The sequence below is a fragment of the Crateriforma spongiae genome (assembly GCF_012290005.1).
GTDB classification, from domain to species: Bacteria; Planctomycetota; Planctomycetia; order Pirellulales; family Pirellulaceae; genus Crateriforma; species Crateriforma spongiae.
In genome coordinates this window covers 288,358-403,700 of sequence record NZ_JAAXMS010000004.1, presented here as the reverse complement: position 1 = coordinate 403,700, position 115,343 = coordinate 288,358, and the positions used below count along the sequence as shown (strand labels likewise).

82 protein-coding genes and 1 pseudogene (2 of these 83 only partly in view) are annotated in these 115,343 nt (G+C 59.3%); 47 read left to right on the top strand and 36 right to left on the bottom strand.

Annotated features, from left to right (window positions below; genetic code table 11):
• The 3 genes from HFP54_RS12970 to HFP54_RS12960 all read left to right on the top strand — a co-directional run.
• On the top strand, positions 1 to 346 hold the 3' end of the coding sequence (locus HFP54_RS12970; protein WP_168565443.1) for a ParA family protein. 401 nt of this gene lie to the left of the window's left edge; 346 of the gene's 747 nt are visible here — the last part of the coding sequence; the start codon falls outside the window, past its left edge; the stop codon is at positions 344 to 346.
• On the top strand, positions 339 to 1,319 hold the full coding sequence (locus tag HFP54_RS12965; protein ID WP_146413806.1) for a ParB/RepB/Spo0J family partition protein: 981 nt from the start codon (positions 339 to 341) through the stop codon (positions 1,317 to 1,319). The genes HFP54_RS12970 and HFP54_RS12965 overlap by 8 nt, the downstream gene beginning before the upstream one ends.
• A 325-nt stretch (positions 1,320 to 1,644) precedes the next feature.
• Positions 1,645 to 2,547 (top strand): DMT family transporter, encoded by a 903-nt coding sequence (locus HFP54_RS12960; RefSeq protein ID WP_168565442.1) that lies wholly within the window; start codon positions 1,645 to 1,647, stop codon positions 2,545 to 2,547.
• 252 nt (positions 2,548 to 2,799) lie between these two features.
• Here HFP54_RS12960 and secD read toward each other — a convergent pair whose 3' ends face one another.
• The gene (gene secD / locus HFP54_RS12955; protein ID WP_168565441.1) at positions 2,800 to 6,003 is read right to left on the bottom strand and encodes a protein translocase subunit SecD; all 3,204 of its coding nucleotides are present in this window, start codon (positions 6,001 to 6,003) and stop codon (positions 2,800 to 2,802) included.
• A gap of 117 nt (positions 6,004 to 6,120) precedes the next feature.
• Positions 6,121 to 6,582 carry a preprotein translocase subunit YajC gene (yajC, locus tag HFP54_RS12950; protein WP_196784777.1) on the bottom strand — a complete coding sequence of 154 codons (462 nt, stop codon included), beginning with the start codon at positions 6,580 to 6,582 and terminating at the stop codon, positions 6,121 to 6,123.
• 387 nt (positions 6,583 to 6,969) lie between these two features.
• Between yajC and HFP54_RS12945 the strand changes: the two genes are divergently transcribed.
• Positions 6,970 to 8,115 (top strand): DegT/DnrJ/EryC1/StrS family aminotransferase, encoded by a 1,146-nt coding sequence (locus HFP54_RS12945; protein ID WP_168565440.1) that lies wholly within the window; start codon positions 6,970 to 6,972, stop codon positions 8,113 to 8,115.
• Positions 8,116 to 8,174: 59 nt separating this feature from the next.
• Here HFP54_RS12945 and HFP54_RS25240 read toward each other — a convergent pair whose 3' ends face one another.
• Entirely contained in the window at positions 8,175 to 8,648 is a 474-nt protein-coding gene (locus tag HFP54_RS25240) for a hypothetical protein (RefSeq protein WP_197137354.1), read from the bottom strand.
• A 357-nt stretch (positions 8,649 to 9,005) separates the two neighbouring features.
• On the opposite strand from HFP54_RS25240, the gene HFP54_RS12935 reads away from it, so the two are divergent.
• Together HFP54_RS12935 and HFP54_RS12930 are read left to right on the top strand one after the other, a co-directional pair.
• The gene (locus HFP54_RS12935; protein WP_146413810.1) at positions 9,006 to 9,824 is read left to right on the top strand and encodes an LpoB-related protein; all 819 of its coding nucleotides are present in this window, start codon (positions 9,006 to 9,008) and stop codon (positions 9,822 to 9,824) included.
• A 14-nt stretch (positions 9,825 to 9,838) separates the two neighbouring features.
• On the top strand, positions 9,839 to 11,257 hold the full coding sequence (locus HFP54_RS12930) for a COG3014 family protein (protein WP_235951728.1): 1,419 nt from the start codon (positions 9,839 to 9,841) through the stop codon (positions 11,255 to 11,257).
• A gap of 109 nt (positions 11,258 to 11,366) precedes the next feature.
• On the opposite strand, the gene HFP54_RS12925 is transcribed toward HFP54_RS12930, so the two are convergent.
• The 3 genes from HFP54_RS12925 to queF form a co-directional block, all read right to left on the bottom strand.
• On the bottom strand, positions 11,367 to 11,594 hold the full coding sequence (locus tag HFP54_RS12925; RefSeq protein ID WP_146413811.1) for a SlyX family protein: 228 nt from the start codon (positions 11,592 to 11,594) through the stop codon (positions 11,367 to 11,369).
• 130 nt (positions 11,595 to 11,724) lie between these two features.
• The gene (locus HFP54_RS12920; protein ID WP_168565439.1) at positions 11,725 to 12,720 is read right to left on the bottom strand and encodes a sugar phosphate isomerase/epimerase family protein; all 996 of its coding nucleotides are present in this window, start codon (positions 12,718 to 12,720) and stop codon (positions 11,725 to 11,727) included.
• A gap of 67 nt (positions 12,721 to 12,787) precedes the next feature.
• Positions 12,788 to 13,156 (bottom strand): preQ(1) synthase, encoded by a 369-nt coding sequence (queF, locus tag HFP54_RS25635; RefSeq protein ID WP_231131348.1) that lies wholly within the window; start codon positions 13,154 to 13,156, stop codon positions 12,788 to 12,790.
• Positions 13,157 to 13,235: 79 nt separating this feature from the next.
• On the opposite strand from queF, the gene HFP54_RS12910 reads away from it, so the two are divergent.
• Positions 13,236 to 13,937, top strand: a complete 702-nt coding sequence (locus HFP54_RS12910) for a 7-carboxy-7-deazaguanine synthase QueE (protein WP_168565437.1) — start codon at positions 13,236 to 13,238, stop codon at positions 13,935 to 13,937.
• Positions 13,938 to 14,186: 249 nt separating this feature from the next.
• Positions 14,187 to 15,230, top strand: a complete 1,044-nt coding sequence (locus HFP54_RS12905) for a DUF1559 family PulG-like putative transporter (protein WP_390657366.1) — start codon at positions 14,187 to 14,189, stop codon at positions 15,228 to 15,230.
• 549 nt (positions 15,231 to 15,779) lie between these two features.
• On the opposite strand, the gene fusA is transcribed toward HFP54_RS12905, so the two are convergent.
• The 3 genes from fusA to rpsL all read right to left on the bottom strand — a co-directional run bounded on the left by fusA (position 15,780) and on the right by rpsL (position 19,543).
• A complete protein-coding gene (fusA, locus tag HFP54_RS12900) occupies positions 15,780 to 17,870 on the bottom strand; it encodes an elongation factor G (protein ID WP_168565435.1) in 2,091 nt (696 codons plus the stop codon).
• 706 nt (positions 17,871 to 18,576) lie between these two features.
• Complete coding sequence (rpsG, locus tag HFP54_RS12895; protein ID WP_146413817.1) at positions 18,577 to 19,050, bottom strand: 30S ribosomal protein S7; 474 nt, start codon at positions 19,048 to 19,050, stop codon at positions 18,577 to 18,579.
• Between the two features lie 127 nt (positions 19,051 to 19,177).
• Complete coding sequence (gene rpsL / locus HFP54_RS12890; RefSeq protein ID WP_145297563.1) at positions 19,178 to 19,543, bottom strand: 30S ribosomal protein S12; 366 nt, start codon at positions 19,541 to 19,543, stop codon at positions 19,178 to 19,180.
• 256 nt (positions 19,544 to 19,799) lie between these two features.
• Here rpsL and tsaD point away from each other — a divergent pair, with 256 nt between their 5' ends.
• Positions 19,800 to 20,822 carry a tRNA (adenosine(37)-N6)-threonylcarbamoyltransferase complex transferase subunit TsaD gene (gene tsaD, locus HFP54_RS12885; RefSeq protein ID WP_168565434.1) on the top strand — a complete coding sequence of 341 codons (1,023 nt, stop codon included), beginning with the start codon at positions 19,800 to 19,802 and terminating at the stop codon, positions 20,820 to 20,822.
• A 156-nt stretch (positions 20,823 to 20,978) separates the two neighbouring features.
• On the opposite strand, the gene HFP54_RS12880 is transcribed toward tsaD, so the two are convergent.
• The 3 genes from HFP54_RS12880 to HFP54_RS12870 form a co-directional block, all read right to left on the bottom strand.
• Positions 20,979 to 22,439, bottom strand: coding sequence for a sulfatase family protein (locus tag HFP54_RS12880; RefSeq protein ID WP_168565433.1), 1,461 nt, complete (start codon positions 22,437 to 22,439; stop codon positions 20,979 to 20,981).
• Positions 22,440 to 22,490: 51 nt separating this feature from the next.
• A complete protein-coding gene (gene aspS, locus HFP54_RS12875) occupies positions 22,491 to 24,269 on the bottom strand; it encodes an aspartate--tRNA ligase (RefSeq protein WP_168565432.1) in 1,779 nt (592 codons plus the stop codon).
• Between the two features lie 541 nt (positions 24,270 to 24,810).
• Positions 24,811 to 26,400 (bottom strand): MFS transporter, encoded by a 1,590-nt coding sequence (locus HFP54_RS12870; protein WP_168565431.1) that lies wholly within the window; start codon positions 26,398 to 26,400, stop codon positions 24,811 to 24,813.
• Between the two features lie 337 nt (positions 26,401 to 26,737).
• Here HFP54_RS12870 and HFP54_RS12865 point away from each other — a divergent pair, with 337 nt between their 5' ends.
• Positions 26,738 to 27,313 (top strand): glutathione peroxidase, encoded by a 576-nt coding sequence (locus tag HFP54_RS12865; protein ID WP_168565430.1) that lies wholly within the window; start codon positions 26,738 to 26,740, stop codon positions 27,311 to 27,313.
• 177 nt (positions 27,314 to 27,490) lie between these two features.
• Here the strand turns inward: HFP54_RS12865 and HFP54_RS12860 are convergent, their stop codons facing one another.
• From HFP54_RS12860 to HFP54_RS12850, 3 genes are read right to left on the bottom strand one after another with little or no spacing between them, the layout of a single operon-like run.
• Positions 27,491 to 29,434 carry a hypothetical protein gene (locus HFP54_RS12860; protein WP_168565429.1) on the bottom strand — a complete coding sequence of 648 codons (1,944 nt, stop codon included), beginning with the start codon at positions 29,432 to 29,434 and terminating at the stop codon, positions 27,491 to 27,493.
• Between the two features lie 48 nt (positions 29,435 to 29,482).
• Complete coding sequence (locus HFP54_RS12855) at positions 29,483 to 30,421, bottom strand: hypothetical protein (RefSeq protein WP_168565428.1); 939 nt, start codon at positions 30,419 to 30,421, stop codon at positions 29,483 to 29,485.
• Positions 30,418 to 32,247: a cyclic nucleotide-binding domain-containing protein gene (locus tag HFP54_RS12850; protein WP_168565427.1), complete on the bottom strand. Its 1,830-nt coding sequence runs from the start codon at positions 32,245 to 32,247 to the stop codon at positions 30,418 to 30,420. The genes HFP54_RS12855 and HFP54_RS12850 overlap by 4 nt, the downstream gene beginning before the upstream one ends.
• A 457-nt stretch (positions 32,248 to 32,704) precedes the next feature.
• Between HFP54_RS12850 and nifH the strand changes: the two are divergent.
• From nifH to HFP54_RS12805, 9 genes and pseudogenes are all read left to right on the top strand, one after another.
• A pseudogene (gene nifH / locus HFP54_RS12845) lies at positions 32,705 to 33,544 on the top strand (nitrogenase iron protein); the annotation flags it as partial.
• Between the two features lie 83 nt (positions 33,545 to 33,627).
• A complete protein-coding gene (gene nifD / locus HFP54_RS12840; protein WP_168565426.1) occupies positions 33,628 to 35,301 on the top strand; it encodes a nitrogenase molybdenum-iron protein alpha chain in 1,674 nt (557 codons plus the stop codon).
• 73 nt (positions 35,302 to 35,374) lie between these two features.
• Complete coding sequence (locus tag HFP54_RS12835) at positions 35,375 to 36,775, top strand: nitrogenase component 1 (RefSeq protein WP_168565425.1); 1,401 nt, start codon at positions 35,375 to 35,377, stop codon at positions 36,773 to 36,775.
• 49 nt (positions 36,776 to 36,824) lie between these two features.
• A complete protein-coding gene (nifE, locus tag HFP54_RS12830) occupies positions 36,825 to 38,369 on the top strand; it encodes a nitrogenase iron-molybdenum cofactor biosynthesis protein NifE (RefSeq protein ID WP_168565424.1) in 1,545 nt (514 codons plus the stop codon).
• Complete coding sequence (locus tag HFP54_RS12825; protein WP_206036182.1) at positions 38,366 to 39,733, top strand: nitrogenase component 1; 1,368 nt, start codon at positions 38,366 to 38,368, stop codon at positions 39,731 to 39,733. The genes nifE and HFP54_RS12825 overlap by 4 nt, the downstream gene beginning before the upstream one ends.
• Positions 39,734 to 39,796: 63 nt before the next feature.
• On the top strand, positions 39,797 to 41,086 hold the full coding sequence (locus HFP54_RS12820; RefSeq protein ID WP_168565423.1) for a radical SAM protein: 1,290 nt from the start codon (positions 39,797 to 39,799) through the stop codon (positions 41,084 to 41,086).
• A 76-nt stretch (positions 41,087 to 41,162) separates the two neighbouring features.
• A complete protein-coding gene (locus HFP54_RS12815) occupies positions 41,163 to 41,465 on the top strand; it encodes a (2Fe-2S) ferredoxin domain-containing protein (protein WP_145297530.1) in 303 nt (100 codons plus the stop codon).
• Between the two features lie 5 nt (positions 41,466 to 41,470).
• Positions 41,471 to 42,661 carry a hydroxymethylglutaryl-CoA lyase-like TIM-barrel protein gene (locus tag HFP54_RS12810; RefSeq protein WP_168565422.1) on the top strand — a complete coding sequence of 397 codons (1,191 nt, stop codon included), beginning with the start codon at positions 41,471 to 41,473 and terminating at the stop codon, positions 42,659 to 42,661.
• A gap of 257 nt (positions 42,662 to 42,918) precedes the next feature.
• Positions 42,919 to 44,490 carry a sigma-54-dependent Fis family transcriptional regulator gene (locus tag HFP54_RS12805; protein WP_197137363.1) on the top strand — a complete coding sequence of 524 codons (1,572 nt, stop codon included), beginning with the start codon at positions 42,919 to 42,921 and terminating at the stop codon, positions 44,488 to 44,490.
• A 37-nt stretch (positions 44,491 to 44,527) separates the two neighbouring features.
• On the opposite strand, the gene HFP54_RS12800 is transcribed toward HFP54_RS12805, so the two are convergent.
• Entirely contained in the window at positions 44,528 to 45,346 is an 819-nt protein-coding gene (locus HFP54_RS12800; protein ID WP_168565421.1) for an undecaprenyl-diphosphate phosphatase, read from the bottom strand.
• A 119-nt stretch (positions 45,347 to 45,465) separates the two neighbouring features.
• Between HFP54_RS12800 and HFP54_RS12795 the strand changes: the two genes are divergently transcribed.
• On the top strand, positions 45,466 to 46,497 hold the full coding sequence (locus HFP54_RS12795) for a DUF368 domain-containing protein (RefSeq protein ID WP_168565420.1): 1,032 nt from the start codon (positions 45,466 to 45,468) through the stop codon (positions 46,495 to 46,497).
• Here HFP54_RS12795 and HFP54_RS12790 read toward each other — a convergent pair.
• Both HFP54_RS12790 and HFP54_RS12785 read right to left on the bottom strand, forming a co-directional pair.
• Complete coding sequence (locus HFP54_RS12790; RefSeq protein WP_168565419.1) at positions 46,457 to 49,201, bottom strand: hypothetical protein; 2,745 nt, start codon at positions 49,199 to 49,201, stop codon at positions 46,457 to 46,459. The two genes, HFP54_RS12795 and HFP54_RS12790, sit on opposite strands and share 41 nt — an antisense overlap.
• 48 nt (positions 49,202 to 49,249) lie before the next feature.
• Positions 49,250 to 49,738, bottom strand: coding sequence for a PEGA domain-containing protein (locus HFP54_RS12785; protein WP_168565418.1), 489 nt, complete (start codon positions 49,736 to 49,738; stop codon positions 49,250 to 49,252).
• Between the two features lie 256 nt (positions 49,739 to 49,994).
• Here HFP54_RS12785 and HFP54_RS12780 point away from each other — a divergent pair, with 256 nt between their 5' ends.
• The 4 genes from HFP54_RS12780 to HFP54_RS12765 all read left to right on the top strand — a co-directional run bounded on the left by HFP54_RS12780 (position 49,995) and on the right by HFP54_RS12765 (position 59,167).
• Positions 49,995 to 50,765 carry a CerR family C-terminal domain-containing protein gene (locus HFP54_RS12780; RefSeq protein WP_146413834.1) on the top strand — a complete coding sequence of 257 codons (771 nt, stop codon included), beginning with the start codon at positions 49,995 to 49,997 and terminating at the stop codon, positions 50,763 to 50,765.
• Between the two features lie 73 nt (positions 50,766 to 50,838).
• On the top strand, positions 50,839 to 52,677 hold the full coding sequence (locus HFP54_RS12775; RefSeq protein ID WP_168565417.1) for an efflux RND transporter periplasmic adaptor subunit: 1,839 nt from the start codon (positions 50,839 to 50,841) through the stop codon (positions 52,675 to 52,677).
• The gene (locus HFP54_RS12770) at positions 52,674 to 55,988 is read left to right on the top strand and encodes an efflux RND transporter permease subunit (RefSeq protein WP_146413836.1); all 3,315 of its coding nucleotides are present in this window, start codon (positions 52,674 to 52,676) and stop codon (positions 55,986 to 55,988) included. Before HFP54_RS12775 ends, HFP54_RS12770 begins: the two co-directional genes overlap by 4 nt.
• 74 nt (positions 55,989 to 56,062) lie before the next feature.
• A complete protein-coding gene (locus HFP54_RS12765) occupies positions 56,063 to 59,167 on the top strand; it encodes a CRTAC1 family protein (RefSeq protein ID WP_168565416.1) in 3,105 nt (1,034 codons plus the stop codon).
• A gap of 20 nt (positions 59,168 to 59,187) precedes the next feature.
• Here the strand turns inward: HFP54_RS12765 and HFP54_RS12760 are convergent, their stop codons facing one another.
• Positions 59,188 to 60,594 carry an O-antigen ligase family protein gene (locus HFP54_RS12760; RefSeq protein WP_168565415.1) on the bottom strand — a complete coding sequence of 469 codons (1,407 nt, stop codon included), beginning with the start codon at positions 60,592 to 60,594 and terminating at the stop codon, positions 59,188 to 59,190.
• A gap of 444 nt (positions 60,595 to 61,038) precedes the next feature.
• Between HFP54_RS12760 and HFP54_RS12755 the strand changes: the two genes are divergently transcribed.
• From HFP54_RS12755 to HFP54_RS12735, 5 genes are all read left to right on the top strand, one after another.
• A complete protein-coding gene (locus tag HFP54_RS12755) occupies positions 61,039 to 62,673 on the top strand; it encodes a hypothetical protein (RefSeq protein WP_168565414.1) in 1,635 nt (544 codons plus the stop codon).
• A gap of 122 nt (positions 62,674 to 62,795) precedes the next feature.
• Positions 62,796 to 63,011: a 50S ribosomal protein L35 gene (rpmI, locus tag HFP54_RS12750; RefSeq protein WP_146413840.1), complete on the top strand. Its 216-nt coding sequence runs from the start codon at positions 62,796 to 62,798 to the stop codon at positions 63,009 to 63,011.
• 243 nt (positions 63,012 to 63,254) lie between these two features.
• Positions 63,255 to 63,614, top strand: a complete 360-nt coding sequence (gene rplT, locus HFP54_RS12745; RefSeq protein WP_146413841.1) for a 50S ribosomal protein L20 — start codon at positions 63,255 to 63,257, stop codon at positions 63,612 to 63,614.
• A 71-nt stretch (positions 63,615 to 63,685) separates the two neighbouring features.
• On the top strand, positions 63,686 to 64,714 hold the full coding sequence (pheS, locus tag HFP54_RS12740) for a phenylalanine--tRNA ligase subunit alpha (RefSeq protein WP_168565413.1): 1,029 nt from the start codon (positions 63,686 to 63,688) through the stop codon (positions 64,712 to 64,714).
• Between the two features lie 222 nt (positions 64,715 to 64,936).
• Positions 64,937 to 65,284 carry a hypothetical protein gene (locus HFP54_RS12735; protein ID WP_145297488.1) on the top strand — a complete coding sequence of 116 codons (348 nt, stop codon included), beginning with the start codon at positions 64,937 to 64,939 and terminating at the stop codon, positions 65,282 to 65,284.
• A gap of 45 nt (positions 65,285 to 65,329) precedes the next feature.
• On the opposite strand, the gene HFP54_RS12730 is transcribed toward HFP54_RS12735, so the two are convergent.
• From HFP54_RS12730 to HFP54_RS12715, 4 genes are all read right to left on the bottom strand, one after another.
• Positions 65,330 to 65,797 (bottom strand): ferritin-like domain-containing protein, encoded by a 468-nt coding sequence (locus HFP54_RS12730; RefSeq protein ID WP_146413843.1) that lies wholly within the window; start codon positions 65,795 to 65,797, stop codon positions 65,330 to 65,332.
• A gap of 267 nt (positions 65,798 to 66,064) precedes the next feature.
• Positions 66,065 to 68,326 (bottom strand): 1,4-alpha-glucan branching protein GlgB, encoded by a 2,262-nt coding sequence (gene glgB, locus HFP54_RS12725; RefSeq protein WP_168565411.1) that lies wholly within the window; start codon positions 68,324 to 68,326, stop codon positions 66,065 to 66,067.
• 89 nt (positions 68,327 to 68,415) lie between these two features.
• Positions 68,416 to 69,222 carry a ribonuclease H family protein gene (locus tag HFP54_RS25630; protein ID WP_235951724.1) on the bottom strand — a complete coding sequence of 269 codons (807 nt, stop codon included), beginning with the start codon at positions 69,220 to 69,222 and terminating at the stop codon, positions 68,416 to 68,418.
• 528 nt (positions 69,223 to 69,750) lie between these two features.
• Positions 69,751 to 71,430, bottom strand: a complete 1,680-nt coding sequence (locus tag HFP54_RS12715) for an RNA polymerase sigma factor RpoD/SigA (RefSeq protein ID WP_168565410.1) — start codon at positions 71,428 to 71,430, stop codon at positions 69,751 to 69,753.
• Positions 71,431 to 71,817: 387 nt separating this feature from the next.
• Here HFP54_RS12715 and HFP54_RS12710 point away from each other — a divergent pair, with 387 nt between their 5' ends.
• The 4 genes from HFP54_RS12710 (at position 71,818) to mtnA (ending at position 78,981) form a co-directional block, all read left to right on the top strand.
• The gene (locus tag HFP54_RS12710) at positions 71,818 to 75,009 is read left to right on the top strand and encodes a [protein-PII] uridylyltransferase family protein (protein WP_168565409.1); all 3,192 of its coding nucleotides are present in this window, start codon (positions 71,818 to 71,820) and stop codon (positions 75,007 to 75,009) included.
• A gap of 3 nt (positions 75,010 to 75,012) precedes the next feature.
• Complete coding sequence (araD, locus tag HFP54_RS12705; RefSeq protein ID WP_168565408.1) at positions 75,013 to 76,773, top strand: L-arabinonate dehydratase; 1,761 nt, start codon at positions 75,013 to 75,015, stop codon at positions 76,771 to 76,773.
• A 185-nt stretch (positions 76,774 to 76,958) separates the two neighbouring features.
• Positions 76,959 to 77,876 (top strand): dihydrodipicolinate synthase family protein, encoded by a 918-nt coding sequence (locus HFP54_RS12700; protein ID WP_168565407.1) that lies wholly within the window; start codon positions 76,959 to 76,961, stop codon positions 77,874 to 77,876.
• 76 nt (positions 77,877 to 77,952) lie between these two features.
• A complete protein-coding gene (gene mtnA, locus HFP54_RS12695; RefSeq protein ID WP_146413849.1) occupies positions 77,953 to 78,981 on the top strand; it encodes an S-methyl-5-thioribose-1-phosphate isomerase in 1,029 nt (342 codons plus the stop codon).
• Between the two features lie 28 nt (positions 78,982 to 79,009).
• Here mtnA and HFP54_RS12690 read toward each other — a convergent pair whose 3' ends face one another.
• Together HFP54_RS12690 and HFP54_RS12685 are read right to left on the bottom strand one after the other, a co-directional pair.
• Positions 79,010 to 80,239: a serine hydrolase domain-containing protein gene (locus HFP54_RS12690; RefSeq protein WP_168565406.1), complete on the bottom strand. Its 1,230-nt coding sequence runs from the start codon at positions 80,237 to 80,239 to the stop codon at positions 79,010 to 79,012.
• Between the two features lie 129 nt (positions 80,240 to 80,368).
• Complete coding sequence (locus HFP54_RS12685) at positions 80,369 to 81,946, bottom strand: hypothetical protein (protein ID WP_168565405.1); 1,578 nt, start codon at positions 81,944 to 81,946, stop codon at positions 80,369 to 80,371.
• A 665-nt stretch (positions 81,947 to 82,611) separates the two neighbouring features.
• Between HFP54_RS12685 and HFP54_RS12680 the strand changes: the two genes are divergently transcribed.
• Positions 82,612 to 82,848 (top strand): carbon storage regulator, encoded by a 237-nt coding sequence (locus tag HFP54_RS12680; RefSeq protein ID WP_146413852.1) that lies wholly within the window; start codon positions 82,612 to 82,614, stop codon positions 82,846 to 82,848.
• A 359-nt stretch (positions 82,849 to 83,207) separates the two neighbouring features.
• Here HFP54_RS12680 and surE read toward each other — a convergent pair whose 3' ends face one another.
• Entirely contained in the window at positions 83,208 to 84,002 is a 795-nt protein-coding gene (gene surE / locus HFP54_RS12675; RefSeq protein ID WP_168565404.1) for a 5'/3'-nucleotidase SurE, read from the bottom strand.
• Between the two features lie 99 nt (positions 84,003 to 84,101).
• On the opposite strand from surE, the gene HFP54_RS12670 reads away from it, so the two are divergent.
• The 4 genes from HFP54_RS12670 (at position 84,102) to acs (ending at position 90,801) form a co-directional block, all read left to right on the top strand.
• Entirely contained in the window at positions 84,102 to 85,418 is a 1,317-nt protein-coding gene (locus HFP54_RS12670) for a homoserine dehydrogenase (protein ID WP_168565403.1), read from the top strand.
• A 196-nt stretch (positions 85,419 to 85,614) separates the two neighbouring features.
• A complete protein-coding gene (locus HFP54_RS12665; RefSeq protein WP_146413855.1) occupies positions 85,615 to 86,388 on the top strand; it encodes an ATP-binding cassette domain-containing protein in 774 nt (257 codons plus the stop codon).
• Positions 86,385 to 88,685: an ABC transporter permease subunit/CPBP intramembrane protease gene (locus tag HFP54_RS12660; protein ID WP_168565402.1), complete on the top strand. Its 2,301-nt coding sequence runs from the start codon at positions 86,385 to 86,387 to the stop codon at positions 88,683 to 88,685. The genes HFP54_RS12665 and HFP54_RS12660 overlap by 4 nt, the downstream gene beginning before the upstream one ends.
• Before the next feature lie 154 nt (positions 88,686 to 88,839).
• Positions 88,840 to 90,801 carry an acetate--CoA ligase gene (gene acs, locus HFP54_RS12655; RefSeq protein WP_168565401.1) on the top strand — a complete coding sequence of 654 codons (1,962 nt, stop codon included), beginning with the start codon at positions 88,840 to 88,842 and terminating at the stop codon, positions 90,799 to 90,801.
• A gap of 31 nt (positions 90,802 to 90,832) precedes the next feature.
• On the opposite strand, the gene HFP54_RS12650 is transcribed toward acs, so the two are convergent.
• Positions 90,833 to 91,330 carry a hypothetical protein gene (locus HFP54_RS12650; protein WP_168565400.1) on the bottom strand — a complete coding sequence of 166 codons (498 nt, stop codon included), beginning with the start codon at positions 91,328 to 91,330 and terminating at the stop codon, positions 90,833 to 90,835.
• Positions 91,331 to 91,460: 130 nt separating this feature from the next.
• Here HFP54_RS12650 and HFP54_RS12645 point away from each other — a divergent pair, with 130 nt between their 5' ends.
• Together HFP54_RS12645 and HFP54_RS12640 are read left to right on the top strand one after the other, a co-directional pair.
• Positions 91,461 to 92,345 (top strand): alpha/beta hydrolase, encoded by an 885-nt coding sequence (locus HFP54_RS12645; RefSeq protein ID WP_168565399.1) that lies wholly within the window; start codon positions 91,461 to 91,463, stop codon positions 92,343 to 92,345.
• 578 nt (positions 92,346 to 92,923) lie between these two features.
• Positions 92,924 to 94,066 (top strand): 6-phosphofructokinase, encoded by a 1,143-nt coding sequence (locus HFP54_RS12640; protein ID WP_146413860.1) that lies wholly within the window; start codon positions 92,924 to 92,926, stop codon positions 94,064 to 94,066.
• 377 nt (positions 94,067 to 94,443) lie between these two features.
• Here HFP54_RS12640 and HFP54_RS12635 read toward each other — a convergent pair whose 3' ends face one another.
• On the bottom strand, positions 94,444 to 95,739 hold the full coding sequence (locus tag HFP54_RS12635; RefSeq protein ID WP_168565398.1) for a BamB-related PQQ repeat family beta-propellar protein: 1,296 nt from the start codon (positions 95,737 to 95,739) through the stop codon (positions 94,444 to 94,446).
• Between the two features lie 232 nt (positions 95,740 to 95,971).
• Here HFP54_RS12635 and HFP54_RS12630 point away from each other — a divergent pair, with 232 nt between their 5' ends.
• Entirely contained in the window at positions 95,972 to 97,198 is a 1,227-nt protein-coding gene (locus HFP54_RS12630) for a GNAT family N-acetyltransferase (protein ID WP_168565397.1), read from the top strand.
• Here the strand turns inward: HFP54_RS12630 and rfbA are convergent.
• From rfbA to HFP54_RS12590, 8 genes are all read right to left on the bottom strand, one after another.
• A complete protein-coding gene (gene rfbA / locus HFP54_RS12625; protein ID WP_168565396.1) occupies positions 97,195 to 98,229 on the bottom strand; it encodes a glucose-1-phosphate thymidylyltransferase RfbA in 1,035 nt (344 codons plus the stop codon). The two genes, HFP54_RS12630 and rfbA, sit on opposite strands and share 4 nt — an antisense overlap.
• A complete protein-coding gene (locus tag HFP54_RS12620) occupies positions 98,226 to 100,751 on the bottom strand; it encodes a serine/threonine protein kinase (RefSeq protein WP_146413864.1) in 2,526 nt (841 codons plus the stop codon). Before HFP54_RS12620 ends, rfbA begins: the two co-directional genes overlap by 4 nt.
• Positions 100,751 to 101,368, bottom strand: a complete 618-nt coding sequence (locus HFP54_RS12615; RefSeq protein WP_145297407.1) for a sigma-70 family RNA polymerase sigma factor — start codon at positions 101,366 to 101,368, stop codon at positions 100,751 to 100,753. Before HFP54_RS12615 ends, HFP54_RS12620 begins: the two co-directional genes overlap by 1 nt.
• Before the next feature lie 309 nt (positions 101,369 to 101,677).
• Positions 101,678 to 102,595, bottom strand: a complete 918-nt coding sequence (locus tag HFP54_RS12610; RefSeq protein WP_168565395.1) for a histone deacetylase family protein — start codon at positions 102,593 to 102,595, stop codon at positions 101,678 to 101,680.
• A gap of 126 nt (positions 102,596 to 102,721) precedes the next feature.
• On the bottom strand, positions 102,722 to 103,891 hold the full coding sequence (locus HFP54_RS12605) for an acyltransferase family protein (RefSeq protein ID WP_168565394.1): 1,170 nt from the start codon (positions 103,889 to 103,891) through the stop codon (positions 102,722 to 102,724).
• Positions 103,892 to 104,346: 455 nt separating this feature from the next.
• Positions 104,347 to 104,922: a carboxypeptidase regulatory-like domain-containing protein gene (locus HFP54_RS12600; protein ID WP_168565393.1), complete on the bottom strand. Its 576-nt coding sequence runs from the start codon at positions 104,920 to 104,922 to the stop codon at positions 104,347 to 104,349.
• Positions 104,919 to 105,350, bottom strand: coding sequence for a carboxypeptidase-like regulatory domain-containing protein (locus HFP54_RS12595; protein ID WP_146413869.1), 432 nt, complete (start codon positions 105,348 to 105,350; stop codon positions 104,919 to 104,921). The genes HFP54_RS12600 and HFP54_RS12595 overlap by 4 nt, the downstream gene beginning before the upstream one ends.
• Positions 105,351 to 105,504: 154 nt before the next feature.
• Positions 105,505 to 106,569 carry a DUF1559 family PulG-like putative transporter gene (locus tag HFP54_RS12590; protein WP_146413870.1) on the bottom strand — a complete coding sequence of 355 codons (1,065 nt, stop codon included), beginning with the start codon at positions 106,567 to 106,569 and terminating at the stop codon, positions 105,505 to 105,507.
• A 579-nt stretch (positions 106,570 to 107,148) separates the two neighbouring features.
• Between HFP54_RS12590 and HFP54_RS12585 the strand changes: the two genes are divergently transcribed.
• The 6 genes from HFP54_RS12585 to HFP54_RS12560 form a co-directional block, all read left to right on the top strand.
• Complete coding sequence (locus HFP54_RS12585) at positions 107,149 to 108,390, top strand: cofactor-independent phosphoglycerate mutase (RefSeq protein ID WP_168565392.1); 1,242 nt, start codon at positions 107,149 to 107,151, stop codon at positions 108,388 to 108,390.
• A gap of 146 nt (positions 108,391 to 108,536) precedes the next feature.
• Positions 108,537 to 110,336, top strand: a complete 1,800-nt coding sequence (locus HFP54_RS12580) for an aspartate kinase (protein WP_146413872.1) — start codon at positions 108,537 to 108,539, stop codon at positions 110,334 to 110,336.
• Positions 110,337 to 110,746: 410 nt separating this feature from the next.
• Positions 110,747 to 111,649, top strand: a complete 903-nt coding sequence (locus HFP54_RS25625) for a hypothetical protein (protein ID WP_235951720.1) — start codon at positions 110,747 to 110,749, stop codon at positions 111,647 to 111,649.
• A gap of 53 nt (positions 111,650 to 111,702) precedes the next feature.
• Positions 111,703 to 112,650 carry a methenyltetrahydromethanopterin cyclohydrolase gene (gene mch, locus HFP54_RS12570; RefSeq protein WP_168565391.1) on the top strand — a complete coding sequence of 316 codons (948 nt, stop codon included), beginning with the start codon at positions 111,703 to 111,705 and terminating at the stop codon, positions 112,648 to 112,650.
• A gap of 3 nt (positions 112,651 to 112,653) precedes the next feature.
• Complete coding sequence (locus tag HFP54_RS12565) at positions 112,654 to 113,613, top strand: ATP-grasp domain-containing protein (RefSeq protein ID WP_168565390.1); 960 nt, start codon at positions 112,654 to 112,656, stop codon at positions 113,611 to 113,613.
• Between the two features lie 60 nt (positions 113,614 to 113,673).
• Positions 113,674 to 115,343, top strand: partial view of a fatty acid CoA ligase family protein gene (locus HFP54_RS12560; protein WP_168565389.1) — the 5' portion only. It continues 7 nt past the right edge of the window; the window shows 1,670 of its 1,677 coding nt (coding positions 1–1,670); the start codon lies at positions 113,674 to 113,676; its stop codon lies beyond the right edge, outside the window.

Genomic DNA, 115,343 nt, shown 5'->3' with positions numbered 1-115,343 from the left:
CGCCAGCACCGAGGTCCTGATCCCGATCCAATGCGAATACTTCGCCATGGAAGGGCTGACCCAGCTGATCCAAGTCATCAAAAAAGTCATCGTGTCGACCGACGGCAGACTGACCTTTGGCGGAATCCTACTGACCATGTACGATCCGCATCTTGAACTGACCCACGAAGTCGACGCCGAAGTCCGAGAATTCTTCGGCGACATTGTGTTTGATTCGGTCGTGCCGCGGGACGTCGCCTTGTGCGAAGCCCCCAGCCACGGCCAGACCGTTTTTCAATACGCCCCGCGTTCGCGCGGCGCGTTCGCGTATACCCAGCTGTGCATGGAGGTGCTTCAGCATGACTAGTGCAACGACCGCCAAGGATCGTCGTTTGGGCAAGGGATTGGCCGCCTTGCTCGGTACCCCCGTTGATGCCGACGGCAACCCGATTCCCGAGTCCTTCGATGACAACGGCGAAAACCGATCGTCGATCCCGTCGCTGGAATTGAATGTCGACGAAATCGAGGCGAACCCGTTCCAGCCGCGACGTGAATTCAATCCAGAAGAAATCGCGTCGCTGGCCGAAAGCCTGAAGAACCACCAGCAATTGCAACCGGTGCTGGTTCGGATCGTCGATGGGCGGTACCAGCTGATCAGCGGCGAGCGTCGCCTTCGCGCGACCATCCATGCCGGCCTGAAGACCATCCGCGCCGAAGTCCGCGAGGCCGATGATCGCTTGGTGGCCGAACTGGCCATCATCGAGAACCTGCAACGCAAGGACCTGAACCCGGTCGAAAAGGCGTTGTCATTCAAACGGTACATCGAAGAGCACAAGTGCAAGCAAGACGACTTGGCTCGCCGCTTGTCGATCGACCGCAGCACGATCGCCAACCTGATGCGATTGCTGGAATTGCCCCAAGCGATCCTGGACCAGTTGACCGCAAAGCAGATCACCGCCGGTCACGCCCGTGCCCTGCTGCCGATCGGTGACGAAGAAATTCAGATCCGGATGGCCAACAAGATCATCGAAGAGAAATGGTCCGTCCGTGCGACCGAGAATAACGTCGCCCAGATGCTGCAGGCCGAAGAGGACGAAGAGACCGGGAAGAAGGTCGTCAACGCCACCCGGCAAAAACGCCGCACCGTTTCCCCGCAAGTCGAAGCGATGCAGAACGAATTGCGTATGGTCTTTGGCACCAAAGTCGAAATCAAATCGTCCGCCCGGAATCGTGGCAAGATCACGATCCATTTCAGCGACAGTGACGAATTCGAGCGTCTGCGGGCCATGCTGGCCGCCTCCGCCGCGGACAATCGACCGCAACTGAAATTGGCCGGCTGATCGCCATCGGCCATCACCTGATTCAATCGCGACGCCACGGGTTCTGCCCCGTGGCTTTTTTTGTGCGCTGATCGGCAAGATGCCTGGCTTTCCCAGACTGCCATACCGGCCACACCATGGATTTGACGGGCGACTGTTTCCCACACCGGTTTCACACGACGTGGGCAACCCTTTGGCGGATCGTGCAAGGAGTCATTCAAGAAGTCTTACAAGGAGCCGGGTAAGGATTATGGCGGTGCGCCGCGTCCCCTATCGCAGACGACCGTGGGGCTTACGATTCAGCGTCCCGCCCTGCCCCGTTGCTGTCGCAAAGAGTCCCGCCTGGATGTCCAGCATTGCCACCGTATTTGTATTGTCCGCCGCTCTGCTGTACACCGTCGCCGTGTTGTGCCTGAAGCGAGCAACCGACTGGCGACCGGGGCCTTGGAGAGTCACGTTTCTTTGCAACTGGGCGACGACGATCTTGTTTGCCCCGCTTTGGTTGTGGGGCGACACGCCGGTGGATTGGTCGCTTTGGTGGCAGCCCATCCTGATTGCGACGCTGTTTGTCGGTGGCCAAGCGTTGGTTGTCGTCGCTTTGAACTTGGGCGACGTCAGCATCGCGACGCCGCTGATGGGGTTGAAGATCTTGATCGTGACCGCCATCACGTTGGCGGTATCCTGGCTTGGATACGGCGACGGAAAGATCCCCAGCGACGCATGGAAACTGGTCACCGCCGCGGTCTTGTCGACAGTCGCAGTGGCGCTGCTGGGTGCCAGCGGCGCCGGCGGTCAACATCGACGATTGTTTCTGACGGCGGCCGCCTCGATCGGAGCCGCAATCTGCTACGCGATCTTTGATTGCTTGCTTCAGTATTGGGGACCGGTCTGGAGCACAACTCGGCTGATGCCGCTGGTCATGGGCTGGGCGGGCGTCCTGTCCTTCGGACTGGTCCCGTTCTTTGCGGCGCCGCTGCGTCGACTGGAACCGGCTGCCCTGCCCTGGATCGCTTGCGGCGCCTTCCTGATGGCTCTGCAAGCGGTTTTTCTGACTTGCACGATCAGCACCTGGGGACACGCGGCCGAAGCCAATGTGCTTTACAGCTCACGCGGACTCTGGGCCGTGGTCCTGATCTGGATGGTCGGGCATTGGTTCAGCAAGTCGGAACAAGCGGCCGGCGGCAAAGTGATGACCCAACGTCTGATCGCCGCCGGTTTGCTCAGCATCGCCATTGTGCTGGTGGTTTGATCCGAACCCTTCGTCGCCTTTCGCTCCCGCGAAAGTAGCGTCCGATCATCCAGCCTGGCACCCAACAGCGCCCAACGATCGCGTCGCATCGGAGCTCACTGGACGCTCACTGGAAGCTCGTTTGGTCCGCCGCTTCGTGGGCATCCCCAGCCTCACAGCCTGCCCTTCCATTTCCCACCAGCGCGTAAAAAAAGCCGGGGGCTGAATGCAGTCCCCGGCTTATCCGTTCTTTCAAAAACGTTGAACGTTTGATCAGGCGGCCGCTTTGGCTTCGCCACGGTTGACCAACCACAGCAGAATTGGGCTGGCGACGAAGATACTGCTGTACGTCCCGACCAGGACCCCGATCACCAAGCAGAAAGCGAAGGCGTGAATGCCGGCACCGCCGAAGGCGTACAACAACACGACCACGATCAACGTCGTGATCGACGTCAGCAACGTTCGGCTGAGCGTTTGATTGATGCTGCTGTTGATCATTTCACCGGTCAACCGAGGACTCTTGCCCTTCGTTTCACGGATCCGGTCAAACACGACGATCGTGTCGTTCAACGAGTAACCGATGATCGTCAGCAACGCGGCGACGACGGTCAGGCTGATCTTGAAAGGATCGATCAACAAGAATCCCAACGCGTCGGCCAACCAGTAGCTAACGGCAATCGCGCCCAGGGTGATCAGCACGTCGTGGATCAACGCACACACCGCGGCGACGCCATAGATCACACGTTGGAACCGGAACCAAATGTAAGCGATGATCGACAACAGACTGGCGAACAACGCCCCCAATGCACGGCTGATCATATCGCCGGCCACGCGTGATCCGACGCTGCTGCTGCTGATCCAAATCGGTTCACTACTCAGATCGCTTTCCAGTTGCGACATCACGGCATCGGCTTTGGTTTGGCCCATCGGCAACTGGACCTTCCACTGATCGAACGTCAGTGCCGAATCCGGTGCCCATTCCGAAGCATTGTCGCCCATGGGGGTCAGCTTGATCTCGCGATCACTGATTTCGACGCCCGCCGCCGAAGCGGATTGAACAATCTTGTCGATCAGCGTCTTTCCGTTGATCGCGGCCCCGGCGTCATCATCACCGACGCCCAACTGGACCACTGCCGTGCTGAACACGATGCCCGGCAACTCGACATCCATCGTTTCATCCGATTCGCCTTCTGCCGAATCGCCGTCGGAGGCTTCATCGCCGTTCGCGTCATCCTCTTGGGCATACGCGGCCGCCAAAGTCGTTCCCGTTTGCGGGTCGAACAGCCCACGGCTGGGGTCCAGACTGCGACGACGTGGCAACCAACTGGCGTCACCAGCCGGCGTGATACTGACTTGGTAGGTGACCAAATCGGCGACGTCGGAATTTTCAAATCCTCGTTCGATCAACGCTTTCAAATCGTCGACTTGGTCGATCGGCGCGTCGACTTTGAAGACGGTCCCGTCCGGGATGCCTTCGATGCTGACACCGTTGACGGTCCCTTGCAGATCATCACCGCTGTCGCTGACCAAAACACCATCGACGATGGCACGAACCTGGTCCGTATCGACCGGGCGATCGACACGAAACTGGACCGACGATCCCCCGGCAAAGTCAATGTCAAAGATGCTGCTGCCACGCATCACCAAGCTGGCGATTCCCAAGGTGACAAGCAGCCCGGAAACCACCATGGCCACTTTGCCTTTGCCCATGAAATCGAACTGACCACCGCCGGCCAGAGACGACCGAATGCCGTTGACAAAGTCCAACATGCCCAGCGAAAGGAAGCCCTTCTTTTCGGCGATGTCAAAGATTGTTCGCGAAACATAGATCGCGGTGAACATCGAGAACAGAATCCCCAAGATCAACGTCACCGCGAAGCCGCGGATCTGGTCGGTGCCGATCGCGTACAACACGATGGCCGTGATCAAAGTGGTCAGGTTGGCGTCGATGATCGTCGTCGTTGCACGCCCGAAACCGTTACGAATCGCCATCCGAGGCTTCGCACCCTTTTTCAGTTCTTCGCGGATACGTTCGAAAATCAGAACGTTCGCGTCGACCGACATCCCGACGGTCAACACCAGACCGGCCAAGCCCGGCAACGTTAGCGGTTGGTTGATCAACACCATCGTCGCCAGAATCATCGCCAGGTTCAGCAACAAGGCGATACAGGCGACGACGCCGGAAAACATGTAGTAAACCAGGATGAAGACCAGCACCAAAATCAATGAAACGCCGATGGCCCAGACACCCTTTTCGATTGTGTCTTTACCAAGCGTTGCATCGATCTGGTTTTCTGCGATCGGCTGGGGCGTCAAAGCCGCCGGCAATTGACCGGCTTCCAAAACCGCGACCAAGCGATCGACTTCTTCGCGGGTGAAGTTACCCGTGATCCGACCTTGTTTTGAAATGGGTTCGTTGATCGTCGGAGCGGACAACAGGACGTCATCCAGCACGATCCCCAACTGGCGCTGACGAGTTCCCACGGGTGCGTTGTTGGTCGTCAGTGCACGGAAGCGTCCCGAACCCTGGTCGGTCAAGTTGAACGCGACGGCGGGACCGCCTCGTTCGTCAACCGTTCCCGATGCGAACGACAGGTCTTCGCCTTTAACGTCCAACAGCGGATCGATGACCATCAAGATCTCCAGACCGCTCATCCCTTGATCGGCGACCCAGCGAGCCAGCGTTCCGGGTTCATCGCTGAACAAGGCCTGTGCCGGCGGATTGACCAGATTGCCGGTGTCCGGGTTTCGCAACGTCGCGTTGCCCACGCCCAGCCGGAACGGACGGACGCCGTCGACTTCGTTCGCTTCACGGCCCACGGCGACCCAGCGTCCGTACAACAGTCCGTCGGTCGAACCGACGATTTCGCGCAACGGGTAATCCGATTCCGCGTTGGTGCGTGCCAAATCGATGATGGCTTGGTGGTCGGCTTGATTGGCGACGATCGCGAACCGCAAAATCCCGGCTTCTTCGATCAGTTGCTTGATCCGGTCGACTTCACGCTGGTCGACTTCGGGCACGATGATTTCGATTTGGTTTTCGCCGTACGGGCGAATCACGATTTCTTGCGTGCCGCTGGGGTTGATCCGCTGGGTCAGCGGTTCGACCAAGCTTTCGGATTGAATCCGCTGGCCCCCATCGGCTTGTTTCTGTTCGTTTTTGGACGGGTCGATTTCATAGACCAGGATCGTTCCACCACGAAGGTCGACGCCCAGGCCGGGCAGCTTGTTCAACAAGACCACGGCACTGGCGGTGACCGCCAACAGGATAAAGCCCAGACGGGTGGCCATCTGTGGCATCCGCATCGCCTTGGCCAAGAATGATCCCACCACGAAAGGCAAGATCAGGACGGCGGCGGCGATCGCGATGGCGATCCACGGGCCGGCGGCACTGGGCTGATCCGCCGCGACATCGCTGGCGTTGACCGAAGCGGACTGGGCCAGAATCATCAGCCCATCGGTGAAGTTGCAGTCCATCGTTAGTTTCTTGAATCCGGTCGAATGGTTGGGGGCCGTGTTGTGACGCCATCATGGCGTCGCCGGCAGTGAGAGAGGTGGTGTGGAAGTTAAAAAAATCGGGACGCGATTCGTTTCCTAAGCCTTTTCCGTGGTCGCGGCCGATTTGCCGTCGGTCTTGGGCTTGTTGGCCGATTCGGTGATGCTGGCGATCGCCGATCGATTGACCTTGATCCTGGTGCCGCCGCCTTCGTCGATCTTCAACGTCACCACGCCGTCATCACCGCCGACGGACACCACCGTCGCGTGAATGCCGCCGATCGTGATCACCCGATCGTTCTTGGACAACGACGCCATCATCTTGGCCTCGTCAGCCTTCTTGCGCCGTTCGGGGGCAATGAAGGTCAAATAGAAAATGACGAACAACGAGATCGGCAGCAGCAACGGATTGGCCAACAAACGCTGGACAAAACCGGGGTCTTCGCCGCCAGCGGCGCCATCAACCGCGGCCCCGTCGGCGGCCGCCCCAGCGGCGTCACCACCGATTTGGGCGAGCATGCCGGCGACCGCATCGAAGCCGTCAATAGCCGATGCCATCATCAACGCCGGTTCGGCGATGATCGTGTCAATAAAAACGTGAACGTGGAAACTGAACAAAAGCGGGCCGCCTTTGCCGTCAGAGGCAATTGGGGACGTCCGTCATGCGGATGCCGTCTAGCCCCGCATTGGGGCGCGTGAAACGAATGCGGCATGATATGGAAGCCCAAAAAAGGTCACAAGCCCAGCCACCTGAACGACTTTACGTGGTTTCGTTTCACGCCCCGCCGATCAACACTCCGGGGACCGACAAAGCGGATCATCCATCGCCGCATTTTGCTCCGACCCCCGATCCCGCGCCGGACTCGCTAGCATCCAGCACCACCAACGCTTACGCTCGCTCGTTCAGAATCGACTCCGATCCTCCAACGCCATCCCCAACCCGTTCTCTTGCCCAGACCGCCCGAGCCTCCCTTCCCCACAGTTGATGACCTGTGGCCGATCGCCGCTGGGGAAATCGCCCAAGCGATTCGCCATCGATCCGAACTCGCGGACTGGGCGGCCTACGATTCGCCCGTCAAGGATGACTTGATCCGATCGCTCTGCGAGACGTTCCATGTCAATCATGCTCGACCGGTCAGCAGCGGGTCATTGGCCGTCGAACTGGCGCTGCGAGCCTCCGGTGTCGGACCGGGCGATGGCGTCGTCGTCGCAGCGTTCGACTATCCGGGCAATTTCCGAGCCGTCGAACTGTTGGGGGCTCGCCCCGTGCTGGCCGACATCGATCCGGACCGGGCCAGTATGTCGGCCAGAAGTCTGGAAAAGATCGCCGGATCGGATGTGGCGAAGTCGGTCAAAGCCGTCGTGGTGTCGCATCTGTACGGCCAGCCCGCCGACATCGACAAGATCGCACGACGGTGTCGCCAACACGGATGGACGTTGATCGAAGACGCGTGCCAAGTCCCCGGGATGCGAATCGGCGGACAACCGGCGGGTTGCTTCGGTGACGTCGCAACGCTCAGTTTCGGTGGCTCCAAACCGTTGACGTCCGGTGGTGGTGGCGCGGTGTTGACCGACAACGATGCGATCGCCGCGCGACTGCGGTCATTGGCCGATCGCCCCAGTGACGCCTTTGGGATCTCCACGTTCCAAGCCGCGGTGTTGCTCCCGCAATTGAAATACCTGGCCGACGCAACCGTCGCCCGCGAGGCTCGGGTGGCCGAGCTACTGAAGTCGCTCGGCGGTCGATTGGATCGGTGGCAACCGGTCGCTGGGCTGGTCGGCGGACTGGCCAAGTCGTCCAACGATGACGTGGGATGCCATTACAAGATCGCTTGGCTGGTCGCCGACGAATCGACTCGTGATCGAGTGATTCGGCTGGGCCAGTCCTCCGGCGTGCCGCTGGGCCAGGCGTTTCGATCGATGCACCGATCCAGCCCACGCCGTTGTGATCGTCCGGTGCCGCTGGACCACAGCCGCCAGTTTGGTGATCGGTGCGTCTTGCTGGATCACCGCGCGATCGCCTCGGCAGATTTTGATGCGGATCGGTTGGCGGATCGTATCGCTGGAATTGCCGACGAAGCGGACGGGCTGTAGGAAGCTGACGCTACTTTCGCGGAACAAAAGGCGATGATCGCCGCGTGCGAGGGGCCGAATCAGTCGTCGATCGAATCGTCGAAATCATCGAAGCTGTCGGCGTCATCCAGATCGTCGTCGTCATCGTCGGAAGCCGTGTTCAGCCCGAATTCCGCGCTGATTTCGTCGTCGATTTCGATCTCGTAATCGTCGTCCAGCTCTTCTTCGAAGTCGTCGTCGAAATCGTCATCGAAGTCGTCTTCGTCGATGTCATCGAATTCATCGATGTCGTCGTCTTCGTCCAGCCCGTCGCCGAACCCGCCGTCACCCGAATTGCCGTCCCCGTCCTGGCCGTCATCGTCGTCGAAGTCCTCTTCCCCGTCGTCGTCGTCATCATCATCGTCGTCGTCATCGACCATTGCGGTCGGCGACGCCGTCACGTCCGCAAAGCTGTCGCGGGGGTCGGCCACCGAATCACCGACGCCGGCGGCGACAGCGACGGCGGTGGACTGGGCGATAGCGGTAACGGTGGACGTCGCGTCGATCAGGGACATGCTGGACAGTTGGGGGGTGGAGAAATCGAGGGCAAAAGGCGCCGAGATCAGAATATGGGGATTCTACGTCAACTTCGCCGTTTCGGTCGGTCAGCGAAAAGATGTCGGCATCGCGGCAAATGCCGACCCGTCATCGCCCGACATCCGATCAGATGATCGTGATTGGGGCTTGCGGTGCGGCCGGATCGAATCGCCGCGGAAGTGTTCAAAGGAGCCGGCGACCGGGTCGGGGCAGTGTTCTCGAACGTGACCTGGCCTCCGGCGGCGACATTTTGATAGCTCCGACGCTGGCGACAAGCCGACTGCGAGCCGATTGAGCCATTTTCCTGGCAAACCAGTAGAGAAAACTTGAGTCCGATGTCAGATCAACCCCATTGCAGTGCGACCCAACGTGCCGCGACACGCTCGAGTCACCAAACCCGCGTCGGATCTGCGACCTGCTCTCGCCGAACCTTCGCCCGCCGCCTGACGGGCCTCGCCCTGGTTGCCACCACCGGTATGGCGGCCACCGGATGCGCGTCGCACCAATACGGACACATGCTGGCGTCGGACGACAAAGACATGGTCGGCAGCCACGCCGCGGGTGCCGCCACGTGGAACCCGTTGGTCGATGAATCGGTCGCGAAATTGCTGTCGCGTTGCCCGCCCAGCGTCCAGCCCGCGGGTTTCGTTCCCGGCGAAATGATGGCTCCGGCGATCGACGGTTCGGTCACCCCGGCACTGTCGACCGGTCCGGCAACCGTCTGCTTCATCGGCCTGGAAAATCGGTCCGCCGAAGAACTGGTGGACTTTAAAGAACAGCTTTACGAGCGAATCGATTCGCAAATCAACGGTGCCCAAACGTTCCGCAGCATCAGTCGGCGAATGGTCGACGCCGCCCTGCGAGAAACCCGGATGCGTCCCGATTCGCTGTATCTGCCGGAAAACCGATCGATCTTTGCCGCCGCCCTGGGCCGCCAAGGCACGCCGGTCGACTACTTGCTGTACGGCACGATCACCACAGGGACGACCGATCGCAACAAAAGCACCCAGCGTGATTACCTGTTGACCCTGGAAATGGTCAACCTTCACAGCGGCGACTATTTGAAGGAGTCGGCGAAGATCCGCAAGGGTTACCACAAGACGCGTGCCGGCAAGTGGTGGAATTTCGGTCTGTTCGACCAAGCCGACGGCTGAGTCGCCCTTTGCCGATGTCGTCCGACCTGTCATCCGCCCCCGCGTTTCGAAACGCCCGCCCTGCCCCGGTGTGGACGGCCGTCGTGCTGGCAATGGCGGTGTGCAGTGTTGGTTGCGCGGTGCACCGCCCCGACATGGCGACGGCGCGATCCGCCTTTGCCGCGGGTGACCTCGGCGCGGCCGATGCGACGCTGCGTGAAATCGCCGACAGCCGATCCAAAGAAAGCGACGCTGCGGCGCTGGACTTGGCGATCGTCGAATTGGCGTCGGGCGATTCATTGGCCGCCGAACAACGCTTGCGAAAACTGCGTGACCAGTTCGACAGCCGACCGCTGCTGACACCGCTGGCCGATACCGCATCGATGGTCACCGACGACCGGACACGGATCTATCGCAGCAGCGGTTACGAGCAAGTGATGATCCGCAGCATGCTGGCGCTGTGTTCGCTATCACGCGACGCCGCCGACGCGGAAGCGTACACGCTGCAGGCCCAGATGAAGCAACAGGAATTGGCCAAGCACGCCGAAGAACGCGGGTTGATGGAAACGGTGGCCGAAGCGGGTACCCAAGCGTACCAGCCGATGGCGATGACGTCGTACCTGCGTGGTGTGCTTCGCGAAGCCACCCACCGCGACTATGACGATGCGACCAAGGCATACCAGTTGGTCAGTCAGATTCGTCCGGACTTTCGACCGGCCCACGAAGACATCGCTCGCGCCAGCGGCGGCACCCACAGCCGTCCGGGACACGGCGTGATTTATGTCTTGGCCTGTGTCGGACGCGGCCCGGTGTTGGTCGAACAAGAAGCGGAAACGACGACAACGGCGATGAACATCGCGTCGGCTCTACTCAGTAACGTCAGCAACGACGAGGATTCCGAGGAAGACGATGATGATCGCCAAGTGATCTTGGGCAACATTGCCAGCGTCAAAATCCCCGTCGTGGCGATTCCCGATTCGCCCACCGCCGCACTGGCGACCACGATCGACGGTCAAGTCTACGGAGCGACCCAAACGCTGACCGATGTCGCCGACTTGGCGATCCGGCAAAACGAAATCGAACGGCCATGGACAATCGCCCGCGCGGTGATGCGTCGGGTGACCAAGGAATCGATGGTCGCCACGGCCGGCCGGCAATTGGGTTTATCCGGCACGCCGGGCAAGTTGTTCCATCTGGCCGCGGCATCCGCGTGGAGCGCCAGCGAATCAGCGGACACTCGCTGCTGGGGACTGTTGCCACGCGAAGTCCAGGTCTTGCGGGCCGAATTGCCCACAGGTTCCCACGCGGTCACGTTGACACCGCTGGGTTTCGACGGGGGCGAAATCGGAACTCCGGTGCAAACGTCGGTTTCGATCGAAGATGGCCGGAACCACTACTTGATCGCCATCGCGCCCGGGCGACACGTCTTCCTAGCCGGCGAACCTACGCCCTGACCGCCAGCCCCAATCGTCGCCTGCCACGCGGCCAAAGATGCGCAAGAGGACGCTACTTTCGCGGGAGCGAAAGGCGACGATTCGGATCGAAACTGCCACCAGCGTTCGCTCAATAATGAGGCGGGCGTTCGTCTTCCAGCGTCATCGGCGGCTCGTCCTGGCCACGACCCGCCTTCAACGACTTGATCTCGTCACGCAGACGACGAATCGTGCGTTCCTGCTGCATCAAACGCTGGCCGTGTTCGACCACCACGTCGTTCAATTGATCCAACAAGCGGATTTGATGTGCCAGCTGTATCTCCAACTGGGTCAAGCGATGGTCGGGGTCCCGGTTCATGGCATTCAGTCAACTCTGCTAACTCAGTCAACCAAAAACAAAACGGCATACGTTCAACGCAACGCCGCCCGGCAGATGCCCCGGCGGTCGGCACAAAGCGTTGTCTGGAATCGTGCAGCTTTGGATCGCGTTATTTCAAATCGTCAAACGTCCTTAGCTGGCACGGCAAGTCCACGTAGTCCAACACTCGGCACAACGCACGCACGGCGACGCCCATACCGTCCGGACCGCTGAACCCGCCGAACTGGCCGCCACCCTTCAGGTGCGGTTCCAAGTCCATGAAGACGCCGTCGACGCCACGCGCCGTCATCCGTTCGTTCAACGTCGGCATGACATCACGCAAGTCGCGCAGAATCGCTTCATGGGCACTGTCCCCACGATCGGCCGGCACGAAATGGCTGGCCGATTCTTCGTCGACGTGTTCGACGCGACCGGTCAGCGCGGGATCGCTGTAATCCTTGATGTGCAGCCACCCCAGACTCGGCTTCATCGCCAAATACTGGCGGTACACCTGATCCGGCGTGAAGCCCTGCATGACGATATTCGCGCCGTCAAAGATCGTGACCATCGCGGGATGGTTCACCTGGCTGGCAATCTTTGCCAACAAGTCGCCGCTTTGCCCGACCAAGTTCGCTTCGACTTCCAAGCCGAACGTCAATCCACGCGCGTCACAGGCTTCGGCGATCGCCGACAGTTGATCGCAAACCTGATCCAGGTGGTCTTCCGGTGCGGTTCCCTTGGGATGATAGAACGAAAAACCTCGCAACAGTTTGCATCCGAACGCTTCGGCACGGTCACAGGCCGTTTGCACGTCGTTGGCCAGATACTGATCAAACGGAATGAACTTGTTCTGCGTCCCGTCTTCCTGATCCAACAGCTTCACCTTGCCGATCGGCGAACCGATGCTGCTGACCTTCAGCCCGTAATCGGCCTGCAATTTGACCAGGTGATTGATCTCTTTTTCCGACAACGCCATCACGTTCTTGATGCCGTCACCGGCGTCGACAAACCGGATGCTGTAATACTTCAATCCGATCGCGGCAAACGCGGTGTACTGCTGGATCGCCAATTTTTCATTGGCGGATTCATCGGCAAAGCCGGACAACAAAATGGGCGGGCAGGTCATGGTGGACGTAGCGGTCTTCTTAGGTGGGAATCTGGAAACGGGTGGCGGGCGGTCGCCCGGCGTGCCCTTACGGCTCGGGGTATTCGACCGTGATGTTACTGCGCAGACCACCGCGAGGCGTCCATTCGCTGTCAACGCGAGCCCGCCGCGGCTTTACGACGGCCAAAAAGTCGTCCATGATCCGGTTGGTCACCGCTTCATAGAAGATGCCTTCGTTGCGAAAGGCCTGCAGATACATCTTCAAGCTCTTCAGCTCCACACACACCTGATCCGGGATGTAGGTGAAGATGATTTTGCCGTAATCAGGCTGGCCCGTCTTCGGACATACCGAGGTGAATTCCGGGCAAATGTGTTCGATGGTAAAGTTGCGTTCCGGGTTGGGGTTGTCGAAAACCTCCAACAAGTCTCGAAACGAATTTTCGTTTGAATCTGTCACGTTGGGTCCTCCAGAAATCTTTCGCGAAGTTTGCCAGCCGGTCGCCGAATCGGGTAGGGGTGTCGATCCGCGCGCCCCGATGTTGCCGGTCGCAGAAACCTTCCTCAGTCGGCAAGGCGAAGGCGGCCTGACGGGGACGAACAGCTTTTTCATCCGGCTCAGCGGCTGCAACCTGCGGTGCTGGTTTTGCGACACGCCCTACGCATCCTGGCAACCGACCGGCCAGCGACACACCGTCGATGAACTGGTCCGCCAAGCGGTCCAGGCGTTGCGCTCCGGCGATTGTCGGCACGTTGTGCTGACCGGCGGCGAACCGATGATCTTTCCGGCCGTCGAAACGCTGTGTGGGCGACTCCGCAGCGAAGGCCTGCACGTGACGATTGAAACCGCCGGAACGGCCTGGCGGGATCTGACCTGTGATCTACTGTCGCTCAGCCCCAAACTGTCCAGCAGCGGACCGGACCCGGAACAGCACCCACGCTGGGCCCGGCTTCACGAACAACGCCGGATGCCCATCGCAACGATGCGGCAATTGATCGACGCCGCGGTCGACCACCAGGTCAAATTCGTCGTCGACCGAATCGACGAAACGGACGAAACGCTGGACACCGTTTTGGCATTGGGGGTGGACCCGGCGCACGTCTGGATCATGCCGCAGGGGGTGACGGCCCAATCGCTGGACCAAGCGGCGAAATGGCTGCGGCCCTGGTGCGACCGACACGGGTTTCGGTACTGCGATCGGATGCACATCCGCTGGTACGGCAACCGACCGGGGACCTGACCAGCGGATTCGCTGCCACCAAACACCCGGGTTTAGGTGCACAGAATCGCCCTACATCGAATGGCTCAAAGTTCACCCCACTTTTTGACCGGCCAGCGTCTTGTTGTTGACAATCATTCTCGATAGGCTGCCGGCCATCAATGCCCAGCCAGCCACGGCGGATGCGTGATCATCGATCCGACATCGCGCCCAGCCAGCCACGCAACACTGCTTCCTGAATTCTTCCAGGGTCCATCGCTCATGTGTGGTATGTGTGCCTGCGCTGCTGACGCGCGCCGTCCGTTCTTTCGTCCCGCCAACCGCAACGCCGGCTTCACGCTGGTCGAACTTCTGGTGGTGATCGCCATCATCGGCGTTCTGGTGGGCCTGCTTCTTCCGGCCGTTCAGGGGGCACGCGAAGCGGCCCGGCGAATGAGCTGCAGCAACAACATGAAGCAGATCTTGCTGGCGACCCACAACTATGAATCGGCGTACAAGCGGCTGCCGCCTGGATGGACCGAACCGGGCAACGGCAAAGGCTGGTCGATGCAGGCTCGTATCCTGCCGTTCCTGGAAGCCACCAACTTGGCGGACAACGTCAACTTCGGCTTCGGATACACCGAAAGCTTCGTCGATGTCGATGGCGTGTCGACACCGATCGCCGCGGTACGCGTTGCGACCTATCAATGCCCAAGTGATCCCGGCGACCAGCCACGCATGGGTGACGACGGCCCGGAATACTACAAGCTGAACTATGCCGCCAACGCCGGTGTCTGGTTCGTCGTCGACCCACGAACCGGCGAGGTCGGCGAAGGCATGTTTCATCCCGGCCGGTACTTCAAATTCCGCGACTGCATCGACGGGCTTAGCAACACGCTGGCGATGGCGGAGGTGAAGGGATGGACGCCTTACCTGCGTGATGTGGGAACGGTCGGCGAGATGGACGCGCCCGAGTTTGCCGAAGACGTCTGCGATCTGGGCGGCAGTTTCAAACAAAACACCGGACACACCGAATGGGTCGACGGCCGATGCCACCAAGCGGCGTTCACGTCCTTGTTCCCCCCCAACCACCGCGTGGCCTGTCTGCAATCCGGCGTCGAATATGACATCGATTTCACCAACATGCGTGAAGGCCGTGACCCCAGCAATCCCGCGCGTACCTACGCCGCCGTAACGGCGCGAAGCTATCACGTCGGGGGCGTTCACGCCGGTGCCATGGACGGTTCGATCCAATACGTGTCCGAATCGATCGATCGCGAAATTTGGCAACAACTGTCGACCCGCAACGGTCGTGAAATCGCCCAGTGGCCGTGAAATCACGCCTTGGCCGTGATCTGGCATCGGTCACCGTTTAGAAGTCGATCGTCGCCGATTGCTCCCGCGAAGCCAGCGTTGTTTGACGCATCTTTCGCGGGAGCGAAAGGCGACTTTGTGAGCCGCAAGGCGCTAGCCGCGGGTTGCGCTATTCCAGCAACGCAGCCCGACGCCTACACAATCGGCCCAGTACCACCTTCACCCTCCCGCCACGCGGGAGGGTCGGAATCGAGGAACGAGATTCCGGGGAGGGCTCTTCCGCCGGCGCACCCTCCCCTCGCTTAGGCTCGACCCTCCCGGAGGGAGGGTGAAGTCAATGAGCAGCCTCCCCGGCTTGAACCTAAACTCACCCGCACGCTACTTTCGGCGGAGCGAAAGGCGACTTTGTGAGCCGCAAGGCGCTAGCCGCGGGTTCCGTTGTTTCGGCAACGCAGCCCAACGCGATGGCTGTATTGCAGGTCCCAACATGCGCAACACCGCCATCTCTGCGTTCCGGCCTTGATTCGGCCCAAATTTGGAACAACCCGCGACGCTGAGCCAGCGGACCACCTAGTACGAAAACGTTTCGGCGTCTTCTTTCGGAGCCGGTTGGTAACCCAGTGGTTCCATGCTGCTTCCCGCCCTGCCCTGGCTCAGACTGCGAACGGCACTGCTGTAGCCGAACATTTCTTTCAGCGGCGCGTGGGCGGTGATCACCGTCATCGCACCCCGCTGTTCGGTGCCTGCGACGATCGCACGTCGTTGTTGTAGGTCGCCGACCAATTCGCCCATGTAATCTTCGGGCGTCGTGACTTCGACCTTCATCACCGGTTCCAACAACACCGGACCGGCCTGTTCCAATCCTTTGTCGAACGCGTCGCCGGCGGCGATTCGGAACGCGACCTCATCACTGCCCTCTTCGGCCATCTCCGCGTCGGTGACTTCGATCTTCACACCCGACAACGGGAAACCGGCGATGAAGCCCCCGCCTTCGGCCCGCTGACGGAACTCTTCGATCGCCGCAGTCCGCACGTCGTTGGGCAGACAATCCGGCGGCAGTCGATCAAACACGATCACGGGCTTGGACGCATCGTCCAGCGGCGAAAACGTCGCATTGATGCGGGCAAACATTTGCTTGTCGCCAATCTGGCGGTTGCACTGGCCGACGACACTGGCGGTCCCGCCGATCGTTTCGCGATAGTTCACCCGCGGCTTATAGAACTTGACGTTCAATCCAAAGTCGCGAGTCAGGCGGTGCTGGATGACTTCCAAGTGCAATTCGCCCATCCCGCTGATCAGGGTCTGGCCGATGTCCTCGTTTTCCACCGCCTGAAACGTCGGGTCCTGGCGACGCAGCATGTCCAGCGTCTCGTCCAGTTTCTTTCGGTCCGCCGTGCTTTCCGGTTCGATCGCCATCGACAACACCGTGTCGGCGAACTTGATGCTGGGCAGTTCAATGTTTTCCTTCACGTCGCAAACGGTGTCGCCCGTGATGGCGAACCGCGGCCCGATGACACAGCAAATGTCACCGGTGGTCACGGTGTCGGTTTGGCCGTCGCGATCTTTCTTGGTCGCATGAATTTGCCAAAGCTGCGCGACGTTTTCTTTTTTGTCACGGTTCGGACAGTAAACGCGGCTGTTCTGTTTCAATTCGCCGCTGTAGACGCGGATCCAATAGTTGTCACCGGTTTTGGCCGGCAAAATTTTAAACACCAATCCGCAGAACGGTTCTTTCGGATCCGGCTTACGCGACAGGGTTTTGTCTTGCTTCTTGGGGTCAATGCCTTGCACCGGAGGACGATCCAAGGGGCTGGGCAAGTAATCGCCGACACCGGTCATCAACGGCTGGACGCCGATGCCGTGCAGTGCACTGCCACAGAAAACCGGCTGGATGGTGCGTTCCAACGTTCCCTTGCGGATCGCGGCGATCACCATTTCCTCCGGCACCGGTTTGTCTTCCATCACCAGCGCCATCGCGTCTTCGTCAATCTCACAGACGGCTTCCAACAATTGCTCCCGCCACAGCGCCGCATCGTCGGCAAACTCATCGGGGATCTCCGTCTCCGTGACGTTCTTGCCTTCGGTTTCCGGATCGAATTTCCGCATTTTGTTGCGGACCAAATCGATCGTCCCGCGAAACGGATCGGCGACGTGTGGCGGCCCCTGGCCGACCGGCAACTCCACCGGAACCGGGCGTCCGCCAAGCCGCGGACCGATGTCGTCGATGACGGATTGAAAATCCGCTCCCTCGCGATCCATCTTGTTGACGAACACGATCCGTGGGACTTCGTACTTATCCGCCTGACGCCACACCGTTTCGCTCTGTGCCTCGACGCCCTCACGAGCGCTGAACACGACGACCGCACCGTCCAGGACTCGCAGGCACCGCTCCACCTCGGCCGTGAAATCAACGTGCCCCGGCGTGTCCAACAAGTTGATGTTGAAGCCTTTCCACTGGTACTTCACACAGGCGCTGAAGATCGTGATCCCGCGTTCTTGTTCTTCCGGATCGTCGTCGGTGTCCGTGGTCCCATGATCGACTCGCCCGACACGGTGCTTCTCACCGCTCAGGTACAGCATGCGTTCGGTAACCGTCGTCTTGCCGGCATCAATGTGCGCGATGATGCCGATGTTACGGATCTGGTTGATGTCTTGTGCCATCTGCGGCAGGGGCTCATGCGGCTTTATCGGGACAGCAGGCGCCGAGCGGCGTCCGCCATGGGGAAGCAGAGAGAATCAGCCGAGCAAAATACGGAGATCACGTCCGCGTGTCGACCGAATCGACAAGGTTATCGGCCCGGCCGGATTCTGGAAAGCGAAGGGGGCCGTTACTTTCGCGGGAGCGAAAGGCGACGATGTGAGCCGCAAGGCGCTAGCCGCGGGTTTCGCTGTTCCGGCAATGCAGCCCGACGCCCACACATTCAGCCCAGCATCACCTTCACCCTCCCTTCGGGAGGGTCGGGATCGAGGAACGAGATTCCGGGGAGGGCTCTTCGGCCGGCGCACCCTCCCCTCGCTTAGGCTCGCCCCTCCCGGAGGGAGGGTAAAGGGAATAAGCAGCCGGTTCAACTCGAACCTAAACTCACCCTCCCCCACGCTACTTTCGGCGGAGCGAAAGGCGACTTTGTGAGCCGCGAGGCGCTAGCCGCGGGTTCCGCTATTTCAGCAATGCACCCGACGCCCACACGTCCAGCCCAGAATCACCTTCACCGTCCCGCACCCGGAGGCAGGGTGATCATTGGTTCGCAAGTCGCGCCGCGTGCCAACCCGTCAGATCTACGCTGGAGCTTGTTTCGGTCGGCGCATAAAAAAACCGCGGCTCGAGGGGCAAATCGAGCCGCGGAACTCAGCCTGGCGATGGGGCAAATCACCAAGCAAAGTGCGCGAATGCCTTGTTGGCGTCCGCCATACGGTGAGTGTTTTCACGCTTCGTGTAAGCGACACCTTCTTTATTAAAGGCAGCCAAGATCTCATCGGCAAGCTTAAGGTGCGTCGGACGACCTTTTTTCTCACGAATTGCGCCCAGGATCCAACGAATCGCCAGACTTTGCTGACGAGCGCGGTTGACCTGCATGGGCACTTGATAACTAGCCCCCCCGACTCGCTTGCTGCGAACCTCAATGTAGGGCTTCACGTTTTCCACGGCCGCCTCGAATACCTCGATCGGTTCGCCGGCATCGGGCTTACGCTTGCCGATTTCGTCCAACGCATCGTAGAAGATCTTTTGTGCAACCGTCTTCTTGCCGTCCAGCATCAAGCAATTGATGAACTTGCTGGCCAACAGCGAATTGTGGCGAGGATCGCCCTTGAGGTGAGTATGGCTGGCGGTGAAACGTCCCATAGATTCGGCCTGGTCCTTGGACTTTCGTCAGGTATTTCTAATTTGGTTGGGTCGGATGAAAACGGACGACGACCAGCCCGACAAAGCCGATCGTCAAACAGTGGGGGAACTGACAGCTCCGCCCGGCCTACTTCTTGGCCCCGTAACGGCTGCGCGACCGCTTGCGGCCTTCGACGCCCAACGCGTCACGCGAACCACGGATGACTTGATAGCGAACACCGGGCAAGTCGCGGACACGACCACCACGCACCAGAACGATGCTGTGTTCTTGCAGGTTGTGGCCTTCGCCCGGGATGTAAACGGTGACTTCTTTACCGTTGCTCAAGCGAACCCGGGTGATCTTACGCAACGCCGAGTTCGGTTTCTTCGGCGTCATCGTCTTGACCTGCAAGCAAACCCCTTGCTTCTGAGGGCACCGATCCAGAACGGGTGCCTTACTTTGGGATTTCTTGGACTTGCGTCCCTTGCGAACGAGCTGATTAATGGTTGGCATGAGCGGTGGGAATGTCCGTTTTCGTCCGTATTCTCTACATTCGGTGTTTCATCACGCCAGCGATTCGACCGCCTCGGTCGCGGGCCGCGCGTGAAGATCTGGCGAGGCTTTCGCCAGCGAAGGACGCAAGTATCGGGCCATTACCAACCCTGTCAAGGCCTTTTGCTGGCATCCCTGCCCTATTCGGCCCATTTTTGCCGCCCGATAAACTGTCGGCTTTCACCCATCGATCCTCCAGCCCCATTTCGACCGCACGTTGCCCATTCTGACGATCGAATCCACCTGTGACGAAACGGCCGCCGCCGTGGTCGACTCCGACGACCAGGTCCTGGGCCAGTGCGTGGCCAAACAAGACGAATTGCACCGCCATTTCCGCGGCGTGGTCCCCGAAGTCGCGGCACGAGCCCACCTGGAACGCATCTTGCCGGTGATCGACACGGCGATGAATCAGGCCGACGTCGCGGGGGCGGATCTGGAAGCGATCGCGGTGGCGGATCGCCCGGGCTTGGCTGGCTCTCTGCTGGTCGGATTGGTAGCCGCGAAAACCTTGGCGGTCGCTTGGCAGAAACCGCTGGTCACGATCAACCACTTGCACGCGCATTTGTACGCGTGCCAGCTGGCGGTCGACCGTCCGGTGTACCCCTGCGTCGGCATGATCGTCAGCGGCGGTCACACCAGTTTGTACCAATGCGATTCGCCCTTGGATCTGACTTACCTGGGCGGGACCATCGATGACGCGGCCGGCGAAGCGTTCGATAAAGTTGCCGCAATGTTGTCGCTGGGCTTTCCCGGCGGCCCCGCGGTGTCGAAGCTGGCGGCAGTGGGAAATCCCAAAGCTCACGCCTACCCGCGATCGATGATCCGCGACGACGGGTTCGACTTCAGCTTCAGCGGACTGAAAACCGCGGTCCGCTATTCGATCGTCGGACCGGGACAGCAGGATTTCAGCCAACTGGATCTGAGCGATGACCAAAAGGCCGACGTGTGTGCCTCGTTCGAAGCGGCCGTGGTCGACGTGCTGGTGACCAAGGCGGCCAAAGCGGTCCGTCATTGCCAGGCGGATCGATTGATCGTCGGCGGCGGCGTGGCGGCGAACGGCGTTTTTCGAAGCCGGCTGCAAGACGCTGCGGACCGTGACGGGTTCGACCTGGTGATCGCTCCGGCCGATCTGTGCACCGACAACGCGGTGATGGGGGCAATCGCTTGGCAAAAAATTCGTCTTGGTGAATTCGCGTCGCTGGATGTCGATATCCAGCCGGGCCTGCAGCGGGGATTTTAGGTAGGGACGAGATCTCCCGCGATGAGACAATCGCGCGCTACTTTCGTGGAGCGAAAGGCGACATTGCTGAGCGGTATCCGCGTTAGCCGCGGGTCGCTGCCTAAGCGGAAGGAAGGCAAAAGGACAACCACGACGCCATCGACAACCCGTGGCCCATCACTGCACCGGCGGCTGGACGATCTTGCGAGCCTCGGCGTTGCGGATGAAACGCTGAATCACCTCGGGATCCCGCAACGGATCCTCCGTCTCGTCCTGCCACTGTCGTAAAGCACCGGTCAATCGCTGCTGTACGTCCGCCAGCGCCGGATCGCCGGCCAAGTTGTTCAACTCCCAAGGGTCCGCCGCCAAATCGAACAACTCATACTCCGGCGCGTCGGCGAATCGCTGATAACCAGCCTCAAACACCGCCGGAATCGCATCGCGATCCCGCGACTCACTGATCGACGGATCGCCATCCATCCGCGCCTGGACGTCTCGGCCGGGCAACAAATTATGAATCAACTTGTACCGTGAATCTCGGATCGCCCGACGCGGATAAAACGGCATCAATCCGTGCGAGTGGAATTCGCCAACCAAATACCGACGGGCGGCTGATTCATCCCCCTCAGTCAACAAACGCAGCGAAACCCCTTGGACGTGATCGGGAATCGCCACGCCAGCCGCATCCATGATCGTCGGCAACAAATCGATCGTCGAAACCAACGCCAAACTGGTTCGCGGTTTGGTCAGCCCCGGCCAGCGGATCATGAACGGCACGCGCAGTCCGGCTTCGTAACAGGTCGTCTTGCCACGCGCAAACGGTGCCCCATGATCGCTGACGAACAGCACCAGCGTGTTGTCCGCCTTTCCCGATTCCTGCAACTGTTCCAACAGCAAGCCGATCGCCGCATCCAACCGGTGCACGGCGTTGTAATACCCCGCCACGCGATCAAGATGTTCTTCGGAACGATAGCCTTGGAATGCGAACGGCTGGACATCACCCGCGGTCATGACCTTCGCCGGAACCCCGGCAACTTGATCACGATAAAACCAGGGTCCTTTTCCGTTTTCGCGGTCCCAGTGCGGATCGGAATAGTTGACCATCAAAAAGAACGGCTGGTCGCCGGACTGATCAATAAACTCCGCCGCCGCATCAGCCGTCTTGGCCACGTCCCGAGTGTTCACACGAATCCGCTGGTCGAATTCAAACGACGGCTCCGGTGCAACGTGCAGCTTCCCTGCGATTCCGGTGCGATAGCCCGCCGGCTTCAATAGATTCGGAATCGTCTGGTCGCGGAAACGCGGATGCAGCGAATACCCGCTGTTGACCAACGCGTATTGCCCGTTGGTATGCGGGTAAGTCCCCGTGAACATCGCACTTCGCGATGGACTGCATGACGCCTGGGCCACATACGCGTTGCGAAACACCGTCGACTGGGCGGCCAAAGCGTCCAGATTCGGGGTCCGAGCCACGGGGTCTTCATAGCACCCCAAATGCAGCCCAAGGTCGTCGCTGGTGATCAGCAATACGTTGATCGGCGCATCGTCGCCGACCACACGAGATGTGACGAACCAAACCAGCGCCAGCGCCGCCAAACCGCAACGCACAAAAAACGGAATCGGGTCGCGGCCGGTCATCAGAACAGTCTCCTGGGCAGTGATGGCGAATCTTGTTCGCCGCCCAAGATATCAGTTCTTCGCCTTGATCGTGCGCAGGTGCAGTTCTTCCAACTGTTGGCCGTCCACTTCGCCCGGCGCTTCGGTCATCAAGTCCGAAGCCTTTTGAGTCTTGGGGAACGCGATGACTTCGCGAATGTTCTCCAAGCCCGCGAACAGCATCACCCAGCGGTCAACGCCCAGCGCGATCCCGCCGTGCGGTGGCGCACCATATTTCAGTGCATCCAGCAAGAAACCGAAGCGATCTTTGGCGGTTTCCTCGTCGATCCCCAGCAAGTCGAACACTTGTTGCTGGACGCCGGGGTCATGAATCCGGATCGTACCGCCACCCGCTTCGCTGCCGTTGATCACCAAGTCGTATGCTTGGGCGTGACACTTTTCGGGCTGGTCCTTCAGACGCGGCAAATCGTCCGCCAGCGGCGCGGTGAACGGGTGGTGCATCGCGACATAGCGATCGGATTCCTCGTCACGTTCGAACATCGGGAACTCGGTCACCCAACTGCAATTCAGATCGTTGGGCGAGAACAATTCCAATTCGACGGCCATGCGTTTACGCAGCCCCGACAATCCACGGCATGTCACGTCCCAGGTGTCGGCCAAGAACATCAGCAAGTCGTTGGGCTGGCCGTCCAGTTTTTCCTTGATCTCCGCCAGATGTTCGGCGTCAAAGTTCTTCGCAATCGGGCTCCACAGTGATCCGTCTTCTTCGACACGGAACCAAGCCAACCCCTTGGCACCAAAGTCGTTTTGAACCCAACTGGTCAGCTCGTCGATCTGGCGGCGTGAATACTTATCCGCCGCGTCCCTGACGTTGATGCCGCGAACGAATTTGCCGGCGTCGGCGGTTCCGCGGAACACGCGAAATTCCGTCTTCTTGGCCACATCGGTGACGTCGACGATTTCCATGCCGAACCGCAGGTCGGGTGCGTCGCTGCCGAAACGACGCATCGCTTCTTCGTACGTCATCCGCGGCAACGGCAACGAGATGTCTTTGCCCAGGACTTCCTTGGCCGTCGCGGCGACCAATCCATCGATCAGGCTCATGATGTCGTCCGCGTCAACGAAGGACATTTCCAAGTCCAGTTGCGTGAACTCCGGTTGGCGGTCGGCCCGCAAGTCTTCGTCGCGGAAACACTTGGCGACTTGGACATAGCGGTCAAAACCGGCGACCATCAAAATCTGTTTGTACAGCTGAGGCGATTGCGGCAGTGCATAAAACTGCCCGGGATGAACTCGGCTGGGCACCAAGTAATCGCGGGCGCCTTCGGGGGTACTGCGGCCCAGGATCGGCGTTTCGACGTCGATGAAATCGTGCTGGGCAAAATAGTCTCGCATGATTTTGACGATGCGGCTGCGCAAGACCATCGCCCGCTGCATCTCGGTGCGACGCAAATCCAAAAAGCGATACTTCAGCCGCAGATCTTCGCCCGGCAATTCAGCCTGGCCCGGGGTGAACGGCGGCGTGGCCGCGGCATTCAGTATCTCGAAATGCTCGCTGCGGACTTCGATTTCCCCGGTCGGCAGCTTTTCGTTGGTCTTGCCTTCCAAACGGTCGGAAACCTTGCCGCGGATCAGGATGACGCTTTCGGCAGGCACGTGTCCGGCTTGGTCGATCAGCGTTTTGTCGGCTTCCGGAGGCCCGATGACGACTTGAGTGATGCCGTATCGGTCACGCAAATCGATGAAGACCGCACCGCCGTGGTCGCGTTTGCTTTCGACCCAGCCGCATAGGGTGACTTCCGTTCCGACGTCTGATTTGCGGAGCTGGCCGCAGTTGTGGGTCCTGAGCACGGGGAATCGTTTCTCGTGGTTGGCTGGCTGGATCGGCGGTGCCGAGATTTTTGGAAAGCCGAAGATTCTAGCCACCAATCCGGCCGCGTGAACGGGACTGATTTCATCGGCCCGCCGCTTTCGAGAAGCGAAAGCCGGCACGACCGGATGCCAGCGGGTTCGGCTGCGAATCCACCCTCCTGGAGGGAAGGTGAATAGGGAATCGCGTTCGGCCCAGCACCACCTTCACCCTCCCGCCCCGCGGGAGGGTCGGAATCGAGGAACGAGATTCCGGGGAGGGTTCTTCGGAAATCTCGCCCTCCCCTCGCTGAGGCTCGACCCTCCCGGAGGGAGGGTAAACAGGCAATCGCGTGTTCGGCCCAGCACCACCTTCACCCTCCCGCCCCGCGGGAGGGTCGGAATCGAGGGACGAGATTCCGGGGAGGGTTCTTTGGAAATCCCGCCCTCCCTCGCTAAGGCTCGACCCTCCCGGAGGGAGGGTAAAGGGAATAAGCAGCCGCTTCAGCTCGAACCAGCTTCCGGGGAGGCTTCTTCCAGCCGTCTAATACTCGGTCGGTGCCGGGCGTTCCAGCGGATCCTCGGTCGCCTCGTGAGGCACCGGGACCTCCGCATCCTCATGCTCATGATCGATCTTGATCGCCTTGTAACCGCCGATCGATCGGTAATAGATCAGCAGTCCCAAGAACCCGATCGCCATCGTCGCCGGCACATAGGACGTCAGCGTCAACGCACGACGGCCGCCGAACAGATACGAATCCTGGACGGCCGGGAAATCCGTGTCGGCGTTGGCCAACAAGACTTTCTTTTCTTCCGGATCGATCAGTTCAGCGTCGGCCAACGCCTTGGTCGAAACCGGCTTGCCGTCTTCGCCCAGCTCCGCCCCATTGGCCGCGTTCAACTTTGCCGCGTCCAAAGGCTGGTACTCGTAACCCCAGGCGGTGATGGCTTCGGGTTCGGCGTAACGCTCGAACGTTTCCGGAGCGGTCTGTTGCAGATTCTCGCTCATCGAAAACCCTTGCTGCGTCCCGATCCGCGGGCCGGCGATCTGGCCGACGCACAACATCCCGGCCGCCCCGAGGGCCCCCATCGCGACCGATCCACTTTGCGGATACCGTTCGCCCGCGACCCCCAACATCGTCGGCCACAGGAACGCCTTACCCAGCGAATAGAACGTCGCGGCGACAAAGATCATGCCGACGCTTTGGATCGGCGAACCCAACCACAACAGTCCCAAGCACGCGATCACCGAACTGCCCAACAGCAATCCGATCGGGTTGATCTTGTGGACGATCGGGCCGGCAAAGAACCGCAGCACAAACATCAACATCGACGTGTAAACCAGAATCAGCACCGAGTTGGGCAACAGATTCTCCATCAGCTTCGTCATCCACGAATCGACGCCCAGTTCCATGTAGCCGATCAACGCGTGCAGGACGATCAGCACCAGGAAAGGAATCGAAGCGAAGCACGAGAAAACCGTCGCAAAGTCGCTGCTGGATTCGCCCACCGTCTCGGGGAACTTTTCCGGGATCACCATGATGCCGTAAGCAATGACGACAATCGCAAAGCTGGCCAAGGCCCATTGCCAGGGCAATTCGGTGAACCAAGCTTCTTCGCCGATAAACCCGGCCGCAAACAGACCGCCGACGATCATCCCGGCGGGCCATCCGGCGTGCAAGATATTCAAATAGTGTGTTTTATTGTCCGGATACAACTGGGCGATCAGCGGGTTGATGACTGCTTCATACAACCCCTGACAAATGGAAAACAGGAACGCACTCCAGAACAAAACGTTGAACACGTTCTGCGTCGCGTTCTCCGGATCCGATTCACGCCATCCGTCAAACAGCGGGTTGGCGATGAACAGCATGATGGCACTGACCAAGTGCAATACGAACGCCAGCATCAGCAATTTCTTGTAGCCGAACTTTTCGACCAAGATGCCGCCAAAGAAAATCATCAACCCGAATCCCAGGAACCCTGCCCCAAGAATCGCGCCGAATTGACCTCCCCCGATATTGAATTCGCGTTCCCAAGGACCACCGGCCGCCGTCCTGGTGGCGAACCCGATGCCCGATGCGACCAGCGTTAAAAAGCTGGCCAGCATCAATTTTCCACGTGCAAAATCCACAGACGAGTCTCCTGGGTTGGAACGATTTCAGGTGGGATGAAATTCGGAAGGAATGGCAGATCGCGGATGCTGGGGGTAAACGGTTCGTCCGTCAACCTTGGACCGCGGCTTAGGGGAAGAAATCAAAACGTAATCGGACCACGAGGCCGTCGCCACTAGCACTGGCGGTATACTCACCCCAGAACTTGAAAATATTCCGGGCGGCCTTGTCGGCACGATCCGACGAGTTTCGCCCGAGTCGGACGCCCGTTCTCGAGGCTCAAACTTCGCACGGCCACGCCGACGTTCACCCGATCTCCTGTTCCATCACTTCCTTTCCAACCCTGGAATTCTGCCCATGCGTTTGTTCCTGTCCTGCCTGGTTGCGACCGCCCTAATGACCACCTCCGCCCGCGCCGACAAGGCCGAATCAGACGAGCACGAATGTGCGTTGAACTTCGAAGTCAAAAACATCGAAGGCGAATCGGTCGATTTGGAAAACTACGAAGGCAACGTCGTGCTGATCGTCAACGTCGCCAGCAAGTGTGGCTTGACCCCGCAGTACGAAAACCTGCAAGCGATGTACGAGAAATACAAGGATCAAGGATTTGTGATCCTAGGATTCCCGTGCAACCAATTCGCCGGCCAAGAGCCGTGGGAAGAATCGAAGATCCTGGAATTCTGCACCGGCGAATACAACGTCAGCTTCCCGATGTTCAGCAAGCTGGAAGTCAACGGTGACGACGCCGCTCCGTTGTACAAATTCCTGACCAGCCAAGACGTCAAGCCGAAGGGAGCCGGCAAGGTTTCTTGGAACTTTGAAAAGTTCTTGATCGACCGCGAAGGCAACTTGGTCAACCGCTTCGAGCCTCGTACCAAGCCCGATGACAAAATCGTCGTGAAAGCCGTCGAAGCCGAATTGGCCAAGAAGTAACGCCAATTCTGATCCCCTGCGCGCTACCGCCGGGTCGTTCCGGACAAACACCCCGACCCGCGGCTAGCGCCCATGCCGCTCACAAAGTCGCCTTTCGCTCCGCGAAAGTAGCGTCCAACCATCTTTACCAGCCGTTCACATCGTCGCCTTTCGCTCCGCGAAAGTAGCGTCCACCCATCAATGACGGTGATACCGGTGGCACTGCACGCAACCGTCCGGTGCCGCACCTGGGCGATGACACACCGCACAATCCGCCTTGCTCATCTCTGCAAAACCCACAGCGTTCACTCGCTGGCCGGGCGAATCCATCACCGCCGATTCATCCACGCGGTGACAGTGCTGGCAATCCGACAGCCCCGCGATCTTCAAATGCGGTCCGTGTGAGAACCGATGACCGTCATCCAGCGTCATCGGTTCTTTCCACCGGTCGTTTCCAATCAAACGCATCGGATCCGCCGACGCCCCGTCGTGACACTGCGCACAAGCCTTCACCACGGGATCCGCCAAAATCCGCTGAACCACGGATTCGTCCAGACGTTCCGATCGGACCATCGATAACATTGCGGTCGCAACGGGATCGGCGTGCCCGGTCGGGCGGTAAGCGAGCTTCAGCAGAAAATCATCGCGGTACCATCCGCCCAGCGATAATAGCGTGTCACTGTCGAACCGCTCCGTGTCCGCGTCCGTGTTCGATGCATCGAACCAGTGTGACTTCAACGCCTGAACCATTTGTGGTGCCAAAGACTTCGCCAGCTCCGATGCAACGTCTGGTTCACACCCAGCGTCGACCAAACGGCGAAGCAACTCGGGCTGCCCACCCTTAGCAATCGCCTGGATCAATCGCGCGACCGTCGCGGCCAGATTGGTTGCTAATCGCAAATCGCCGTCGTCATACGGGTCCAACAGCGACAGATCCTGAACGCTTGCGATCTGGGATTCCGTCCAGCCGTCGCCACGCAACAACAGCGATTGCAAAGCCGACATCTGGCCGTCCAAAAAGCCCGTCGCCGCATCGGGCCAGCGGATTCGTTGACCGGAACCGGCCATCGCGGCGACCACATCATCGGGCAGCGACGGCAATGACAAGGCCACGATCCCCGGCGATGCCGCTGCCATTAACGACGCATCATGACATTCCGCGCATGCGGCCCGGTAATCCACGTTGTGGAATTCGGCAAACGGCTGGCCACCCAGACTTGCAAGCCGCGGTTGGTGACACGCCTGACAATCAAAGGCGGCCGCAACGCCATCGCGTCGTGTCGCCGGGAAATGCTTCACTTGGTGACTGGCGTGGTCAAACGCCACGCGACGACGTCCTGATTCTTTCGCGTCTGCCGTATCACGGCGGTACGGATAGCCACGAAATTCTGGATGACCCGACGCGAAATCGCCGTACGCTTCGATGTGGCAACTTTGGCACTGCTGGTCGGACATCGCGACCAAACTGCGATCATCGCCGTGATGTTCCCGATGGCAGACACTGCACTGCACATCCGCGTGCATCGTGCCCGGTGTCGGATCCGCTTCGCCACCCAGCCAAACGGCCGGGGAGAACGACGCCAGCGAAACCGTCGGCCGGCCATCGCGGCGACGATCGATCAAGCGTGCGGTGATCTGCTGTTGCTGCGTGGGCGTCCAGTTGTGAGCCGCCAGAGCCGTGGCACGATCGATCGTCTTGGCGTGACAATCCAAGCACAGTTGCGATTGCGCGTCGGCTGCATCGTCGTGTTTCGATCCGTGGCCAGAAGCCAAACCGAACCAATCGGCCAGTGAACTGGGATCCACCGCGTGACAGGCACGACAATCTGCGGCACCAGAGTTTGCGCCGGATCCGTGAAGGCTGCCCGCCAAGATCTGCGCATGCGGCGTCGAAAGCGGCCCCGGTCGTATCACCGTTTCAGGCCCCGCCAATAAGCCGGCGATGATCAACAGCATCAAGCTTGCCGCGATCACCCCGCCGCCGATCAACCGTTTGCGACCTTTCCAAGTCCGCCGAACGCGACAGGGGCTTGCACCGGAGACCATCGCAAGCGGACAACGTCCCTGCGCCCCGGGGCCACCGGAACACGCATCCTTTTCACCCAATCGACCGCACTGGAAACGACCGGACGGTCGATCCATTGACGGGGGCTTGGGCAGGGCAAGATCACCACGACGCATACGACTGCCCTACCCCGTGATGCCGATGGCGATGACAACATGAACGGTGGCCAACACCACCAACACGATCGACAACGTGGCGTGTGCGGCGACCCAGATTCGCAGTCGCCACTGCAGCGCGTACTGGAAATCCACCTGATCACGGCGGCGTACCAATCCCATCATCTGATCCACAGCCAGGGTGGACGCCTCGTCCAAATACCGGCGTTGGTGATTCAGATCGGCCAACAAATTTTGTCTGAGTCGTGGCGTCGGATACAGTCGCTGCGACAAACACAGCGGCCGAGCCAAGTACGGCTGCACTTTGTCTTCGAAGACTCTTTTGACGATCCGCGCGGCATCCCCGTCACTGAGCTCGCTGATGACACGCGTCGCGGCGTCGTGCAATTGGCTGCGATGCCAACCGTATTGGTCAAATCGAATCTCTTCTCCGACACGACTGATGCGTCGCGGAACCGTTCGGCTGGCGTACAGCCCGTAAAATCCGCTCAGGCTGGTCGCCAAGAACGCGACTGACAACGTCCCCTCCAACCAGCCGTCGCCGACCAGAACCGGTACATGCGTGACGTACACCAACGCGGCGAACAAACCGGTGTAAATGTGAACTTGAGTCCAAGTGCTGACGTTGCCCAGCGGTAAAACCGGGATCCGCCGACGCATTCCGATCATCACCAACAGACCCAAGCATGCCGCCAGTGTGAATCCCGACAACCAGCGGGCATCCCCCAGCGAAGAGACCACTTCACGATGGAAAGCGGCGTAGACCAAAGCAATCAAAACAGTGCTTGCCAGCGAAACCCATCGCCGCCGTTGCCGCTGTGTCCAAACGGTCCGCATCCCCAGCCGGTCCAGTGCCTTGGCCGATGTTGCTGTCGCCCAGCCCAGACCACGACGCATGGTCGATGCCGCCGACGGATTGCCGGTGGTGTTTGACGAAGAACGGTTCATTCACGCCGCTCCCGCATCAAGGTCTGCAGTTCACTCGTTTCGCTCAGATCGATTCGCACCAATGCATCATGCGGACAAGCCGAGACACAGGCCGGGCCACCGGGCTGCGAAATGCACAGATCGCATTTGACCGCTTTCCCGATGGGCTTTTCGTTTTGTTGATCCAGGTACGGCCGCCCAGCGCGATCAACAATCTCCACCATCTCGATCGCGTCGTAGGGGCACGCGTTGGCACAGGTCTTGCAACCGACACAGATCGGTTCGTGAATCTGAATCACCCCCGTCGCTTCGTCGCGCAGGATCGCGCCGGTTGGACACCCGATCATGCAGACTGGATCGGTACAGTGCATGCACGCGTTGACGAACTGGAATTGGTCGTGCCGCAAACCCGTACGTGCGAAACGTGGGTTTCCGTCGTGTGTCGCCGCACACGCTTTCACGCAATCATCACAGCGGGTGCACCGATCCAGATCGATCACCATCGCCTGGCGACCATTGTTCAATCGTTCTTGAACGACGAACTCCAGCATCGACGTCGAATCCAAACGCTGGGCACGATGATCCGTCACGACGGGCAAACGAGTCGACGGTTCGCTATCCCGGCGCGGCTGTCGACGCCGATCCTGGGATTGGTTGGCGGCCCCGGATACTCCGGTATCGTCATCACGCAACATCTGTCGCCCGACGTCGGCGGGCAGTTCGCTGCGCCGCACGAAAGGCAGAATCTCCGTCGCGAAGACTTCCGCGGGAATGTTCAGCGTGTCCAGAAACCCGACCGCCCGCAATTGATTCTGGATCGGTCGTGGTGGTGAAGTTTCGGGCCGAGTCGCGTTGTAGGCCAGTTCCTCCAGTGCAAAGACCTGTCCTTTGCCAAGGTATGCCGTCGTGCGAAATCCGTCGCCGTGCGGCTGACACAGACGTCCGAATCCGGCGCGGACGATGATCAGGTCCGTCGGCAAACCGCCCTGCTGGATCACCAACGGCTCCGATTCAATCTGTTGTTTTGGCGACAGCTTTCGCGACTTGCGATATTCGGTGTTCCAAGCCAGACGCCCGAACGATCGCAATTGAGTCGCCGCCACCACCTTGATCATGCGATCATCGGGCAAATGCCGCAGCAGGGGGACTTCACGCAAATGCAGGGGCAGCCACTGGCTGCGGTAATGCTGGTCCAACTGTTCGGCAAACCCCGGGTCGTTTCGCAATAGCTTCAGACCTTGCCAACGGATCTCCAGCAGCGCCGACTCCGTTTCCGCCAACACCGTGGCCGTCCGTGGCGACCGATACATCGCCGCAACTTCGCCGAACAGTTCCCCCGGCCCCAATCGCACCGATTGGTTTTCCGACAGCACAGCATCGACGTCTTGCAGAAACAGTGCCGTGTGATCGTCGTTGTGATGGACACTGGACTTTCCGTCCTTGGTCGGACGCACTGCCGCGATCGAGCGAGATTCGGGATAGCGGCTGGGAAACAGGTATTCCGCCAACGCTCCGGCCCACGTCTTTTGGGGCGGTGTTTCACGGCCCATTTGTTCTTGCCGCAGCGAATCGATCATCAACCGCGTCTGGCCGGCCAGCACCAGAAAGGCACTGTTGCCATAGTCGCCTTCGCGGACAATCAATTCGCCGGCCTGATAACGTCGCAACCTGCAATCGTTTTTCAACACGCCTTCCAACGGCGTGGATCGCGGGAATCTGGACGGATCCAGCGACGCAAACGGCTGGCGCGACCGCAGCCAAGCGACGTCGCTGTCGCTCATCGACGGATCCATCGGCTCGTCCCATCGTTTGGGCCGAGTCACTGCGATCGAGGGCGAAGATTCCATGCCGGTTGCTAAACCGCATCGATCCGGCGGGTCAAGATCGATCCCCCGGCTTGCCCTGTTTCACAAACCGTCGCTCCATCGATGTCCGAAACGGGAAACACCAAGCGACACAAATGTCACTTTCGTCGTTCGGTCACGACAAATGTGTTGGTTGCAACGACCGGCCGAAGATGACAGTCGCCGTGTCATCGGAAATTTGTAAAGAAATTGCCCCCGAATCGAATCCTGCGTTCGGTCTTTGGGGCATTCAAACCGCGATTGGCATCGCGTGATGCGACCGGATGACTCTGCTGCCCCGGTCAATCCATTCTGCCGGCACGGCCCTTGCCAAAGGACCTCCTCTCAACAGGCACTCGGATCCACTGGTCTTTGACGCCGCACCAACGCGTCCCAAGACGCCACGAGCGGGTCGAGTCGCCGCCGTTTGGACGAACACGAAACTCCGAAGCGAGAGGGAATGATGAGAAAAGTCGCGATCTATGGAAAAGGTGGCATTGGCAAAAGCACCACCACACAGAACACCGTCGCCGCCCTGGTCGAAATGGGCAAGAAAGTCATGGTCGTCGGCTGTGACCCCAAAGCGGATTCAACACGATTGTTGTTGAACGGTCTGGCTCAAAAGACGGTCTTGGACACCATCCGCGAAGAAGGCGAAGACGTCGAACTTGAAGACATCCGCCGCGCGGGGTTTGGTTCTTCGCTGTGTGTGGAATCCGGCGGCCCCGAACCCGGCGTCGGCTGCGCCGGTCGCGGGATCATCACCAGCATCAACCTGTTGGAACAGCTGGGTGCGTACGAAGAATCGGAGCAACTGGATTACGCCTTTTACGACGTGCTGGGTGACGTCGTCTGTGGCGGATTCGCGATGCCGATTCGCCAGGGTAAAGCGCAAGAGATCTACATCGTCTGCAGCGGCGAAATGATGGCGATGTACGCGGCCAACAACATCTGCAAAGGCATTCGCAAGTTTGCCGAAGCGGGCGGCGTTCGCCTGGGCGGGCTGATCTGCAACAGCCGCAAGGTGGACAACGAACGCGAAATGATCGCCGAGTTTGCCAACCGCCTGGGCACGCAAATGATCCACTTTGTCCCTCGCGACAACGACGTCCAGCGGGCCGAGATCCGCAAGATGACCGTGATCGATTGGAACAAGGAATGTCCGCAAGCGGATGAGTATCGCACGCTTGCCAGCAACATCGACAAGAACGACATGTTCGTCGTTCCCAAGCCATTGGAGGTCGAACAGTTGGAATCGCTGCTATTGGAATACGGCCTGTTGGAAGGCGCCGCCGCCTAGCCATCGATCTTCGTCATACACCAAACACGATTCGTCCGCATTTCATTTTTCCACGGCCAACGCGCCATTCCAGGAGAATTACCGTGTCCGAACACTCACCTTTCGATGACGATTCCGAGGTTGCCGTGACCAGCGAATCGTTACGTGATGACCTGCTGGATGCCTATCCAAAAAAGACACGCCGCAAACGCGAAAAACAGGTCGTCGTCAATCACAAACAGGCGGACGAATCCGGTTTGGTTTCACTGCCGGTGATCGGTGCCAACACACGCACCATTCCCGGCGTGATCACCCAACGTGGTTGCAGCTATGCCGGTTGCAAAGGCGTGATCCTGGGACCGACGCGTGACATCGTCAACATCACCCATGGCCCGATCGGCTGTGGATTCTATTCCTGGCTGACACGCCGGAACCAGACGCTGGCACCGACCGACGAACACGACAACTTCATGCCGTACTGCTTCAGTACTGACATGCAGGATGAAAACATCATCTTCGGTGGTGAAAAGAAATTGGCCAAAGCGATCGAGGAGGCTTATGAACTTTTCAAGCCCAAGGCGATCGCAGTCTTTTCCACCTGTCCGGTGGGCCTGATCGGCGACGACGTCCACCAAGTCGCCGCGGAGATGAAAGAAAAACTGGGCATCAACGTCTTTGGCTTCAGCTGTGAAGGTTACAAAGGCGTTTCCCAATCGGCCGGACACCACATTGCCAACAACCAAATCTTCAAACACGTCGTGGGTGAAGACGACACCAAGCGTGGCAAGTGGTCCATCAACCTTTTGGGTGAATACAACATCGGCGGCGACGCCTTCTTGATCGAAGACCTGTTGCAGCGATGCGGCATCGATTTGGTGGCCACGTTCAGCGGAAACAGCACCTACGATCAGTTCGCCAATTCGCACATGGCCCAATTGAACTGTGTCATGTGCCACCGGTCGATCAACTATGTCGCCGACATGATGGAAAAGAAGTATGGACCGCCCTGGATCAAGGTCAACTTCATCGGTGCCAAAGCGACCGCGAAAAGCCTGCGAAAGATCGCCGAGTATTTCGACGACCAGGAACTGACCGAAAAGGTCGAAGCGGTCATCAGTGAAGAATACCCCGCGGTGTTCGAAGCCCAAAAGACCTATAAGCCTCGGTGTGAAGGCAAACGAGCGATGCTGTTTGTCGGCGGGTCAAGGGCCCACCATTACCAGGAACTGTTTGCCGAATTGGGCATGAAGACCATCGCCGCCGGCTATGAGTTTGCTCACCGCGACGATTACGAAGGCCGCGATGTGCTGCCCGACATCAAAGTCGATGCGGATTCGCGGAACATCGAAGAACTGCACGTCGATGCGGATCCCGATCATTACCGGGGCGATGACCGCGCCAAGGCGATTGAGCGTGAACGGGCGGGATACAAGTTCAAAGAATATGACGGCTTGATGGCCGACATGCCGGAAAGGGCGTTGGTGATCGACGACATCAACCATCACGAATCCGAAGAACTGATTCGCCGCATGAAGCCGGACATCTTCTGTGCCGGAATCAAAGAAAAGTACGCCGTTCAAAAGATGGGCGTGCCATGCAAACAACTGCACTCTTATGACTACGGCGGACCCTACGCCGGATTCCAGGGTGCTATCAACTTCTACAAGGAAATCGATCGCATGGTGAACGCCAAAGTCTGGTCGATGATCCAACCGCCGTGGTCGGACCAGGCCGATCAGAACGCACCGTCATCATCATCGATTCGCCGGGAGGGCTAAGCCAGCCGGATCGATCTGTTGATCACGCCAGAACTCTCTTTCCATCCATACCATTCGATTCACGGATACCATCATGACATTGCTACGCCATACTTCGGCGGATCAAGACGTCCAGCGTGAAGCGTTGACCGTCAATCCCGCCAAGACGTGTCAACCCATCGGTGCGATGTACGCCGCGCTCGGGTTGCATCGATGCCTGCCGCACAGCCACGGTTCCCAAGGTTGTTGTGCCTATCACCGGTCCACGCTCAGCCGACACTACAAAGAACCCGCCATGGCGGGCACCAGTTCGTTCACCGAAGGCAGTTCGGTGTTCGGAGGCCAAGCGAACCTGTTGGCGGCGATCGAAAACATCTTCACGGTCTATGACCCTGATGTGATCGCAGTCCACACGACGTGCCTGAGCGAAACGATCGGCGACGACGTGCCACAGATCGTCGAAGCCGCGATCGACAAGGGATTGCTGCCCGAGGGCAAGATGGTGATTCACGCCAACACGCCGTCCTATGTCGGTTCGCACACCACCGGTTTCGCCACAATGACCAAAGCGATGGTCGACTACATCGCACAGTCCAGCGGCGCCGAAAAGATCCGCGACCAGGTCAATCTGATTCCCGGTTGGGTGGAACCGGCCGACATGAGTGAACTGAAACGACTGGTCAAGCTGATGGGGCTGGATCCGGTCACGTTTCCGGATACGTCCGGTGTCTTGGATTCACCGCAAACCGGCATTCATGAAATGTTCCCCGCCGGCGGTGCGACGGTCGACTCGATCCGTTCGGCGGGCGATTCCTGTCACACGATCGCGTTGGGTCCGATCTGCAGCGGTCCGGCGGCGAAAGCCTTGTTCGCCAAGTGCCAGGTGCCGCAAACCACGTTGCCATTGCCAATCGGCCTGAAGGCGACTGATCAATTCATCATGAAGCTGCGTGAGATCAACGGCGGATTCGTCCCCGATGAAATCATGACCGAACGCGGACGCTTGTTGGATTTGATGACCGACATGCACCAGTATTTCTATGGCAAGACCGCTGCTTTGTGGGGCGACCCCGACCAACTGGTCTCGCTGGCCGAACTGTTGATCACGCTGGACATGATTCCAAAGTTCGTCGTGACTGGAACACCGGGCAAGAAGTTCTTCAAGCGAATGGGCGATGTGCTGGGCGACCACGCGCAAGCCTGCAAAGTCGACCAAGGCTCCTGTGCCGACATGTTCCAACTGCACCAGTGGATCAAGAGCGATCCGGACAAGGTGGATCTGCTGATCGGCAACACCTATGGGAAGTACATCGCCCGCGACGAAGACATCCCGCTGATCCGTCACGGATTCCCGATTCTCGATCGCATCGGTCACCAACATTTCGCGACCGTAGGCTATCGCGGGACGACGCGAATCTTGGAACAGATTCTGGACGCTTTCCTGGATCGTCAAGACCGCGACGCTCCCGAATCCGGTTTCGAACTGGTGATGTAGATCGCCGCCGTCATCATCCCGCAACGTGCAACACGAAGAATGCAACGCCATGCGCGAGGCCATTGATATCCTGGACGCCCGCCGCCGTCAGGTTCACACCAAGGGTGCCCAGCCGTTCCAGCTGGACTGTGAAAAACACAGCGTTGCCGGTTCGGTCAGCCAGCGGGCGTGCGTGTTCTGCGGTTCACGGGTCGTGCTGTATCCGATCACCGACGCCCTGCACTTGGTGCATGGACCGATCGGATGCGCGGCGTACACCTGGGACATTCGCGGTGCCCAATCGTCCGGATCGCAATTGCATCGCATGTCGTTTTCAACGGACCTGCGTGAAAAGGATGTGATCTACGGCGGGGAAAAGAAATGCGAAACCGCGTTGATCGAACTGATCGGGCGGTATCGACCCAAAGCGGCGTTTGTCTACGCGACGTGCATCGTCGGATTGATCGGTGACGACTTGGAAGCGGTCTGCCGGCGCGTGACGGCACAGACGGGCGTGGAAACGATCCCCGTGCACAGCGAAGGGTTCGCCGGTTCCAAGAAAGACGGTTACACGGCCGCCTGCGCGGCACTGGATCGCTTGGTCGGTTCCAGTGAATCGCCGCCGCCGGACGGACCTTCGATCAACATCCTGGGCGACTTCAACATCGCCGGTGAAACCTGGGTCATCCGCGACTACTACGAACGAATGGGCGTCAACGTCATCTCTACCATCACCGGTGACGGACGTGTTGATGATATCCGCCGGGCTCACCACGCCCAGTTGAACGTTGTGCAGTGCTCGGGATCCATGAAAGGCTTGGCCCGGCTGATGAAGCAAAAGTACGACATTCCGTTTGTTCACGTGTCGTACTTTGGACTGGAAGACGTCAGCAAAGCCCTGTACGACGTCGCCGAAACATTCAACGATCCGGCGATGATGCAACGCACGAAGCGTTTGGTGCGTGACGAAATCAGTGCCGTGATGCCGCGACTGCGACGCTATCGTGATGCTTTGCAGGGCAAGAAGGCGGCGGTCTACACCGGTGGTGCTTTCAAGGCTTTCAGTCTGGTGCGGTCCTTGCGAACGTTGGGCGTTCAAACGGTGATCGCCGGTTCGCAAACGGGCAATCCCCAGGACTATCAGCAACTGGAATCACTGTGTGACGACGGGACCGTGTTATTGGACGACACGAACCCGTTGGAACTGGCAAAGTTCATCGACCAGACCGGCGCCGACTTGTTGATCGGCGGCGTGAAAGAACGACCGATCGCCTACAAGCTGGGCGTCGCATTCTGTGACCACAATCACGAACGCAAACGTTGTCTGGCCGGATACGAAGGCATGGTCAACTTTGCCAACGAAGTCTATTCGTCGGTTTGCAGTCCAGTTTGGTCGCTGTCACCACGCAAACAACACGCGTCGTCTGTCAAACGATCGATCGCCCCAGGCCCCTTGGTCACAGCGGATGCCGGGTTGCCGCTCAACGCGAAAGTCCCGCAATGCCCGACCGCGGCGACCGCCCCATCACCGGGGTCCGATTCACAAGCCTGTGGCGTTTGTCAGTTGAAAGCTCACTGCAGCGGCTTGGCTGCCCAAGAAACGGAGACGGCATGATGACCGATCAAGGTTCCAGCTTTGTTGCCACCCGAAACGCATGCAAGATGTGCACGCCCTTGGGTGCTTGTCTGGCATTCAGCGGCGTGGAAGGCTGCTTGCCCTTCTTGCACGGATCACAAGGCTGCTCGACGTACATCCGGCGATATTTGATCAGCCACTTTCGCGAACCGATGGACATCGCGTCGTCCAACTTCGACGAACAATCGGCCATCTTTGGCGGGCAAAACAACCTGTCGATCGGGCTGCGGCACGTGCTGGAAAGTTATCGCCCCAAAGCGGTGGGAATCGCAACGACTTGCCTGAGCGAAACGATCGGCGACGACGTGTCGATGTTCCTGAACGAATTTCGCAGCGAACAAGCGGGCAATACGGACCTGTCGATCCCGCCGCTGATTCACGCTTCGACGCCCAGCTATCACGGCAGCCATTTCGACGGATACACCGAAGCCGTGGCGGCGATCGTCGACACCCTGGCCGAAGGCGGAAAGCGACAAGACGACCTGGTCAACATTCTTCCCTTCATCGTGTCGCCCGCCGACCTACGTCACCTGCGAGAAATCGTTCACGATTTTCGACTAACGCCAATCCTGACGCCGGACTACAGCGATCGATTGGACGGCCCGCCGTGGCAACAGTACCAACGGATTCCCGATGGCGGTACGCCCATCGACATGATTCGGCGATGCGGAACCGCCGCCGCGTCGATTCAGTTGGGTGATACGCCAACGGGTCGCACCGCGGCGGGCATCCTGGCCGCAAAATTCGACGTGCCCGCCATGGTGTTGCCCATGCCGATCGGTGTGCGAGCCAGCGATCAAATGTTCGGAGTGTTGGAAAAGGTCAGCGGCCGACCGACGCCCCAACATCACACTGCCGAACGCGGGCGATTGGTCGACAGCTACATCGACGCCCACAAGTACATCTTTGGAAAGCGTGCCATCGTTTTCGGCGACGAAGACTTCGTCGTTTCAACCGTCGGATTCTTGGCGGAGATCGGCATCCAAACCGTCTTGTGCGGCTCCGGAGGCCAGAGCGGAACGCTGAAGGCATCGATCAACCGAATCGAAATGGGCCCGAGCGAACCGCCGCGGGTGATCGAAGGCGTCGACTTTGAAGACTTGACCGAGGCCGCCGCCGACGTCCACGCGGATCTGATGATCGGTCATTCCAAAGGCTACAAGCTGGCCCGCCAACTGGGCATTCCGTTGGTCCGCATCGGCTTACCCGTTCACGACCGGTTTGGCGCATCGCGAATGCTGCACGTCGGCTATCGCGGCACCCAACAACTGTTTGATCGCATCGTCAACACGTTGTTGGAACAGCGTCAAGACATCAGCGAAATGGGATACACGTACCTGTAATGCCACGTCCAAAAATGCTGACTTGGTTCCCGCGTTTTCTCTCATCCGACAAGGCCGATTGCCATGAGCGTTCAATGCCATCCGTGCTTTGATCCCGAAGCCCGACATCAATACGGACGCGTGCACTTGCCCGTCGCGCCGAAGTGCAATGTCGGATGCAACTTTTGCAACCGCAAGTTCGATTGCTTGAACGAATCGCGACCGGGGGTTTCCAGCACGCTGCTGACGCCCGAACAATCGCTGACGTACTTGAACAAAGTCGTCGACCTGGTGGACACGCCGATCACGGTTGTCGGCATCGCCGGACCTGGCGACCCGTTCGCCAACGCCGACAAAACGATGCGGACGTTGCGACTGGTCCGCGAGCACCATCCGTCGATGCTGTTGTGCGTTGCCAGCAATGGCCTGGAAATCGCGCCGCACGTCGAAGAACTGGCGGAACTGAAAACCAGCCACGTCACTTTGACCATCAACGCGATCGATCCACAGATTAGTGCCAAGATCTATCGTTTCGCTCGGCTGGGCCGAAAAGTCTTGCGTGGTATCGAAGCGGCGGAGGCTTTACTGGACCAACAACTCGATGCGATCGACTTGCTGAAGTCTCACGGGATGACGGTCAAGGTCAACAGCATCGTCATGCCTGGGATCAACGACCATCACATTCCCGACATCGCACGTTTGGCGAGCCGCTTGGAGGTCGATTACCACAACTGCATGGCGTTGTATCCGCTGGCCGACACGCCCTTCGCCGACTTGGACGAACCCGATGCGGCGATGATGACCGACATCCGCGATCGGTGCGGCGAATTTGTTCCCCAGATGGAACACTGCCAACGCTGTCGCGCCGATGCCGCCGGCATGTTGGGCGAAGACAACGACGAGGTCGTTCAGCAAGCGTTGACCGAAGCTGCGTCGGCGGAAACGGTCCCCAGCGACGATCGCCCCTATGTCGCCGTCACGTCGTTCGAAGGCCTGTTGATCAACCAGCACCTGGGGGAATCCGAACAGTTGTGGATCTTTGGCCGCAACCCCGACGGCAGTTTTCGCCCGATCGAAACACGTCCCACGCCGTTGCCCGGTTCGGGTGAAAGTCGCTGGGACGAACTGGCGGCTCGACTGGACGACTGCAGCGTTCTGCTTTGTGGCAACGCCGGGCAAAGTCCCAAAGTCGCGTTGGCCAAACACGGCGTCCGCGTGCTGGTCGCCGAAGGCATGATCGAAGATGCCTTGCACGCGATCTATCAAGGCCAGAAACCTCGCATGCCCGCCCGAGTGCTGGCACCGGCATCGGGTTGCGACACCGATGGCGTCGGCTGTGGCGGATGTCCCGGCTCGGGCACCGGTTGCGGTTGATGCGATTGAATTCCCACGCCTTTTCCGACCTGTTTTCGTTCCGTTCAATTCACCGCGTATTGCGAAAGGCAAGCCGATGGACACCAGTCGTTTTCATTTGATGATTTGCAACAGCTATCGCACCAACGGCGAACCCAAAGGCGTCTGCCATCGAAAAGGTGCTGCGGGGTTGCCACAGTACTTGGAAGACGAAATCATCGATCGTGGCATCGATGCGATGGTATCGACCACCAGTTGTTTCAAACGCTGTGGCAAAGGCCCATTGTTGGTCGTCTATCCCGAAGGTTGGTGGTACAGCGAAGTCGACGAAGACAAGATCGACGAAATCTTGGACGCGTTGGAAGACGAACGTCCGGCCGAAGCCTTGCTTGCGGAATAGTCACCGTGTCGGCTTCATGCAATCAACCCTCGCCCACGGCAACTTCATCGCAGCGATCCGTTCACCTGGTCGACACCACGCTGCGTGACGCCGCCCAATCGCCCGGCATCATTTTTTCCGCACAAGATCGGCTGGCCATCGCGAACGCTTTGGCCGAGATCGGCGTCGACGAAATCGAAGTCGGTTGTCCCGTCATCGGCGATGACGAACAAGCTGTAATTCGTCAAACGTTGGACATGAATTTGCCTTGCCGAATCACCGGTTGGTGTCGCGCAAGTGTTGCGGATCTGGACGCCGCCGCGTCGTGTGGTCTGCGGTCGGTCCACGTGGCGTTGCCAGGATCCGATTTACAGATCCAGACACTGGGCAAGTCTTGGACGTGGGTGATCGACACGTTGCACCGTAGAGTCGACTTGGCCCGGCAACGTTTTGATTTCGTTTCCGTCGGGTTCATGGACGCCTCACGCTGTGGCGACGCTTCGGTCCTTAAATTTGCACGACATTGCGAACAACTTCAGATCGATCGCCTGCGTCTGGCCGACACGGTGGGCTTGTGGAACCCGATGACTGCGGCCCGCATCGCCGGTCTTGTACGCGAGGCAACCAGACTGCCAGCGATCGGTGTTCACTGTCACAACGATTTGGGTATGGCGGTGGGCAACACCTTGGCGGCGCTGCAAGCGGGCGCAACGGATGCCGACGTGACGGTTTTGGGGTTGGGCGAACGTGCGGGCAACGCGGCGTTGGAAGAAGTCGCCGTCGCATTGGCGGCCACCACGGACATTCGCACCCGCATCCGGCGCGAAAAGTTATGCCAACTGTGTCGCCAAGTCGCGGCGGCCTGCGATCGAACGATTCCGCCGCAAAAACCGATCGCCGGCGAAGGATTGTTTGTCCACGAATCGGGCATCCATGTGCATGGTGTGCTTCGTAATCCTGCGGCATTCGAACCGTTTCCCCCTGGATCGGTCGGCCAAACGGGTCGCGAAATCCGCGTGGGTTCGCACAGCGGACGCGCGGGACTGACCGAAGCGTTGCGTGCAGCGGGGATCCCCGCCCGTGGCGATGAGGTGTCCGAATTAATGGCCAAGGTCCGCCACGAAGTCGCACGAACACGACGGTGCATCACACCCGGGCGGCTGGCGGAAATTTACCGGGTTCACAAGCAAAGCGGCACACCGTCGCATGCGGGCTAAAACCGGACGCCGCGTTCAGGTCGGGAACTCGATTTGCAGCCGAAGCCGTTTCAATCGATTCGCCCAAAATTTCAGCAACGCAATGTCGCCAAACCGTTGCGAATCGATCCACCGGAGTGCGACGGAATCGTCATCGGCCGTATCGTTTCGGCCGGATTCACGTCACTGGATGCTCTGAACACTTCAAGTACGAAACTTGTCCCGTGTCCGCCGATCCCCCGCATCGTCTGCCCACACACTGTTCATCGAAATGCGATTTGCACAATGATCAAGCATCGGCACACGCCTGCGCGGCACAGAAGGACCGCTGGCGACACCAGATGGCGGCATTGTCATCGATCGCACAGGTGTTGAACGCACGCTCAGGTCAAAGCCAAACGCTGCACGACATCCTGCAGGTTCTGGAACAGACTTTGGGTATGGTCCGAACCACCGTGATGCTGTTGGCCGCCGACGAACAACGGTTGGTCATCGGCGCGACCCGCAGCGTTCCACCCGACCAAGCACAATCGGTTCACTATCAACGTGGCGAAGGCATCACCGGCCGGGTCTTGGAAAGCGGCCGTTCCGTGGTCGTGCCCAGCGTTTCAAGTGAACCCGAATTCGTCGACCGCATCCACCAGCGGGCACGCCGACACGCGGATGACAGTAGTTTCATTTGCGTTCCCATCATGGTCGGACGCGAAGTGATCGGGACCTTGGCCGCTGACCTGCCGCCCGGTGAATCGGGTCAACGCGACGCGGATGAACTGGACGAAGCCGAACGGGCCCTGACCATCGTCGCGGCGATGATCGGATTCGACGTTCGCGTGCGACGCGACGAACGGGAAGAACACGAAGCACTGCAAGAAGAAAACTTGCGGCTGCGCGATGCCTTGGAAGAACGCTTTCGTCCGGAAAACATTATCGGAAATTCGCGTCCGATGCGAGCCGTCTATACACGGATCCGCCGCGTCGCGACCGGCAACACAACCGTTCTAATTCGCGGCGAGACCGGGACCGGCAAAGAATTGGTGGCGTCCGCGATTCACTATTCCAGCGGTCGATCGAACCAGCCCTACATTCGGGTCAATTGTGCGCAGTTGAGCGAGACGTTGTTGGAATCGGAACTGTTCGGCCACGAGAAAGGTGCGTTCACCGGAGCCATCGAGCGACGGATCGGACGCATCGAAGAAGCCGAAAACGGAACGTTGTTCTTGGACGAAATTGGTGACTTCCCGCCCGCGATTCAAGTCAAGTTGTTACGGTTCCTGCAAGAACATGAATTCGAGCGGGTCGGATCCAATGAAACGTTGACGGCGAACGTCCGAGTCATCGCGGCGACCAACTGTGACTTGGAAAGTGCACTGAAGGAAAAAACGTTTCGCCAAGACCTGTACTATCGCATCAACGTTTTTCCAATCGTGTTGCCCGCACTGCGTGAACGACGCGACGACATCTTGCTGCTCGCGAATCACTTCGCCGAAAAGTATGCACGCGAAATGGGCAAACAAATTCGCCGGTTCAGCACACCGGCGATTGACATGTTGATGGCCTATCACTGGCCGGGCAACGTTCGAGAGCTGGAAAACTGCATCGAACACGCCATCTTGTTGGCCGACGGTGACGCGATCCTGGGCCATCACTTGCCGCCGACGTTGGAGATGCCGGATGCGGCCGACGATTCGGTATCCAGCCGGCTGGACATCCGCGTCGAAGCACTGGAACGCGACATGATCAGCGACGCGTTAAAATGTGCTTCGGGCAACGCCGCCGCTGCCGCTCGGCAACTGGGCATCACCGCCCGAATGATTCGGTACAAGATGAAAAAGCTGGGCTTGGAAACTTAGCGTTCGATCGCCGACGTTCGCAGCGATCGCATCCGTTTCAGGCGATGAAGCCCGCGGCCCAAAGTCCCAACGCCGCAACACCGACCGGATAGCACCACCACGCGAACCAGTGCAAGCGGTCCAGACGGCTCCAACCGATCAGCCATTTCAGTGCGACGATCCCGACGACAAACGAGACGACGGCACCGACGATCAACAACATCGCTTGGTTGTCCGGCGGACTGCCCGATTCGGGGTCCAGCAGATCTTTGGCGGTCAGCACCGTGGCACCCAGGATCGCGGGAATCGCCAACAGGAATGAGAACGTCACCGAGTCTTCGTTCTTCAGCCCCATCAGACGGCCACCCAAAATCGTCGAACCACTGCGGCTGATCCCCGGCAGAATCGCAAACGCCTGGAACGTGCCGACGGCCAACGCGCCTTTCCAGCTGAGTTGTTGATAGTCACCGCTGCGTGGCTTCAAACGGCCCAAAACGATCAACATCGTTCCGGTCACCAACAGCATTGCGGCGGCCAAAGGCGTGGATTTCAAAACCGATTCAAACGCCAATTTGATGCCCACGCCGATAACGGCTGCGGGGATGGTGCCGACGATCAACAGCGGGATGACGGCTTTGTCACGGCTGAGCAAATTCAGAATGTGCCGCCAATAGATCACCAGGATCGAACCCAGCGTTCCGGCGTGCAAAATGATTTCCAATGTCGCCGATTCGCCCAGCTCCTGCAGCGCGGGCGATTCGTTGATCGTCTGCAGCAGTGCCCCCAGCAGGACAAGGTGGCCGGATGAACTGATGGGCAAAAATTCGGCAATGCCCTGGACGATCGCCAGGATCAATACGTTCAGCAGGTCGGCCACAGATCGTCGCTTGGGTTGGCTAGTCGGGCGATGGCGTTTTGTCGGTCAGAAAGTATGCTCCGTCCGAACCGATTGCGATAGCCAGCACGCCGGAAGCCCTGCCACAGAGAACCGACCCGATGACGAACGATTCGATCCGAACGCAAAAACCGGATCAAACGATTGCACCGGATTCAACGGATGCATCCGCCACCGACGGTCAAACGGGTGGGTCATGGATGCCCGGACCGACCGATTTTGTGAACGTTGTTCGCGGTTTCTTCATGGGTGCCGCGGACACCGTCCCGGGCGTCAGCGGCGGCACGGTCGCGTTGATCCTGGGGCATTACCAACGGTTGATCGCCGCCATCAGTCGCATCGACGGCCATTTCGTCTCCCTGGCCGGTCGCGGAAAGTTTGTCGACGCGTTTGCTCACATCGACGGACGTTTTCTGGTCGCCTTGGCGATGGGCATTGCGTGCGGCATCGTTTCCCTGGCCGGGCTGATGCACTGGTTGCTGGACCACCGGATGGCCGAAACGTTGGCCGTCTTCTTGGGCCTGGTCTTGGCCAGTGTCTGGGTCGTCCGTCGCGAGATTCAGGTTTGGACCATCGATCGCTGGATCGCGCTTTGCTTCGGCGCCGTCGTCGCGGCGGGAATCACCATGCTGGCCGGTTCGGCCGGTTCATTGTCGCTGCCGTATTTGTTCTTCAGCGCGTCGATCGCGATTTGTGCCATGATCCTGCCCGGCATCTCCGGTGCATTCATCATGCTGCTATTGGGCGTCTATTATCCGGTGACAGGCATGGTCAAAGACGCCGCAAAACTGAACTTCACATCCGAAACGCTGATCAAGATGGCGGTGTTTGCGGCGGGGTGCCTGTTCGGCTTGCTGGCGTTTTCCAAAGTCCTGCGGTTCCTGCTGGCTCGGTTTCGCGACACGACGATGGCCGTGTTGATCGGGCTGATGATCGGTTCGGTCGGTCGATTGTGGCCGTTCCAAGTCGTCACACCGGAGACCGCAGACTTGGACTTCAAAGCACGCCAATTCGATTACGTTTCGCCGGCAGCCTTCACCGGTTCCGTCCCGATCGTCATCGGTTGTGTGATCGCCGGTGCCGCCGTCGTCCTCATTGCCGAATCTGTCGCGTCACGACTGCAGCACTCCTGAACCAACCCCATAAGATTCCGAACGCCAGCGCCGTCCACGCCAACGCGGCAATTGCCATCGACGGCCAAAACCAGGCAGGACGGTATTCCCACCGCACGAGATGCCGACCCGCGGGCAGTACCACGCCCTGCTTCAACCGATCGACCGGAACCACCGGCGTTTTCATGATCGTTTGTTTGCCGGGCGCTTCGTCGGTCGTCACGCTGGCGACCCAACCGCCGTCTTGCAGCACCGGACGGATCAGCAGAATCGGACGATCGCATTCGACATTGATCAACGGCGCCGAATCACCATCCACCGCGACGTGCACTTCCACGTTTGCCTGAACGGGCCGCTGCGGCAGCACCGAGGCAAGATTTTCATCACCCGTTTGAATCACGGGAATCGGACGACCATCGCGTTTCCACAAGCGATTCAGAACGTCGTCCATCGACACTTTCCGGCCGACCAACGCCGCGGTCGACCACTGAAACGATCCGTCATCGGTGGCTTTGGTGTTCTCCAAACCGGGTTCCGGCAAAAAACCAACATTGGCCACCCGCAACGTCCGACCATCGATCGTCAAACGTTGAAAAGACTGGGTCTGATGAACACGTCCCCGGATCCCCAACCAGCGTCGAACCGACCGCCAGAACGCTTCGGCTTCCGCCGCTGTCATCGAAGCGGTGATGCGGTTGGCACTGCGCCAAAAATCCCCCATCGCACGACTGCGGATCGACGTCATGCTGTTCAACACGGCGGACGAATCAGCCAAGTGCCATCGACCGAACCAGCCCATGCGTTGGCTGGCTTCGACCTCCAACAACCGACCGTCGTTCGATGTGCTGCGCCATGCGGACGGCCAGCCCGTTTGCTGCCTGGTGCGTAGCCAACGCCCGCCGGCCACTTCATCGACCGGATCGATCGCCGATGATTTCGTCCATTCTTCCAAGACTTGTTGCTCGGCCGATCGATTCAGTGTCGGCACGGTTCCGACCGCCGCAATTGATACGTCCAGCGTGATGACCGCCAATATCCCGATCGTCCATACCGCTGAATCGTGACGACGATAACGCAGACAAAGCCCCAGGCCACCGAACGCCAAAGCGGCGTGAATGCATCGCCAGCGGAGTTCCCCCAGCGCGGCGGCCACGTCCAAAGGCCCCCAGTATTCGTCGCGAATCGACGCAGCACCGGCACCAAGCCAATCAACCAAGCCGTCACCGGCCAGCCACAGGCCCACCGCCCCGATCATTGACACGCCGGCAATGCAAAATGCCGTCACCACCGCGGCACGAAGCGGCGTCGTCCAAGCGCCCGAGCCACAAGCCAAAGCGCGACGGTCAAGCAGCCGGCTGGTCACCGCCAATGCTGCGGTCGATGCGAACGCGAATACGGGCAACCATTTGGCCGGGTATCGAAACGCGTCATAGCCGGGGATGAACTGATACAGCCACCAATACGGCCCGCCGATCGCGCTGTCGACGCCCGACGGAAAACCCAGGACGTTCTGCACCGCCCAAACGACGCCGAACCACCCCATCGACGCCCACAGGCAGACCCCGGCAATCCCCCACCACAATCCGGCCTCGCGCCAAACTCGTCGTTTCCGACGTCCGCCGCACCAAACCGCCAAGCCCACGACCAACGCGGCCGACGTGTACAGCGACGGCGTCCAAACTTGGCCGTCGCCGGGAACCAGATGGCTAATCCGCTGATATTGCGGCAGCAAACGCCCAGACGCGACCGGCACGACCAGTTCGGTGATGTGCCAGGGGGCCACCGAAAACTGATAGCTCTGATACCGACGGCTGCCAACTTTCGGCGGCGTCCACCACGCCCCCGTCTCCGGTGCATCGGCCAGTTCGTCACGGATTTGTTGACCGGCACGTTCGCTTTGCCGGACCCACGCCATCGATCCGGCGATCTGGGGCGCAGATAACGCGGCCGCCAAGCAGGGCACCGCGACGATCCAAAGCGATGGACTTCGACGCCAACGAGGTGAATCGCACAATCGCATTCCCGACGATTTGGCAAACCCGCCCCAACGTGCCAGAGTCACCGCCACAGCAATCAAGCCGACGTGGAGTGCCGTTTGCGGATCACCGCCCAGCACCATCATGGCCATCGCGACCGACGCCCACCATCCATCGCCACCGCGGAAACGCCGTCCCAGCCAAGTCGTTGCACCGGAGCGGGACACCACCATCGGCGTAATGGCCCAGGGCAACCATGCGGCCGACACCAAGAATGGCGGATTGACCGCCAACGGCATCACGCATCCGGAAAACGCATAGATGATGCCGCACGCGGTGGCCACCGACCGGCGACGCGACAAGCCGATCGCGACATCACGCATCGCCACCGCCGCCAACACCCAATGCACGACGATGTACCACGACATTGCCACGTCGCCATCCAGCGGCAATGCATAGATCAATGCACGGATCGGATAGAACAGCGCCGTTGTCGATTCACCGACCACGGGGATGCCCGTTTGATCCAGCGGGTTCCAAAGCGGCAAAGTTCCCGCCGCCGTTTGCCGTGCCAAGTAGTCATACAACGGCGTGTAGAAAAAACTGACGTCGCGAAACGCGAAACGCTGCAAGCCCGACAGCACGGGCCATGCGACGATCACCAGCACGGCAACGACGAACCAGACGCTGCACGAAACACTGCACAGCCGGCCTGCCAGACGTTCGCCGATCGGAACCGTCGACCGCATCACGCCGGTCGCTGAATTGGTTTGTCGACAACGCCCAGCGCCGCGACGCTACTGGCCGACGGTGACGATGCCGCTGCGGGATTGATCTCGCAAATCATCGGCACGTTGGACGACCGACTCGGTGGGCTGCATTTCTTCGGGGACCAATTGCACATCCACGATCCGTTCGTCGCGCAGTTCACCCGGCCACAACGTTTCGCTACAGAACTCCACCACCGGCCACTGGTACCAGGGCGGTCGGATGTTCTTGCGGATCGTCTCGGTCCGAAAGCCGGGTTTTTCGATGCGAATTTCACGGGTGCCATAGTAGACAAACGGGGTCGCCGCCGGCGATGTCCCGATCACCTGGTTGTCCACCGAGACCTGAGCCCCGGCCGGATGGGTGCGGACCGTCATCCGACGACGAACACAGCCGCTGGCGGCGATCGGAATCAACAACACGACGCCCAGCGTGCACAACCGACGTCCGACCGGTCGGCATCGGCGGACCGACCTGCACTGGCCGAGTGGCGATAATCGTTGTGGCAAAAACGGCATCACGGTTCGATTCCGGCGAATCGGGCCAAACGAGCAATGGGAAACGACAGCAGCGTTGGCAGTACCACGCCGTCGGCCCGCGGGGCAACACCGGCTTTCGCCCGCGAAGTCGACCGCTTGATGAAATCTGGCGGGAAAATCGATTTTTTTCGGCGATCCGTCTGGACAAGTCGTACGTTTAAACGATTGTTTTAAACAGACGTTTAAATCGCTTGTCGCTCGTTTTTTCTTCGCCTCATCCAATCGCGGTCACGCCTTGAATCAGTCTGCCGACCCGTCATTGATCGACACCGCCGCGGTTCCCCATCGGACCGGGCCGCTGGGCGAATCCGCCAGCCGGTTGTTGCAGCACGCCGGGCCGATTTTCGCGGAAAAAGGGTTTCAGGGGGCGACGTTGCGCGAGATCGCCAATGCGGCCCAAACCAACGTGGCCAGCGTTTCCTATCACTTCGGAGACAAGCTGGGCCTGTACCGGGCGGTCATCGCCCAGATGCGATCGGAACGCGAAAAACGCTTCCCGGCGCCCGTCATCCAGACGCCTCCGGCGGGCCAGTCGCCCATGATCGTGCTGCGTCCGATCGTCCAAACGATCCTGTCACGGATGCTGGCGTGTGACGAAAACGGCTGGCAACACCGGTTGATGATGCGCGAGTTTCAGCAGCCGACGGTCGTTTTTTCGCAAATTGTTCACGAATACTTCCGCCCAATGTTCGAACTGATGAAGTCGACATTGGGTCAATTGATGGGGCCACAGGCGGACGAAGCGACCGTGCACCGGATGGTGTTCAGCTTGATCGGCCAATGTGTTTACTACCGAATCGGCGATCCCACGATTCCACATTTGTTAACGCCAAGTCAGATCGACGCCGTGATGGACATCGATGCACTGGCGGATCACATCTGCGGTGTGATGTCGGCGGCGATCGAATCGTACCGCCACGGCCGTTTCGCCGGTGACGCCGAACCGCTGCACGATTCCACCAATGTTTCGGTCGAAACGCTGCCCAGCGATTCGTCCTGCGGATGACCGCCTCGGCGGCCAGACCGTCTGACGTTCCAACGAACCATTCCATTTCTTCCATTTGCTGATCAAACGACACATGGATTCCACGGCTTCACCCACCGTTGCCGATCCGGACAACGATCGAACAGCCGCCGGCAAGAACGCCGGACCGAGCGACGACACCCTGCGTGCCGAAGACATCACGTTCGACGAAACGGTGCCGCCCCAGACCAGATCGCATTCTCGCGGATCGAGAATGCTGTTCCTGCTGTTGTTCAACGTCGTGGTGCCGCTGTTGCTGTTGGCCGCCGGTGCCGCAGTGATGATCGCACTGGGAGCCGCGACGCCGGAAACGCAACCGTTGCCGGGTTCGGATCGTGCGTCTCAGATGATGCGAATGCCATCGATCAATGTGGCTCGGGTGCAATCCCTGGAAACACTTGGCGGCGAATTGGATTTGACGGTCGACGGCACCGTCGTTCCGTACCGCGAAGTCACCATTGCGACGGAGGTCGCCGGACGAATCGTTTACAAATCGGATTTGTGCGAAGCGGGCAGCGTGGTCAAAGCCGGCACCGTGCTGATGCGGATCGACAAGACGGATTACGAACTGGAAGTCGAACGGCTGACACGGCAAAGAGAACAGGCCTATCAGTCGATTCGCGAAACCGAACAAGAATCACTGGGCACGCAACGCTTGATCGATGTTGCCAAGGACGACTTGGAATTACAAACCCGGGAACTGAAGCGCCAACAATCGTTACCCAAGGGATTTGCCAGCCAAGGTGAAATTGATCAAGCCCAACGGGCCGTCTTGGCCGCCAACCAACAGATCGTAACGCTCGAAAACCAGCTGAGCGTCCAACAAAAGCGTTTGGTCACCCTGCAAGCTTCGCTGCGACTGGCTGAAACCCAGTTACGATCGGCCGAGGTTAATCTGCAGCGGACCGAAATCACCGCGCCGATCGACGGCGTGATCGTTCGCGAAGATGCCGAGTTGAACACTTTCGTCAATCGCGGAAATACGATCGTTACGATCGAAGACACGTCCAAGGTGGAAGTCGCCGCGCAATTGCGAATGGACCAGGTGTATTGGCTGACGACGCAAACCCGCACCGATTCCAACAATGCCAACGCGTCCGATGCCGCATCGGCCGACTTGACCGGTCCCGGCCAGGGTTATCGCTTGCCCAACACGCCGGCAACGATTGAATACGAAATGTCCGGACGCCGTGCGGTGTACCGCTGGGACGGACACCTGATGGGCTTCGACGGAATCGGTTTGGATGCGGCGACACGCACGGTTCCGGTTCGCATTCTGGTGGATGCCCCCTCGGAATACCGTGATGCGACGGGACAGGTTCATCACACCGCCGGGCCGACCGCTTTGGTTCGCGGCATGTTTGTGACCGTTCGGCTGCACCTGAAACCAAATGTGCCGCTGTACGTGATTCCCGAAAAGGCGATCAAACCGGGCAACCGGCTTTGGCACTTTTCCGCCGACGAATCAGTCTTCGACTTGCCGAGTTCCGAGGAAAGCCAGGACGTTGCACCGGAGACCGTCGTCGCGGCGAACAACGATTCCACCGAATCGACAAACGCGGATACCAAAGACGCCAACGACAACAGTTTCGATCCCAGTCGCTGGATTCCCGGACGTGTGAAGGTGGTCGAATCGATCATCCCGGTCGATCGTTTGAACCCTAAGTTCGCCCCGGCCGGTTCGGTCACAACAGAAGCCACGGAAACGGATGATTCGTTCGTCGCCGAAACCACGGATTGGTGGATTTGCGAAATCCCCGACGGTGACATCACCGACGGGTCGATGGTCGTGCTGTCGCCGTTGCCTGCGATCCCGCGAAGCGGTTTGCCCGCTCGAACGGTCAAGCCCGACGCAAACGCCGCCGCACCCGCGAAGTCGGAGACGCAAGAATGAAAGGAGTGATTCGCGCGGCGATTGAAAATGCGCCGGGAATGAACGTCTTGATGCTGGCCTTGATGTTGGTCGGCGGTGCTTGTCTGGTGAACATGCGACGAGAAGTGTTCCCAGAATTCGAACTCGAAATCGTTCTGGTCCAAGTGCCCTATCCCGGTGCGACGCCCAAGGACACCGAAGAAGCGATCTGTCAAAAGATCGAAGAAGCCATTCGATCGATCGACGGCATCAAAAAGGTCACCTCCATCGCCCAAGAAGGCAGCGGTTCGGTGCTGGCCGAATTGAATTCCAACGTCGACGACGTGCAAAAAGTGCTGGCGGAAATCGACCGCGAAGTCAACCGAATCCCCAGCTTTCCGGTTCTGGCTGAAGACCCACAGATCCAGCAGATCACGTTTCGCGAAGCGGCCATTCGGATCGGAATTATCGGACCGGACGATCGGTCCATCGAAAGCGAATTGGCGCTGCGTGACATCGCCGAACAGGTCCGCGACGATGTGTTGATGCTGCCGGCGGTGTCATCCGCATCGATCATGGGCACCAAGCCGTTTCAAATCGATGTCGAAATCCCCGAAGCCCAACTGAGGCAATACGGATTGTCGCTGGGCCAGGTCGCTTCGATCCTGCGGCAGCGTAACGTCGAATTGCCCGGCGGCCAATTGAAGTCCGACGGCCAAGAGGTCTTGCTGCGTGCAAAGAACAAAGGACGGATCGGCGAAGAAATCGGCAAGCTGCCGCTGATCACCCAGCCCGGCGGTGTCGTGCTGACCGTCAACGACATCGGCACGGTTCGTGATGAGTTCGAAGACGTCACCGCGGGTGGCGAAATTAACGGCGAACCCGCGATGGTCGTCAACGTCGAGCGGACGAAATCCGAAGACCTTTTGACGCTTGTCGATCAAGTGCATCAATACGTCGACCAGCGCCAACTGCCGCCCGGTTATCGGTTCGCGGTTTGGGGCGACACCAGCACCGACGTTCGCGACCGCCTGTCGTTGTTGTTGCGTAACGGTGCGTCGGGTCTGTGCCTGGTCTTCTTGGTGCTGGCACTGTTTTTGGAACTACGTCTGGCGTTTTGGGTCGCCTTGGGGATTCCGATTTCGATTTTGGGTGCCGGCGCGGCGCTATCGCTTGGCGATCAAACACTGAACATGCTCAGCATGTTTTCGTTCCTGGTTGCTCTGGGGATCGTCGTGGATGACGCGATCGTGATCGGCGAAAACATTTACGCCCATCGCCAGATGGGCAAATCGTTTCACGATGCCGCGATCGACGGGACATTGGAGGTTTTCCCCAGCGTCGCCGCGTCGATCGCCACAACGGTGATCGCATTCGCACCGATGTTTTTCGTCAGCGGCGTGATGGGCAAATTCATGGCGGTGATCCCGTTTGCGGTGATCGCCATGCTGATCATCTCGCTGTGGGAAAGCACGTTTGTTCTGCCCAGCCACCTGGCACACACCCATGCCGGGTTCTTCCGACTGATCAACGTGATCCTGTATCCGATTCGGCCGCTGGGGTTAGCGTTGGGCTGGTTGTCAGACCGTGCAACCGAGTCGATGGAACTGTTTCGGCGACGCGTTTACATGCCGGTGCTGGCGTTCGGATTGCGTAATCCGGCGATTCCGATCGCCACGGCTTTCGCCATGTTCCTGGTCACCGCGGGGATGATCCGCAGCGGCATTGTCCCGTCGATTTTGTTTCCCAAAACGGACAACAATCTGTTGCAGGGTTCGTTGCGATTCCCCGACGGCACACCGGCAACCGACAGCGAAGAAGCGACCAATTTGATGGAACGGTCGATCCGCGAAGTCAGCCGCGAGATCGCCATCCAAAAGGCAGCCGAAAAGGGCACGACGCCGGAAGAACTGAAAGCCAAGGCCGCCACCGACAGCACCATCCACGTGTCCCAGTGGCAGGGTCCGGTCAAGTTGACGTATCGCGAACTGGGGACGGTCACCAACACGCAGAATCAAACCGGTGGCGGCGGCAGCGGCAGCCACGTCGGCCAAGTCTTTGTTGAACTTTATGACACCAAGTATCGCGAAACCCACAGCGATGAAATCATCGCCCGCTGGCGGCGCAAGGTCGGTGAAATTGCCGGCGTCGACCGCATCAACTTTGGCACCATCGGTGTGGGCCCGGGCGGAAAAGCGATCGAATTCAAAGTTTTGGCCCCCAGCGACGATGTCGAACAGTTGCTGGACGCGACCGAGGATTTGAAACTCAAGCTGGCCGAATACAACGGCGTCTTCGACATCAGTGACGACAACACGCCCGGCAAATGGGAGTTTCAGTTCAAGGTCAAAGACACCGCCAAAGCCACCGGCATCACCGCAACCGACTTGGGCGAAACCGTTCGCAACACGTACTTTGGTGCCGAAGCAATGCGACTGCAGCGTGGACGCCACGAAGTCAAGTTGATGGTGCGATATCCCGAAGACGAACGCAGCAGCCTGGTCAATTTCCGCGAAATTCGTGTCCGTGGTGAAGACGGCCAAGAACGCCCCATCACCGAACTGGCCGACATCGAATTACGACGCGGCTTTTCGGAAATCAACCGAGTCGACCAGTTGCGCAGCATTACCATTTCGGCCGACTTGGACGAAACCGTCGCCAACGCGGATTTGATCATCGGTGAATTGAAGAAGTCGTACATTCCGCAATTGATCGGACGCTATCCCGCCATCTCATTGCGTTGGGAAGGCCAACAGGAACAAAGCCGCGAATCGGTCGGCAGCCTGGCGGTCGGATTCGGTGTCGCGATCGTTTGCATGTACGTGTTGTTGGTGCTGCAATTCCGCAGCTACGTTCAACCGCTGTTGATCCTGGCCATCGTTCCATTCGGGATGATCGGTGCGGTTTGGGGGCACGCGTTCATGGGACTGCCGTTGACGTTGTTCAGCATGTTCGGGCTTGTCGCCTTGTCCGGTGTGGTGGTCAACGATTCGATCGTGTTGATCGACTTTATCAATCACCGTGTTCGCGACGGCATCCCGGTGATGGAGGCCTTGTTGGATTCCGGCAGCCGACGGTTCCGGCCGATCATGCTGACCAGTCTGACCACCATCGCGGGCTTGATCCCGTTGCTGATGGAGAAATCATTCCAAGCCAAGCTGTTGATCCCAATGGCAACCAGCTTGGCCTTTGGTTTGATGCTGGCCACGATGTTGGTGCTGTTGCTCGTCCCGGTTTTGTACTTGCTATACTCACGGGTCGGATTCTTCCTGGGTTGGATCGTCGCCAAGATCGGTTTCGGTAAGGACCCGGCCGAAGAAGCACGCGCCGCGGGGGTCGCATCGCCGGCTTAGGCAACCGAAGCCGTCGGCCGCCGACTGTCCCCTGTCGCCCAATACGTTGGATCGCCCGTCCGTTGCCCCGATCGATGAAATCATCACTCCGTCGCATGACCGGGCTGTGGTCCGCCCTGACCTGCGGTCTGGTCTTGATGGGATGTCAGGGCGATCGCGATGGGACCAACAATGCCGATTCGTCGCGATCGCAGCCCGCGGCACACCAGGGACCAGCCGCGACCGATGACGCATCAGTGTCGATCGCCGACATACGACAGCTGATTGCATCGGAGCAGCATGACCGGGCAGAAACGCTGGTCACGGACCTGCTGGTCCGTCGTGGCGACGATCCCGCGGTGGTTGAGGTCTCCGGCGATGTTGCCGCAGGACGAAACGCACACCAGGATGCGATCGACCGTTATCAATTGGCAGTCGACTTGACGTCGCGTTCTGGCGAGTCACCGTCTGCTGGATTGCTGGACAAGTTGGCACGCCAGTGGATGAATGCGGGGCGTCCGTTCGAATCGCTGGAGATCTTGGATCGCTTGGTGCGCCAGTATCCGGGCCGGGATCAATCGCGAACCGACCTTGCGGGTTTGCAGTTGGCGCTGGGATTGGAGAATCGCGCCGAACCCCACCTGCGGTATCTGATCCAGCGTGGCGTCGGCGCGATGGGCGAACTGATCGTCTTGACCGATATCACACGACCGCAAAGCGACCGTGCCATTTGTGAATTCGCGTTGCAACAGAACCCGGGTGACCTGCGTCCGCGGTACAGCCTGGTACGCCATGATGTTTACGAAGGACGCTGGGCACAGTCGTTGGATGATCTACGGTCCGTTTGGCAACAACACCCTGAATTTCCAGAAGCCAGCGCGTATTACGGTCGGGCGTTGATCGAGACGACCGAACCACAAAGCGGCGACACGTCACCCATCGCTCAGTGGGAACAATCGGTTACACCGGAGACAAAGCGTCTGTCTGCCTACTGGATGGCGGTCGGACGCTGGGCGGAAAAGAATCGCCGGGTCAAGGCATCGGCGGTGGCGTTTTGGAATGCGGCAAGACTGAACGAAAACGATGGCGAGGCGTTGGGCAAGTTGTCCGGTGCGCTGGCGGAACTGGGACGCAGCGACCAGGCCGCCGAAGTGGCTGCTCGTGCGGCAGACATCAACGCCATGCGTGACGCGGTGGAAGCCCTGTTTTCGTGGAAGAAGCACTCGCAGCGCGCCGCCGTGATGATCGCCCGGTCCATGGATCGGCTGGGCCGCGCTTGGGAAGCCGCCTCGTGGGCCCGGTTTGCCACGATGATGCAGCAAGACCCAGATCCCAGTGCGATGGAAGTCTTCCAAAGCATTCGCGGGGCAATGACCGCCACGACGCCTTGGCAGGATCCCACGAAACGGGTCGCACGAAGGATTGATCTGTCCAGTATCGCGGCGGATCTCAACGACGCGCCCCGCGACAGCACCGCCGATGTGGATGTCAACACAACCGGTCCGCCGATTCGATTCGTCGATCAGGCGGCTGACCGAGGCTTGGACTATGTGTGCGATATTGGCCCGGCGGAAAACGGCGAAGCGGGCTTGTATATCTATCAATCCGGTGGTGGCGGCGCCGGCGTGATCGATTTCGACCTGGACGGTTGTCCCGACTTGATGCTGACGTCTTGCGGTGGGACGCCGCGCAAGGGCGATTCGACAACCAACCGATTGTTCCGGAACGTCGATGGCCGGTTCATCGACGTGACCGAATCCAGCGGGACCGGTGACGCGTTCTTTTCCCAAGGCGTTGCGGTGGGTGATATCGATTCCGATGGCTTCCCCGATTTGATCGTCGCTAATTTTGGGCGGAACCAATTGCTGCGAAACAACGGCGACGGAACGTTTCGCGACGTCACCGGGCAATTCGGCTTCGGCGGTAACCAGTGGACCACTTCGCTGGCGATCGCTGACATCGACGGTGACGCGTTGGCGGATGTCTTTGAGGTCAACTACATCGGTGGCGACGACGTGATCGACCGCAAGTGCATGCGGGAAGGCACCGACCAACATCGATCATGCGCGCCGCTGGTCTTTCCTGGCGAAGCGGATCGGTTTTGGCGGGGCACCGGAACAAACCGTCTGGCCGACACGACCGTGACAGCCATGGACGTGAACCAGACCGGCGGTGGCCCGGGACGCGGCTTGGGGTTGGTCGTCGGCGACTTGGATCGGCAGGGCGGAATGGACGTCTATGTCGCCAACGACATGTCGGCCAATCATTTTTGGACCACCGCTCAAACGCCGGCATCGCCGGAAGACTCGCCGACCGTGCTGCGTGAACAAGGCGCGCTTGCCGGGGTGGCGTTTGACGGACGTTCCCTTTCGCAGGCTTCGATGGGGATCGCCGCCGATGATGCGGACAACGACGGAGACATCGATCTTTACGTGACGCACTTTACCGACGACTACAACACGTTCTATTCCCAAGTCAGCGGTGGATTGTGGGCGGACCGCACCGAAGGACTGGGCCTGGTCAAGCCGACGATGGCAATGCTGGGGTTCGGGACCCAGTGGATCGACGCGGACAACGACGGATGGTTGGAACTTATGGTCGCCAACGGAAACGTCGACGATTTTTCACACAGCGGTCACGCGTATCGGATGCCGATGCAATTGTTTCGTCGTGATCCGAGCGGCGGTTACCGGGCGGAGTCGTCCGATCAGCTGGGACCCGCGATGTCCGCCAAACGTCTGGGACGTGCGTTGGCAACGTTGGACGTGGATGATGATGGCAGGACCGATGCGGTGTTGACCAACCTTTTCGATCCGGTGACTTTGTTGATCAATCGTACGGGTGATCCGAATCCTGATTCCGCGATCGCCTTTCAGTTGATCGGCACGTCCGATCATCGCGATGCGGTCGGCGGTACGGTAACGGTGTCGACAGAATCGTCGAAGTGGTCGCGTCAACGTTTGGCAGGCAATGGTTTTCAATCCAGCAACCAGGCTCGATTGCACTTCGGCGTCGGACGTGGCGTCACGGTGGTGGATGCGGAAGTGCGTTGGCCCGGCGGCCAGTCGGTGCAAGCGACGGGCTTAAGAACCGGTCACGTGTACCAATGGATCCAAGGTTCCCAGCGTCCCATCTTGCTTCGGCGTCTGCAGGCCGAACCTTCCAAGCCCTCGTCGCCTTTCGTCCCGCGAAAGGGTTGACGACTACCTAAGCAGGGTCGCTACACGTCGTCCAGTGTTTTGGTGGCGACCGACAGCCCACTGACGACGCCCAGCAGAAACAGCACCCAGAACCCGTGGTCACGATCGAAGTAGACGGTGCACAGCTGCAACGCCAACCCGATCACCACCGCCGCGATCGTCCAAAACGTCAGTGCCGAATTGGGAAAGAAGTACGTGGAAGCGTCGCCTGAAATCCGCTGCGCCGTTGCCGCGGCCACGACGAACAACAAGACCAGCAACACCACACCGACAAGACCAAACCGCAACCCGATTCCGATGAACGTATTGTCGACGATCCCGATCTGACGCAGCACCGCCGGATCACTGGTCAGCCCCGGTAAGTTTCGTGGTGGAAATCCCGAACTGTCCTCGGTGCCGTACCCCATCAAGCCACCTTTGATCACCAGGGGGCCGTAAATCTTCATCACCAGCCAGCGATTGCGTGCGGAGCTTTGAATGACGGCTTCTTCACTTTCGTCCAAAACGACGATGCGAGATTCAACCGGCTGGTCCGGGCGACTTTCCAAGCCCTGCATGACGCGTTCGGGGGCGATCACCGCGGCGGCAACGACAACACACAACCCGGCCAGGGCCACGTAGCGAACGATCCGATTCGCCATCGATGCGACGATTACGGCGACCACCACCGACGCCAAAATCGGGCCTCGTGACATCGTTGCCACGATCCCCAAAAACAGAGCGATCAGCGCCAGCGTGCCAGCGACACGCTTGTTCCGGTCCGAATCGGTTGAACTTTGAAAGCGATCCAGCAACGAAGCGGCCCAAGGAACCAGCGTCAACAAGATCACGCCCAGGAAGATACAGTGTCGCGTCGGCCCGTTGGCACGATAAGCAATCCCGTACCGAAGCCGCCGTGCAAAGTCGACTCGATCGTCTCGCGTTGCGATCAACGTTTCCCAGACGTTGATGTTTGTCATGGCTTCGAACACGGCTGCGGCCGCCAAGACAATCGCGACGCCGGCGAACCAGGGCGACAGGTTCCGCAGACTGCTCCGGTGCATCGATGCGAAACGGCCGGCGGCGTAGGGCAGCCCCCATTCGCCATAGGCCGCAGCGGCGGTCATCAGCGGTGGTGCACCGTGGACCATGTCAGCAACCACGTGCCAGATCACTAAAGCGATCATCAGTGCATCCAGCAATGTGATGGGCGATAGGAATCGGTCGCCGCTGTGCACGCAGTAAGCGATCAATCCGATCACCGCGACGGCGGTTGAAACGTTGATCGGCAAACCGGCCAGATTGATTTCCAGCCAACTGGCCGACAACAGACTGCACGCCATGGCGACGCCCAGTGCCTGGGCCTTACCCTGCCGTTGTCCGGCCCAGGCCGCTACGCCCAGACAAATCGCCAGCATGACGAAGAATGCTGTTTCCGCGGTCATCATGACGGGGCGTGTCTCTGAGGTTTGGTTGGATCATGCCGCACCAACAATTCAGCCAATCGCCGTTGATTGCGTCGGCAGTGATTCCGTTGGCAGTGATCGCGTTGCCGAGCGGTCATTACCGTGGTCGCGAGCGTTGGCACGCGGTGAGCTTGGGGTGCGAGTTCTGTCGATCGCTATAGAAAACTTTGGCCGGTCCGCGAAAGACGCCTTTGCGGACGGGTGTCGCGGCCCAGCATTGCCACCACACCGCCGGTTTTGGTACTCAGCCCATTCGGGACCTGCCCGATCGCTAGGTCATGCACCAGGAAACCGCGTGAAACTGACGATCCCCTGGCGGTCGACTGTCATCACTGTTGAAACCATTCGATGCGATCGCCGGATCGGCGTTCGCGGGGCCGTCATCGTATGAGCGAACAAAGCGTTTTAAAGATTGGAACGGCCGGGATGCTTGTCCTGACCGCGGCGATCTTTATCCACGGACGAATGCGTCGCGGCACCGATTCCGTTCATGCCGATGCTCGATCCACGGACGAGCCATCGGTCCGTTTGGCTTCGTCGGATTCATCATCGGCCGCTTCGATACGTCCGCCCGCCGAGCTGGACATGGCGTTCAACGCGACGGCCGAGGCCGAACGATCAGGTCGACGGAAGTTCGGCCAAGCGATGGGCATGAAACCCGGCGTCGAAGCAAATTCGAATCTTGCCGGTACCGCGGTTTCCGATTCAGCGAGCGCGCCAGACGAGATCAACGGGATCGAAACCAACGGGATCGAAACACCGAGTGAATCGTCAAACCTATCGCCACCGGGCCGTCTAGCCGCTGAAGCTTGGGCGGCCGCCGATCAACATTTGCGGCCCAAACGCCCCGTGGGATCATCAGCGAAATCGTCGCAACCGCCTCAAACGCTGGACACCCGTCAAGCCGGATTCACGGCATCCGAATCACCGCTGGTGCGTGTCGGTCGGATCGAAGCGGTGCCCCAGCGAAGCGACCTGCGAACCTTGTCGATGATTCCGCGGACGCCGGGCGAAGTCCTGCGGTTGTATTCCGCGGCTCGCGATCAATCGTGCCGCTTGCTTGGCGAAGGCGTCGCGGTGCACGAACCCTTACAGATCACGCCAGGCTCCGCTGGTGTTTTCGGTCGTATCGACGCGGTCACGATCGGCTTGGAATTGGCTCAAAGCGGTCGTGACCAGTTGCCTTCGGTCACTCAATCGCAAGTCCTGAAATACTTCCAAGAACACCGCTTGGCCGTACAACCGATCGTCTATCACGACGCCAGCGGCCAGTGCTATTTCGGCAACGAATGCAAAGCCGCCTTTTTCCGCCAGCTTTCTCAGTCGGGGCCGGGATCATCGGTGACCGGCAACCCCGAACCGATGATCCAGTCCGCGGTGTCGCGATTCCGATCGTTGGGCATTGTTCCCGACGGACGATCGGCGGGACGACGTTACAGCCTGACCGATGCCCCGGAAATGGGACGGACCCTGGCGTTGGCGTTCGCCTACCAGCAAGAAACCGGATCGCTGACCCAAGGCCGCACCACCGTGGTGGAACTGATGCTCTTGCACCTGCCACGGGATTTCGGCCCCCGCAATCCTCGCCCGTCTGTGTTCATCACCCAGGGCGGCGGCGCGACGCTGCATCAGTTGTCCGCGCCCCTGCGATCCCCGGTCGCCGCGTCGGCATCGTCAAGGGCCCCGTCGATCACCGCCACGGTGCGGTTTGACAAAACCACCTTGCTGGGCATGTACCCGGCCGATCCAGTGGTGACCGATGTTCAGTTCCGATCGGATCGATCCGTTCCGCTGGCGACGCTGTTGGCACGACTGGATGACGAATCCGGCGGCAGCGATGACGAGGGCGATCCGGCGACGCTTTCCAGCTTGTTGGACCAATTCGAATCAATCGCCCAGCAATCGGAGTCCGATCCCAATGGTTCCGGGGACGCGTCGATGCACTGGTTGGATCGAATTCGCATGGAAAAACAGCGACAACTGCAACAAACGCTGCAATCCGCCGGGCGGCCGGACAATGGCGACTCGGCACTGGGCCGATCGTTGCCGCCGCTGCGTTGACGCAGCGGGCCGTTTCCGGGCGGAAAAGTCGCACACGGACCTTTCATATTCTGCGGCAGGTCGCTACACTTCGCCGCTTCAAATCACGACGACGAACGTTCATCGATACGGACCCCACAGCGATGTCCAAAGGTAAATCCAAGATCAAGACCCACAAGGGAACCAAAAAGCGGTTCCGTCTGTCCGCCAAGGGCAAGGCGATGCACCGTCCGTCGGGCACCAGCCACCTGGCACAGGGTCTGAGCAAGAAACGTCGCCGTAACCTGCGTGGCACGACCGCCGTCGATCCGTGCATGGAGCCGACGATCCACGCCGCTTTGAACGGATACAGCAACTAAGTCCGGATCCGCAACGGTTGATCTTGGCCACCCTTGGTCGGCCGCGACACGTTGCACGACACCGGCAATTTCTGTCTTTCCACCCCGCGTCCGGTCGGCAAACCGGACATGCCACGGCCATTTTGCCGCTGGCGACAACCCGTCTGGGCATGAACATCGGTCCCGCCGTTTCGTGGATCGAGGCCTGAGGACGGGACATTCTTCATGATCCAATAGCATCACCACAGCAAAGGAACCCCAGCCATGCGTGCAACCAAAGGCGCCGCGCGTAACAAAGCCAAGAAACGTTTGTTCAAGCGAGCCAAGGGGTATCGTGGCGGACGCGGAAATCTGACGCGCACCGTCAAGGAAACGTTGCTTCGCAGTGGTGCGTATGCGTTCCGTGATCGTCGGGTTCGCAAGCGTGAATTCCGCAAGCTGTGGATCATCCGGATCAGCGCCGCCGTGCAACAGCACGATCTGCGGTACAGCGAATTCATTCACGGGCTGAAGAAGGCCGGGATCGAATTGGACCGCAAGTCCCTGTCGCACATGGCGATCGAGGACAAGGCCGGCTTTAAAGACTTGTGTGACAAGGTCAAAGAAGTTTTGGCAGCCGCCTGAAACTCCTGTGCGAAAGCTGAGGACGCCGGCTGAACCAATCCCGGCGTCCCCCACTCACCCTTCACAAGCCAATGTCCCTGCAACAATTCGTCGCCGCGTTGGACGACTTGGCCGATGACGCCAAGCGCGCGTTCGATGCCGCCGCCGATCCGGACACTCTGGAAGAAGCCCGCATCAAATTCTTGGGTGCCAAGAAGGGCTTGTTGAAATCGATCCAGAAACAAATCGGGTCCGTCGGCAAAGAAAACATGCCGACCGCCGGCCAGCGTTTGAACGAAGTCAAATCGCTGATCGAGCAGACGTTCCAAGCTACCCAGGACCGATTGACCGGGGATGCCGCCGACGGCGCCGACCCGACCTTCGATCCCACCCTGCCGGGCATCGCACCAGAAATCGGCCACGTTCATCCGATCACCCAAACCATCGATCACTTGATGGAGATCATGGGCCGGATGGGCTTCGAAGCTGCCGAAGGCCCCGAGGTGGAAGATCCGCACCACAACTTTGTGGCGCTGAATATCCCCGAAGACCATCCGGCACGGGACCCGCTGGACAATTTCTATCTGTCCGTCGGTGACGGCCAAGCATCGCGTTTCGTCGAAGGCACGCGGTTGCTGCGCAGCCAAACCAGCACGGTCCAGATCCGTGTGATGGAACAACGCCAGCCGCCGATCCGCATCATCTCGCTCGGCCGGGTGTACCGCCCGGACGCCCCCGACGCGACCCACTTTCCGATGTTCCACCAGATGGAAGGTTTGATGGTGGACCGGAACGTGACAATGGCCAACCTGAAGACCGTGTTGCGGATCTTCGCCACGAACTACTTGGGCGATGATGTGGAAATTCGTTTCCGCCCATCGTTCTTTCCATTCACCGAACCCAGCGTCGAAGTCGACTTTCTGTGGGACGGCAACTGGGTGGAATTCGGTGGTGCGGGCATGGTCGATCCGAACGTCTTCAAAGCGGTCGGTTACGATCCCGAGCAGGTCAGCGGATTCGCATTTGGTCTGGGCGTCGAGCGATTGTGCATGCGTCGCCACGGCATCACCGACATCCGCGACCTGTACAGTGGCGACCTTCGCTTCCTGCGCCAGTTCTGACGCAAACATCGCCATTCGCGCGGCGAAAGACGCGTCCGCCCATCCTGACTCCCACAGCCGAGCCCTCGTGGAGGGCTCGCGAGATTCGTTTTCGCCACATTCGCGAAGCGTAAGGCGTTCATTTGCGGAGCGACAGGCGGGAACGAGTCCAGACCGAACGACGATCGTAAAAACAGGATTTCGCATTGACCGCGAAATCGCCGCCAATAAACTGAAGCGTTATTGAGAATCGTTTTCAACAAAACGCTTGATTGGGCGGGCGTCGTGCGGACCGAATCAGTTCTAGAAATTTTGCCGGGTTTGACTGACAGCCAGCGGCTGGTGATCGCCAGCGAGAGCTGTGATTCGGGGTGTTCGATCGCACCCGAAACGCTGGTCCTGCGTCACGAAAGCTATTCCGATCACGTCGGATGGTTCGTACAGAGCCGCGTGTCGATCGAGCCGCATCAGTTCGCGGCGTTGCGGAACGTGATCACATCGCGTGGCGTGCGGGCCGTGCCCCACAGCAACGGGGCGTCGGCGGCCGAGACGGCTTCGCCGACCATTCTGAAATTCCCGCACGCGGGATAATCCCACCGCGGATCCGGTCACGGACCCGCGATCGATCGAGCATTCTCAGCCGATCTTTTTCTTCGAATCGTCTTCGATGATGCCGACGTTCTGGGCCGCGTCGGTGTTCCGCAGCAGCTTGCTGTACTCGTCGACGCCTTCTTGTTCCTGCAACAAGATGTCTTCCAGAAAGACGACCAGTGCCCGATCGCCGTCGGCCAGTTCCAACGCCTTGGTGTACATCTCCACCGCCTTGGATTCGAATTCCAGGCTGTACTGCAGGACTTCCTTCAGATCCTTGGATTGACGAATCTCATTGCGGGTTGCAACCGGGACTCCGCCCAACGCGACGATCTTGTCACCGATCAACTGCGCGTGTTTGAAGGATTCCTTGGCGTCTCCCAGGAACTTTTCCGCGTAGACTTCGCGCCACGGGCCTTCGTGGATGAAGCTGTTTTGCGAATACTGGGCGACACCCGTCCATTCGTGCTTCAGGATCTCGTTCAGAATTTCAATGACCGGTGCATAATCCATAACGGCAATCTCTCTCTTATGTCTCGACGGGTTGTGTCTGGATCGGGATGACTTGCAACGCCAATGCCAAGTCGCCAGGGAACCGTATCGGTTTGCCGCTTTTTGTCAAACTGTGTCCGACGTTCTTTTCAGCAGTGTTTTGTCTGTTGAGAATGCGATTCAAAAGCCGCAGCCATACCTTGCTGAACGGGCGCTATAAAAAAAACAGCCGAGACGATAACGTCTCGGCTGTCACCATGGATTGCGGCTTGATCGATCGGAATCGAATCAGGCGTCGTTTTCCAATCGGAAGATCGTCACGGCCAACGGCGGCAGATCGACTTGGATACTGTCGGGACGCATATGGTGGCCGAGGCCAGTGGTTTCGCGACCGGGATAGTTCCCCATGTTGCTCCCACCATAGGCTTCGCTGTCGCTGTTGAAGATTTCTTTCCAGTAACCCGACTGTGGAACACCGACGCGGTAATCCTTGCGAATGACCGGAGTGAAGTTACAGCAGACCAGAATCGGCGGAGCGTCATCCAGGCCCTTTCGCAGATAGATCAGCACACTGTCTTCGGCGTTCTGGCAGTCCACCCATTCGAATCCATCACCACTGAAATCCAGTTCGTGCAGCGACGGGTTATTGATGACCAGCTTGTTCAAATCAGACACCAACTGTTGCACACCACGGTGGGTGTCAAAATCCAACAGGATCCAATCGGGTCCGGCTTCGCTATCCCATTCGTTCCACTGGCCGAATTCACCGCCCATGAACAACAGGTTCTTTCCGGGGTGCGTCCACATGTACGAGTACAACAGACGCAGGTTGGCAAATTTCTGCCACATGTCGCCCGGCATCTGGCTGATCAATGATCCTTTGCCATGGACCACTTCGTCGTGCGACAAAGGCAGCACGAAGTTTTCGGTGAAGGCATAGATCAAGCTGAACGTCAGTTCGTTCTGGTGATACTTGCGGTGGATCGGTTCGTGACGCATGTACGACAAGGTGTCGTTCATCCATCCCATGTTCCACTTGTACGTGAATCCCAGACCGCCGTCGTAGGTCGGTCGCGACACGCCGGGCCACGCGGTGGATTCTTCCGCCGCGGTGACCGCGCCGGGGAACTGTTCGTGAACCGCAATGTTGAAATCACGCAGGAAATCGATCGCTTCCAAGTTCTCGCGACCGCCGTATTGGTTGGGAACCCAATCACCCGATTCGCGGCTGTAATCCAAGTACAACATCGACGCGACCGCGTCGACGCGCAAGCCATCAATGTGGTACTTATCCAACCAGAACAGGGCATTACCGATCAAGAAGTTACGGACTTCGTTGCGTCCGTAATTGAAAATCATCGTGCCCCAATCCGGGTGTTCGCCCTGACGCGGGTCGGCGTGTTCGTACAGGGCCGTACCGTCGAAGCGTGCCAGACCGTGACCGTCTTTGGGGAAGTGGGCGGGGACCCAATCGACGATCACACCGATGCCGTTTCGGTGCATGTAGTCGACGAAGTACATGAAGTCTTCCGGGGATCCATGCCGGCTGGTCGGGGCAAAGTATCCGACCGCTTGGTAACCCCAGGAACCGCTGAACGGGTGCTCCGAAACGGGCATCAATTCAACGTGGGTGAAGTTCATGCGGTGACAGTATTCCGCCAACCGCTTGGCCAAGTCGCGATAATCCAGCCAGCCGTGCGGACGCCCCGGGCCTTTCATCCAGCTGCCCAAGTGGACTTCGAACACGTTCATCGGCGTGTGCAACGGATCTTGGGCCGCCCGCTGTTCCATCCACTCTTCGTCTTGCCACGAATGGACCGTCAAATCGGCGACGATCGACGCGGTCAGCGGCGGCAATTCGGCTGCGAAACCAACCGGGTCCGATTTGTCGACCCATTCGCCGTGCTCGGTCAACAGACGGAATTTGTACCGATCGCCGACCTTGGCGCCGGGGATGAACAATTCCCAGATGCCCAAGTGTGGGTGGATCCGAGCGGTGTGTTGGCGTCCGTCCCAGCCGTTGAAATCACCGACGATTTGGACCGTGCGGGCGTTGGGTGCCCAGACGGCGAAGTTCACACCGGCCTGGCCGTCGATCGTGCGGACTTGCGCGCCCAACCGTTCGTACAGTTGATAGTGACGGCCTTCGCCCAACAGGTAACGATCAAAGTCGGTCAGGATCGATGGGGCGGCGTAGGGATCATTGACTTCGCGAAGTTCGCCGGTCTTGTCAGCCATCTGAATGCGGTATCTCGAGTGTGCGGAACTGCGGGTGGTCGGATCGCCATCTTCTTCGGCTCGGATCGGTTCGTCGACCACCGGATCACAAATCGCTTCAAAAAACCCGGCCGGGTGCAGCCGACGCATGGTCCGCCGTTGGCCCGCCGAATCGATCACCCAAGCCGACTGTGCCTCGGGTAAATACGATCGGATCGCGGTAGCGGTTTGCCCGCAATAATCGATCGTGTGAGGCCCCAGCACGCTGGAGGGATTTTCCATGTGCCCGCTGACAAGGCTGTTGACAACGGACAAGGGAACTTGGGTTTGCATGGTATCACCGGGTACGCGTATCGAAGGTGAAGGTGGATGGTTTCGAGTCAAAACGGGTCGGCCGTGGGGAAGCCGGTGATGTTCGGGAATCAGGTGGATGCAGCGATCGTCGTGCCATAAATGGCTGCGTCGAAGTGCCGCGCGGCGATCCGCCCGCCTCCGCTTTCGGCGGCCGGTCCCGGCGTCAACAGCCATCGACGCAGTCGGTCGGGGACCGCTGCGGCGGAGGCGACGGCTGTTGAAACGCCATTGATCGGTGATCCGGAACGGTCCGACGCTTCGTCGGTATCGACGGCGGATCGTGTGGGACGGTGCCCGCGTCGTCGTCGCGTGACCGGGACGCCGCCGGTATCGACGGTTTGGTGCGGCGCGTCGATGCGGACCGTGGATGCGTTCGCGTCGGCTTCTTGGTCCAAACCAGCGACGGGGTCTTGGCCCAAGCTGACGGTCCGTGAACTGATCAGGCACGCGTCGACGCGGTGGATCGACAGGGCGCGGTCGACCCGTCGCCACAGTTCGGCGTGCTGGACTTCCACGCGGCGGCCAAAGTGTTCCCAAACGAATCCGTTGCGACGCCAGCGCGGAAGCGAATCGGTCAACGATCGAATCAGGTAGCGATTGCTGGACAGCAAGGTGACCGACGACGCACCGTCGATCGCTTCCAATCCACGCAGGGCCGCCATCACACTTAAGCGGTTCAGGTCACCGAATTCGACGTCGCTGGCTTCCAGTACCAATTCGCCGGAAGCATCTTCCAACGAAAACTGCCAACTGCCCTGCTCCAACGATTCGGCGTGGGCCTGGCAGACCAACAAGTACTGCGACAACGATTGATCGGAATGCTGAAGCGGCGATGGCGAATCAAGCTCGCCCACCGCATCCATCGAAAACAGCATGGGTTCGATTTTCTCGGGTCGGGGACGCCATCGTGCGACCACTGCTTGCACCCGAGAATCCGTGGGTCCAAACCTGGGCCGATCCGATGACGGACGGTCATTGAAAGCGCAATCCATGCTGGCGGACGATTTCCCAAAAACAGAAAACGCCGATGCCAGTGGAATTCGGCAAACCCGACGGGAACCATGAGGTTGACCCGACCAGAAAAGTCAACGCGAATTGTCCAGCCTTCGCGCATGCGATAAGACCCACAGAACCGTCGCTGTCGGCCGTACAAACGGACGTCCCCCGATGACGATCGGCGTCGTTGGATCGGTCATGCCGTCTGTGCGCATTGGATGTGCACAGGACAACTCAGTGCCCGCGACGCATCGGCCAGCACAGTCGCGACCGAGCAAAAGAAAACCCCGCAGCGGATCTGCGGGGAATGCACACTTGGGGCCAAAGCACGCTTTGGAATCACGTGCGGAAAACCAAATGCCATGGTTCCCACGCGATGGATGACACGTGGGAATGCGGCGGAAGCACTACAGGGCTTCGCTGCCTTCAAACATCGTCACGTCGGCACCGTCCAGGAAGCTGACCAGCGATTTCGCACGATACGGTTGCTGCAACTTCCGTACGGCTTTGCTTTCGATCTGGCGAACACGTTCACGGGTGACCTGAAAGATCTTGCCGACTTCTTCCAACGTGTACGTGTACCCGTCGGCCAGACCGTATCGCAGCCGCAAGATTTCGCGTTCGCGATAGTTCAACGTTTCCATCGCCAAGTCGATCTGTGCTTTCAACGCTTCGCGATTGGTTTCCAGCAACGGATCGTCGTCACGGTGGTCTTCCAAGAATTCACCGAACGCACTTTCCTCGTGATCGCCGACCGGCTGGTCCAGCGACAACGGCTGGCGTGACATCTTCAGGATCACACGAGTGTCTTCCAGGTTCAAACCGCTGCGATGGCTGACTTCTTCGGCGGTGGGTTCGCGTCCGAATTCCTGAACCAAATCGCGAGTGATTTGGCGGATCTTGTTCATCGTGTCGATCATGTGAACCGGCACACGGATCGTACGGCTTTGATCGGCGATCGCACGAGTGATCGCTTGGCGGATCCACCACGTCGCATACGTGCTGAACTTGTATCCTCGTTCGTGTTCGAATTTGTCCACCGCACGCATCAGCCCCGTGTTGCCTTCTTGGATCAAATCCAAGAACGACAAACCACGATTGCGATACTTCTTGGCGATCGACACGACCAGTCGCAAGTTGCCGGCCGACAGAACACGTTTGGCGGCATCGTAGTCTTCGCGGAACGCATCACACTGACGCACACGACGGGACAACGTGCGGGGTGCTTCCAAGGTCAACCGCATCAGGTACAGCAGTTCGCTGCGCAGTTCATCGGCGGTCGGCATGCCCGGCATTTCCAAACGTTCGGGATGTGCCAACAGTTCGCGGATCTCTTCCATCCGCTTGCAATTCTTTCGCAGACGTTCGAACACGGGCTGCAGCTTGCCGGTCCGCAGATTCATTTCTTCGACCAGCCGAACCGCTTTGTTGCGACGCACGACCAAGTTTCGCCACGCGGCGCGGCGTTGACGTTCGGGCAATCGCTTGTTGATCGCGGCCATGTAGTCCGAACGATTTTGGCTAAGCAAGTGTTGCAGGGTGCGGACGTTGGGCACGATCCGCTGCATGATCGCCTTCTTTTCCTTGGCATTGGTCACGCTGACTTCGATCGTTCGGTCGAGTCGCAACTGTTTGTCACGGACTTGTTCCAGCAACTTGCAGGCGGCTTGCAGGACAAAGTCGGTCGCCAACAGGCAATGGCGGTACCGAACGCGGGTCTTTTCGATCTGGATCGCCGCGGACACTTCCTGGTCCCGAGTCAGCAACGGGATCTGGCCCATTTGCATCAGGTACATTCGCACCGGGTCTTCGGTGGGATCGGCTTCGCTTTCCGGGTCGTCGTGTCGAGACGTGCTGGACGCTTCGCCGGTTTCGTCCTCGATCGCGTCGGCGAATTCTTGTCCCATCACCCGACTGCGGCGGTTGACGGACTCCTCGGCGTCAAATGCGTCGTCTTGCAGACTTCGTCGGCGAAAATTCTTGTCCATCAACGTCTCCTCGTCACCCGTGGCGGTTTCGTCTGGTTGGTGGGAGGGGTACCAAGCAGGACGGGTGCCGGAGTGGAACTGGGGAGACATCTGAATCATGACAAGCCGTTGTGAACGTTAGACTTACGCAAAAACCAAGGCCGGCGATGGCGTCGCGATTCGGTGCCAAGTGATGCGTCCATGCGGCATCACGTGTTGCGAAAAGTCGACATGCGTTGTTGAAAAGCGTCGCGCCACCGTTGAGACTTCCCGACCCAACATTCCCCCGTGACAGCGAAATTCCTTGCAAAGCGATCGTTCGCCGACGGACCATTCGGAAACGAACCGTTTGCGAACCAATCCCGTTGCGAAAAAAACTTTGCAAATAAACCCTGTGCACTCCAACGGTAGGTCACGGCTAACGACCTACACCGACCGGTTTTCACGATTTACAATTTTGACGTCGGGTGATTCCGGTAAGTTCCCCGGTTGGAAGACCTTTATCCTGTGCCTGAATCTGATCCCGCATCCCGTTCTGACGACTCGGCGGCCCGCCCGGCGTCGTTTTCCAGTGATACCGTCGTCTTTGCGCGGTGGGACGGGATCACCGCGGCGATGTGCCACCACAGTGATCGGGTGGCCGGCCAGCTTCGGCAGCTGGAACAACTTTCGGTGCCCGAAGATCTGCTGGACAACCTGAAGCAGCGGTTGTCGGAGGAACTGCTGAAGTTTGACCGGATCGATGCGGTCATTCATTTTCTGGTCCGGCATCTTCAGGCGGCCCGCAGCCCCACCGCCGCACTGGCGTTGTTCGAACGTGACCCGGCGGCGTTGTCGGCCTTGTTGCAAATGTTTGCGACCAGCGATGTCGTGGCCGAAGCGATCATTGCCGACCCTGAATCGTTCGACCTACTGCGTCTGACCGACGGCCAACCCGCGAACGTTCAATACCTAGTCGACGAATTGGTCGCGGAATTATTGTCGATGTCGGACCTGCAGCGGGCCGCCGATTGCGTCCGTCAATTCGCGATCCGCGAAACGATCCGCGTCGCCTATGGTGAATTCGCCCATTCGATGGTGCCCGTCCAAGCCAGCGCGGAATTGGCCACCATCGCCGACGCGATGGTGATCGCCTGTTTGGACGACGCGGTCCGGCGGGTCAGCAACCAGTGGGGATTGCCCGTCCAAGTCGACGGGGCGCCGCCCGAATTTGCCGCCATTGCGATGGGGGCGTGGGGTGCAAAAGAGCTGACCTACGGCGGTGAAGCCGACTTGATCTTGCTGTGCCAACAAATGGACCGCAAGAACAACGCCCACGTGGCGTTTTATCAGTCCGTGGCTCAGACGACGTTCATGCTGTTGAATCACGACACCCCGCTGGCGTTTCGATTCAACCTGAATCGGCAACCACGAATCGATCCCGACGATTTCATCTGCAGCTTGCCCGAAGCGATCCGTTTAGGCGAATCCCAGACACAAATCTGGCCTCGACTGGCCTTCGTTCACGGGCGGCGGGCTGGTGGATCGGAAAAGCTGGCCGACGCCTATTTGAAACGCATCCGCGCCGGTGTGTTCCGGCGATTGCTGACGCGGTCGGATTTGACGGAATTGAAAACGCTGCGGGGCAAGATGGAACGCCGCATCGAATCCGCAACCGACGACGGGTCGGAAACCACGCCGCCTCAATCGCTTCCCTCCGACATCAATCGTGACGCGGGCGGACGGACCGACATCCGTTACGCCGTTCGTTTTCTGCAATTGCTGCACGGCGGCGAAGACGCGAAACTGCGGACCGAAAACACGCTGGTGGCGATCGACGCGTTGGAAAAGACCGGATGCATCACGCACCAGGAAGCGTCGCTGTTGACCAACAACGATGCCAAACTGACGCGACTGGAACATCAGCTTTCGGTGATGAGCGGTCGGCGTGAATCGATGTTGCCCGATGACCCGGCACAGCTGCAACGTCTGGTTTGGCAACTGGGGCTGCGTGATCAGGCCGGGCATCGCGGGGACGTCGAGCGTTTTGAACGATCGTTGCGCGAGATCTTGCAAGTCAATCGCCGGATCATCAATCACCTGATGAACCACGGCCAGCCCGACGACGAATCGGTCACCGACGCGGAATCGGATGGGGAAGTCCCCATCGAAACCGAACTGATCTTGGACCCCAATCCGGATCCCGCGGTGGTCCGCGAAGTGTTGGACCGATACGGTTTCGGCGGTGCCCAGCGGATCATGGACGACCTGCAAGGCCTGGCGACCGAAAACAGCAGCTTTCTTTCGCCACGGCGATGCCGCCATTTCTTTGCCGCTCTGGCGCCGGATTTATTGCGAGAAATCGCGACCACGCCCGACCCACAATCCGCGATGGACCGATTGGTGGAAATCGCCGATTCGATCGGCGCCAAAGCCACGTTGTGGGAACTGCTGAAATCCAGCCCGCCGACGCTGCGGTTGATGGTCCGGCTGAGCGCGGGTGCACCGTACTTGGCCAAAGTGTTGACGGGCAATCCAGGCATGATCGACGAATTGGTCGATTCGCTGGTCATCGACCAATTGCCATCGGCCGAGCGTTTGGACCAACAGTCGATCAGCCTGTGTCGCGGTGCAGTGGACTTGGATCCGATCCTTCGCAGTTTCAAAGACGCCGCCCACCTGACGATCGGCGTCCGCGACATGTTGGGCAAAGAAACAGTTCGCGATACCCACCGTGCCCTGGCAGATACGGCCGACGCGGTGCTGCGACGGATCGTGGAAAACGAACAAGAAAAATTGGCCGCCCGGCTTGGCGATCCCGTCGACGCGGGCGGCGATCCCAGCGAACTGTGCGCCGTCGCGTTCGGAAAACTGGGCGGACGCGAACCGAATTATCACAGCGATCTGGACGTTCTGTTTCTGTACACCGCCAACGGGAACACCCAGCGTCGTGTCGGCGGGCCACGTGCGACGACGACCAACCAACACTTTTTCAACGAATTGGCGGGCAACGTCATCAACCACGTCAACGGGGACGTCCGTGGGCCCCGGCTGTATGACTTGGACAGCCGTCTGCGTCCCACCGACGAAGAAGGCATTCTGTCGGTCACCATCGACACGTTCGCACGACGTTTCACCCAAGGCGTCGCGCCGCTGTGGCAACGTTTGGCACTGTGCAAAGCACGACCGTTGTCGGGTTCCAAATCGGCACGCTTGCGGATCAACGAAATCATCGCCGATGTGCTGCGACGAACGACCTGGCACCCCAGCATGATCGGCCAGGCGCTGCAGATCCGGACTCGCATGAGCGAAACGGCGTCTCCGCAAAACTTCAAGCGTGGCGTGGGCGGCACCGTGGACGTGGAAATGCTGACCCAGATCTTGCTGTTACGTTGTGCCGGCCAGACCGACCATGCGGGACTCGTTTCCGAAAACCGCGCGACCGGAACGCTGGAACTGATCGCCGCGCTGGCCGACGACGGCCGGCTGGATTCCGGCGACGCCGATGCGTTGTCGGCAAATTATCAAGCGCTGCGTTCGATCGAAGCCCGGCTGCGGCTGATGGATTACGATCAGCGTCACGAATTTCCCGACGATGCAATGTCGCTTCGCACCCTGGCGTTCCTGATGCGGACCGACGTCGGCGACTTACAACAGCAATACCAAGACGCCCGTGACGGCAACCGCCAGATCTTCACGCGGCTGATGAAACCCGAGTGATTGATGGATTCGAAACCGACGTCCCCGGCCGGCAACACGAATGAATCGCGTGACCCGGCACGTCTGCGTTCTCACCGCTGGTTCGGCCCCGATGACCTGCGCAGTTTCGGTCATCGTTCTCGATTGAAGGGCGCCGGTTTCGATGACGCGGACTTCCAGGGCAAACCCGTCATCGGGATTTTGAATACCTGGAGCGACCTGAACACTTGCCATTCGCACTTTCCCCAGCGTGCCGACGAAGTGCGTCGAGGAATTCTGCAGGCGGGCGGTTTCCCGGTGGAGGTCCCCGTGTTGTCGCTGGGCGAAATGCTGATGAAGCCCACGACGATGTTGTATCGCAACCTGTTGGCGATGGAGGTCGAAGAAGTCCTGCGTTGCCACCCGATCGACGCGGCGGTACTGATGGGCGGATGCGACAAAACCGTCCCGGCCTTGTTGATGGGCGCGATCAGCGCCGACATCCCGTCGATCTTTCTGCCGGCCGGCCCAATGTTGAAAGCCCGCTGGAAAGACCAAACCCTGGGCAGCGGCAGCGACGTTTGGAAGTATTGGGACGAACGTCTGGCGGGCAACCTTTGTGACGCGGATTGGAAAGGCATCGAAAATTGCATCGCCCGCAGTGCCGGGACCTGCATGACGATGGGCACCGCCAGCACGATGGCCTGCATCACCGAAGCGATGGGCTTCAGCCTGGCCGGTGCCGCCTGCACGCCGTCGGTCTTGTCCCAGCATTCGCGTTTGGCCACGCAAACCGGACGCCGCGCCGTCGACATGGCTTGGGAAGACTTTCGGCCGTCCAAGTTCATGACCGCCGGTTCGATCGACAACGGCGTGATCACATCACTGTCGATCGGCGGCAGCACCAATGCCATCGTTCACCTGATCGCGATCGCCGGGCGTCTGGGCATCGAACTGACGATGGACCGGTTCGATCAACTGTCCGATCGCACTCCGGTGCTGGGCGACATTCGACCGGGCGGTCGTTACCTGATGGAAGACTTCTATGATGCCGGCGGCTTGCCCGCGCTGTTGAACCGAATGACGGATTTGCTGGACACCGACGCGTTGACCGTTTCCGGCGTGACGCTGGGCCAACAGATCAACGGCGCCGAAGTGATCGATGACGAAGTGATTCGTCCACGTGAAAACCCCGTCTCGCCGGTCGGCGGAACCTGTGTGTTGCGTGGAAACTTGGCGCCATCGGGATGCGTGATCAAATCCATTGCCGCCGACAAACGATTGCTGAAGCACCGCGGACCGGCGTTGGTGTTTGACAACTATCCGGAAATGAAGGCGGCGATCAACGATCCGGACTTGGACGTCGGTGCCGACAGCGTGCTGATTCTGCGCAACGCCGGTCCGTTGGGCGCCCCAGGCTTTCCAGAGTGGGGCATGTTGCCGATTCCACAAAAACTGTTGCGGCAGGGCGTCCGAGACATGGTCCGAATCAGCGACGCGCGGATGAGCGGGACCAGTTACGGCACTTGCGTACTGCACATTGCACCGGAGAGTGCCGCGTCGGGACCGCTGGCTCTGGTTCAAACCGGTGACATGATCGCGATCGACGTCGAAGCCAGAACGATCCACTGGGAAGTCGACGACGATGAAGCGGAACGCCGACGATCCGCCTGGGTCGCCCCCGATGTGACACCGCCGCGTGGATACGGTCGGTTGTACGCCAAGCATGTCACCCAAGCCGACCAAGGCTGTGATTTTGACTTCTTGGTCGGACGCAGCCCCGACGCGGAACCATCGATCCACTGACCGGTCGCCGCATGATGAATCGCACGTCGCACCGAACCGGCTTCCCATTGCCCGGGGTCCGCCGGCGGCGACGTTGCCGCTAGAATCGCCCGCGTTTGGCCCTGCCCGAGTTTGGCCATTCGACTGTTCGGCCCTGCCCCTTCCGTAAATCCCCCGCTCCTCCGTCTTGTTCGGTCGTCATCGCCATGAAAACGCAGCCCTTCCAAGCGTCCGATTTACCTGAATCCGTGATCGCCGTTCCGCCGCTGGCACGGGACACCGACGGTGTGATCGACGGCGACGAAAACGACAAAATCATTCGCCACTTGGAAGCCGGCGGCATCCGGTGCTTGTTGTACGGCGGAAACGCGGTGCTGTACCACATGCGGCTGACGGAATACGAAGACATGCTGTCTCTGGTGGCCGATTCGGCCGGCCCCGACACCGTCGTTGTCCCGTCGGTCGGTCCGTCGTTCGGATTGGCGATGGACCAGACCGATGTTTTGGCGGATTATCCGTTCCCCACCGCCATGCTGTTGCCATCGCGTGACATCGTCGACCAACAGGGCATCGCCGCCGGCATCCGCGCAATCAGCGACGCACTTGGCAAACCGATCGTCTTGTACATCAAGTTTGATCAATGGCTGGATCCCGACGTCGTCCGTGGACTGGAGGACGACGGAGTCATCAGCTGGATCAAGTACGCCGTCGTTCGCGACGATCCGTCGGATGATGATTACCTGCGTTCGCTGTTGGATGTGTTCCCGGCGGAGCGGATGGTCAGCGGGATCGGAGAACAACCCGCCATCGCTCACGTTCGTGGATTCGGCTTGGCCGGTTTCACCAGCGGATGTGTGTGTATCGCCCCGCGTCGTTCGATGGACATGCTGGGTGCACTGCAGGCCGGTGACTTGGAGGTCGCTGAAACAATTCGTCAATCGTTCCGGCCGCTGGAGGATCTGCGCGATTCGATCAGCCCGATCCGGGTGCTACATCACGCCGTGCAACTGGCGGGCATTGCACAAACGGGCCCGCTGTTGCCCATGCTCAGCGATTTGCCGTCGGACCAGCTGGATCAAATTCAAAACGCCGTCCAGCAAGTCAGCCGACACGTTTCGCTGTAGCCAGACGATCACGCTGAAACCAAACCGTTTGGATCCCACGCATCACCTTTGCACCATCGCCGAAGTTTCTGTTGCCATGTCGACCGCCACCGATACCGCTGAGACGATCATCTTTCACGACGGCCAACTGGATCTGTTGGACCAGACCAAGTTGCCGACCGAATTGACCCGGCTGGTTTGTACGAACATCGAACAAGCACATGACGCGATCCGTCGTCTGGTCGTTCGCGGGGCACCGGCGATCGGCATCGCTGCCGCGTATGGCGTGTTGCTGCAAGGTCGTGATGCGGACCGCCAAGCCTTTGGCGAAGCGATGGACTATCTGGCGACCAGCCGTCCGACGGCGGTCAACCTGTTCTGGGCGATGGACCGCATGCGTGACGTGATGAACTCGCATGATGACGACGCGACGTTGTACGAACGTCTGCATCGCGAAGCGGTCGCCATTCACGACGAAGACCGCCAGATGTGCCGCAGCATTGGTGCCAACGGCGCGGCGCTGATCCAAGGGTGTCGAAACGTGCTGACACACTGCAATGCCGGCGGGTTGGCCACGTCGATGTGGGGCACCGCGCTGGCACCGATTTATCACCTGCACGAACAAGGCAAAGCCCCGCATGTCTTTGCCGACGAAACGCGGCCGCTGCTACAGGGTGCTCGGCTGACCGCTTGGGAACTGTCGCAGGCTGGCGTCGCTGTCACCGTGCTGACGGATTCCATGTCCGGCGGTCTGATGCGTTCCGGCCAAGTCGACGCGGTCATCGTGGGTGCCGACCGGATCGCAGCCAACGGTGATGCAGCCAACAAAATCGGGACGTATCCATTGGCGGTCTTGGCCAAGTACCACAAGATCCCGTTTTACGTCGCCGCACCGACCAACACGTTCGACTTGAAGTTACCGGCCGGCGACCAAATCCCGATCGAACAACGGCATCGTGACGAAGTGGCCCGGCCCGGCGGCGTTCAATTCGTCCCCGATGCGGCGGACGTGATCAATCCTGCTTTCGACGTGACGCCGGCCGAGCTGATCGACGCCATCGTGACCGAGAAAGGCGTCATTCGTTCGCCGACGACCGAGACCGTGGGCCAGCACTTCGCAAACTGACACTGCCGTCTTGATCGTTTGATCCGCTTCATCGCACCGCCGGCACATCGATCGCATCAACGATCACGCCGGCGATCTTGCCAGCCAACCGATTCACTGATCCTTTGCCGTCCGGGTGCAAACGGTTGCTCAGAAAGATAAAGAACAGGTCTTTCGCCGGATCGATCCACAACACCGTCCCGGTGAATCCACCGTGCCCGAACGCGGCATCGGACATCCCGGGGCCTCGGTTCGATGAATAGCCCGAGCGGATGTCCCAGCCCAGCCCGCGAACACTGACCTTGTCACCGTCGACAATCTCATGCGGCCGGGTCATCTGATCCACGGCGTCCGCGGATAACACACGCACGTCCTGATACACACCTTTGTTCAGCATCATCTGTGCGTAGATCGCCAGGTCCGCGGCAGTGGAAAAAAGTCCCGCATGCCCCGCGACACCGCCCATCGCATACGCGCGAGGGTCATGGACTTCGCCCACCATCCAGCGTCCGTTGCGTTTTTCGGTCGCTGCCGCCTGTGCCGCCAAATCTGTCGGCGGCAGATACCCAGTGTGGTTCATCCCCAGCGGCTGAAAAACATAGCGTTGTGAGAACGCATGCAAATCCATCCCGCTTTGCCCCCCGACGATATCGCCCAACAGGATGAAGCCAACATCGGAATAGACAAACCGAGTCCCCGGCGAATACCGCGCGTTCAGTCGATCGATGTTCTGCAGTGCTTGACCAGGTCCCTGCTGGTAATCGGACAATGCATTGTCGGGAAGATAGCCCGCTTGGTGCGTCATCAATTGGCGAACCGTCGCATCACGAAGATGCGGGTCCACCGTTGCCGGCCGGAAACCGACAATGGGATCATCAAGATCGACTTTGTTTTGATCCCACAGCACCATCACACTGGTCGCCGTCGCAATCGGCTTGGTCAACGATGCCAGATCGAAAACCGTGTCCACCGTCATCGCCTTTCGCTCGGGCTGAACCTGCCGATGCCCGAACGCCTGTTGATAAAAGACGTTGCCGCGACGCCCCGCCATGATCACACACCCGGCCATTTCCCCCTGGTCGATCGCATCCAGAACCATCGGACGGATCGCGGCCAAATCTTCGCCATCGATCCCAACACTTGATGGATCGGCATCGGGCAATTCACCGCGGCAAATTCCCGTCGCAGCGATCAACAACGTCGACGCAATCAAGGCAACGCCCAGGTTCACACACCTGACGTCGCTCCAGACGCAGGCCCAACGTTTCGGCAATCTCATCAGCAGCGACTTTCAAACGCAAGATCGAACCAGCACCCGTGACGCGGACGCCGTGGTGATAAAACCAGAAACAACGCCACGAATATACGCCCAAAGCGACGATCCGCGTGATTCAGCCCCGCAGTCTTCTTAGACGACAGCTTCGGCCTGACAGTCCGTGATCGACTCCGTTTCCATCCGCGTCAGCCATTCCAAGGTGGTTTCGGCAAACATCCGCAAGAAATCCGCTGTGTCTTGCTGCGTAAACTCGCCACGATTCCAGTTCGCCGACACACACACCTGTCCCCAATTGATACAGACGCCCAGGGTGATGTTCGTGTTTCGCCGCGCCGGCGGAGCGATCAAGATGTTTTCCAGATAGCTGTCACCGATGCGTCGCCGACCGCCCACTTCCGGAAAATGACTCTTCATGCCACGCGAAATGTCACCGGTGTAGGTCAGCACGCTGGTGGTCATGTTTCCGCTGTATCGGATCGCCCGCCGCAGACGATTCGGATGGTCGGCAAATCCGTCCAGCCCGCCGACAAAATCCATGTGCACACGACTGTCTTTGATGAACTGCGTTTCCGATTGGACGCTGCACAACAGATCATGCCAATCTTCGCATTGACCGTGGGTCCGCCCCAAGAATGCGAAACTCAATCGGTTCGTTGCGGGCATGTTCAAGTCCGCGCGGCTTCGCAAATCGACCGGCATCAACAAGCGAATCCGCGTCTTGGAACGATCGGCCCCGTGACGGCGGTTCCACAATCGGCAAACACGAAACAAGACCGTCAACATCAAGTCGTTCATGCCGACTTCGTGCCGCCGACAACAATCGACCAGTCGTTGCGAAACGGATTCGGAAAAGATGTGGTGCCGCAGCGGCTGGTCCGATGTCGCTTGCGATTCGGAAACCTCACCGGTGTGTTTCTCCGGTCGCGAAGCCGCATTGCCTTTCAGCGGCCGGGGTCGCTGGCAATGAAAGTAGTACGCGTTTTTGATGCGGTCCCAAGTGGTCAATTGAATCTTGGGCTCACGCGACAGGATGCTGGAATAGTCCGCACGGTCACACAGTCGACTGACGTCCAATTGCTCCCCACGCCGAACACGACGCCTGGTCGACTGCGACGCGTTTTCATCCGAGCTTTCGGCCCGGTTGTCGGTCGCCTTCGCATAGGCCGCCAACACGTCGATCAAGACACGTCGCAAACCGACACCGTCACAGACGGCGTGGTGTAACTGGATGGTCAACCGTGACTTGTCGGTTGTGGGATTCACGTCATACCAATAACGGCATCCCGGATGTTTCCACAGATCGATCGGCCGTGGCGACGGCTGGGGCGAACCTGCGGCTTCTTTCCCAGCAGCGACACCGGATTGCACCGGAGCCTGCAGGATTGGAAAGTCGGCCGGATCATGCAGCGTCGGAACAAATCCTGGGTCGTAGTCCCAATAAAGCCGTCCATCCTTTTCCACCAGCGTCGACGCCAGCAGCGGATGCCGATGAACGGTCTGGCCAAGCGCGTCATGCAGAATCATCACCTGCAACGGCGTCGCGAAGTGCAATTCGATGAAACTGGTCATCGGACAGGCGGGGTCGTCGTCGAAAACCAGCAGTTGTTCGAAGGCGGTCAGACGCAGAGGAAACGTGTCGCCGTGGCGGGGCAGCGATGATTCGGATTCAGAACCGATGGCCGACGCGGGATCGGCGGGCACTTTGGACATAAGGCGACGACAGATTGGATGGGGAACCTTGGTGGCAACAGCCGATGCCGCCACAGCAAAAACATGCTTCCAACATTCCCTTGCCGGTACACATGCACAGTGCTTCGACCCCCGGTGTACAAGGTAGTTCCCGCTGTCACCGGTGCAAATTCAAGCCTGACGACACCTGTGATCCGGCTGATCCCCCAGAGCCACGGGGCTGATATCCGGCGGAACACACCGCCGCCTTCCCAGTACCGGATCTTTGGATTCGATCTCAACTTCCAAATTCAATCTCAGCGGCGTGACCAGACGTGTCACGGGACTCGGCGATAGTACGGGTGTCCTGGCGACGGCAGGGCCCAATGCGAATCCCAATCTGAAACACGTTGCGTGTCTCATTTTGAAATCGCCCAAGCGAATTGCGACTTAGCAAAGGTTTTTGGGTGCGGATTCGGGCTCTACGGCGTGCCACAGTGAACCGAACCACGGCAATCAGGACTTGAGATTTTCCCGGCAATTTGTTGAAAATATTCGGCACGCCGCAGATCTTGAGTCCATTTCCTCGAAATCGGAGAACTTTCGGCACGCAGTTCGCTCCCTGAAGTCAGTGACAGTCAGCGCCTTTGAAGTTTGCGGCGCACGAATGCGAAAGATTGACGCTATTTACACGGAAGGAAATCGAAATGCTGGTTCTTAGTCGTAAAGTTGGTGAAAAGCTGATCATCGGTGACAACATCGTTTTGACGCTGAACAAGATCAGTGGAAACCGCGTTGCTATCGGGATTGAAGCCCCTCGCGAAGTCTCCATCGTGCGTGGGGAATTGCAAAAGACCATCCTTGCCGAATCCGGCGACTCCAACTGCGGACGCAGCCTGGAGGAGATGTCAGGCGTCTCGATCGCCAGCATGCCTGATTGCTAGACGCCGATCGCGATGCCGCAAACGACCACAGACCGGGTGGACGATTGTCTGCCCGGCTGTTGGCCGAGCGTCACAGATGACTCTTTTTAAACCACCTGTCACGGTCCAATCGGCACAGCAGCCCTGACGAGTCCGAATTTTTCGGATCGTCCGAACTCGGATCGTTCAAACGCGTCCCCGCCGTTTGTCGCGTGATTTCGGCAGAGTCTGCTTCCGAAGATTTACGGCTATTCTGCGGCCATTCGTTAGCACAGTCCGATCGTGCACTTGGTCCGACGGAATGACCTCGGATCCAGTCGCCGCACCCGCCCGGATCGCTGGTCGCAAATCCGTTCCGCTGTCCGCAGTGATCGGTCGCATCAGCAAACGGTAAAGCCAAGCTGGCTGATCGTGATGTTCCCGGCGAAGCACTGGTCCACATCGCGACCCTTCTCTCGCGGTCGATTCTGGAAATTCAGATCGAAATGGATCCGCCCGTCTTCGTGACGCACCGTTCTGGCATGCGGTAAACGGTCGACGTCGCACAGAACGCGCGGTGGTACTTCCGATTCCGGAGGCAATGCCGGCATATTCACGTTCCACAGCGGGACCCGCTGTGGGCGATCGGAAATTTGCCGGTTCTGGATGACCAGCGTCAAAAAATCTTCCAGCACCGTACGCATCCACACCGGAACGTGGTCCCAGCGACGTTCAATCCCCGGATGCCGGTATTGCGACGCGGCCAGCGAAGCGATCCCGTGGCTGGACGCTTCACGAGCGGCGGCAAAGGTCCCGCTGACCAACAAATCGACCCCCAAGTTTGCTCCCGCGTTGACGCCGGACAGCACCGCGTCGACCTGGTGGCTGATTGCAAAGGCTCGGACACAGTCCACCGGCGTGCCGTCGATGCTGTATCTGTCATCCTTAATTTTGTTGGCTTCCAAGACCCGGCCGGTCGTCACGCCATGGCCACATTCGCTGCGGCATTGGTCGGGGGCGGCGACGATGATTTGGGGACGCATCGCAAACTGATTCAATAGGTCGGCGACGACGCCACTGTCCAGCACGCCACGGACCGACTTTTCCATCGCCGCGATGCCGGGTGCGTCGATTCCGTCATCATTGGTCAACAGAATCCTGAACTGGGATTCGTTCGTTTCGTTAGATGTTTGCACGATGCTGGGTGTGAAAAGTTGACGAAACCGGCGTGGGAGACCAAACAGCGGCGCGACCCCGTCTCCCGAGTCGGCCGCGATCCAATTAGGATTCGCGTCATGAATAAGACAAACGTTGCCATTGTGGGTTTGGGGACCGTTGGTTCCGGCGTCGCCAAACTGTTGTTGGATCACGGGGATCGTACCGCGCGACACGCGGGCCGCACGATGTGGCTGAAAAAAGCCGTCGTCCGCGACCTGAACAAGCCGCGTGATGTCGAATTGCCCGACGGCGTGGCCACCGACAATTTGGCCGACGTGCTGGACGATCCCGACATCACCGTCGTTGCCCAATTGATCGGTGGTCTGGAACCGGCCCGGACGATCATGCTGCAATTGATGGAAGCGGGCAAGGACATTGTGACGGCGAACAAAGCCCTGTTGGCCGAACACGGTCCGGAACTGTTTTCCAAAGCACGCGAACTGGGCCGCAGCATTGCTTTCGAAGCCGCCGTTGCCGGCGGCATCCCGATCGTCGCCAACATCAGCCAGTGCTTGTCGGCCAACCAGATCACAACGCTGGAAGGCATCTTGAACGGCACCAGCAATTTCATTGTCAGCCAAATGGACCGCTACGGTTCGGCCTATGACGACGTTGTTCGCAAAGCCCAAGAACTGGGTTACGCCGAGGCTGATCCGACGATGGACGTCGACGGAACCGATGCCGCACAAAAACTGGCGATCTTGGCCCACTTGGCGTTCGGCGCGACGATCCACTGGTCGGACATTCCCCGCACCGGTATCGACGGCTTGGATCCAGCGGATCTGCGGTATTCCAGCGAACTGGGCTATCGAATCAAGCTGGTCGCCACCGCGCATCAGGCCGATGACGGACTGGAACTGTCCGTCGCACCGACGCTGGTTCCTTTGGGGACACCGTTGGCCGAGGTCCGTGATGCGTTCAATGCGATCCGCGTCGTCGGCGATGCCGTCGGCCCGGTTTTCTATCACGGCTTGGGGGCCGGCCAGATGCCCACTGCTTCGGCCGTCGTCGCGGACTTGATCGATACCGCCGTGGGCCGAACCAAAATCACGTTCCAAACGCTGGCCTATTTCACGTCCGATCACCCGGCCCGCACCAAGCAACGTGACACCGACCGCCTGGCCGGCCGTTATTACTTGCGTCTCAGCGTGGGGAACCACCCCGGCGCGTTGGCAAAGATTGCCGACGTTTTGGCCCAGCACAAGATTTCAATCAGCTCGGTGATCCAGCACGAAAATCAGCCTGACCAAGCCGGTCAGCAACAAACCGACCCGGTGCCGCTGGTAATCATGACACACGAAGCCGGCGAAGGTGCCGCCCGGCGTGCGACCGAGCAGATCGAAGGCTTGTCGATCGTCCAGGGTCCGGTCGTGCGGCTGCGCGTCAAAGCGTGACGAATATTGCGGCCGAATTGCTGCGGAGCCGCGACAGAATTTTGCGATCGGTCGTCGCGCCGGCAATTTGAGGGCTAGGTTCAAGTAAAGTTGCCGATCGTGCACCCCTGCGACAGGGTCCATTCTGACATGGGTCCCTGTGCAATGGCGGTGCACAATCGTTGCAACCGGAACCACCTGACCCGGCGAAGCAGCAGTGATCCAAGTCCAGCACCTGACCAAGACCTACGAAGATTTGCATCGCGGCAGATTTGTCGCGGTCGATCGGATCAGCTTCACCGTCCGCCCCGGCGAAATCTTTGGTCTGTTGGGCCCCAACGGTGCCGGCAAGACGACGGTTCTGCGAATCCTAAGCACGGTTCTGTCGCCCACCTCCGGAATCGCCACGGTCGACGGGTTCAATGTCGAAAGCGACGCGGCAGAAGTCCGTCGTCGCATCGGATTCGTCAGCAACAACACGGCCATCTATGAACGGATGACGGCGTGGGAATTGGTCGAATACTTTGGCCGTTTACACGGCATGGCCAATGACCAACTGTTGCACCGGATGGAAAATCTGTTTGATCGTTTGCGGATGAACGATTTCCGCAACGTCCCGGGCAGCAAAATGTCCACGGGCATGCGTCAAAAGGTTTCGATCGCTCGGGCCATGATTCACGACCCGCCCGTATTGGTCTTTGACGAAGCAACGCTGGGTTTGGACGTGCTGGTCGCACGGAACTTGCTGTCCGTCATTCGTTCGCTGCGGGATGCGGGCAAATGCTTGATCTTTTCGACGCACATCATGAGCGAAGTCGAACGTCTGTGTGATCGCATCGCCATCATGCACCGCGGGCGAATCCTGGACAGCGGATCATTGGCCGAATTGACCCAACGTCATCGCGAGGATGACTTCGAAGAATTGTTCTTTGGCCTGCTCAGTCGCCACGAAAACTCGGATGCCGAACTGGCCGAAGGAATCGCATCATGAAGACGGCCGCCGCGATCAAACGACGTCTGGCCATGATGGCGGACAGCCCACGCATCGGCGCGATTGCGTTGATCTATGCGCGAGAGATGCGTGACCAACTTCGCGATCGACGAACGTTGTTCACCATCGCAGTGCTGCCGATCTTGCTGTACCCACTGGTCGGCATGCTGCTGTTGCAAATCGCCCAGTTCACACGACAGCATCCGACCACGGTTTGTGTGATTGGTCGTGATCACCTGGACGGGTTGCCACCGCTATTAAGCGGCGAAGACGCGTTTGCCGAAAACTTGATCGATGAATCGGCCAAGATGGAAATGTCGTCCTACTTGTGGGACGAGATGGCTTTGGCCCCCGGACACGAATATTTTGAAGGCACCGAAACGCCGGAAAAACAGGCCCGCCGACTGGACGCGTTGACCACCAACTTGGTCCGCAGCGGACGATTCGATGTCGTCCTGCAATTCCCGCCCGGCTTCGCGAAAAGCACCGACGGCGACGCGAACGAGGCAAGCGACGCCGACGCACTGAAGCTGATGTACAACGTCGGCTCGGATCAATCCATGGTGGCCAAGGATCGCGTCATCGGGATCTTGAATCGTTGGCGTGGCGATTGGGTCCGTGATCGATTGGAATCCTCGGGAATCGATCTTCAGCAACTGGAACCCTTCCAAGTCAACAGTGTCGACATCGCGCCGGAACAGACACGCGAGGCAGCGTTCTGGAGCAAGCTGTTGCCGTTTGTGATGCTGGTCTGGGCGATGACCGGCGCGTTTTATCCGGCGATCGATTTGGTCGCCGGTGAAAAGGAACGCGGTACCCTGGAAACCCTGCTTTGCAGCCCCGCGCTGCGCAGCGAAATCGTCTGGGGCAAACTGGGCGCGGTCATGACGTTCAGCATGATGACCGCGATCCTGAACGCCGGCAGCATGCTGGTCACCAGTTCCTTCGTCTTTAAACAAATCGGTGTCGGCCCGGACGGCGTTTCCAACATGGGTGCGCCGCCACTGGGACCGATGATGTGGCTGTTGGTCGCCTTGGTGCCGCTGTCCGCGTTATTCAGCGCTCTGGCGTTGGCCGTTGCCGCGATGGCACGCAGCAGCAAAGAAGGCCAGTATTACCTGATGCCGTTGATGATGGTCACGTTGCCATTGGTCTTGTTGCCGATGTTGCCCGGCACAACGCTTTCACCGGGAACCAGCGTGATTCCGGTGACGGGCATGTTCTTGTTGGTCCGTGCGTTGGTCGAAGGCCAGTATTACCTAGCGTTGGCACACCTGCCGATCGTGGCCACGGTCACCGGCGGATGTTTGTTGATGGCCACCCGTTGGGCACGACGACAATTCGAAAGCGAATCGGTCTTGTTTGGTGACGGCGATCAGTGGGAACTGGGCATGTGGGTTCGCCACCTGTGGCGTGACCGACAAACCGCCGCGACGGTATCGCAGGCGTTTGCTTGCGGCGCGATCATCCTGGTCGCTTTGTTCTTCGGCAAGCTGGCCGTTACCGAAATGCCACAACACTTCGGCGGCATCGCACAACTGATTCTGATGCCACAGATCGGCATGATCTTGGCTCCCACGCTGCTGATGGCAACGATGATGACGACGTCGTTGCGGACCAGTTTGCGATTACGGATGCCACACTGGACGGCGCTGCCGATGGCGGTGTTGATCGGTTTGACGTTGCACCCGACGTACGTCTTTTTGGCCCAGTGGATCAGTCAGATGTACCCGATCAGCGAACAAGCCGCAGCGGCGATGAAACCGTTCACCGATCAGATCAGTTCCGCACCTTGGTTGACCATCGTGTTTCTGATGGCGTTGGTCCCGGCGATCTGTGAAGAACTGGCGTTCCGCGGCTTTATCTTTGGCGGACTCCTGCGCGGTAACGGACGCGTCCGCGCCGTCGTGGTGTCGGCCATCATGTTTGGTGTGTCCCACGGCGTGCTGCAACAATCCATCGCCGCGACCTGCATGGGCTTGCTGCTGGGTTGGGTCGCATTAAGAACCGGCAGTGTGTTGCCCGGCATCCTGATTCACTTTACCAACAACGCGATGTCGGTTTCCTTGGAGCGTCTGGTTCAACTGGACAACCCGGCAACCAATTTGCTGCTGCGTTCGACACCGGCGGGCCCGGAATACCATCCGCTGTGGTTGGTCACCAGCATGGCGATTGCGATTTCTTGTTTGCTGTACCTGAACATGCTGCGACCCGCCGTCGACGAACAGGCGGCCGATCGCGTGTTGGGCAGCAACGACTTGGCCGACCCCACCGCGGCGCTGGTGCCGGCATCCTGAACGGGTTGTCGCATTGTCGCGAAACATTGGCGGTTCCTTGGAATCACCGCCGGGCGGCGAACCGAGACTGCTGGCTACGCACGGGCAACGGCGCGCGGTAAACTGCGGCAATTCATCCCGCATTGTTTCCCGCCTATCGGTCGCCACATAGCCCATGACAGATCCTGCCGCCAACGCCAGCATCGACCACGTCCTGATCGAAGACCGCCTGTTCCCACCGCCCGCGGAATTCACCGCTGACGCGATCATCCGCAGTGAACAGCAGTACCAGGACATGTACCAGCGGGCCAAGGATGATCCGGAAGCCTTTTGGCGTGAAGAAGCCAACGAACATCTGCACTGGTTCGAACCGTTTGGCGACGTGTTGCAGTGGGACGCGCCTCACGCGAAGTGGTTCGTCGGCGGCAAGACCAACGCCAGCTATAACTGCTTGGACGCGCACGTTGCCGCGGGTCGTGGCGATCGCACGGCGATCATCTGGGAAGGCGAACCGGGCGACACCCGCACGTTGACCTATCGCCAGTTGTTGTCCGAGGTTTGTAAGGCGGCCGCGGCGCTGAAGGAACTTGGTGTCCAACAGGGCGACGTCGTCAGCATCTACATGCCCATGACGCCGGAATTGGCGATCACGATGCTGGCCTGTGCACGAATCGGTGCCATCCACAGTGTGATCTTTGCCGGCTTCAGCGCCGAATCGATCGCCGATCGTAACAACGACGCCAGTGCCAAGTTGATGGTGACCTCCGACGGCCTGCATCGCCGCGGCAAGGTTTTGGAGCTGAAGAAAACCGTCGACGAAGCGCTCGCCAAATCACCGACCGTTCAAAAGTGTTTGGTGCTGCGTCGCACCGGCCAAGACGACGTTCCGATGACCGAGGGCCGCGACGTTTGGTGGCACGATATCGTCGACGGCCAGTCCGACGATTTGCCCGCCGAACCTCTGGATAGCGAAACCACCCTGTTCATCCTTTACACGTCCGGCAGCACCGGGAAACCGAAAGGCATTCGGCACACCACCGCCGGTTACAACTTGTGGGCCAAGCGAACGTTCCAGTGGGTGTTCGACCATCACGATGATGACATCTATTGGTGCACCGCCGATTGTGGCTGGATCACCGGACACAGCTATATCGTGTACGGTCCGTTGGCCGCCGGCGCGACGTGCTTGATGTACGAAGGTGCGCCGAACTATCCGGCCGAAGATCGATTTTGGGAACTGGTCGAAAAGTACCAAGTCACAATTCTTTACACCGCGCCGACCGCCATTCGTGCCTTCATCAAATGGGGCGATCAACACGTCGACAAACACGACCTGTCGTCGCTGCGTTTGTTGGGCAGCGTCGGCGAAGGCATCAACCCCGAAGCCTGGATGTGGTACCACCGCAAGATCGGCAACGAAAAATGTCCGATCGTCGACACGTGGTGGCAGACGGAGACCGGCGGCATCATGATGAGTCCGTTGCCCGGAATCACCGCCACCAAGCCGGGATCATGCACCCGCCCCCTGCCCGGTGTCGTTCCGGTCATCGTCGATGAAGCCGGCAATGATGTCGACGCCGAACACGGCGGCATGCTGTTGATGGGCCAGCCTTGGCCGGGCATGCTTCGCGGCATCTGGGGTGACGAAGATCGCTTTGTCGACCAGTACTGGTCGGCGGTCCCCGGAAAATACCTGACCGGCGACAACGCACGCAAAGACGGCGACGGTTATTACTGGATCATGGGCCGCATCGACGACGTGATCAACGTTTCCGGTCACCGGCTTAGCACGATCGAAGTCGAAAGTGCATTGGTCAGCCACGACGCGGTTTGCGAAGCCGCCGTGGTCGGACGTCCCGACGACTTGAAAGGCCAGGCAATCGCCGCCTTTGTCACCGTCGCCGATGTCGAACCGAACGAAGAATTGCGCAACGAACTTCGCCAACACGTTCGCAAACAAATTGGTGCTCTGGCCCAGCCCGATGACATCCGGTTCACCGCGACGCTGCCCAAGACCCGCAGCGGGAAAATCATGCGACGCTTGTTACGTGACGTCGCATCGGGCCGGGAAGTCGTCGGCGACACCAGCACGCTGGAAGACCTGTCGGCACTGGCCAAGCTTCGTGAAGAAGACTAATTCGCCGCGTGAGCCTTTCGGTCCGGCGGCACTAAGACTTGCCGGCCCCGGAGTTTAAATACCGATCCATCGGTATCGGCGGATAGCCGTCATAAAAACGGCGGATCCATTGTGACGTCGACGGACCATCACCCTGCGGTTCCCAGCCCAAACGCCGGAGCACCGGTGCGGTGATCGAGGCATTGGAAACGTGGGCGACGATCACCATCGCACCACGTGAACGTGCGACCCAGTTCAAAACGTGGCCTGCCCCCAGCACGGTCGACAACTTCGCCCCACGTCCGGACAACACATAGTCCAGCGTCAACACGCCCGACATGCCGCGTGGGGAATGAAAGTCCAGGTGACAAACGTCGCCATCCGGCCGCGCGAATTTGGCCTGCCACCAAACTTGGGCAACCGATACAGGGATCCAACCGTTTCGACGGGCGATGTGTTCCAGTCGTCCACAGCGCATCACGATTCGCCCGGCACGCCAGCGACGGATCAGCGACTCGTCGGCAATCGGATCAGTTGTTACTCTGTTCATCCTTATTCCGGCACCACCCACGCGGGCGCCCACGGGGCGTGAGTTTCGGACGACCGGATGGGTCACCCAAAACCGCCGCAACGCGTCGATCGAACACTGATTCATTCCGCCAACCAAGGACGATGCCGGCATGTCGGTCCCTGAAACCAACACGGCTGAATCATCAGTGCGTCCGAAGCGTCGTCCGGTTTGGCGACGCATCACCGCCGTGGTCCTTGTTTCCTATGTTGTTGTCCTGACCGCGATGTTAATGCTGGAATCTTATCTTGTTTTTCCTGGTGCCAGTAAGCCCAACGATCTGAAAGACTGGCAGTCATCGCCCAGCACCGCCACGCCGTTTGATTATCCATCGACCGACGACGTGACAATCACCGGCCAGTTAGTCCGTCACGACGGCGGTGGATACATCATCTATTTTCATGGCAACGGCAACAAAGCCATTTGGAATCGGGGATTCATCCAGCGGCTGTCCGACGCAACCTCTTGCACCGTATTGGCCGCCGAGTATCGCGGCTACAACGAAGACGGTCATCGGCCCAGTGAACGAAAGCTGGTCGATGATTCGCTGGCCGCGGTCGATGCGATGTGCGACGAATTCAACATCGCGCCCGATGACATCATCGTTTATGGATCGTCACTCGGCGGCGGTTGCGCCGCGGCGGTGGCCCAGCATCGCCCGGTCGCCGGCGTCATTCTGGAACGATCGTTCGATCGCTTGGTCGATGTTGCTGCCGGCATGTATCCGTTTTTGCCGGTCCGTTGGCTGATGAAAACACGCTTTGATTCGGTGGAACGTCTGAAGGACTTTGACGGCCCGATCCTACAGCTTCACGGTGACAACGACGGCATCGTTCCGATCAAACACGCTCGCAACTTGGAATCAGAATTGACCACCACGCGGCGGCACTTCATCGAAATCAAAGATTGGGACCACAACGACCCCGTCGATGACAACTTGTTGCACCGGATCGCCCTTTGGATCCAAAGCACACGTCAATCGTCGCGTCATCGCTAACAACAACCCAATGCAGAATCATCGCATCTTGAAAGACGCCAACTGATCATGCATTCAGCCGCTCGGATGCCGACACGCGTCCGGTACAGGCGGGGCGGACGCGTATCGGCAATCAAACCGGTGCCAAAGCAGGGGGGGAAAAGAAGTTGGAACACGGTTTAAGGCGAGCAGAAATTAACGAAACGACAATACCGCGATGATGAACACGACCAGGTTAGGGAGGGCAGTTGGTCGCGAGCGTCTCGGATGTGGGGAAGCAGGGGAAACCGATGCGGCATCGTCGTCCCGTCACAGTTATTCTTGGCGACGTTTTGCCACAGGTGTCACCAAATGGATTCAAAACTTGCGGTACCCCACAACCACCATGCAATGTTGTCAGATTTGACGATTACGCAGCCCAACTTCACCTACTGCAGGCCCGAGCGTACACCCAATCGGGCGAGCCCACCTTTTAACATCCTCAGAATCGTTAAAACTGTGCGCCGGTGCGTGGACGACCGCAGACACGATTGCGTGATTCCAGTTCACAACACGAATCAGGAAACACCGAAACGTTCGATCGGTAAAGGTTTTTGAAAATGCAAAGCGAACAGGTCAGTATCCATCGCCCTCGCATCGGCGTGTTGACCTCCGGCGGCGACTGCCCGGGGCTGAACGCGGTACTACGTGCGGTCGCCAAGACGGCGTATTGGCAGGGTTATGAAGTCTTCGGGTTCGAAGACGGCTTCGAGGGGCTGATCGATCCGATCCGCTATCGCAAGCTGACGCCACAGAACACCCAAGGCATCTTGACCATGGGTGGAACGATTCTGGGCAGCACCAATCGTGGTCGCTTTGCCGCCCGTGTCGGCGTTTCCGGCCGTGCCGAGATTGCTCCGGAATTGATCAAGAAAGTCAGTGCCACGTTTGACGAATTGAAACTGGAAGGCCTGATCTGTGTCGGCGGCGATGGATCGTTATCGACCGCCCTGCAGTTTCATGAAGCCGGTTTGCCGGTCGTGGGCGTCCCCAAAACGATCGACAACGATTTGTCATCCACCGCGTACACGTTCGGCTTCAACAGCGCCGTGCTGTGTTGCGCCGATGCGTTGGACCGTTTGCATACGACGGCGGCCAGCCACCGACGCGTGTTGGTCATGGAAGTCATGGGACGTCACACCGGCTGGATCGCCTTGCATGGTGGCATCGCCGGTGGTGCGGACGTAATCCTGTTGCCCGAGATCCCCTGGGAATACGACAACATCCTGGCCAAGATCGACGAACGCAAGCAATTGGGAAAAGAATTCACTTTGGTGGTCGTTGCCGAAGGGGCCAATTTGCCCGACGGATCAATGGTCGCATCGGGTGAATCCAGCGGCAACCTACAGACTCGGCTCGGCGGCATCGGCCACGTGGTCACCGACGAACTCAGTCGGCGCATCGAACAAGAAGTCCGCTGTGTTGTCTTGGGTCACCTGCAACGGGGTGGCGGCCCGACGACGTTCGATCGCGTTTTGGCGACGATGTTCGGGACGCACGCGGTTCGCTTGGTGTTGCAGAAAAAATTCGGCCAGATGGTCAGCTTTGACCCGCCCGACATTGTCAGCGTTCCGATCGCCGATGCGGTGGACTCGATTCGCACCGTCGATCCGAACGGATCGGCCGTCATGTCGGCTCGCGCGCTCGGGATCAATTTCGGGGACACGCCCGGATACCAAAACCCGTTCCCGATTCCCGAATAGAAAAGCACCGGCAACCAGGTCGAAAGCGATCGCGATGTGGCCGGCGCATAAAAAAAGACGGCGAGTCAACGCGTTGGACACGTGGACTCGCCGCCTTCACCAAAAATCGCAAAGTTACTGTCGTTCACATCGTCACATCACCCACCGTGACGTTGCAGCGACAGCCCCTTTCGGTTGCGAAGCGTCGGGTCCTCCACATGGTTGACCCTCGCCAGCAAGATAGTCATTCGGCCATGTGTACCGACTGTCGGGATCGTAACTTTCATCCAACGTCGATTCTGTTGACGCTTCGTCGACCGGTACCGACTGTGACGATTGTGCGGGCGAAACAAGTTTTACTGCATGTCACAGCGATGACACCGTGACACGGACTGGTTTCAGTTTTCATCCGCATCGAAGCACAAAAGTTGATCACCGGCGCGAATCAGCAACCGTCCATCTGCGATCGCAGGTGTCGCGCCCACGGGCAACCCCAACTCTTTGACCGAAAGCACCGACATTTCCTGATCCGCCGACATCACCGTGGCGACACCGTCCAAGCTGATCACCAACCAGCGATCACCGGCCAGGATCGGCGAAGCACCATAATTGCCACCCAAACGTTGTCGTTTTTGTGTCTTTCCTGTCTTGGCGTCGATACAGCTAGCGATGCCACGATCGTCGACGGCAAAGATCAAGCCGTTGGAAATCACCGATGTCGGAACATAAGGTGCACCGCTGGTGACGCGATACACTTCCCTGGCTTCGGTGTCCGATCCCGTGTTGCCCGATTCGAGTGACGGTAATTCGACCGCAACCAACTGGTTCCCGCCGCCACCGCTGCCGCAGGTACCAATCGCCAGATTGCCGAACAACAAGGGGGAACTGCAGCAACGTTTGTCAAAAACATCGCTGTCGAACAACAATCGTCCGTCGGACGGATCCAGCCCAAAGATGCCGTTACCCGTATTGGCTGCAACCAACATCGTCGGACGTCCGTTGTCGTCACGTACGATCGCCGGAACGCCATAACTGGTGCGAGTCGACGCAAGCTCGGTTTCCCAACGTGTTTCGCCGGTCGCTCGGTCGACACTGATCATTCGACTTTGACCAGGTTGATCGCCAGGTTTCAACTGTTCCGCTTGTTGCGAATAAAACAACACGACTTGATCGCCGACGACCAACGGGCTGGTCCCAAATCCGTGTTGACTTTGCCAACGTCCGAAATCTCGCGTCCAAACTTCTTGTCCGTCATATCCGGTGGCGATCAACCACGTGTGACGTCCGTCGCTGTAAGCCCAGTAAAGATGGTCGTCGTCGGCCGCCGGAGTGGCCGATGCCAACGTGTTTCTCAGGTGCAAGTGATAGACTTGTTGTGGCTTCTGCACCGACCATACCAATTCGCCGTCGCTAAGGTTTCGACAATCCAGCGAAATCATCGCGGCCTGCGGATCGCTGCGAAGCAGATAGATTCGGTCATTGACCACGATCGGCGATCCGACATCGCGGGACCCCAGCGTTTGGGTCCAGATCGGTTTCGTCGATTCACCCAACAATGGCAGTTGACCTTCGGGGGCGATCCCCCGCGCATCGGGGCCATGAAACCCCGGCCAAGAATCGGCAAACACAGGCGATGTGGCCAACAGTCCGACGGCAAACACTGCCCAAACGTGGCAACAGAATTTAACGGTCATACCAAAGGTTCCGGTGGAATGGTCGATGAAGTTTGCGATAGGTGAACAAGCGACTCGGCCGGTGTATTTCGCGTGATGCGTCCCACCGGGGTGACCTAGCTTACCATTGCCCCGGCCCGATTTGTGTGCCTGATGCTGTCCATCTTGACCGGCAAAACGATCGTTTCCCGGGCACTGGTTCCTCGGCCCGAACGACTGCAATCGCCAACCGTCTGCCCCAATCGATTTTACGATGCCCGCGTCTTCCACCACGCCCACGTTTTCGACGCCAGCCGATTTCATCCTGCCGTTTCCCAACCGATCGGACGCCGACAAAATTCAAGGAAAGCTGTCCGCTTGCTGGTGCGATCACTTCGACGGCTTGATGCACGATCGTGACGCTTGGGACCGCATGACTAACGGAACCCCGTTCGGTCAAACCTTGTGGCTGGCACCCTGGTGGGACCACTTGGCAGACAAACGTCATTGCCGGACGCTGGTCGTCCGTGATGAAGCCAGGAAACTGTTCGGCGCTTTACCGCTGTATCATGACGACGCGACGCCCCATTCGCTTCACAACATGGCCGACGGCAAAACGTGCACCGACCACGTCTCCGTCCTGGCCGCCCCCGATCACACTGATGACGTGATCGATACCATGGCTGGTTTCCTGGCCGGCACGGCAATGGAACCTTCATCGCGATGGAATTCGATCCAAATCGACGGTGTCGTCGAAGGCGATCCACGAATGGAATCTTTGCTATGTGCGTTGGCCCGACGCGGCGTGTCGGTGCATCGCGAATCAAGAATGAGCACTTGGTTTGTCCCCTGTGCCGAATCATTCGACGAATACCTGAAGAAGTTTTCACGCAAGCACCGTCACCATCACCGCAAATTGTTGCGTGACTTTGACCAAAGCGAAACGTTGCACGCGCGATTCGCCCAGAACATTGACGACGTGCGTTCGATCTTGGGCGACCTGATTCAATTGCATCAAGACCGCTGGGTCGCGGCAGGTTTCCCCGGAAGCTTTGCCGATGATGCGTCGCGACGTTTCATTCATCGCGTGGCCGAATTGGCGCTGCACCAAGACCGATTGTCACTGTTGGCGTTGTGTTTGGATGACCAAACCATTGCCGCATCGCTTTCGCTGATCGGCGACGACGATAGAGCGTACTGTTACTGCACCGGCGCGGATCTGAACCTGTCCAAGGTCCAGCCCGGTAAGACGCTGAACATGTTCATGCTGCGTCATGCCCACCAGCAAGGTCACCAGGGCGTGGATTTCATGCGTGGCGATGAACAATACAAATCGCGGTTGCACGGCCAACCGCGTCGCGTGATGGACGTCCGCTTGGAAGCCCCAGGATTGGCCGGTCGCTGGCGACACGTTTCACGCTTGGCACAGACCACGGTGAAGCAGACCATTCGCAAAACACTGAAGCGGCCGACGGTCGACGTCATCCCGCTGGCCGACTAAGACGTTCGCAAAATACCGTCGTCGGCGATCCGGCGCAGGTATTGGCCGTACTGGCTGGATGCGAAGCGATCGGCCTGGCTTCGCAGTTTCGCGGCATCGATCCAGCCTTGTCGAAACGCGATTTCTTCTAAGCAAGCGATCTTCAGCCCCGTGCGATGTTCGATCGTGGCCACGAAGCTGCCCGCTTCTCGCAAGCTGTCGTGCGTGCCCATGTCCAACCACGCCGTCCCACGGCCAATGGGTTCGACCGCCAAGTTTCCCATTTGCAGATATCGGCGGTTCAGATCCGTGATTTCCAATTCATCGCGCGGTGATGGCTGTAGCTGCCCCGCCAATTCGCTGACCCGGTCGTCGTAAAAATAGATCCCGGGGACGGCAAAGTCCGATTCGGGTCGATCCGGTTTTTCGCTTAACGAAACCGCGTTGCCCGATTCGTCGAAACGTACGACACCATAGCGGGCCGGATCTTGGACGCGATAAGCGAACACCGATGCACCACGACAGCGTTGCATCGCCGATTGCAAATGGCCCACCAGACCATCGCCGTAAAACAGGTTGTCTCCCAAAATCAGACAACAACGATGGCCGGCCACAAAATCCGATGCGATCAGCAACGATTGGGCAATCCCGTCGGCCACCGGTTGGACGGCGTAATCGATACGAATTCCGTATGCCGATCCGTCACCCAACAGACGCTGGAACAGCGTGCGTTGTTCCGGTTTACAGATCAACAACACATCGCGGATCCCCGCCAACATCAATGTCGACAGCGGATAAAAAATCATCGGCTTGTCGTGGATCGGCATCAGTTGCTTACTGACCGCGACCGTCAGTGGTGCCAGCCGAGTCCCATCGCCGCCGGCCAACAACACGCCTTTCCAAGTAGACGAATCGTCCAGCCCAGACCTTGAATCGGAACAAGCATTGGGCTGCCCGCCCGAATGTTGGCTGCCCGAGTGTTGACTGCCCGAGCGTTGGCGGCCCAATGATTCGGGCTGATCCGGCCCGCTGACGTGCTTTGGCCCGTTCATAAGTCAATCTGATCCGGCCGAAACTCGCGTCCGTCCAAAAATTCGGCCCCGTGGACTTGCCACCAGACGTCCGCATTCTCGCTCGTCCACGGATAATAGACTCGCAATCGATCGATTGCTTCGGCCAAATCACTGACCGACTGGAAGCGACGTTCCAACGATTTCGACATGCTGCGTTCGACCAGTTCACGCAGCTCCGGCGGCACCGATTCGCCACGATGCGTACTCATGCGAATCGGCTTCTCGTTCAAGATCAATGCGAACATCGATTCGGGGTCGCATTCCGCATACGGCGGATGCGCTGACAACAAGAAATAGGCGATGCAGCCGATCGCATAAATATCCGATCGTGGGTCGGCTGATTCGGGAGACCGAAAGCGTTCGGGGGCCATGTACATCGGTGTGCCCGACCAGATCGTTTCGGATGTATTGAACACGTCGCCGGTGGGGTCGACCGGCTTGGCCAAACCGAAATCAAACACCACCGCCCAATCACCGACGGCCGCATCATGCGACAAGATCACGTTTTGAGGTTTCAAGTCACGGTGCAACAAACCTTTGCCGTGCGCTTCGCCGATCGCGTCACAGATTTGCCGCAGGATGAATAGCGTGCGGCCGAACGATTGGTGGCCGCTGCGGGCGACGACTTCGTACAACGTCAGCCCCTCCAGAAACTCCATCACACAGTACGCTTCGCCGTCCGGACTGCTGCCGTAATCGTAAATCTTCACACAGTGCGGACTGGACAATGTCGCGGCCAAACGGGCCTCGCGATCGAAACGCTGTTGATCTTCACGACTGCGGCGATCGCCTCGCAAAACCTTCAGCGCCGTGTCGCGGCCCAACTGTCGATGTCTTGCCCGATAAACAACGCCCATGCCACCGCTGCCCAATTCGCCCAAGATCTCGTAGCGACTTAGCGGGTGCAGCACGGCTTCGTTCAATGCCGACCGGCGTGCGATCAAACTTGCGGTGACCAACGCGGCGACCGTCAACAGTCCGCCCAGCGACAAGAAGCCGAATCGTACGATCCCCGCCGCGGCGAACGCTTTGTCCGCCGGTTCTTCCACCAAGATCGCCATTTGCCATCGCGGCATCCAACGCCACGCACCGATCACGTGATGCCCGGCATAGTTTTCATAAGGCGTCATTCGCATACCGGTGCGTCCCTTGGACGCTCGGGCCGCGGCATAGGTCAGCGGTTCGACCATTCGGGAAAATGGATCATCGTCATCGGCCCGCAAGATCTCGCTGACACGCATCACCGCACTGATTCCGTCGGGATCCACTTTCAGATCACCGCGTCGCGCCGCGGCCACCGCATAGGGGCTTTCCGAAACCATGATGCCGTCACGATTGACCGCGTACACATCCGTCCCGCTGACCCGCGCGGTTTCGCTGAAGACTTGGTTGAAGTCGTCAAACATTTCAAAACCGCGAACCAGCAATGCCGCAATGATCTTTCCGTTGTCATCGCGGACCGGCACGATCGGTGCCATCACAGGTCGGTCGGTTTCGGGCACAAAGCCCTCGGTGGATTCCACCATCCGTTCGGGGCCATAAATGATCGACTGGCCGCGAAACACTCGGGCCAGCCCATTGGCCTGGTCTTGAACGATCGGATTGCCCACGTCGGCGCGATCGGGCAACCAGCTGGACAACGTCGTCCCGGTGCGGTCCCAAATCACGAACTTGATATCGTCGCGACCGGACAGATATTGCAGTTGCTGCATGATCGTGTCGGTCTCCGGTGCAGACCTTAGTGCATCCACCGGATCGTCACCGCGGGCGATCCCAACCAGCTTGACCACACATGCGCGAACTTCTTCCGCACGAGCCCACGATTCGACCAATTGAACACGGTTGTCCAGAAACCGCGCCGATGATCGCAACAGGCCGTCGGCCAAGCCCTCGAGATCGTTTTGGACTTCTTGTCGCAATAGCGATGCGACGTTGCGATACGTCAGCCAGCCGACCAAACATGTCGGGATGATCAACGCCAGCAACAACCACCAGGAATTGCGACGTCGGGCTTTGCGCGTCTGGTGAACCCACAACACCGTATTGGGCGGCGGCATTGTCCCGCCACCGCTGCCACGTTTGGTCCGGCGTCCTGATCCATAGCGCGGAACCGCTTGGGTACGCTGGGCTCCGACCCGAGTGATCTGTCCACGATCTGTATCGCTGCTGCCGGTTCGCGTCTTTGGCTTGCCGCCGGCAACCTTGGCGGGCCCTCGTTTGGTCCCCTGGTCGTCGCTTTGCGGCAAAGACGGGGTGGGAAACGATGGCGTCGATTCGGCATCCCCCCCCGCCGCGGCCAACGACTGACTTAGGTCAATGCTTCGTTCACCCTCGGCACGAGCCGAATCGATGTCGTGTTCGGCCAACAACGACATGACTTCCTGGACCAACGAATCATCATCGCCACAGTTCGACCGAACCCAGGCTTCTTGTTGGTCGGGCGGCAATTCGTCGGCCGCCAAAAACAGGTCGCGGACCCGAGCGTAACGATCGGCATCCATCAGGCATCGACTGGCGGGGTATCTTCCGTCGACGATCCGGCGGCATCCGCTTCATCTTCGGGCAAGCCTTGGCGAAGTTCACGGCGCATCCAAGCCCGTGCCATGGCCCATTCCTTTTCGATCGTGCGAAGCCCCAAATTCACTTCGGCAGCAATCTCACGCATCGTCAGCCCGCCAAAGAATCGCAGTTCGACGATCTTCGCCTGGCGCGGGTTCAACTTTTCCAGCGTCTGTAACAAATCATCCAGCGCCATCACGTCGTCATCGCGATGCAAATGAAACGTGACTTCGTCGGTCAACTCGCGGCGTTGCCAATTGCCACCGCGTTTGTTCGCCCGAGTCTTTCGTGCGTGATCGACCAAGATGCGCCGCATGACGGTGGCGCCGATGGCAAAAAAATGCGTCTTTCCCTGCCAATTGACCCGCGACTGGTCCACCATGCGAACATATGCCTGGTGCACCAGCGATGATGAACTCAGACGATCACGCGCCGGTTCGTTACGCAGAAACTTTCCCGCCAGCCGACGCAAGTCGTCGTACATCAGCGAAAACAGACGATCAGTCTCGCTGCTCTCGCCCTCGCTGCTACGCGCCAATACGTCGGTGATCGAATCCATCGCCTTTGTTCTTCTCTGCCAGTAACCATCAGGTCAATTTGACGACGCCCAGGACGAACCGCTCGGATTTTCAGCGCGAAACCAATTCGCTACCGGGTCACGTCAGTATCAAAGACGGTCGGCAATCCATTTGCTCAACCATTTTTTGATCAACTTCAATATAGATTAACAACTGACAAACGATCCTGGACGGCGTAAACGCGTCCAAACCGAAATTTAACCGCAATCGTATGACGATTCTCTGGCGTGACAGAATGTCGCTGCCGGGTTCCTTTCCCGCCACCAAAGTCGTCACCAGTTGTCCGATTCTCACACCGAGCTTCGGATCCGCGACGCGGCCGCCGACGCGATCCCGATTGTGCTAAAGTGGATGTCGACGATATCGTCCACTTCGGGGGCATAGCCGCCCGCCATCGCAATCGCCAAAGGGATCGATCGGTCTGCACACCAATCGATCACCGTCTGGTCACGCACCGACAAATCGTGCTTGGTCAGCGAAAGCCGGCCCAGTCGATCGCCCTCGAACGGATCCGCACCGGCCAGATAGATGGCCAGGTCGTAAGGCCCGTGATTTGCCACCGCATTCAAAGCATCGACCAGCGTTCGACAGTATTCAGGTCCCCTGGTCCCATCGGGCAAGTCGATGTCCAGATGACTGGGCATCTTTCTTAACGGGAAATTTTTGACACCGTGAATCGACAACGTGAAAACGTCGTCGCGGCTGCCCAACAGACTGGCGGTCCCATTGCCCTGATGCACGTCCAAGTCGATGACGGCGGCACGACCGATTCTGCCTTCGGTTTGCAGGACCCGAATCGCAACGGCCGCGTCGTTGAAAACGCAATAACCTTCGCCCGCGTCGGCAAAGGCGTGATGCGTGCCTCCGGCCAGGTTGGCGGCGATTCCGTCCTCCATCGCCGCCCGCGCTGCGGCAAGGGTCGCTCCGGTGCTTCGCCTGGATCGCTCGACCATCTTCGGCGACCAAGGAAATCCGATTCGCCGAATTTCTGCGGGCGTCAAACTGCCCTCGCAAACGGCACGCACATAGCGAGGCGTGTGACACAGCAATAGCTGTGAGTCGGTGGCCGCCGGCGGCACAATCAGTGGGTCCTGAATGTGCCGCGAACTCTCAGAAATTCGCCTCCGAAGCCGTCGGTACTTGTCCATCGGAAATCGATGACCATCCGGCAGCGGTAATTCAAAATGATCGGTGTAGTACAGTCGCAAAGCAGAACGTTTCCCTGACAGTCATCCGCGGCCGACACCGGATCGAACCGGTGGGGCTACGTTTTAACATGTCCGGGGAAAGAGGTCCCCCAGTCGCCCAGGATTCCCGCAGCTCAGGCAGCCGACTCAGGCCGCCAGTTCCGCACCGCCACCACCGACACTCTGGGGAGCTCGGTAACGCGTCCAGGCTTCGCGAAGCCGCCGAGTCATCGGTTGCTCGATCCGTGTCGTCACGAGAGTTCCCACGGCAAAGGCAAACAACAACGTGACGCCCAAAGCGACTTGGCTGGGATACCCGCCGTGATTCAATCGATAGATCAGTGCACACCCCAAATTGTTGTGGCACAAATACAATGCGTAGGAAATGGTGCTGACGAACACAAACGGCTTCAAACGCAAGACCGGGATCTTGCCATAGGCCGCCATCGTCACCATCCCGATGATCAACAGAGTGGCCACCGGATTGTGCTTGCCGTGATCGATGCTGTGGAACACGAACATCGCTGCGGTGATCAAGGCAATGTTCTTCCACATCGCGCCCACGCCGGTCTTGATTTGGTACAGCGTGAATCCGATGGCGAACAACGGCACGAAATCAAGCAACAACAGATGTCGAATCGCACTGGCGGCGGCAAACCAGCCCGCTCCCTCGTGGCCCGTCTTCAACCCATCCAACAGCGGACAAACCACCAGCGAAGCAACCAACAAGATGCCCCAACAACGGACATGGTTGCGTAGCGCACCGCTGGTGAACATCGCCACCAACAACAGATAGAACAACATTTCCACCTGCAGCGTCCACATCACCGGATCGATGCACTCGTATCCAAACACCCGCGGGATCAACGTCAGGTTGGCTAAGAACTGTCCCGTCGAAACCGGTGTCGTGTTCAGCGGTGGCAACGTCATCACCGCCAAGTTGCCGACGATCACGATCAAGAACATCGGTACGATTCGGATCAGACGAGCCGCGACGAAATCGGCCGGCTGGCGACGCCGCATCAGCGACATGCTGTTGACGAAACCACTAAGAATAAAAAACATCGCCGTGCCATAGGCGCCGAACGGCCATTGCCACCCCAGCGGCTGGACATAGCCGAACTTCACATCATAGACATGGGTGAAGTGGAACATCACCAGATTGATCGCCGCAAAGGCCCGCAACGCATCCAATTCGACAATGCGTTTGTGCGGCTTCAGCGTCGCCGGTTTTTCTCCGCCGGCGCTGGCGTCATCGTCCAAAGGCGAGCTGACATCGATCGGGCTGGCGGCCGAAGCAACAGCGGAAGATTCCATAGATAACGATTTCGACGAATGCGCGGGCGGATACGATTGGACCGTGGTGTCACATCACCCGATCCTTTCGGAACGCCCCGGATGAGCACACGTCGCGCAAGCCTAGTTGGCCCCTGGACAACTTGACGCACTTCCCAGGTCGCTTGTCGGGAATTCCCCACCGGCCCGGTCGCTTTGCAACGCTGCTGCGGAAAACTCGGACCGTAAGGGTTCGATTGGAGCACCCGGAGCGAACCCCGACCCAGAATGGCTGTTTCTGATCCGCAAACAGACACTCCGCGTCCTCGCGTTTTCGCAATCCTTAAGGGGACGCGCAATCCTTAAGGGGACGGGGGTCTTTTCGGATGCTTTCCCGAAAAGAGGCCTGCGCAATCCTTAAGGGGACGGGGGTCTTTTCGGATGCTTTCCCGAAAAGAGGCCTGACCCCTTAGTGTCCGGTATTGTCCGCTGACCCCTTATTGTCCGGGTGGTTCCAGCTGGGGTTCGATCTGGTCGGTAGATGACGGTGGAATCTCGCTGGACGAGGTTGCCTCCGTCGCGGGGACTTGGGGATCGACGGGGTTCGAGACTTCTTCCAAAGCCTCGCCCCCAATCGGATCGACGTTTTCCGGTGGTGGCGGCGGAACCAACCGCAGTTCGAAGTGGTTGGTGCCTTGCAGCACGCGGACTTCGTCGGGACGCAGGGTTGCGTCGTCAACGAAATCGGGCCGCTGGACCTTCAACATCTCTGCGGGACTGATGTCGGCCGGCAATTCACCAGGCGTCATCTCATAACGGATCGTGTGGGACCCGATGACCGCCCCGGGAACGTTGGCCAAATAGATCGCTTCGAAGTGGCCCCGTTCGTTGGTGAAGGCCAGCGAAGGCCGACCGCCGGAAACGGGATGAAATTCCAACGCCAGGTTGGGGACCGGCTTGCCATCGTAGAAGACGGTGCCGGTCACCAAACCCAGTGTTGACGACGGCGGCGGTGTGCAGCCGAATGACAACAACAGCCCCAAGCCGATCAGGGTTTGAATGCTGAACTTCATCCCTTCACGAACTCGAAGTTGATTTCGTTGCTGCCGTCGACGATTTCGACTTCGCTGGGCTGTAGTTTCTTATTGCCGCCCATGTCGGGCTTCCGCGAAACGGGAATGAATTCGCCGTCGGAATCCGCAGGCATCTCCGGTGCGGGCCCGTGCACTTCGTAACGGATGGTGTGTTTACCGATCAGGACTCCTTCAGTGTCGGGAGTATAGATCGCGTTGTAACGGCCTTCGCTGTCGGTGACGGCCATCGATGGACGGCCGCCGTCGACAGGCACAAATTCAATCGAAACGCCTTCGACCGGTTTGCCGTCTTGAGTAACCAGGCCGGAGACTTCGCCGATCGGTGGCAGACTCGAGCCGCAACCGGTGACCAGGGCCAATGTGCCGATGGCTGCCAAGCCCTTCATGGCTCGCGTGAACGCGTTCATCAATTCGTTATCCTTTGGTCGAACAAGAAAGTTGGAGGTGTAGACTGGAAAGTTCTTTAGGAAGATGGGGCCGGCAACGACCGGTCAGGGCCGTGCCGGCGCGAGTGATCAGACGCCCGCGATTTGGGCGAGGGCTTCGATTTTTGGCGAAGCCTTAGAATTCTTGGTTGTACGAATAGCGGTCGTTGCGGCCGTTCATCGCCATGAAGACATCGTCGAAGTCGACACTGTCGGTGATGAATTGCACCGAGCCGTCACCCATCGTGAACATCGCACCGCCGGGGTGGTTAGATCGGAAACCGTTGTGCAACGTGTATCCGTATCGCTGGGTGTAGTTACCCGAGTAAATACTGTTGATGGGCCAACGCGGAACGGTGATGTTCGCGGTCCATCCCAACCACCCGTGAAAGGCGGGGCCGGCATTCCAAGCACCACCGGCGTGGCTGCTGGGTCGGCTGTCGGTGCGATTGCCGTCGGCGTGCACCATTTCGGCAGAGTGTTCACCGATGGCGATCGTGTTGCTGGTTCCGTCAATGATGCTGGCGAAACGGGTGTTACGGAATTTGGAGTTGTGGATTCCCAAAACGCCAGCGTCTTGCATCCATCCGTAACCAGTCCACACGTTGCGTGAACCATCCGAGCGAGCACCCGGTGTATAGCCGGCATCGCCGCTACGCTTGCCCGGCGTGAAGTAGTAGCCGATGACGCCGACGTAATCGACCACCTGGGTCATGTAGACCTCCGGTGCACCCAAGGCTTGCGTTGGACCATTGGCTGTGTTTTCACGGAAGTTGGGCAAGTCATTGGACGGGCAATTCAATCCAGGAACGATCGCGTCGTCCAAGACTTCCCAGTTGCGGTTCGCCCCGTCTTGAGTGCTAAAGTCGGTGTCTACAAAAGTCAGCTTGTCATAAAGCGATGACTGTTCGATCTGAGGCAGGATTTGCACCAGCCACGAGGCACCGCGATTGGGATTGCCGGATGCTTTGGCACCCACGTTGGCGGGAAAGACTTTGAAGGCACTGTGATAGTTATGCAGTGCCAAGCCGAGTTGTTTCATGTTGTTGGAACACTGCATGCGACGCGCGGCTTCGCGTGCCCCTTGGACCGCGGGTAACAAGAGGCCGACCAACACGCCGATGATCGCAATGACCACCAACAGTTCCACAAGCGTGAAGCCGGAGCTTCGAGAGAGACGTCGTTTGGTTGAAGAACACATTCCTTGAGTTTCCAAATACATGTTTGAGATAAAGTGTCGGAATGCCGTCGGCCGCGCCGGGCGTGGCTCGAGAGAGGCTTCGTTGATGCCGTTTCGCATCACGCAAGCAACAGGCCACAGAGATCGAAGAGGCGCGGCACACGCCGAAGAGAAACCGGTCCAAACGGTCCTTAGGGGAAACAGGCGGACCAAAGCTGACCGGTGGGGCGTCCAGATAAGTTTACAATTTTTCGAGATTTTTCCGAAACTTCTGAACGAACGGCACGCACAGGAGGGGAAGAAACACCCCACCGGGTGCAACAAAACCGCACAGCAATGCTCAAGATGAAGGCACTGCTGCCTCTTTCGTAGTCACGTCCCAGGCGATCGACAGGAAACACCGGCGGTCGGCTTGGCGGGTGGAGCCCCGGGGGTGCAAAACGGCACAGCATGCCCGACCGACAAAGCCGGACGGCATCCAACGACGCAGCGGTTCACCGTCGTCGACCGCGACAACCGTCCCCTTTCGGGCGGACTGTCGCTGATTCACAATCGTCGGTTTTTCCGCCCGCTTTCCCCGACTGGGTCGATCGGCCGACGATGAAGTATGTGATTGTGATTCCCGACGGGTGTGCCGATGAGCCTCAACAGTCGCTCGACGGCCTCACGCCGCTGCAGGCCGCGAAGCTGCCCGCTATGGACCGATTGGCCGCCGAAGGAACCGTTGGCACCGCCAACAACACGCCGTCTGAATATCCGGCCGGAAGTGAAGTCGCCAACTTGTGCTTGCTGGGCTACGACCCACATCAGTACTTCACCGGTCGTGCGCCGTTGGAGGCTGCCGCCCAGGGGATCAAACTGGACCAGCGTGACTGGGCGATCCGCTGCAACCTGGTCACGATCACCGACCAGACGATGATCGACTTCACCGCCGATCATGTGTCGACCGAGGAAGCCGACGCGCTGTTGAAATCGGCCCAGGAAGCGTTGCAGAGCCCGGCCGGCCGGGAAGCCTACGGTGACATCGTCGACTGTCTGAGTTTCGTCACCGGCGTCAGCTATCGGAACTTGCTGATTTTCCGTGGCAGCGAAGCGATGCCGGCCCCGTTTTCGCCGGAAACCCGATCAACGGCTCCGCACGACCTGACCGACCTGCCGGTGACCGACGCGTTTCCGCGGGGACCAGGCAGCGATCTGCTGGTGCGATTGATGAGCGATTCGGCGGACCTGTTTGCCGACCATCCGGTCAACGCGGCACGGGTGGAAGCCGGTTTGAAACCCGTCACGCATCTGTGGCTGTGGGGGCTGGGCGGTGCACCGGACTTGCCCACGTTTCAACAGCGATACGACGTCCGCGGCGCGATGATCACGGCCGTGGATCTGCTGCGGGGCATCGCCGCGCTGGCGGGATGGGAACGGATCGAAGTCGAAGGTGCGACGGGATACTTGGACACCGATTACGCCGGCAAGGGTGCCGCGGCGGTTCAAGCGTTGGCCGACTATGACGTGGTCTGCGTCCACATCGAAGCCCCCGATGAGGCGTCGCACGAAGGCCGAGTGGAGGCCAAGATCGAAGCCTTGGAACACATCGATCAACACATCGTCGCGCCACTGCATGATGCCCTTCGTGACCAGGGGCCTTACCGCATGCTGGTTTTGCCCGACCACCCGACGTTCTGTCGAACCAAGAAACACACCCATGGGGTCGTGCCGCTGGTGATCGCGGGCGAAGGGATCAATGCGGACGCCGCTAAAACCTTCGACGAAGTGGCCGCCGCCGAATCAGATCTATCTTTTCCCAAAGGTTGGGACATGATGGATCACTTCATGGGCCGGTCCTAAATCTGCCGGCCGGCTGTGGCGGCACCGACACAAACCCCAGGTCTGTCGGCAACGTTTTCAGGCCAAATTGTCCTCCGGCGTGACAACACCATCGTCCGGCGAACGCACATCGACCGTTTTCTATCCTGTCATCTCGATTCCTTTCCATGTCTCTGATCGTCCAAAAGTTTGGCGGCACCAGTGTCGCCGACGCCGAAAAAATCCGCGCGGCCGCTCGCAAGGCCATCCGAGCTCAACGTGACGGCCATCGTGTCGTGATGGTCGTCAGCGCGATGGGCAAAAACACGGACACTTTGCTGACCTTGGCCGACCAGGTTTCCAGCGACCCGCCGGCGCGCGAATTGGACATGCTGCTCAGCACGGGCGAACAAGTCAGCGTCGCGTTGGTGGCGATGGCGATCGACGACATGGGCAGCCGGGCGGTCAGCCTGACGGGCGGTCAAATTGGGATGAAGACCGACAACAGTTTCAGCAAAGCACGCATCCAATCGATCAGCACCGAGCGAATCGAACGCTTGCTGGACGAAGGCAACATCGTCGTGGCTGCCGGATTCCAAGGCATCGACGACGACATGAACATCACGACCCTGGGACGTGGCGGCAGCGACACGACGGCCGTCGCCTTGGCCGCGGTGTTGGGCGCCGACGCTTGCGAAATCAACACCGACGTCGATGGCGTTTACACGACCGACCCTCGGTTGTTGCCCGAAGCCCGCCGGGTGGACGTGATCAGCTACGACGAAATGCTGGAACTGGCCAGCCTGGGTGCGGGCGTGATGCACAGCCGGTCGATCGAGTTTGCCAAAAAGTTTGGCGTTCCGATCCACGTCCGCAGCAGCTTTTCGGACACCGACGGCACGATGATCGTTGCCGAAAGCGAATCAGACAGCTCAGCGGTCAGCGGTGCGGCCATGACGGCGGACGAAGCCCGAGTGACGGTGTTGGACGTTCCGGATGTTCCCGGCAAAAGCCTGCAAATCTTTTCGGCCATCGCCGACAAAAAGATCGCCGTCGACATGGTGGTTCAAAACGTCGGCCAAGACGGAAAGGCGGACGTGTCCTTCACCGTTCCGCGGACCGAATTGATGGGCACCCTGCGTGCGGTCGAATCGGTCTTGCACCACGTCGGTGCCACCGGCGTCACGCATGACGATCAAGTGTCCAAGATCTCCGTGGTCGGCAACGGCATGGTCACACAAACATCTGTCGCATCGCGAATGTTCCGCGCCTTGGCCGATGCCAAAGTCAACATTCAGATGATCACGACCAGCGAGATCAAGATCAGCGCGCTTGTGCCGCGCAGCCAAGCCGCCACCGCATTGCGTGCGGTCCACGAGGCGTTCGAATTGCACCGGCGTCCGGACGACGCGAAATCATGGAGCAAGATCAAAGCGGATCGCGAAGTCGATGCGGACGTCGAACAAGTCATCGCTCGGTTGCGCAACGATGCACTGGAGGCGTTGACGTTGACCGACATCTCCATGGCCGACGGCCAAGCCAGCGTGACCATGTTCGGCGTGCCCGATGAACCGGGAATCGCTGCGAACATGTTCGAAACGATCGGCAATGCGGGCATCGTTGTCGACATGATCGTCCAAGGCTTTGACGGCGAAGATGGATCGACCAGCGTCAGCTTTACGGTCGAAGAATCGGACTTGGAAAAAGGCTTGCAAGTCGCCAGAGAAATCTGTGACCGCCACGGGATGCGAGACGTCCGTGGGACCAAGGGCATCGCCAAAGTGATGGTCAGCGGGATCGGATTGCGCAGCCACACGCAAGTCGGCACGGTGCTGTTCCGCCAACTGGCCGACGCCGGGATCAATGTGCAAATGATCAGCACCAGTGAATTGCAGGTCACTGCGGTGATCGATTCGGACCGCGCCGCCGAAGCGATTGAAAACTTGCGGCAAGCTTTCGCGGTCTACACCGGCCAAGACGACGCCTGAGCCCCCCGATTCGACCCATTCCGGGCCGATCCCCCAACGGTGGCCCGTCGATGCGACCCGCAAAACCGGAATGTGGGGTTCGCGGGGCGCATTTTCACGCGTGTCGGATCGCACAATTCTGCTTGGTTCCCGGTGACGGTGCGACTATCATCGGTTGTAACGACGGTTCAAGAGCGATCCGACGCCAGGGGAAGCGGACCACAGTGGCCAAAGGTCATCGGTTTGCTGGCGATGGTTTCGTCTCTTACGCCTCGATCGTCGTCACCGGTGTCCGTCCGGAACGGTCGCAGATCCACGCGACCGCTGCGGCGGACGAAACTCGTTTCCGATGTGCCTCCGGCCCGCTCCTCTTCGCCGGATACCGAGGCGACACTTTCGCGACAAGGAACCTTTTCGTGACCACCCGACCGATGATGCTTTCCCGATCCATTTTCGCTGCTGCTCTGTTTGGCGTTTTCGCCGCCACCGTTGCCCCTACGACCGACGCGGCACGCCCCGAAAAAGCCCAAGAAGACGGCTTGAACGTCGAATTTTTTGCGGCAATGGATGCTGAACAAATCGAAGTCAAATTCATCCCGCACAATGCCACCAAGGCCAATGTGCTGGTGAAAAACAAGACCGACCAACCGCTGACCATCCAGTTGCCGGCCGCCTTTGCCGGCGTACCGGTTTTGGCCCAGGACATGATGATGGGCGGCGGCGGCATGGGTGGCATGGGCGGTATGGGCGGCATGGGCGGCGGCATGGGTGGAATGGGCGGCGGCATGGGCGGCGGCCAAGCCATGGGCGGCGGCATGGGTGGCATGGGCGGCGGCATGGGCGGCGGCATGATGGGCGGCGGCATGGGAGGCGGCATGGGCATGGGTGGCATGATGCGAATCGCCCCCGAAAAGCAACACAAGATGACCGTGACGACCGTTTGCCTGGAACACGGCAAGCCTGACCCGCGGCCCAAGATGGCTTACAAGATCGTTCCCTTGGACCAGTTCACCGATTCACGCGAAGTCCACGTTCTGTGTGACGCACTGGGCCGCGGCCAGTTGCCGCAAAACGTTGCCCAAGCGGCGACCTGGCACCTGACCGACGACCTGTCGTGGAACGAATTGGCGGTCAAGAACCGGATCGAAAGCAAGTACACCGGCAACGTTCGCTTCTTCAACCTGGCGGAATTGAACGCGGCCAAATTGGTCGTCAACAAAGCTCGCAGCTTGGCCGAACAGATGCCGGAAATCAGCACCGGTGACGAATCGGTCACGACCGACGCTGAAGCGGTTCCCACCGAATCGCCCAGCCTGGATCGCGTCGCCGGCTGATCCGCACTTGGCGGGCTGGACAGTCACGTCGGCTTCGGCCACGATTCGACCCCATGTTGAATCAAGAAGCCTACGAACTGTTCGAGCATATCTGTGAGTACGCCGAAAACTTCGGCCTCCGGCTTCATTCGGTTGCCGGCGGCCGTCTGTTAGATGCCGGCGTCCAAACGCCAGGGTCATTGGACGCGGGTTTGCTGTTGGCGCGATTGTGCATGGGCGACCAAGCGGACATCGCGATCGTCCCGGCGGATCCCGATCGGTTCGTGACGTCCAACCACGTCCACGTTCGCACCGATGCGCCGCTGTGGGCTTGCCTGGGTGCCCAGTACGCCGGTTGGCCCGTCCAGACCGACGACTTCTTTGCGATGGGCAGCGGTCCGATGCGACTGCTGCGGGGTCGCGAGGCGGCTTTGAAAGCCCTGGGTCTGGCCGAAGAAGGCCCCGTCGCCGTCGGCGTGTTGGAAAGTGACAAGCTGCCGGGCGAATCCGTCTTCGCCCACATCGCCCAAGAATGTGGCGTCCAGCCCGATGGGGTCCATCTGGCGATTGCCCCCAGCCACTCGATCGCCGGTGGGGCTCAAGTCGTTGCCCGCAGCATCGAGACGGCGATGCACAAGCTGCACGAATTGAAGTTCGACGTCCGCAGCATCGTGTCGGCCACCGGCACCGCCCCCCTGCCCCCACCGTCCAAGCCGGGCGACATGGTTTCGGGCATCGGACGTACCAATGATGCGATGCTGTACGGTGCCAACGTGACCTTGTGGGCCGACGCCGATGACCAGTCGATCGAATCGGTGATCGAACAAGTCCCCAGCAGCAGTTCGGGCGACTACGGACGACCGTTCGCCCAGGTCTTCAAAGGATACGAGTACGACTTTTACAAGGTCGACCCGATGCTGTTCAGCCCCGCGCGGGTGACGATTCACGGCCTGCGCAGCGGACGCACCTGGATCGCCGGACGATTCAACACGGACGTGCTTCGCGAATCGTTCTTGGGCTGATCCATGTCCCATGCATCTTTGCCGGCGGGGACGCCCGATGGTTCCGCCCATCCAGATCGACCGATCCGCATTTTGGTTTTGGGCGCTGGCAATGGTTGGCATGCCGACCGGCTTCGACAAGCCGCCGACGACTTTGCATCCCCCGGCGTCCAGATCGAATTTGGCCTGTACGAAGAACTGACCAGCCGCCTCACGAGCTCGCATTCATCCGGCATCCGCTGTGGTGGCCAGTCGATTGAAAACTTCGACGCGGTGCTGACACGCACCATGCCGTCCGGATCGATGGAGACGATCACGTTTCGCTTGTCGGTCCTGCATGCGATGGTCCGACACGGGATCCCCGTGATCAATCCGCCGGCCGCGTTGGAGATTGCGATCGACAAGTACGCCACGCTTGATCGGGTCGCACGACTGGGATACCCGGTGCCGCCGACGATCGTGGTGCAAGACCGCGGCGAAGCCATGCGAGCGTTCGAAACTTTGGGCGGTGATTGTGTGGTCAAACCGTTGTTCGGTGGCGAAGGCAAAGGCGTGATGCGGATTCAGAATGCCGACCTGGCTTGGACCGTCTTCAGCACGCTGCAACAGATTCAATCGATCGCCTACATTCAAGCGTTCGTACCGCCGGGTGGTCGTGACGTCCGAATTCTGGTGATCGGATCACGCCACATCGCGGTTCGTCGTGACAGCCGACACGACTTTCGCACCAATGCATCCCGGGGTTCAACGACCAGCCCGATCACCGCCAAACCGTCCTGGATTCAAATGGCTCGCGATATCGTCACCGACATCGGATTGACGATCGCAAGCGTCGACTTGCTGATCGATGATGATGACCAAGTGCACGTCGTCGAAGTCAACGCGATCCCAGGTTGGCGGGGCACGCAAACCTGTCACGACGACTGCATTGCCAGCATGATGTTGCAAGCGGCCATGGATGTGGCGGTTCAAACCAAGTCCTAATCAGCACCGCAACTCCGCCCGCCTCGCCGTCCTTATTCCGCGATCCCATTCGTCTCGCCCATGCCACAGTCTGACCTGTCGAACATCGCCAGCCGGATGTCGATGATGGCTTCGCTGACACCGTCCGCCGTGGCGATCGCACAGCCGTCCGGCCCGCCGGTTCCCGCCGGGGAACGAAGCTATGACGTGACGACGTTTGGCGAACTGGACCAGCGAACCGACCGGATTGCCCGCGGGTTGGTGAAATGGGGCATCCGACCGGGCGACCGCTTGGTGATGCTGGTACCGTTCGGCGGCGAATTCATCCAACTGGTTTTCGGGCTGCTGAAAGCCGGCGCGACCATGGTGCTGATCGATCCGGGCATCAACAAAAAGCATTTGGTCCAGTGCTTGGCTGACGCGCGACCGGACGGATTTGTGGGCATTCCCAAGGCCCAATTGATCCGCAGCGTGCTGAGGCGCCGTTTTCCCGACGCCCGCTGGAACGTCACCGTGGGACGTCGGTATCTGTGGGGCGGACGTACGCTGGCACAGATCGAAGAAATGGGCTGCGATGAATCGATCACGCTTCCTCAGGTGCAACTGCCTGATCCCGCAGCGGTGATCTTCACCACCGGCAGCACCGGTCCGCCCAAAGGTGTCTTGTTCACCCACGCCACCTTTCACGCTCAAGTCGACCGGATCCGTGATCGCTACGACATCCACCGCGGGTCTCGCGATCTGGCATGTTTCCCGTTGTTTGGTTTGTTCGATGCTGTGATGGGCGTCACCACGATCATTCCCGACATGGATCCCACGCGTCCGGCCGATGTGAACCCGGCAAGACTGGTCGAAGCCGTTCGCCAATGGGACATCGACCAAGCGTTCGGATCACCCGCGCTTTGGAAGACCGTGGTTCGATGGTGCGATGAGAAACAAGTCGTCGGGCGCCCGTTCGAATCGCTGCGGCGTGTGTTATCGGCCGGCGCCCCCGTGCCCGCATCGACCTTGGAAAAGCTGCGTGCCGTGGTGCACCCCGACGCCGACATCGTCACACCCTACGGCGCCACCGAAGCGTTGCCGATCGCATCGATCGAAAGCCGCCAAGTCATCACCGAAACCGGGCCGGCCGCCGACAAAGGCAAAGGCGTCTGCGTGGGGACTCGGTTTGAAAACGTTCGCTGGAAAGTCATCGCCATTCGCGACGAACCAATCGAGTCGTTTGACGACATCGAAGAACTGCCCCGTCGCAAGATCGGCGAATTGATGGTGACCGGGCCCATGGTGACACAGCAGTACGTCGTTCGCGCCGATCAGAACGCTTACCACAAAGTCATCGACGCGGACCAAGTTGTTTGGCACCGGATGGGCGATGTCGGCTACTTGGATGAAGAGGATCGGTTTTGGTTCTGTGGCCGCAAAGCGCACCGCGTGGTGACAGCGGAGCGGACGCTGTTCACGATCCCCTGCGAAGCGGTCTTCAACAGCCATCCATCGGTGTACCGGTCGGCACTGGTCGGCCGGGGATCACGCCCGAACCAAACGCCCGTCGTCTTGATCGAAGTCGACCCGAGTCTTGGACCACGGACGACGTCACAGCAATCGGAATTGATCGACGCCTTGAAAGCACTCGCCGCTCGCAATCCGATCACCCGCCGGATCACCGACATTCGTATCCGACGCGAACCGATGCCCGTGGATATCCGCCACAACAGCAAGATTTTCCGCGAACAGCTGACCGCCGAAGTCAA

Bases quoted from the DNA above. Each gene is read 5' to 3' on its own strand.
- HFP54_RS12630 (WP_168565397.1), top strand. From the start codon at position 95,972: ATGCCCGCGTCTTCCACCACGCCCACGTTTTCGACGCCAGCCGATTTC.
- HFP54_RS12820 (WP_168565423.1), top strand. From the start codon at position 39,797: ATGAGCGTTCAATGCCATCCGTGCTTTGATCCCGAAGCCCGACATCAA.
- HFP54_RS25630 (WP_235951724.1), bottom strand. From the start codon at position 69,222: ATGCTGTTTTCGATGGATGCGGTGGGCGAGCTTGATTCGCCATCGCCG.
- HFP54_RS12670 (WP_168565403.1), top strand. From the start codon at position 84,102: ATGAATAAGACAAACGTTGCCATTGTGGGTTTGGGGACCGTTGGTTCC.
- HFP54_RS25625 (WP_235951720.1), top strand. From the start codon at position 110,747: ATGATGCTTTCCCGATCCATTTTCGCTGCTGCTCTGTTTGGCGTTTTC.
- acs (WP_168565401.1), top strand. From the start codon at position 88,840: ATGACAGATCCTGCCGCCAACGCCAGCATCGACCACGTCCTGATCGAA.
- HFP54_RS12920 (WP_168565439.1), bottom strand. From the start codon at position 12,720: ATGACCTGCCCGCCCATTTTGTTGTCCGGCTTTGCCGATGAATCCGCC.
- HFP54_RS12795 (WP_168565420.1), top strand. From the start codon at position 45,466: ATGACGAACGATTCGATCCGAACGCAAAAACCGGATCAAACGATTGCA.
- HFP54_RS12680 (WP_146413852.1), top strand. From the start codon at position 82,612: ATGCTGGTTCTTAGTCGTAAAGTTGGTGAAAAGCTGATCATCGGTGAC.
- HFP54_RS12880 (WP_168565433.1), bottom strand. From the start codon at position 22,439: ATGACCGGCCGCGACCCGATTCCGTTTTTTGTGCGTTGCGGTTTGGCG.
- rpsL (WP_145297563.1), bottom strand. From the start codon at position 19,543: ATGCCAACCATTAATCAGCTCGTTCGCAAGGGACGCAAGTCCAAGAAA.
- HFP54_RS25240 (WP_197137354.1), bottom strand. From the start codon at position 8,648: ATGTCCCTGATCGACGCGACGTCCACCGTTACCGCTATCGCCCAGTCC.
- HFP54_RS12605 (WP_168565394.1), bottom strand. From the start codon at position 103,891: ATGGAATCTTCCGCTGTTGCTTCGGCCGCCAGCCCGATCGATGTCAGC.
- HFP54_RS12930 (WP_235951728.1), top strand. From the start codon at position 9,839: ATGTCGTCCGACCTGTCATCCGCCCCCGCGTTTCGAAACGCCCGCCCT.
- HFP54_RS12620 (WP_146413864.1), bottom strand. From the start codon at position 100,751: ATGGATGCCGATCGTTACGCTCGGGTCCGCGACCTGTTTTTGGCGGCC.
- HFP54_RS12660 (WP_168565402.1), top strand. From the start codon at position 86,385: ATGAAGACGGCCGCCGCGATCAAACGACGTCTGGCCATGATGGCGGAC.
- mtnA (WP_146413849.1), top strand. From the start codon at position 77,953: ATGTCGACCGCCACCGATACCGCTGAGACGATCATCTTTCACGACGGC.
- HFP54_RS12775 (WP_168565417.1), top strand. From the start codon at position 50,839: ATGGATTCCACGGCTTCACCCACCGTTGCCGATCCGGACAACGATCGA.
- HFP54_RS12850 (WP_168565427.1), bottom strand. From the start codon at position 32,247: ATGGAATCTTCGCCCTCGATCGCAGTGACTCGGCCCAAACGATGGGAC.
- HFP54_RS12860 (WP_168565429.1), bottom strand. From the start codon at position 29,434: ATGGATCGACCGTCCGGTCGTTTCCAGTGCGGTCGATTGGGTGAAAAG.
- HFP54_RS12565 (WP_168565390.1), top strand. From the start codon at position 112,654: ATGTCCCATGCATCTTTGCCGGCGGGGACGCCCGATGGTTCCGCCCAT.
- HFP54_RS12615 (WP_145297407.1), bottom strand. From the start codon at position 101,368: ATGGATTCGATCACCGACGTATTGGCGCGTAGCAGCGAGGGCGAGAGC.
- nifE (WP_168565424.1), top strand. From the start codon at position 36,825: ATGCGCGAGGCCATTGATATCCTGGACGCCCGCCGCCGTCAGGTTCAC.
- secD (WP_168565441.1), bottom strand. From the start codon at position 6,003: ATGGACTGCAACTTCACCGATGGGCTGATGATTCTGGCCCAGTCCGCT.
- HFP54_RS12635 (WP_168565398.1), bottom strand. From the start codon at position 95,739: ATGACCGTTAAATTCTGTTGCCACGTTTGGGCAGTGTTTGCCGTCGGA.
- HFP54_RS12785 (WP_168565418.1), bottom strand. From the start codon at position 49,738: ATGCCGTTTTTGCCACAACGATTATCGCCACTCGGCCAGTGCAGGTCG.
- rpmI (WP_146413840.1), top strand. From the start codon at position 62,796: ATGTCCAAAGGTAAATCCAAGATCAAGACCCACAAGGGAACCAAAAAG.
- HFP54_RS12960 (WP_168565442.1), top strand. From the start codon at position 1,645: ATGTCCAGCATTGCCACCGTATTTGTATTGTCCGCCGCTCTGCTGTAC.
- glgB (WP_168565411.1), bottom strand. From the start codon at position 68,326: ATGCAAACCCAAGTTCCCTTGTCCGTTGTCAACAGCCTTGTCAGCGGG.
- HFP54_RS12965 (WP_146413806.1), top strand. From the start codon at position 339: ATGACTAGTGCAACGACCGCCAAGGATCGTCGTTTGGGCAAGGGATTG.
- HFP54_RS12905 (WP_390657366.1), top strand. From the start codon at position 14,187: ATGTGTGCCTGCGCTGCTGACGCGCGCCGTCCGTTCTTTCGTCCCGCC.
- HFP54_RS12650 (WP_168565400.1), bottom strand. From the start codon at position 91,330: ATGAACAGAGTAACAACTGATCCGATTGCCGACGAGTCGCTGATCCGT.
- HFP54_RS12590 (WP_146413870.1), bottom strand. From the start codon at position 106,569: ATGTGTTCTTCAACCAAACGACGTCTCTCTCGAAGCTCCGGCTTCACG.
- HFP54_RS12755 (WP_168565414.1), top strand. From the start codon at position 61,039: ATGCTTGTCCTGACCGCGGCGATCTTTATCCACGGACGAATGCGTCGC.
- HFP54_RS12580 (WP_146413872.1), top strand. From the start codon at position 108,537: ATGTCTCTGATCGTCCAAAAGTTTGGCGGCACCAGTGTCGCCGACGCC.
- HFP54_RS12855 (WP_168565428.1), bottom strand. From the start codon at position 30,421: ATGAACCGTTCTTCGTCAAACACCACCGGCAATCCGTCGGCGGCATCG.
- yajC (WP_196784777.1), bottom strand. From the start codon at position 6,582: ATGATGGCATCGGCTATTGACGGCTTCGATGCGGTCGCCGGCATGCTC.
- HFP54_RS12790 (WP_168565419.1), bottom strand. From the start codon at position 49,201: ATGCGGTCGACGGTTCCGATCGGCGAACGTCTGGCAGGCCGGCTGTGC.
- HFP54_RS12770 (WP_146413836.1), top strand. From the start codon at position 52,674: ATGAAAGGAGTGATTCGCGCGGCGATTGAAAATGCGCCGGGAATGAAC.
- HFP54_RS12925 (WP_146413811.1), bottom strand. From the start codon at position 11,594: ATGAACCGGGACCCCGACCATCGCTTGACCCAGTTGGAGATACAGCTG.
- rplT (WP_146413841.1), top strand. From the start codon at position 63,255: ATGCGTGCAACCAAAGGCGCCGCGCGTAACAAAGCCAAGAAACGTTTG.
- HFP54_RS12835 (WP_168565425.1), top strand. From the start codon at position 35,375: ATGACATTGCTACGCCATACTTCGGCGGATCAAGACGTCCAGCGTGAA.
- HFP54_RS12765 (WP_168565416.1), top strand. From the start codon at position 56,063: ATGAAATCATCACTCCGTCGCATGACCGGGCTGTGGTCCGCCCTGACC.
- HFP54_RS12910 (WP_168565437.1), top strand. From the start codon at position 13,236: ATGTTGCCGGTCGCAGAAACCTTCCTCAGTCGGCAAGGCGAAGGCGGC.
- HFP54_RS12815 (WP_145297530.1), top strand. From the start codon at position 41,163: ATGGACACCAGTCGTTTTCATTTGATGATTTGCAACAGCTATCGCACC.
- araD (WP_168565408.1), top strand. From the start codon at position 75,013: ATGGATTCGAAACCGACGTCCCCGGCCGGCAACACGAATGAATCGCGT.
- HFP54_RS12585 (WP_168565392.1), top strand. From the start codon at position 107,149: ATGAAGTATGTGATTGTGATTCCCGACGGGTGTGCCGATGAGCCTCAA.
- HFP54_RS12935 (WP_146413810.1), top strand. From the start codon at position 9,006: ATGTCAGATCAACCCCATTGCAGTGCGACCCAACGTGCCGCGACACGC.
- fusA (WP_168565435.1), bottom strand. From the start codon at position 17,870: ATGGCACAAGACATCAACCAGATCCGTAACATCGGCATCATCGCGCAC.
- HFP54_RS12600 (WP_168565393.1), bottom strand. From the start codon at position 104,922: ATGAAGTTCAGCATTCAAACCCTGATCGGCTTGGGGCTGTTGTTGTCA.
- HFP54_RS12700 (WP_168565407.1), top strand. From the start codon at position 76,959: ATGAAAACGCAGCCCTTCCAAGCGTCCGATTTACCTGAATCCGTGATC.
- pheS (WP_168565413.1), top strand. From the start codon at position 63,686: ATGTCCCTGCAACAATTCGTCGCCGCGTTGGACGACTTGGCCGATGAC.
- HFP54_RS12685 (WP_168565405.1), bottom strand. From the start codon at position 81,946: ATGTCCAAAGTGCCCGCCGATCCCGCGTCGGCCATCGGTTCTGAATCC.
- HFP54_RS12640 (WP_146413860.1), top strand. From the start codon at position 92,924: ATGCAAAGCGAACAGGTCAGTATCCATCGCCCTCGCATCGGCGTGTTG.
- rpsG (WP_146413817.1), bottom strand. From the start codon at position 19,050: ATGGGACGTTTCACCGCCAGCCATACTCACCTCAAGGGCGATCCTCGC.
- HFP54_RS12715 (WP_168565410.1), bottom strand. From the start codon at position 71,430: ATGATTCAGATGTCTCCCCAGTTCCACTCCGGCACCCGTCCTGCTTGG.
- HFP54_RS12825 (WP_206036182.1), top strand. From the start codon at position 38,366: ATGATGACCGATCAAGGTTCCAGCTTTGTTGCCACCCGAAACGCATGC.
- HFP54_RS12690 (WP_168565406.1), bottom strand. From the start codon at position 80,239: ATGAGATTGCCGAAACGTTGGGCCTGCGTCTGGAGCGACGTCAGGTGT.
- HFP54_RS12865 (WP_168565430.1), top strand. From the start codon at position 26,738: ATGCGTTTGTTCCTGTCCTGCCTGGTTGCGACCGCCCTAATGACCACC.
- rfbA (WP_168565396.1), bottom strand. From the start codon at position 98,229: ATGAACGGGCCAAAGCACGTCAGCGGGCCGGATCAGCCCGAATCATTG.
- HFP54_RS12595 (WP_146413869.1), bottom strand. From the start codon at position 105,350: ATGAACGCGTTCACGCGAGCCATGAAGGGCTTGGCAGCCATCGGCACA.
- HFP54_RS12760 (WP_168565415.1), bottom strand. From the start codon at position 60,594: ATGATGACCGCGGAAACAGCATTCTTCGTCATGCTGGCGATTTGTCTG.
- HFP54_RS12730 (WP_146413843.1), bottom strand. From the start codon at position 65,797: ATGGATTATGCACCGGTCATTGAAATTCTGAACGAGATCCTGAAGCAC.
- HFP54_RS12645 (WP_168565399.1), top strand. From the start codon at position 91,461: ATGTCGGTCCCTGAAACCAACACGGCTGAATCATCAGTGCGTCCGAAG.
- mch (WP_168565391.1), top strand. From the start codon at position 111,703: ATGTTGAATCAAGAAGCCTACGAACTGTTCGAGCATATCTGTGAGTAC.